General features: G+C 60.5%; 115 protein-coding genes and 1 tRNA gene (1 of these 116 running past the window's edge). 26 read left to right on the top strand and 90 right to left on the bottom strand.

Features of this window, described 5'->3' with window-relative positions; all coding sequences use genetic code 11:
• The 17 genes from Q0949_RS03250 to rplO all read right to left on the bottom strand — a co-directional run.
• On the bottom strand, positions 1 to 957 hold the 5' portion of the coding sequence (locus Q0949_RS03250) for an amino acid ABC transporter permease (protein ID WP_299368495.1). 333 nt of this gene lie to the left of the window's left edge; 957 of the gene's 1,290 nt are visible here — the first part of the coding sequence; the start codon lies at positions 955 to 957; the stop codon falls past the left edge of the window.
• A 1-nt stretch (position 958) separates the two neighbouring features.
• Positions 959 to 2,173 carry an ABC transporter permease subunit gene (locus Q0949_RS03245; protein ID WP_299368492.1) on the bottom strand — a complete coding sequence of 405 codons (1,215 nt, stop codon included), beginning with the start codon at positions 2,171 to 2,173 and terminating at the stop codon, positions 959 to 961.
• A 168-nt stretch (positions 2,174 to 2,341) separates the two neighbouring features.
• Positions 2,342 to 3,358 (bottom strand): amino acid ABC transporter substrate-binding protein, encoded by a 1,017-nt coding sequence (locus Q0949_RS03240; RefSeq protein ID WP_299368489.1) that lies wholly within the window; start codon positions 3,356 to 3,358, stop codon positions 2,342 to 2,344.
• Positions 3,359 to 3,553: 195 nt separating this feature from the next.
• Positions 3,554 to 4,267: an ATP12 family protein gene (locus tag Q0949_RS03235; RefSeq protein WP_299368486.1), complete on the bottom strand. Its 714-nt coding sequence runs from the start codon at positions 4,265 to 4,267 to the stop codon at positions 3,554 to 3,556.
• Between the two features lies 1 nt (position 4,268).
• Complete coding sequence (locus tag Q0949_RS03230; RefSeq protein WP_299368483.1) at positions 4,269 to 4,925, bottom strand: HAD-IA family hydrolase; 657 nt, start codon at positions 4,923 to 4,925, stop codon at positions 4,269 to 4,271.
• On the bottom strand, positions 4,925 to 5,962 hold the full coding sequence (locus Q0949_RS03225; protein ID WP_299368480.1) for an RluA family pseudouridine synthase: 1,038 nt from the start codon (positions 5,960 to 5,962) through the stop codon (positions 4,925 to 4,927). The genes Q0949_RS03230 and Q0949_RS03225 overlap by 1 nt, the downstream gene beginning before the upstream one ends.
• Positions 5,959 to 6,339, bottom strand: a complete 381-nt coding sequence (gene crcB / locus Q0949_RS03220; protein ID WP_299368477.1) for a fluoride efflux transporter CrcB — start codon at positions 6,337 to 6,339, stop codon at positions 5,959 to 5,961. Before crcB ends, Q0949_RS03225 begins: the two co-directional genes overlap by 4 nt.
• 54 nt (positions 6,340 to 6,393) lie before the next feature.
• A complete protein-coding gene (locus Q0949_RS03215) occupies positions 6,394 to 7,677 on the bottom strand; it encodes a replication-associated recombination protein A (protein ID WP_299369482.1) in 1,284 nt (427 codons plus the stop codon).
• A 25-nt stretch (positions 7,678 to 7,702) separates the two neighbouring features.
• Positions 7,703 to 9,079, bottom strand: coding sequence for a trypsin-like peptidase domain-containing protein (locus Q0949_RS03210; protein WP_299369480.1), 1,377 nt, complete (start codon positions 9,077 to 9,079; stop codon positions 7,703 to 7,705).
• A 115-nt stretch (positions 9,080 to 9,194) separates the two neighbouring features.
• Positions 9,195 to 9,614 (bottom strand): 50S ribosomal protein L17, encoded by a 420-nt coding sequence (gene rplQ, locus Q0949_RS03205; protein ID WP_299368474.1) that lies wholly within the window; start codon positions 9,612 to 9,614, stop codon positions 9,195 to 9,197.
• A 133-nt stretch (positions 9,615 to 9,747) separates the two neighbouring features.
• Positions 9,748 to 10,764, bottom strand: coding sequence for a DNA-directed RNA polymerase subunit alpha (locus tag Q0949_RS03200; protein WP_299368471.1), 1,017 nt, complete (start codon positions 10,762 to 10,764; stop codon positions 9,748 to 9,750).
• A gap of 113 nt (positions 10,765 to 10,877) precedes the next feature.
• Entirely contained in the window at positions 10,878 to 11,270 is a 393-nt protein-coding gene (gene rpsK, locus Q0949_RS03195; protein WP_299368468.1) for a 30S ribosomal protein S11, read from the bottom strand.
• 12 nt (positions 11,271 to 11,282) lie between these two features.
• Positions 11,283 to 11,651 carry a 30S ribosomal protein S13 gene (rpsM, locus tag Q0949_RS03190; RefSeq protein WP_299368465.1) on the bottom strand — a complete coding sequence of 123 codons (369 nt, stop codon included), beginning with the start codon at positions 11,649 to 11,651 and terminating at the stop codon, positions 11,283 to 11,285.
• Positions 11,652 to 11,839: 188 nt separating this feature from the next.
• Positions 11,840 to 12,172: a DUF6693 family protein gene (locus Q0949_RS03185; protein ID WP_299368462.1), complete on the bottom strand. Its 333-nt coding sequence runs from the start codon at positions 12,170 to 12,172 to the stop codon at positions 11,840 to 11,842.
• Positions 12,173 to 12,233: 61 nt separating this feature from the next.
• Positions 12,234 to 12,881 carry an adenylate kinase gene (locus tag Q0949_RS03180; RefSeq protein WP_299368459.1) on the bottom strand — a complete coding sequence of 216 codons (648 nt, stop codon included), beginning with the start codon at positions 12,879 to 12,881 and terminating at the stop codon, positions 12,234 to 12,236.
• A gap of 24 nt (positions 12,882 to 12,905) precedes the next feature.
• Complete coding sequence (gene secY / locus Q0949_RS03175) at positions 12,906 to 14,270, bottom strand: preprotein translocase subunit SecY (protein ID WP_299368456.1); 1,365 nt, start codon at positions 14,268 to 14,270, stop codon at positions 12,906 to 12,908.
• A gap of 113 nt (positions 14,271 to 14,383) precedes the next feature.
• Positions 14,384 to 14,854 carry a 50S ribosomal protein L15 gene (gene rplO, locus Q0949_RS03170; RefSeq protein WP_299368453.1) on the bottom strand — a complete coding sequence of 157 codons (471 nt, stop codon included), beginning with the start codon at positions 14,852 to 14,854 and terminating at the stop codon, positions 14,384 to 14,386.
• Positions 14,855 to 15,146: 292 nt separating this feature from the next.
• Between rplO and Q0949_RS03165 the strand changes: the two genes are divergently transcribed.
• Together Q0949_RS03165 and Q0949_RS03160 are read left to right on the top strand one after the other, a co-directional pair.
• Entirely contained in the window at positions 15,147 to 15,788 is a 642-nt protein-coding gene (locus Q0949_RS03165) for a hypothetical protein (RefSeq protein ID WP_299368450.1), read from the top strand.
• A 155-nt stretch (positions 15,789 to 15,943) separates the two neighbouring features.
• Positions 15,944 to 16,681 carry a hypothetical protein gene (locus Q0949_RS03160; RefSeq protein ID WP_299368447.1) on the top strand — a complete coding sequence of 246 codons (738 nt, stop codon included), beginning with the start codon at positions 15,944 to 15,946 and terminating at the stop codon, positions 16,679 to 16,681.
• On the opposite strand, the gene Q0949_RS03155 is transcribed toward Q0949_RS03160, so the two are convergent.
• A complete protein-coding gene (locus tag Q0949_RS03155) occupies positions 16,626 to 17,270 on the bottom strand; it encodes a 2-hydroxychromene-2-carboxylate isomerase (RefSeq protein ID WP_299368445.1) in 645 nt (214 codons plus the stop codon). The genes Q0949_RS03160 and Q0949_RS03155 overlap by 56 nt on opposite strands.
• A gap of 84 nt (positions 17,271 to 17,354) precedes the next feature.
• On the opposite strand from Q0949_RS03155, the gene Q0949_RS03150 reads away from it, so the two are divergent.
• The gene (locus Q0949_RS03150; RefSeq protein WP_299368442.1) at positions 17,355 to 18,098 is read left to right on the top strand and encodes a VWA domain-containing protein; all 744 of its coding nucleotides are present in this window, start codon (positions 17,355 to 17,357) and stop codon (positions 18,096 to 18,098) included.
• Between the two features lie 35 nt (positions 18,099 to 18,133).
• Here Q0949_RS03150 and rpmD read toward each other — a convergent pair whose 3' ends face one another.
• The 11 genes from rpmD to rpmC all read right to left on the bottom strand — a co-directional run bounded on the left by rpmD (position 18,134) and on the right by rpmC (position 22,416).
• Positions 18,134 to 18,322, bottom strand: a complete 189-nt coding sequence (gene rpmD, locus Q0949_RS03145) for a 50S ribosomal protein L30 (RefSeq protein ID WP_299368439.1) — start codon at positions 18,320 to 18,322, stop codon at positions 18,134 to 18,136.
• 5 nt (positions 18,323 to 18,327) lie between these two features.
• Positions 18,328 to 18,909, bottom strand: a complete 582-nt coding sequence (rpsE, locus tag Q0949_RS03140; protein WP_299368436.1) for a 30S ribosomal protein S5 — start codon at positions 18,907 to 18,909, stop codon at positions 18,328 to 18,330.
• A gap of 100 nt (positions 18,910 to 19,009) precedes the next feature.
• The gene (rplR, locus tag Q0949_RS03135; protein WP_299142412.1) at positions 19,010 to 19,369 is read right to left on the bottom strand and encodes a 50S ribosomal protein L18; all 360 of its coding nucleotides are present in this window, start codon (positions 19,367 to 19,369) and stop codon (positions 19,010 to 19,012) included.
• 11 nt (positions 19,370 to 19,380) lie between these two features.
• Positions 19,381 to 19,914 carry a 50S ribosomal protein L6 gene (rplF, locus tag Q0949_RS03130; protein WP_299368434.1) on the bottom strand — a complete coding sequence of 178 codons (534 nt, stop codon included), beginning with the start codon at positions 19,912 to 19,914 and terminating at the stop codon, positions 19,381 to 19,383.
• Between the two features lie 12 nt (positions 19,915 to 19,926).
• Positions 19,927 to 20,319, bottom strand: a complete 393-nt coding sequence (gene rpsH / locus Q0949_RS03125; RefSeq protein ID WP_299368431.1) for a 30S ribosomal protein S8 — start codon at positions 20,317 to 20,319, stop codon at positions 19,927 to 19,929.
• 13 nt (positions 20,320 to 20,332) lie between these two features.
• The gene (rpsN, locus tag Q0949_RS03120; RefSeq protein WP_299368428.1) at positions 20,333 to 20,638 is read right to left on the bottom strand and encodes a 30S ribosomal protein S14; all 306 of its coding nucleotides are present in this window, start codon (positions 20,636 to 20,638) and stop codon (positions 20,333 to 20,335) included.
• Between the two features lie 17 nt (positions 20,639 to 20,655).
• Positions 20,656 to 21,219 carry a 50S ribosomal protein L5 gene (gene rplE, locus Q0949_RS03115; protein WP_299368425.1) on the bottom strand — a complete coding sequence of 188 codons (564 nt, stop codon included), beginning with the start codon at positions 21,217 to 21,219 and terminating at the stop codon, positions 20,656 to 20,658.
• A complete protein-coding gene (rplX, locus tag Q0949_RS03110) occupies positions 21,219 to 21,524 on the bottom strand; it encodes a 50S ribosomal protein L24 (protein ID WP_299142427.1) in 306 nt (101 codons plus the stop codon). Before rplX ends, rplE begins: the two co-directional genes overlap by 1 nt.
• Before the next feature lies 1 nt (position 21,525).
• A complete protein-coding gene (rplN, locus tag Q0949_RS03105) occupies positions 21,526 to 21,894 on the bottom strand; it encodes a 50S ribosomal protein L14 (protein WP_025045929.1) in 369 nt (122 codons plus the stop codon).
• Positions 21,895 to 21,972: 78 nt separating this feature from the next.
• The gene (gene rpsQ / locus Q0949_RS03100) at positions 21,973 to 22,203 is read right to left on the bottom strand and encodes a 30S ribosomal protein S17 (protein ID WP_299142429.1); all 231 of its coding nucleotides are present in this window, start codon (positions 22,201 to 22,203) and stop codon (positions 21,973 to 21,975) included.
• Positions 22,204 to 22,215: 12 nt separating this feature from the next.
• The gene (rpmC, locus tag Q0949_RS03095; RefSeq protein ID WP_076630311.1) at positions 22,216 to 22,416 is read right to left on the bottom strand and encodes a 50S ribosomal protein L29; all 201 of its coding nucleotides are present in this window, start codon (positions 22,414 to 22,416) and stop codon (positions 22,216 to 22,218) included.
• Positions 22,417 to 22,655: 239 nt separating this feature from the next.
• Here rpmC and Q0949_RS03090 point away from each other — a divergent pair, with 239 nt between their 5' ends.
• Positions 22,656 to 23,276, top strand: coding sequence for a TIGR02466 family protein (locus tag Q0949_RS03090; RefSeq protein WP_299368422.1), 621 nt, complete (start codon positions 22,656 to 22,658; stop codon positions 23,274 to 23,276).
• A gap of 402 nt (positions 23,277 to 23,678) precedes the next feature.
• Here the strand turns inward: Q0949_RS03090 and Q0949_RS03085 are convergent, their stop codons facing one another.
• The 15 genes from Q0949_RS03085 to rpsL all read right to left on the bottom strand — a co-directional run bounded on the left by Q0949_RS03085 (position 23,679) and on the right by rpsL (position 34,112).
• Positions 23,679 to 23,858, bottom strand: coding sequence for a hypothetical protein (locus tag Q0949_RS03085; protein WP_299368418.1), 180 nt, complete (start codon positions 23,856 to 23,858; stop codon positions 23,679 to 23,681).
• Between the two features lie 258 nt (positions 23,859 to 24,116).
• Positions 24,117 to 24,530, bottom strand: coding sequence for a 50S ribosomal protein L16 (gene rplP / locus Q0949_RS03080; RefSeq protein ID WP_299368415.1), 414 nt, complete (start codon positions 24,528 to 24,530; stop codon positions 24,117 to 24,119).
• A gap of 14 nt (positions 24,531 to 24,544) precedes the next feature.
• A complete protein-coding gene (rpsC, locus tag Q0949_RS03075) occupies positions 24,545 to 25,252 on the bottom strand; it encodes a 30S ribosomal protein S3 (protein ID WP_299368412.1) in 708 nt (235 codons plus the stop codon).
• A complete protein-coding gene (gene rplV / locus Q0949_RS03070) occupies positions 25,252 to 25,632 on the bottom strand; it encodes a 50S ribosomal protein L22 (protein WP_299210808.1) in 381 nt (126 codons plus the stop codon). Before rplV ends, rpsC begins: the two co-directional genes overlap by 1 nt.
• On the bottom strand, positions 25,629 to 25,907 hold the full coding sequence (gene rpsS / locus Q0949_RS03065) for a 30S ribosomal protein S19 (RefSeq protein ID WP_299142453.1): 279 nt from the start codon (positions 25,905 to 25,907) through the stop codon (positions 25,629 to 25,631). Before rpsS ends, rplV begins: the two co-directional genes overlap by 4 nt.
• A 1-nt stretch (position 25,908) precedes the next feature.
• Positions 25,909 to 26,751 carry a 50S ribosomal protein L2 gene (gene rplB, locus Q0949_RS03060; RefSeq protein WP_299368409.1) on the bottom strand — a complete coding sequence of 281 codons (843 nt, stop codon included), beginning with the start codon at positions 26,749 to 26,751 and terminating at the stop codon, positions 25,909 to 25,911.
• Between the two features lie 403 nt (positions 26,752 to 27,154).
• Positions 27,155 to 27,667 (bottom strand): hypothetical protein, encoded by a 513-nt coding sequence (locus tag Q0949_RS03055; protein ID WP_299368406.1) that lies wholly within the window; start codon positions 27,665 to 27,667, stop codon positions 27,155 to 27,157.
• Positions 27,668 to 27,761: 94 nt separating this feature from the next.
• The gene (locus Q0949_RS03050) at positions 27,762 to 28,058 is read right to left on the bottom strand and encodes a 50S ribosomal protein L23 (RefSeq protein WP_299368404.1); all 297 of its coding nucleotides are present in this window, start codon (positions 28,056 to 28,058) and stop codon (positions 27,762 to 27,764) included.
• Positions 28,055 to 28,672, bottom strand: coding sequence for a 50S ribosomal protein L4 (gene rplD, locus Q0949_RS03045; protein ID WP_299368401.1), 618 nt, complete (start codon positions 28,670 to 28,672; stop codon positions 28,055 to 28,057). The genes Q0949_RS03050 and rplD overlap by 4 nt, the downstream gene beginning before the upstream one ends.
• Positions 28,669 to 29,388, bottom strand: coding sequence for a 50S ribosomal protein L3 (gene rplC / locus Q0949_RS03040; protein WP_299368398.1), 720 nt, complete (start codon positions 29,386 to 29,388; stop codon positions 28,669 to 28,671). The genes rplD and rplC overlap by 4 nt, the downstream gene beginning before the upstream one ends.
• Positions 29,389 to 29,401: 13 nt before the next feature.
• Complete coding sequence (gene rpsJ, locus Q0949_RS03035; RefSeq protein WP_195819727.1) at positions 29,402 to 29,722, bottom strand: 30S ribosomal protein S10; 321 nt, start codon at positions 29,720 to 29,722, stop codon at positions 29,402 to 29,404.
• Positions 29,723 to 29,848: 126 nt separating this feature from the next.
• Positions 29,849 to 31,024, bottom strand: a complete 1,176-nt coding sequence (tuf, locus tag Q0949_RS03030; protein WP_299368235.1) for an elongation factor Tu — start codon at positions 31,022 to 31,024, stop codon at positions 29,849 to 29,851.
• Between the two features lie 89 nt (positions 31,025 to 31,113).
• Positions 31,114 to 33,231: an elongation factor G gene (gene fusA, locus Q0949_RS03025; RefSeq protein ID WP_299368395.1), complete on the bottom strand. Its 2,118-nt coding sequence runs from the start codon at positions 33,229 to 33,231 to the stop codon at positions 31,114 to 31,116.
• A 26-nt stretch (positions 33,232 to 33,257) separates the two neighbouring features.
• Positions 33,258 to 33,728, bottom strand: coding sequence for a 30S ribosomal protein S7 (gene rpsG / locus Q0949_RS03020; protein WP_076628880.1), 471 nt, complete (start codon positions 33,726 to 33,728; stop codon positions 33,258 to 33,260).
• Between the two features lie 12 nt (positions 33,729 to 33,740).
• Positions 33,741 to 34,112: a 30S ribosomal protein S12 gene (rpsL, locus tag Q0949_RS03015; RefSeq protein WP_024809820.1), complete on the bottom strand. Its 372-nt coding sequence runs from the start codon at positions 34,110 to 34,112 to the stop codon at positions 33,741 to 33,743.
• A 334-nt stretch (positions 34,113 to 34,446) separates the two neighbouring features.
• On the opposite strand from rpsL, the gene Q0949_RS03010 reads away from it, so the two are divergent.
• On the top strand, positions 34,447 to 35,259 hold the full coding sequence (locus tag Q0949_RS03010) for a putative rhamnosyl transferase (RefSeq protein WP_299368391.1): 813 nt from the start codon (positions 34,447 to 34,449) through the stop codon (positions 35,257 to 35,259).
• Here Q0949_RS03010 and Q0949_RS03005 read toward each other — a convergent pair.
• The 5 genes from Q0949_RS03005 to Q0949_RS02985 form a co-directional block, all read right to left on the bottom strand.
• Positions 35,248 to 36,114, bottom strand: coding sequence for a DMT family transporter (locus Q0949_RS03005; protein ID WP_299368388.1), 867 nt, complete (start codon positions 36,112 to 36,114; stop codon positions 35,248 to 35,250). The two genes, Q0949_RS03010 and Q0949_RS03005, sit on opposite strands and share 12 nt — an antisense overlap.
• Before the next feature lie 91 nt (positions 36,115 to 36,205).
• Positions 36,206 to 36,676, bottom strand: coding sequence for a transcription antitermination factor NusB (gene nusB, locus Q0949_RS03000; protein WP_299368385.1), 471 nt, complete (start codon positions 36,674 to 36,676; stop codon positions 36,206 to 36,208).
• Positions 36,673 to 37,215: a 6,7-dimethyl-8-ribityllumazine synthase gene (locus Q0949_RS02995; protein ID WP_299368382.1), complete on the bottom strand. Its 543-nt coding sequence runs from the start codon at positions 37,213 to 37,215 to the stop codon at positions 36,673 to 36,675. Before Q0949_RS02995 ends, nusB begins: the two co-directional genes overlap by 4 nt.
• Positions 37,215 to 38,336: a 3,4-dihydroxy-2-butanone-4-phosphate synthase gene (gene ribB, locus Q0949_RS02990; RefSeq protein ID WP_299368379.1), complete on the bottom strand. Its 1,122-nt coding sequence runs from the start codon at positions 38,334 to 38,336 to the stop codon at positions 37,215 to 37,217. Before ribB ends, Q0949_RS02995 begins: the two co-directional genes overlap by 1 nt.
• Positions 38,337 to 38,518: 182 nt before the next feature.
• Complete coding sequence (locus Q0949_RS02985) at positions 38,519 to 39,106, bottom strand: riboflavin synthase (protein ID WP_299368376.1); 588 nt, start codon at positions 39,104 to 39,106, stop codon at positions 38,519 to 38,521.
• 151 nt (positions 39,107 to 39,257) lie between these two features.
• Here Q0949_RS02985 and Q0949_RS02980 point away from each other — a divergent pair, with 151 nt between their 5' ends.
• The 3 genes from Q0949_RS02980 to Q0949_RS02970 all read left to right on the top strand — a co-directional run bounded on the left by Q0949_RS02980 (position 39,258) and on the right by Q0949_RS02970 (position 43,862).
• A complete protein-coding gene (locus tag Q0949_RS02980) occupies positions 39,258 to 40,550 on the top strand; it encodes a capsule biosynthesis protein CapA (RefSeq protein ID WP_299368373.1) in 1,293 nt (430 codons plus the stop codon).
• 74 nt (positions 40,551 to 40,624) lie between these two features.
• Positions 40,625 to 41,833, top strand: coding sequence for a polysaccharide biosynthesis/export family protein (locus Q0949_RS02975; RefSeq protein WP_299368369.1), 1,209 nt, complete (start codon positions 40,625 to 40,627; stop codon positions 41,831 to 41,833).
• 16 nt (positions 41,834 to 41,849) lie between these two features.
• Positions 41,850 to 43,862: a capsular polysaccharide biosynthesis protein gene (locus Q0949_RS02970; RefSeq protein ID WP_299368366.1), complete on the top strand. Its 2,013-nt coding sequence runs from the start codon at positions 41,850 to 41,852 to the stop codon at positions 43,860 to 43,862.
• Here Q0949_RS02970 and ribD read toward each other — a convergent pair.
• The 13 genes from ribD to Q0949_RS02905 all read right to left on the bottom strand — a co-directional run bounded on the left by ribD (position 43,859) and on the right by Q0949_RS02905 (position 56,951).
• Positions 43,859 to 44,959, bottom strand: a complete 1,101-nt coding sequence (gene ribD / locus Q0949_RS02965; RefSeq protein ID WP_299368363.1) for a bifunctional diaminohydroxyphosphoribosylaminopyrimidine deaminase/5-amino-6-(5-phosphoribosylamino)uracil reductase RibD — start codon at positions 44,957 to 44,959, stop codon at positions 43,859 to 43,861. The two genes, Q0949_RS02970 and ribD, sit on opposite strands and share 4 nt — an antisense overlap.
• Positions 44,956 to 45,423, bottom strand: coding sequence for a transcriptional regulator NrdR (gene nrdR, locus Q0949_RS02960; protein ID WP_299141995.1), 468 nt, complete (start codon positions 45,421 to 45,423; stop codon positions 44,956 to 44,958). Before nrdR ends, ribD begins: the two co-directional genes overlap by 4 nt.
• Before the next feature lie 128 nt (positions 45,424 to 45,551).
• Positions 45,552 to 45,989, bottom strand: coding sequence for a hypothetical protein (locus Q0949_RS02955; RefSeq protein ID WP_299368360.1), 438 nt, complete (start codon positions 45,987 to 45,989; stop codon positions 45,552 to 45,554).
• A gap of 174 nt (positions 45,990 to 46,163) precedes the next feature.
• Positions 46,164 to 46,586: a hypothetical protein gene (locus Q0949_RS02950; RefSeq protein WP_299368357.1), complete on the bottom strand. Its 423-nt coding sequence runs from the start codon at positions 46,584 to 46,586 to the stop codon at positions 46,164 to 46,166.
• 67 nt (positions 46,587 to 46,653) lie between these two features.
• Complete coding sequence (locus Q0949_RS02945) at positions 46,654 to 47,058, bottom strand: secondary thiamine-phosphate synthase enzyme YjbQ (RefSeq protein WP_299369478.1); 405 nt, start codon at positions 47,056 to 47,058, stop codon at positions 46,654 to 46,656.
• A 15-nt stretch (positions 47,059 to 47,073) separates the two neighbouring features.
• Positions 47,074 to 47,343: an HlyU family transcriptional regulator gene (locus Q0949_RS02940; protein WP_299368354.1), complete on the bottom strand. Its 270-nt coding sequence runs from the start codon at positions 47,341 to 47,343 to the stop codon at positions 47,074 to 47,076.
• 82 nt (positions 47,344 to 47,425) lie between these two features.
• Positions 47,426 to 49,411, bottom strand: a complete 1,986-nt coding sequence (gene rpoD / locus Q0949_RS02935; RefSeq protein ID WP_299368351.1) for an RNA polymerase sigma factor RpoD — start codon at positions 49,409 to 49,411, stop codon at positions 47,426 to 47,428.
• A gap of 128 nt (positions 49,412 to 49,539) precedes the next feature.
• The gene (dnaG, locus tag Q0949_RS02930; RefSeq protein ID WP_299368349.1) at positions 49,540 to 51,501 is read right to left on the bottom strand and encodes a DNA primase; all 1,962 of its coding nucleotides are present in this window, start codon (positions 51,499 to 51,501) and stop codon (positions 49,540 to 49,542) included.
• A gap of 42 nt (positions 51,502 to 51,543) precedes the next feature.
• On the bottom strand, positions 51,544 to 51,843 hold the full coding sequence (locus Q0949_RS02925; protein WP_299368346.1) for a hypothetical protein: 300 nt from the start codon (positions 51,841 to 51,843) through the stop codon (positions 51,544 to 51,546).
• A gap of 38 nt (positions 51,844 to 51,881) precedes the next feature.
• Complete coding sequence (locus tag Q0949_RS02920; RefSeq protein ID WP_299368343.1) at positions 51,882 to 52,427, bottom strand: sarcosine oxidase subunit gamma; 546 nt, start codon at positions 52,425 to 52,427, stop codon at positions 51,882 to 51,884.
• Positions 52,420 to 55,353 (bottom strand): sarcosine oxidase subunit alpha family protein, encoded by a 2,934-nt coding sequence (locus Q0949_RS02915; RefSeq protein ID WP_299368340.1) that lies wholly within the window; start codon positions 55,351 to 55,353, stop codon positions 52,420 to 52,422. The genes Q0949_RS02920 and Q0949_RS02915 overlap by 8 nt, the downstream gene beginning before the upstream one ends.
• Positions 55,350 to 55,613, bottom strand: coding sequence for a sarcosine oxidase subunit delta (locus Q0949_RS02910; protein WP_299368337.1), 264 nt, complete (start codon positions 55,611 to 55,613; stop codon positions 55,350 to 55,352). Before Q0949_RS02910 ends, Q0949_RS02915 begins: the two co-directional genes overlap by 4 nt.
• 84 nt (positions 55,614 to 55,697) lie before the next feature.
• Entirely contained in the window at positions 55,698 to 56,951 is a 1,254-nt protein-coding gene (locus tag Q0949_RS02905) for a sarcosine oxidase subunit beta family protein (protein WP_299368334.1), read from the bottom strand.
• 218 nt (positions 56,952 to 57,169) lie between these two features.
• Here Q0949_RS02905 and Q0949_RS02900 point away from each other — a divergent pair, with 218 nt between their 5' ends.
• Positions 57,170 to 58,063: an SGNH/GDSL hydrolase family protein gene (locus Q0949_RS02900; RefSeq protein ID WP_299368331.1), complete on the top strand. Its 894-nt coding sequence runs from the start codon at positions 57,170 to 57,172 to the stop codon at positions 58,061 to 58,063.
• A gap of 42 nt (positions 58,064 to 58,105) precedes the next feature.
• Here Q0949_RS02900 and Q0949_RS02895 read toward each other — a convergent pair whose 3' ends face one another.
• Positions 58,106 to 59,536, bottom strand: a complete 1,431-nt coding sequence (locus Q0949_RS02895) for a Glu/Leu/Phe/Val dehydrogenase (RefSeq protein ID WP_299368328.1) — start codon at positions 59,534 to 59,536, stop codon at positions 58,106 to 58,108.
• Between the two features lie 297 nt (positions 59,537 to 59,833).
• Here Q0949_RS02895 and Q0949_RS02890 point away from each other — a divergent pair, with 297 nt between their 5' ends.
• Genes Q0949_RS02890 through Q0949_RS02880 form a run of 3 tightly spaced genes read left to right on the top strand, consistent with a single transcriptional unit; the run spans position 59,834 to position 62,330 of the window.
• Positions 59,834 to 61,243: a Tad domain-containing protein gene (locus tag Q0949_RS02890; RefSeq protein ID WP_299368324.1), complete on the top strand. Its 1,410-nt coding sequence runs from the start codon at positions 59,834 to 59,836 to the stop codon at positions 61,241 to 61,243.
• Positions 61,240 to 61,779 carry a TadE/TadG family type IV pilus assembly protein gene (locus Q0949_RS02885; protein ID WP_299368321.1) on the top strand — a complete coding sequence of 180 codons (540 nt, stop codon included), beginning with the start codon at positions 61,240 to 61,242 and terminating at the stop codon, positions 61,777 to 61,779. The genes Q0949_RS02890 and Q0949_RS02885 overlap by 4 nt, the downstream gene beginning before the upstream one ends.
• On the top strand, positions 61,776 to 62,330 hold the full coding sequence (locus Q0949_RS02880; protein WP_299368318.1) for a TadE/TadG family type IV pilus assembly protein: 555 nt from the start codon (positions 61,776 to 61,778) through the stop codon (positions 62,328 to 62,330). Before Q0949_RS02885 ends, Q0949_RS02880 begins: the two co-directional genes overlap by 4 nt.
• Here Q0949_RS02880 and Q0949_RS02875 read toward each other — a convergent pair whose 3' ends face one another.
• The 5 genes from Q0949_RS02875 to Q0949_RS02855 form a co-directional block, all read right to left on the bottom strand.
• Positions 62,331 to 62,828: a hypothetical protein gene (locus Q0949_RS02875; RefSeq protein ID WP_299368316.1), complete on the bottom strand. Its 498-nt coding sequence runs from the start codon at positions 62,826 to 62,828 to the stop codon at positions 62,331 to 62,333. It lies immediately after the preceding gene.
• A 41-nt stretch (positions 62,829 to 62,869) separates the two neighbouring features.
• Positions 62,870 to 63,814 carry an NAD(P)-dependent oxidoreductase gene (locus Q0949_RS02870; protein WP_299368313.1) on the bottom strand — a complete coding sequence of 315 codons (945 nt, stop codon included), beginning with the start codon at positions 63,812 to 63,814 and terminating at the stop codon, positions 62,870 to 62,872.
• A 112-nt stretch (positions 63,815 to 63,926) separates the two neighbouring features.
• On the bottom strand, positions 63,927 to 64,763 hold the full coding sequence (locus tag Q0949_RS02865; protein ID WP_299368310.1) for an NAD(P)-dependent oxidoreductase: 837 nt from the start codon (positions 64,761 to 64,763) through the stop codon (positions 63,927 to 63,929).
• Positions 64,764 to 64,779: 16 nt separating this feature from the next.
• Entirely contained in the window at positions 64,780 to 65,991 is a 1,212-nt protein-coding gene (locus Q0949_RS02860) for an FAD-binding oxidoreductase (protein ID WP_299368307.1), read from the bottom strand.
• Between the two features lie 516 nt (positions 65,992 to 66,507).
• Positions 66,508 to 67,272, bottom strand: a complete 765-nt coding sequence (locus Q0949_RS02855; protein ID WP_299368304.1) for a type IV pili methyl-accepting chemotaxis transducer N-terminal domain-containing protein — start codon at positions 67,270 to 67,272, stop codon at positions 66,508 to 66,510.
• A gap of 200 nt (positions 67,273 to 67,472) precedes the next feature.
• Between Q0949_RS02855 and Q0949_RS02850 the strand changes: the two genes are divergently transcribed.
• From Q0949_RS02850 to Q0949_RS02825, 6 genes are all read left to right on the top strand, one after another.
• Complete coding sequence (locus Q0949_RS02850) at positions 67,473 to 69,086, top strand: alpha-amylase family glycosyl hydrolase (RefSeq protein WP_299368301.1); 1,614 nt, start codon at positions 67,473 to 67,475, stop codon at positions 69,084 to 69,086.
• 127 nt (positions 69,087 to 69,213) lie between these two features.
• Complete coding sequence (gene glgB / locus Q0949_RS02845; RefSeq protein WP_299368298.1) at positions 69,214 to 71,433, top strand: 1,4-alpha-glucan branching protein GlgB; 2,220 nt, start codon at positions 69,214 to 69,216, stop codon at positions 71,431 to 71,433.
• Positions 71,430 to 72,701 carry a glucose-1-phosphate adenylyltransferase gene (gene glgC, locus Q0949_RS02840; RefSeq protein WP_299368295.1) on the top strand — a complete coding sequence of 424 codons (1,272 nt, stop codon included), beginning with the start codon at positions 71,430 to 71,432 and terminating at the stop codon, positions 72,699 to 72,701. The genes glgB and glgC overlap by 4 nt, the downstream gene beginning before the upstream one ends.
• 4 nt (positions 72,702 to 72,705) lie before the next feature.
• The gene (gene glgA / locus Q0949_RS02835; RefSeq protein WP_299368293.1) at positions 72,706 to 74,154 is read left to right on the top strand and encodes a glycogen synthase GlgA; all 1,449 of its coding nucleotides are present in this window, start codon (positions 72,706 to 72,708) and stop codon (positions 74,152 to 74,154) included.
• 28 nt (positions 74,155 to 74,182) lie between these two features.
• The gene (glgX, locus tag Q0949_RS02830) at positions 74,183 to 76,261 is read left to right on the top strand and encodes a glycogen debranching protein GlgX (RefSeq protein ID WP_299368291.1); all 2,079 of its coding nucleotides are present in this window, start codon (positions 74,183 to 74,185) and stop codon (positions 76,259 to 76,261) included.
• 11 nt (positions 76,262 to 76,272) lie between these two features.
• Positions 76,273 to 77,898 carry an alpha-D-glucose phosphate-specific phosphoglucomutase gene (locus tag Q0949_RS02825; RefSeq protein ID WP_299368288.1) on the top strand — a complete coding sequence of 542 codons (1,626 nt, stop codon included), beginning with the start codon at positions 76,273 to 76,275 and terminating at the stop codon, positions 77,896 to 77,898.
• On the opposite strand, the gene Q0949_RS02820 is transcribed toward Q0949_RS02825, so the two are convergent.
• The 4 genes from Q0949_RS02820 to Q0949_RS02805 all read right to left on the bottom strand — a co-directional run bounded on the left by Q0949_RS02820 (position 77,891) and on the right by Q0949_RS02805 (position 81,849).
• The gene (locus Q0949_RS02820) at positions 77,891 to 78,499 is read right to left on the bottom strand and encodes a ferric reductase-like transmembrane domain-containing protein (RefSeq protein WP_299368285.1); all 609 of its coding nucleotides are present in this window, start codon (positions 78,497 to 78,499) and stop codon (positions 77,891 to 77,893) included. The genes Q0949_RS02825 and Q0949_RS02820 overlap by 8 nt on opposite strands.
• Positions 78,499 to 78,984, bottom strand: coding sequence for a twin-arginine translocation pathway signal (locus Q0949_RS02815; RefSeq protein WP_299369476.1), 486 nt, complete (start codon positions 78,982 to 78,984; stop codon positions 78,499 to 78,501). Before Q0949_RS02815 ends, Q0949_RS02820 begins: the two co-directional genes overlap by 1 nt.
• Before the next feature lie 125 nt (positions 78,985 to 79,109).
• Positions 79,110 to 80,354, bottom strand: coding sequence for a Tm-1-like ATP-binding domain-containing protein (locus Q0949_RS02810; protein ID WP_299368282.1), 1,245 nt, complete (start codon positions 80,352 to 80,354; stop codon positions 79,110 to 79,112).
• A 10-nt stretch (positions 80,355 to 80,364) separates the two neighbouring features.
• Positions 80,365 to 81,849 (bottom strand): aldehyde dehydrogenase family protein, encoded by a 1,485-nt coding sequence (locus Q0949_RS02805; RefSeq protein ID WP_299368279.1) that lies wholly within the window; start codon positions 81,847 to 81,849, stop codon positions 80,365 to 80,367.
• A gap of 178 nt (positions 81,850 to 82,027) precedes the next feature.
• Between Q0949_RS02805 and pcaC the strand changes: the two genes are divergently transcribed.
• Genes pcaC through pcaG form a run of 3 tightly spaced genes read left to right on the top strand, consistent with a single transcriptional unit; the run spans position 82,028 to position 83,768 of the window.
• A complete protein-coding gene (gene pcaC, locus Q0949_RS02800; RefSeq protein WP_299368276.1) occupies positions 82,028 to 82,408 on the top strand; it encodes a 4-carboxymuconolactone decarboxylase in 381 nt (126 codons plus the stop codon).
• A complete protein-coding gene (pcaH, locus tag Q0949_RS02795) occupies positions 82,405 to 83,151 on the top strand; it encodes a protocatechuate 3,4-dioxygenase subunit beta (RefSeq protein ID WP_299368274.1) in 747 nt (248 codons plus the stop codon). The genes pcaC and pcaH overlap by 4 nt, the downstream gene beginning before the upstream one ends.
• A 2-nt stretch (positions 83,152 to 83,153) precedes the next feature.
• Positions 83,154 to 83,768 carry a protocatechuate 3,4-dioxygenase subunit alpha gene (gene pcaG, locus Q0949_RS02790; RefSeq protein WP_299369475.1) on the top strand — a complete coding sequence of 205 codons (615 nt, stop codon included), beginning with the start codon at positions 83,154 to 83,156 and terminating at the stop codon, positions 83,766 to 83,768.
• A 78-nt stretch (positions 83,769 to 83,846) separates the two neighbouring features.
• On the opposite strand, the gene rpoC is transcribed toward pcaG, so the two are convergent.
• From rpoC to Q0949_RS02725, 13 genes are all read right to left on the bottom strand, one after another.
• On the bottom strand, positions 83,847 to 88,091 hold the full coding sequence (gene rpoC / locus Q0949_RS02785) for a DNA-directed RNA polymerase subunit beta' (protein ID WP_299368271.1): 4,245 nt from the start codon (positions 88,089 to 88,091) through the stop codon (positions 83,847 to 83,849).
• Positions 88,092 to 88,195: 104 nt separating this feature from the next.
• Positions 88,196 to 92,332: a DNA-directed RNA polymerase subunit beta gene (gene rpoB, locus Q0949_RS02780; RefSeq protein WP_299368268.1), complete on the bottom strand. Its 4,137-nt coding sequence runs from the start codon at positions 92,330 to 92,332 to the stop codon at positions 88,196 to 88,198.
• 291 nt (positions 92,333 to 92,623) lie between these two features.
• Positions 92,624 to 92,998, bottom strand: a complete 375-nt coding sequence (rplL, locus tag Q0949_RS02775) for a 50S ribosomal protein L7/L12 (protein ID WP_299142491.1) — start codon at positions 92,996 to 92,998, stop codon at positions 92,624 to 92,626.
• Between the two features lie 69 nt (positions 92,999 to 93,067).
• A complete protein-coding gene (rplJ, locus tag Q0949_RS02770) occupies positions 93,068 to 93,580 on the bottom strand; it encodes a 50S ribosomal protein L10 (protein ID WP_299368265.1) in 513 nt (170 codons plus the stop codon).
• A 308-nt stretch (positions 93,581 to 93,888) separates the two neighbouring features.
• A complete protein-coding gene (locus Q0949_RS02765) occupies positions 93,889 to 95,709 on the bottom strand; it encodes an ATP-binding protein (RefSeq protein ID WP_299368262.1) in 1,821 nt (606 codons plus the stop codon).
• A 6-nt stretch (positions 95,710 to 95,715) separates the two neighbouring features.
• Positions 95,716 to 96,240, bottom strand: coding sequence for a molybdopterin-dependent oxidoreductase (locus tag Q0949_RS02760; protein ID WP_299368259.1), 525 nt, complete (start codon positions 96,238 to 96,240; stop codon positions 95,716 to 95,718).
• Positions 96,241 to 96,357: 117 nt separating this feature from the next.
• Positions 96,358 to 97,056, bottom strand: a complete 699-nt coding sequence (rplA, locus tag Q0949_RS02755) for a 50S ribosomal protein L1 (protein ID WP_299368256.1) — start codon at positions 97,054 to 97,056, stop codon at positions 96,358 to 96,360.
• Between the two features lies 1 nt (position 97,057).
• Entirely contained in the window at positions 97,058 to 97,483 is a 426-nt protein-coding gene (gene rplK, locus Q0949_RS02750; protein ID WP_189370389.1) for a 50S ribosomal protein L11, read from the bottom strand.
• Positions 97,484 to 97,681: 198 nt separating this feature from the next.
• A complete protein-coding gene (locus Q0949_RS02745; protein WP_299368252.1) occupies positions 97,682 to 98,899 on the bottom strand; it encodes an OmpA family protein in 1,218 nt (405 codons plus the stop codon).
• Positions 98,900 to 99,191: 292 nt separating this feature from the next.
• On the bottom strand, positions 99,192 to 99,725 hold the full coding sequence (gene nusG, locus Q0949_RS02740; protein WP_299368250.1) for a transcription termination/antitermination protein NusG: 534 nt from the start codon (positions 99,723 to 99,725) through the stop codon (positions 99,192 to 99,194).
• 166 nt (positions 99,726 to 99,891) lie between these two features.
• On the bottom strand, positions 99,892 to 100,089 hold the full coding sequence (gene secE, locus Q0949_RS02735; protein ID WP_299368246.1) for a preprotein translocase subunit SecE: 198 nt from the start codon (positions 100,087 to 100,089) through the stop codon (positions 99,892 to 99,894).
• 78 nt (positions 100,090 to 100,167) lie between these two features.
• A complete protein-coding gene (locus Q0949_RS02730; RefSeq protein WP_299368243.1) occupies positions 100,168 to 100,887 on the bottom strand; it encodes a hypothetical protein in 720 nt (239 codons plus the stop codon).
• Positions 100,888 to 101,191: 304 nt separating this feature from the next.
• A tRNA-Trp gene (locus Q0949_RS02725) sits at positions 101,192 to 101,267 on the bottom strand.
• A gap of 149 nt (positions 101,268 to 101,416) precedes the next feature.
• Here Q0949_RS02725 and Q0949_RS02720 point away from each other — a divergent pair.
• On the top strand, positions 101,417 to 101,914 hold the full coding sequence (locus Q0949_RS02720; protein ID WP_299368239.1) for a DUF892 family protein: 498 nt from the start codon (positions 101,417 to 101,419) through the stop codon (positions 101,912 to 101,914).
• A 137-nt stretch (positions 101,915 to 102,051) separates the two neighbouring features.
• Here Q0949_RS02720 and tuf (Q0949_RS02715) read toward each other — a convergent pair whose 3' ends face one another.
• The 5 genes from tuf (Q0949_RS02715) to Q0949_RS02695 form a co-directional block, all read right to left on the bottom strand.
• Positions 102,052 to 103,227, bottom strand: a complete 1,176-nt coding sequence (gene tuf / locus Q0949_RS02715; protein WP_299368235.1) for an elongation factor Tu — start codon at positions 103,225 to 103,227, stop codon at positions 102,052 to 102,054.
• Between the two features lie 168 nt (positions 103,228 to 103,395).
• On the bottom strand, positions 103,396 to 103,977 hold the full coding sequence (locus Q0949_RS02710) for a hypothetical protein (protein WP_299368232.1): 582 nt from the start codon (positions 103,975 to 103,977) through the stop codon (positions 103,396 to 103,398).
• A 120-nt stretch (positions 103,978 to 104,097) separates the two neighbouring features.
• On the bottom strand, positions 104,098 to 105,183 hold the full coding sequence (locus Q0949_RS02705) for a M48 family metallopeptidase (RefSeq protein WP_299368229.1): 1,086 nt from the start codon (positions 105,181 to 105,183) through the stop codon (positions 104,098 to 104,100).
• Entirely contained in the window at positions 105,180 to 106,484 is a 1,305-nt protein-coding gene (locus Q0949_RS02700; protein WP_299368226.1) for a DUF898 family protein, read from the bottom strand. Before Q0949_RS02700 ends, Q0949_RS02705 begins: the two co-directional genes overlap by 4 nt.
• The gene (locus Q0949_RS02695; protein ID WP_299368221.1) at positions 106,453 to 108,747 is read right to left on the bottom strand and encodes a DNA topoisomerase IV subunit A; all 2,295 of its coding nucleotides are present in this window, start codon (positions 108,745 to 108,747) and stop codon (positions 106,453 to 106,455) included. Before Q0949_RS02695 ends, Q0949_RS02700 begins: the two co-directional genes overlap by 32 nt.
• 237 nt (positions 108,748 to 108,984) lie before the next feature.
• Here Q0949_RS02695 and Q0949_RS02690 point away from each other — a divergent pair, with 237 nt between their 5' ends.
• The 4 genes from Q0949_RS02690 to Q0949_RS02675 all read left to right on the top strand — a co-directional run bounded on the left by Q0949_RS02690 (position 108,985) and on the right by Q0949_RS02675 (position 111,343).
• Entirely contained in the window at positions 108,985 to 109,596 is a 612-nt protein-coding gene (locus Q0949_RS02690) for an SH3 domain-containing protein (RefSeq protein ID WP_299368218.1), read from the top strand.
• A 57-nt stretch (positions 109,597 to 109,653) separates the two neighbouring features.
• Positions 109,654 to 110,484, top strand: coding sequence for an SDR family NAD(P)-dependent oxidoreductase (locus tag Q0949_RS02685; protein ID WP_299368215.1), 831 nt, complete (start codon positions 109,654 to 109,656; stop codon positions 110,482 to 110,484).
• A gap of 72 nt (positions 110,485 to 110,556) precedes the next feature.
• Positions 110,557 to 110,763, top strand: a complete 207-nt coding sequence (locus Q0949_RS02680) for a twin transmembrane helix small protein (protein ID WP_299368213.1) — start codon at positions 110,557 to 110,559, stop codon at positions 110,761 to 110,763.
• A gap of 4 nt (positions 110,764 to 110,767) precedes the next feature.
• Positions 110,768 to 111,343, top strand: a complete 576-nt coding sequence (locus Q0949_RS02675) for a cob(I)yrinic acid a,c-diamide adenosyltransferase (RefSeq protein WP_299368210.1) — start codon at positions 110,768 to 110,770, stop codon at positions 111,341 to 111,343.
• The last annotated feature ends 77 nt before the right edge of the window (positions 111,344 to 111,420 follow it).

Below are 111,420 nucleotides of genomic sequence, written 5' to 3'. Positions count from 1 at the left end.
GGCGGCGAGGCCACCCCGGATCACCTCGGCGATATAGGCCGCCGAGAACATCGTGATCATGATCACCACCCGCAGGAAAAGGTCAGTCGTCGTGCCGGGCGGGAAGAAGTAAGCCAGCATCACCGACGCCACGAACAGCAGCGTGATCAGCGGCACGCCGCGGATGAATTCGATGAAGATCACGCAAATCCACTTGATCAACGGCATGTCCGACTGACGGCCCAGCGCCAGCGCGATGCCCAGCGGCACCGACAGCGACACACAGGCCACCCCCAGCATCATGTTGAGCATAAAGCCCCCAAGATCCCGACTTGGCACGGCTTGCAACATTGCACCTTCGTTTGCGTTGTCGGGGACCAGCATGCCCCCAATGATCCACACGACAAAGGCCGCGGCGATCCCGCCAAAGAAACCGGCCGCAAAGCTGCCCGACACCAGTCGCTGGTACACGAGGTAGCCCACGACGGTCCCGACCAGCGCAAGGATCGGCGTCAGGATGGTGCCGCCCCAGATCAGGTAGTAGGCAAGAAAAGGGAAGATCGCCGTGAACAACAGCAGTTTGCGCGGCAGCTTGTAGAATAGGACCGGTGCGGCCGCTGCAAAGAACAGCAGGAACGTCAGCGCGGGACGCCAGTACTGGTCCGCTGGGTATTTGAACCCGAACAGCAGCTGGTTCCAACGCTCGGTTAGGACCGAAAAACAGCCCGCCGATACGCCGTCGAGCACTTCGCGACATTCCGCGAGGCTGGACGTGCCCCAGACCCCGTTCAGTATCCATGGCAGCGTATTGCCGAGAATGAGGTAGATCACATAAAGCGCAACGATGGTGAGAACCGAATAGAACGGGGTCGAGAACAGATTGTCCTTGGCCCATTTGACCGGTCCCGCGGCGTTGGCAGGCGGAGGCGATGGCGGCACCTGTTCGGTGCGCACAAAGGCAGCGTGTGTATTCGACATCTCAGCGCTCCTTCAGCTTAACGGAGTTGTTGTAGACGTTCATGATGGCCGAAATGGACAGCGAGATCGTCAAATAGAACAGCATCAGCAGCAGAACACATTCGATGGCGCGGCCCGTCTGGTTCAGGGTGATCCCGCCCAGTGTGGCCGTCACGTCGGCATAGCCCACGGCGATGGCCAGGGACGAGTTCTTGGTAATGTTGAGATATTGCGAGATGAGCGGTGGAATGATAACCCGCAGCGCCTGTGGCAGCACGACCAGGTTCATGATCCGGCCCGGACGCAGACCAAGGGCACCTGCTGCTTCGGACTGACCTTTGGAGATCGCCTGGATGCCAGCGCGCACGTTTTCCGCGATAAAGGCACCGGTATAGATCGACAGGGCAAACCACAATGCAATCAGCGGCCCGCCAACCTTGATCCCACCGGAAAAGTTGAAGCCCTTCAATGCGGGATAGTCCAGCCCGATGGGCATGCCCATGATGAAGTAGACCAGCAGCGTCGGAACGAACAGGATCGCGAGGCTTGGCCAACCCATCGGCAGCAGGCGACCCGTGGCATAGAGCAGGTTGGTCGCATAGCGCCGGTAGGCAAAGACACCGATGACCGACAGGATGAAGGTGGCCACAACCACAAGCGACCCCGGACCCCAGACTGGTGCAGGAATGTAGACGCCGCGGTTGGTAAAGGCGACGGCGTTCAACACCATGCTGGCTGCCGGATCGTCGCCACGGAAGGCCCTTGGCCCCGGCAGGACGGCGATCATGATCGTGAAGATGATGATGATCCAGATCAGGACCGGGATGTTCCGGAAGATTTCCACGTAGAAAGACATCAGCTTGCTGACGAGCCAGTTGTTCGACAACCGCAGAACCCCGGCAATGACGCCAAACACGGTGGCCGTGACACAAGCGAGGAATGCCACCAGAAGGGTGTTCAGAATACCAACCAGTGCCGCCCGGGCGTTGGTCGATTGGCTCGTGTATTCAACGAGTGTCTGGTTGATGTCATAGCCCGCAGGCGAGCCCAGAAACTGATATGAAATATTCAGACCCGCTGCCGCCAGGTTGCTGAACAGGTTGCTCATCAAGAAGGCGATCGACGAAATCAGGACGATCAGGGCAATGAATTGAAAAGTGTAAGAGCGATAGCGCGTGTCGTTCAAAAGCATCGACAGGCGGAACGACTCCTGTGGAGGGTCGGTCATCGTGGTCATGGAGATGGTCCCCGTGGTTCCGGTCGTTTGTTTTCCGTGTTGTGCACACGGTGGCCGGGTTTTCGTTTGTTGGCTGCACTTTGGGCATCGGCGCCGCTGTTTTCAGCGATCAGCACCCCAGATGCGCGAGGGGCGCAGGTTTGACCCTGCGCCCCTCGGCTTGGTATCTTAGCGGAAGGGCGGCGAGTAGATCAGGCCGCCATCGGTCCACTGAGCGTTCAGGCCACGGGCCAGACCGATCGGAGTGGATTCACCGATGTTCTTCTCGAAGATCTCACCGTAGTTGCCGCCAGCGGAGATGGCTTTCATCGCCCAGTCAGCGTCAACGCCCAGCATTTCGCCCAGCGTACCTTCGGTGCCCAGCAGACGGTTGATCTCCGGGTTGTTGGTGCCTGCGGCCATCTCGGAGATGTTCGCGGATGTGACACCCAGTTCTTCGGCTGTGATCAGCGCGTTCAGAGTCCAGCGGACCACGTCACCCCATTCGTTGTCGCCGTGGCGAACAAGCGGGCCCAGAGGCTCTTTGGAGATGATTTCGGGCAGCAGAACGTGATCGCCAGGTGCTTCGAATGTGGCGCGAGTTGCGGCCAGACCCGAGGCGTCCGTTGTGTACACGTCGCATGCGCCAGCAAGGTACTGCTGTTGCGCTTCGGCGTTTGTTTCGATCGGAACAGGCTCATAGCTGATGTTGTTCGAGCGGAAGAAGTCCGCCAGGTTCAGCTCTGTTGTTGTGCCGGTCTGGATGCAGACGGTCGCGCCGTCCAGATCTTTGGCCGAGGACACGCCCAGTTCCTTGGGAACCATGAAGCCCTGACCGTCATAGTAGTTCACGCCAACGAAGGTGAACTTGAGGTCCACGTCGCGGCTGAAGGTCCATGTGGTGTTACGGGCCAGCATGTCGATTTCGCCCGAGGCCAGCGCGGTAAAGCGTGTCTTGCCTGTGGTGGGGACGAATTCAACAGCCGATGCGTCGCCCAGTACAGCCGCTGCAACAGCGCGGCAGACCGAAACGTCAAAGCCATTCCATTCACCGTTGGCGTCGGGCGCGGCAAAGCCGACCAGACCGGTTGTCACGCCGCAGTTCAGTTTGCCGCGTGCTTTCACGTCATCAAGCGTGCCAGCAGCCGCTACACCGGCCGCCAGGCCGGCGACGGTCAGCGCGCCAAAGAATACGGATTTTTTCATTGTTACCTCTTCCTGATTTTCCACCATGTTTTGGCGGTTCGATCAACGCAGCCTGAGTGTTCATGCCGCGCTGAAGGCGATCCCAGTGGGGTTTATCCCCAACCAGTGGGCCGTACTGTGGCCGGATTCATCGCAAAACGTCAAGGGTGGCTTCACCAAAAACGATGCATAATTATGCAGTTTGAATGGTTGTTCTCACAACGGTTTGGAAGCGTCAAAAAATGCTTTTGCGTGCAAAAATGAAGCTTTCTTGATCTGTTCCACCTCTTGGGCTTCTTCGTCGTCGCCCCATTGCTCGATTTGCCAGTGTTCATCGACGCGCGATGCTGCCCAAATCATGTGCGCGGGGTGCAGGTCTTGGGCGGCAGCGAAACCCAGAACCAGGGATCCCGACAGGCTGACAAGGTCATGAAAGGCCGCCAATTCGAAATTTGTGAACCCATGCACCCGGTTTGCCAAAGTTGTGAGCGCACCTGCGTCTTGTGATTCGTGCATGATGCCGGTGCGCGGATGCAGCCGCGCGTCCAGCTTGTCCGCGGCCCATTCAAGGTACGGATCCCAAGTCTCTGATTGCCGCTTCACTAGACCTTCGGGGCTGTCGGCACGGTAACACAGCAAGTCCGCATCCCCGTACGCTGCGATCATGTCGGCGACTTCGGCGTGCTGGATGCTGACCTTGTCGATGGCCGCGTTCGCACTGCGGGTAAAGGGCATGGAGAGCGGATTTACCACGTCATCCTGCGCGTTCCATTCCGCCGCAATGGCGTGCGCCAAAGTCAGGGTCGGCAAAGCAAGGGGCACCTTGGCCGGTGTCTTGACCAGTCGCCCGTCCAGCGCCACGTGCCATCCCATGTCGGTCTCGACCGCAGCTGCCTCGGACCAGAACCGTTTTTGTTTCCACTCACTCATGTCATCTGCCCCAAATTTCAAAGAGCGTCGCATCAAGATCGGCAAAATTGCCCAGAACGGCCCGCGCAGATGTCAGGCTCTGCGCCGGATGATATCCCCAACCCACGCCGACAAAGGGTACGCGCGCCGCATCCGCCATTTGCATGTCGAACGTCGTGTCGCCAATCATCACCGTCTGGTCCGCTTCGACCCCCGCCTCGTTCATCGCCGTAATCAGCATGGACGGGTGCGGTTTGGACGGGTGGAAATCCGCGACTTGACGGGTGACGAAGTAGCGCGCGAGGTCATGGGCCTCAAGCAGCGCATCGAGCCCGCGTTTGGATTTGCCGGTGGCCACGCCAAGAAGAACTTCCGGGATCGCGTGCAGCCGTTCGATGGCCGCGCGCGCGCCGGGATAAAGCGGTGAGCCGTATCCCGCGCCGTCACGCTGGCGGCGGTCGGCATAGGCTTGCTTGTAGCGTGTCACCAGCAGGTCATTGTCGGCATCCGGGGCCAGGACATGCATCGCCTGTGGCAAGGACAGCCCGACAATGCCCAGCACGTCCGTGCGGGCGGGCGCGGCAAGGCCCGCCGCGGCAAAGGCGTCGCCCATGCTGCCGACGATGTCGGCCTGGCTGTCGACCAGCGTGCCGTCGACGTCAAACACGACCAGACGCATCAGATGTTCTCGAACGGGTCTTCGGAGGCCAGATCCTCGGTCCAGCCAAGGGTGTTCCATGTGGACGCCATGTGATCCGGCAGGGGGGCGGTCACGGTGATGACGCGGCGCGTTTCGGGCTGTTCAAAGCGCATCATGCGAGCGTGCAGGTGAAGCTTGTTCGAGATAATGCCGCCCACCTTGGCGCCCCACCCGTCCCCGAGGTTTTCCTGACCCGAGCCACCATATTTGCCGTCGCCCGCGATGGGATGCCCGATCTCGGCCATGTGCGCGCGCAGCTGGTGGGTGCGGCCTGTGATCGGCTCCATCGCGACCCATGCGGCGCGGCTGGCCACGCGGTAAAGCGTGGCATAGAGCGTCTGCGCCCGTTTGGCCCCAGGTGTGCCGTCGACGTCGCGCGGGTGCACGGCGATCATCTTTTCGCCCTCGCCGCCGCGGCCCCGGCCCGGAGCCTTGACCAGCCCGTATTTGATTTCGCCCAGATAAGGCGTTGGGACACCGGCCACGAGCGCCCAGTAGATCTTGCGCGTGTCGTGATGGCGCATCGCGGCCGTCAGGGACTTGGCCGCCAGACGTGTGCGTGCCAGTAGCAAGACGCCGGACGTGTCCTTGTCCAGCCGGTGCACGAGACGGGGTTTTTCATCCAGATCAAAAATCAGCGCCTCGGCCAAGCCGTCGACGTGTTTGGTCTGGCCCGATCCACCCTGCGTCGGCAGACCGGAGGGCTTGTTGATCGCGATGACCTGATCGTCCTTGTAGATCACGCAATCGCGGATCATCTGCGCGTCCTTGTCGGACACCCGCGTTTTCTGGATCACGGGCGCGGGTCGGTCGGGCAATGGCGGGATGCGCACCTGTTGCCCCTCTTCGACGCGGGTCGAGGATTTCACGCGGCCGCCATCGACACGGCATTCGCCCTTGCGGCACATCTTTTCGATCATGCCTTGGCTGACCTGCGGAAAACGCCGCTTCATCCAGCGGTCGAGGCGCTGGTCCCCCTCGCCCTCTTCGACGGTGACAGTTTGAACGCCGCTCATGCGAATACTCCGCGTGCAAGGATGAGACCCAGCGCCAATGCGCCCACCGACAGCCCGACCGACAGCAGGATATAGAGACCCGCCTGGCCCATTTGGCCGCGTTCGATCAGGGTCATGGTTTCGAGGCTGAAGGCGCTGAACGTGGTGAACCCGCCCAAGAGGCCCGTCATCACGAAAGGCGACATATGCGTCAGCCCGCGCTGTGCGGCGGCCACCACAAACACCCCCATCAGGAACGACCCGATGACGTTGACGGTGATGATGGCCAGCGGGAAATCAGATGGCCCAAGCGCGCGCAGCACCGCCACGCCCGCGAGCCAGCGCAAAGACGCGCCGATTGCCCCGCCAAGGGCCACAAGGGAAAGGGTTGAGATCATGCGCGGTCTGTCGTCGGTTGGGCGCAAAGAGTCAAGGTCGCGCCCGTGCCGGGCCTAGCTGTTCCGCTTGGTCCGCAGGCGCGCAAAATAGTCGAGCCGCTTTTTCAGATCCCGTTCAAAGCCGCGTTCGACAGGTTGGTAGAGGTCAGGCCGGTCCATCCCGTCGGGAAAGTAGTTGGCGCCGGAAAACCCGTCCTCGGCATCGTGGTCATAGGCGTAGTCCTTGCCGTAGCCCTGATCCTTCATCAATGCGGTGGGCGCGTTCAGGATGTGTTTGGGCGGCGGGTGCGATCCGGTCTGTTTGGCGGCGCGGCGCGCGCCCTTGTAGGCGTTGTAAGCCGCGTTCGATTTGGGCGCGAGGGCGAGGTAGACCAGCGCCTGCGCCAGTGCCAGTTCGCCCTCGGGGCTGCCGAGGCGTTCGTAGGTTTCCCAGGATTGCAGGCACACCGCCTGCGCCTGCGGATCGGCGAGGCCGATGTCCTCGACCGCCATGCGGGTGATCCGACGAGCGAGGTAGCGCGGGTCCTCGCCCCCCTCGAGCATCCGTGCAAACCAGTAGAGTGAGGCGTCAGGGTCCGACCCGCGCACCGATTTGTGCAGCGCCGAGATCAGGTTGTAATGCGCATCGCCCGATTTGTCGTATTGCGCAGCACGGCGCATCAACCGTGTGGCCAGAGCCTCCCGGTCCAGCGCACTGTCCACCGTCCACGCGGCCACCTGTTCGATCAGGTTGAGCAGCGCGCGCCCATCCCCGTCCGCCATCTCCAGCAGCGCGGCCCGCGCACCGGGATCAAGCGGCAATGGTTTGTCCAGTTCCTGCTCGGCCCGTTGCGCCAGCAATTCGAGGTCATCCAGATCAAGCCGCTCGAGCACCAGCACCTGCGCCCGGCTGAGCACAGCGGCGTTCAGCTCAAAGCTTGGGTTTTCGGTCGTGGCCCCGACCAGCAGGATTGTCCCGTCTTCCATATGCGGCAGGAACCCGTCCTGCTGCGCCTTGTTGAAACGGTGGATCTCGTCCACGAACAGCAGCGTGCCCTGCCCGTTCTGGCGCCGGATCCTGGCGCCCTCGAACACTTTTTTCAGATCCGGCACGCCGGTAAAGATGGCGCTGATCTGGACAAAGTGCAGATCAGTTTCATGGGCCAGCAGGCGCGCGATGGTCGTCTTGCCCACACCCGGAGGGCCCCAGAAAACAAGGCTGCTCAACGCGCCTGAGGACAGCATCACTGACAGCGGCGCATCCGGCCCCAACACCTGACGCTGCCCGATGACCTCAGACAGCTTTTGCGGGCGCAAGCGGTCGGCCAAGGGGCGCGGGCCCGTGTCTACCGCAGCCATGTCGGAGGCAAAGAGATCCGCCACCTCAGAACCGCAACACGACGCGGCCGCCACCGCGCAACGCCCGTACCGTGGTGCCACGCCGCGCCTCGCGCAGCGCGTCGACAGCATCCTGAGGTGTGACGATATCGCGCCGGTCGATGCGTTGCAGGATGTCGCCCACCCGCAGGCCCACGCGCCGTCCCACCGATCCCAGATCGGTCACAACGACACCCTGCGCGCCCAGCGGCAGGCCCATCTCGGCAATCACAGCCGGGTTGATGCGCGACACCGAAAGCCCCGGCAGGTTCGCCGTCTCCGGCAAGGTGATGGCCCCGCGCGGCGGGTCTTCTGGCGGCGGGATCAGCCGCACCGTCACCGTCTCTTCTGTGCCGCCACGCAGGCGCGTCATCTGTGCGGTGTCCGCGCTGCTGGCCACGCTCATCCGGTAGAGCATCTCGCCCGGACTGCCCACGGTCGCGCCGTCGACATCCAGCACAACGTCGCCAACCTGGAACCCCGCATCGACCAACGGGCTGGCCGGATGCAAGCCCGCCAGCATGATGCCACCGGGACGGTCACGGCCCAGCGTCTCGGCCAGATCGGCATCTACCGCCTGCCCTGTGGCCCCGGCCCAGGGGCGAACAAATCGGTCATTGCCCTCGCGCGCTTGTCGCACAAAGGCCGCAACCAGATCGGCGGGAATGGCAAAGCCAATGCCGTTCGATCCACCCGACCGGCTGAGAATACGCGTGTTGATGCCCAACAGCCGCCCGCCCATATCCACAAGCGCGCCGCCGGAATTGCCCGGATTGATTGGCGCATCAGTCTGGATGAAATAGCCCGCGCCGCGCCCGCCGGACCCACCAGACCGCGCGAGCCCCGACACAATGCCCGACGACACAGTCTGACCCACACCAAAAGGGTTGCCGATGGCCAGCGTCAATTCCCCCACCTCGACCGTCTCACTGTCGCGCAATGGCAAGAACGGCAGGCTCTTCGCGCCCTCAATCTGAAGAATGGCCAGATCGCTCTCTCGATCACCGAGCAGCACGCGCGCCTCATACTCCCGCCCATCGTTCAATACGATGCGAATGTCCGTGGCCTGACCAACCACGTGATAGTTCGACACGACAATGCCATCCGCGCTCAGGATCACGCCCGACCCAAGCGAGTTCTGAACCCGTGGCTGCGGCGTGCCGAACCCTTCAAAGAAACGCTCAAAAAACGGATCGTCCGAAAACGGCGTGCGGCTGCGCGCCTGGGTGACGAGCTTCACATAGATGTTGACGACCGCAGGGGCGGTTTCGCGCACAAGCGGCGCAAAACTCAGGGTAATCTCGGACGCGCTTGTCGGCACGCGGGTCTCGGCCACAGCCCCCAAGGGCAACAGACAGATCAGAAAGGCAAAGAGGTGCTTCATTGTTCCAAAAATATGCAAATCCCACGTCCGCAATTCAAGCGCATCCACCCGCTATAACGCAAAAACCCCCGCCGCATGGGCGAGGGTTTTCGATCCAACCGCAGGACGGGTTGGCTTATTCTTCGGCTGCGTCCTCGGCAGCGACGCGGGCCTTGTCAGCCGCACCTTTGGCATCGCGGTCACGGTCCACAAATTCGATGATCGCCATGGGCGCCATGTCGCCATAACGGAAACCGGCCTTGAGCACGCGCACATACCCCCCCTGACGTTCGGCGTAGCGGGGGCCGAGAATGTCAAAGAGCTTGGCAACGTACTGCTCTTCCTTCAGCTTGGACGCGGCCTGACGGCGGGCGTGCAGATCACCGCGCTTGGCGAGCGTGATCAGCTTTTCCACGATGGGGCGCAGTTCCTTGGCTTTGGGCAAGGTTGTCTTGATTTGCTCATGTTCGATGAGCGAGCCTGCCATGTTCGCGAACAGCGCCTTGCGGTGCTCATGTGTTCGGTTCAGGCGGCGGTAACCACGTGCGTGACGCATTTTCTAGTCTCCAATCTGGTGCCCTCTACGGGCGGTTTTGCTTTGTCCGGCCTTTGATGCGTGTCTCAGGCTCTCCTTGGGGTGTCGCCACCCGGTCGTGATGTAAGGTGGGCACTACTGCCCACCCTACGGCTCAAAAGTTGTCTTCGAACTTCTTGGCCAGATCTTCGATGTTGTCCGGCGGCCAGTCCTCGACGTCCATGCCAAGGTGCAGACCCATGCCCGACAGCACTTCCTTGATCTCGTTCAAGGATTTGCGGCCAAAGTTCGGCGTGCGCAGCATTTCGGCTTCGGTCTTCTGGATCAGATCGCCGATATAAACGATGTTGTCGTTCTTCAGGCAGTTGGCCGAACGCACCGACAGTTCCAGCTCGTCCACTTTCTTCAGCAGAAGCGGGTTGAACTCGAGACCATCGTCGTCGTCCTGACGCGATGCGGATTCAGGTTCATCGAAGTTGACGAAGATGCCCAACTGGTCCTGCAGGATGCGCGCGGCAAAGGCCACAGCGTCGTCCGGCGTGATGGAGCCATCAGTTTCGACCTTCATGGTCAGCTTGTCATAGTCCAGCACCTGGCCCTCGCGGGTGGGCTGCACGTCATAGCTGACCTTCTTGACCGGCGAATAGATCGCGTCGATCGGGATCAGGCCGATGGGGGCGTCTTCGGGCTTGTTTTTGTCCGCCGACACATAGCCTTTGCCGGTGTTGACCGTAAGTTCCATGTAGACGTCCGCACCATCGTCGAGGTGGCAGATGACCAGATCGCGGTTCAGGATCTCGATGCCTGCAGACTCAGAGATGTCACCCGCTGTCACAACGCCCGGACCCTTGGCGGAAATCGACAGACGCTTGGGTCCTTCGACCTCCATGCGCAGCGACACCTGCTTGAGGTTCAGGATCACGTCGGTCACGTCCTCACGGACACCGGCGATGGACGAAAATTCGTGCAGCACGTTGTCGATCTGCACGGATGTGATCGCGGCACCCTGCAGCGACGACATCAGTACGCGACGCAGTGCGTTGCCCATGGTCAGACCAAAGCCGCGCTCCAGCGGTTCGGCGATGACAGTGGCCTGGCGCGCGGGTTCATTGCCCGGCTTGACGTCAAGCTGTTGCGGCTTGATCAGTTCTGCCCAGTTCTTGTGGATCATGCGTCCCTCCATTCCTGTCTGCGTGCCATGTCCCAACATGCAGACGCCCGAGGTTTCAAAAAGCGGATTGGGGCCGTGCGCAAACGCAGGCCCCAAAGGTGTTCAAGTGTCACTTAGACGCGGCGACGCTTGGGCGGCCGGCAGCCGTTGTGGGCAATCGGTGTCACGTCACGGATCGACGTGATGTTGAACCCAACTGCGGCCAGCGCGCGCAGTGCGCTCTCGCGGCCAGACCCGGGCCCCTGCACTTCGACTTCTAGCGTTTTCACGCCGTGGTCCTGTGCTTTCTTGCCGGCGTCTTCTGCTGCCATCTGGGCGGCATAAGGTGTCGACTTGCGCGAGCCCTTGAAGCCCATGGTGCCAGCGGACGACCAGCTGATCGCGTTGCCTTGCACATCCGAGATCAAGATCTTGGTGTTGTTGAACGAAGAGTTCACATGCGCCACGCCTGCGGCGATGTTCTTGGAGACCTTTTTCTTGGCTCCACGGCGGGTATCACGTGCCATTGGTGCGTCTCCTTATTTCTTCTTGCCGGCAATGGCCTTTGCGGGGCCTTTGCGGGTGCGAGCGTTTGTGTGTGTACGCTGACCGCGAACGGGCAGGTTACGACGGTGCCGCAGGCCGCGGTAGCAGCCCAGGTCCATCAGACGCTTGATGTTCATCTGCGTCTCACGGCGCAGGTCACCTTCGACGGTAAAGTTCTCGTCGATGTGCTCGCGGATCTTCAGCACTTCGGCGTCCGACAATTCGTTGACACGGCGTGTCGCGTCGATACCGACGGCTTCGCAGATGGCTTTGGCGGATGTGTTGCCGATACCCGTGATATAGGTCAGGGCGATCGGAACGCGTTTGGCTGTGGGGATGTTGACCCCTGCAATACGTGCCACGTGGGCTTTCCTTCTCGTTGCGAGCCCGTAGTTCCGGGCCCTTTTTTCACAACATAAGGCCCAAGGATTTTGCCCCCGGGCCTGCCGCTGATCAGGTGATCCGACGGGACGCGTTCCCGTCTTTGATTCTCGTTAGAGATGGCGTGAGATAGGCCTTGATCGATGGGGCGTCAACCCCGCCTTCTCAATCACACGGCTTTCAGTTCTACCGCATTGAGAAGTCGACGGATAACAGCTGCCCAAAACACAAGGTAGGCCAACCCGAGTGTGACTATGGACAAGATAAGCCAGATCAATGCGTGCCCAAGGATGTCGCCAAAACTGAACTCGACACTCACCCTCGAAATCACGTTTCCGTCGCGATCCAGAACATAAGTTCGGTTCATCGGCGCTTTGAGGAAGTAGTAGGGTAAGACAAATGCAGCCAACCCGAACGTCACGACCGTCAGGATCAGCCATACAATAATCATGCCCAAGGCCTCACCGAGTGAGAAATCGCACCTGAACTTGTGACCCAACATAAAAGCGTCTCCCTTTTAGATGGAGGCTGATGCGTATCAGCGTCCAATGCAACCGTAAGGATTAGCTCTTAAGAACACCCACGATTGCCGCCTTCACATCCGCGATCTCTCCCAGCCCATCAACCTTCGTCAACTGGCCCTTGGCATAGTAGTAGCCGATCAGCGGAGAGGTCTTTTTGTAGTATTCCATCAGACGGGTTTTGAGGCTCTCTTCGTTGTCATCCGCCCGGCGCTTGAACTGGTTTTCGGCGCTGCAATTAGTGCACTTGCCATCGGCGGGGATCGGCTTGGTGTTGTCGTTGTAGACCTCACCACAGGCCCCGCAGGTCGAGCGGGCCACGATGCGGGCGACCAGCGCCTCGTCATCGACTTCCATCTCGATCACGGCGTCGAGACTCTCGCCCTTTTCGGCCAGCAGATCGTTCAGCGCGTCGGCCTGGGCCAGCGTGCGGGGGAAGCCGTCAAAGATGAAGCCGTTCGCCTTGACCGTCTCAAGCTGTTCGCGGATCAGGCCGATGACGATCTCGTCCGTGACCAGCGCGCCACGGGCCATGACGTCAGCCACGATCTGGCCCATCTCGGTGCCGCTGTCCTTGGCCGCACGCAGCATGTCGCCGGTCGACAACTGCACCATGCCGCGTTCTTCCACGAGGAAACGCGCCTGCGTTCCCTTGCCCGCACCCGGCGGGCCCAAGAGGATAATGTTCATCTGCTGTCCCCTCCCCGTACCGCCTTAGCGGCGCACGGGGCTCCGTTTGCGGCGGCCTTTTGACCCTTTACCGCGCAGTTGCGATTTCTCGATCAGGCCCTCGTACTGGTGGGCAAGCAGGTGGCTTTGCACTTGCTGGATCGTGTCCATGGTCACCGATACCACAATCAGGACGGACGTACCGCCAAAATAAAACGGGATGGCAAACTGGCCGCGCAGGATTTCCGGCAACAGGCAAACAGCCGCCAGATAGGCCGAGCCCAGAACCAGCACGCGGTTGACCACATATTCGAGGTACTCGGACGTCTTCTTGCCGGGACGGATACCGGGAACAAAGCCGTTCTGGTTCTTGAGGTTGTCGGCCACGTCATCGGGTTTAAAGCTGACGTTGAACGTGTAGAAGTATGCAAAAAACACGATCATCGCGACGAAGAACAGCAAATAGAGGGGCTGACCCGGGCCAAAGTTGGCCAAGAGCCACGACATCACCGGGTTGGTCGAGTTGCCCGAGAAGGTCGATATCGTGACCGGCAGCAGGAGCAGCGACGACGCAAAGATCGCGGGGATCACGCCTGCGGGGTTGACCTTGACCGGCAGGTGGGAAGAGCCACCGTCATAGACCTTCATGCCCACCTGACGGCGCGGGTACTGGATATGGATCTTGCGCAGGGCGCGTTCCATGAACACTACGAACATGATGGTCGCGATCACCATGACCAGCACGCCGATGATCACCGCGGGGCTGATCGCGCCGGACCGACCGGAGGCAAAGAACTGCGCAATGGCGGCGGGGACTTCGGCGATGATGCCGACAAAGATGATCAGCGAGATGCCGTTGCCAATGCCGCGTGCAGTGATCTGTTCACCCAGCCACATCAGGAACATGGTGCCACCGACCAGTGTGATCAGGCAGGCCATGCGGAATTCAAAGCCGGGATTGGTCACCAGATCACCGGACTCCAGCGAGACCGCAAGGCCGTAGGCTTGCAAGGTCGCCAGCGCCACGGTGCCATAGCGGGTGTACTGGTTGATCTTCTTGCGACCCTGTTCGCCCTCTTTCTTCAACTGTTCAAGCTGCGGCACCATCGAGGTCAGCAGTTGCACGATGATCGAGGCCGAGATGTAGGGCATGATCCCGAGGGCAAAGATGCCCATACGACCCAATGCACCACCTGTGAACATGGACACCATGCCACCGATCCCCTGCCCCGCGCTTTCCATGAACTCGCGCAGCGCGGCACCGTCGATGCCGGGCACGGGGATAAATGTGCCCAGACGATAGACGATCAGCAGCCCAAGCGTGAACAGGATGCGGTTTCTAAGGTCGGTGGCCTTGCCAAGAGCGCTCCAGCTCGTGTTGGCGGCCATATTCTCGACGGCTGATACCATTGGGTGGTGTCCTTTGGTAAAACGCCGCCCGGGCCGTTTTCCGGCGGGCGGCGTGGGGAAAACTTTGACCTATGTAAGCGGCATACGCGCCGCTCACAAGGCGTCAAACAGGCTTACTCGGCGGCCGCCGTGGCAACGGCCAGCGTGCCACCCGCTTTTTCCACGGCATCCACGGCGGATTTCGAAGCACCGGTCACCTGAAGATCAACTTTGCTTGTGATCTCACCCTTGGCCAGAACCCGCACACCATCCAGTTTGCGACGCACCAGACCCGACGCCACCAGAGCGTCTTCGGTGATTGCAGCCTTGGCGTCGATCTTGCCCGCGTCGATGAACTTCTGGATCAGGCCCAGGTTCACAACGGCATAGGATTTGCGGTTGGGTTTGTTGAACCCGCGCTTGGGCAGACGTTGGTAGAGCGGCATTTGCCCGCCTTCGTACCCGTTGATGGCCACACCCGAACGGGATTTCTGACCCTTGATACCACGGCCACCCATTTTGCCGGTGCCGGAACCCGGACCGCGGCCAACGCGTTTACGGGGTTTGGTTGCGCCAGGATTGTCGCGCAGTTCGTGCAGTTTCATATCGCTTCTCCTTGCCGGATGTGGCCCCCGAAGCGTGATGGGCCAACCACGGCGTTTCTTGATTTTGATTCTGGGCGCATCAGCGCCACCGGGGGCGTATAGACCCCACGCCCGCCCCAATCAACCCCCCGCGCGGGCACGCCAGCACGGTAAGGAATTCCAGACTCCGTTTCCCGCACGCAAACCCCATATTGAACCTATAGAAAGCACGACCGCGGGCACCTCATTTCAGCCCGCAGCACATTTCAAGACTGCCGCGTTCTCGCGGCACCGTATTTTTCGGAGTAACGAATTGCTTGAAGCCCTTTTTCAAGGCGGTGATGCTTTGCGTACGGCCGGCATCATCTCAGCGCTCCTGAGCTGCTTTGCCTTTCTGCCCTATATTCGGGACACGCTGACCGGGCAGACACAACCGCAACGCGCCTGCTGGCTGATCTGGTCGCTGCTTGGCTCGATCGCTCTTGGCTCGCAGATATACGAGGGGGCGTCCGCCTCGCTCTGGTTTGCCGCCATCCAGGTCGGTGGTACGATTGTGGTATTCCTGCTTTCCATCGCGCGTGGGTCGGGGCATTTCCTCAAGCCCGGAGACGGGTATGTGCTGGCGGCGGCCGCAGTCGGAATGGGTCTGTGGATGATCACCGAAACAGCCGTCTATGCACTGGCGATAACGATCACGATTTCGATGCTTGGCGGTGCTGTCACAATCCGCAAAGCGTATCTTGCTCCTCGGTCCGAGACGATGTCGATGTGGGTGTGTTCGTGCATCGCGGCAACGTTCGCGGTGCTGTCGGTCGGGACGCTGAATTGGGTACTGCTGGCCTATCCGATCTACCTGCTATGTCTGAACGGGGGCATCGTGGTGTCGATCATCATGGGGCGCACGCGGCCCGCCTTGCAGCATACGGACACGTCCATGATACCGCGCCAGGGTTGAATTTTCCCGATGTACGGTCAAAATCTGGTGAAAAAATCCGAGTACGGCACAATAGAAGGCTGGGCGTAGCCAAAAATCGCGTATAAGCGATATCAAACAAACGCCCGAAAATCGGGCATTCGCGCAGTGGGTTGACACCCTTGGAGACAAGCGTCTTGCTACAGGATCTTTTTCAGAACCCGGTGGTCTTGCAGCGTGCGGGTGTCGCGTCTGCCGCGCTGAGCATCTACGCGTTCTGGCCCTATATTCGCGACATCCTCCTGAACCGTACGCGCCCGGACCGGGCCTCGTGGTTGATCTGGGCCTTGCTGAGCGCCGTGTCTTTCCTGTCCCAGGCCTATGAGGGCGCGGACGGGTCGCTGGGCTTTGCCGCGACGCAAGCCGCAGGGACGGTCATCATCTGTGCACTGACATTCTGGAAGAGCGATGGCCTGCGGTTCCGCAAGGAAGACAGCCAGGTTCTGACGGCCACGGCTGTCGGCATATGGCTTTGGGCCGAGATGGAGACTGCCGCCTATTCGTTGATGGTGACAATTGGCATGTCGTGCCTTGGTGGCGCGCTTACGGCGAAAAAGGCGTTTGACGACCCGGATTCTGAAACAATGTCGACCTGGGTGGCATTCTTTGTTGCGTCCTTGCTGGCGGTGGTGGCCATTGGGCGGATCGATTGGGTTCTGCTGGCGTATCCGGTCTATGTCATGGTTCTGTCCGGCGGCATCATAGTCGCGATGGTTCTCGGGCGCATGCGTGCGCAACAGCCGGATCTACCGTCCATACCTCCGGTTCCCGCCCCGGCACCGGACCCCGGCTACAGCAGGCAGCAGCTGACAATGTCGATCATGTCGCTTGAACGGGCGGGTTCGTCCAACGGGTCGGCGCAAAAGGGTTCGTGATCGCGCGCTCGAGCATCTCAAGCCGGTCTTGCCCGTAGAACGCTTCGGCCCCAAGCACATATGTTGGCGATCCCATAACGTTGAGCGTCAGCGCATCCTGCGCGTTCTTTTCATATCTTGCGGCAATCTCCTGTCCACGAGCCCGATCCATCAACGTCTCCGCGTCATGGCCCAGTGCTGTGGCAATTGATCTGAGCGTGGACGCATCCGACAAATCCGCGTCGTCACGCCAATGCGCCTCGAGGATGGCATGGGCCAGCGCGTCCACATGCGGCCCGCGGTCTCCGAGGGCAAGGATCATCCAACTGGCCAAGTTGTAATCTGCATCGTGATGGGTCGGGCGAAAGGGTACAATCGGGACATCCCGCCACTCTGCCCAGCGTTCGATCTCTCGGCCAAAGAAATAATCGACGTGGGCTTGGGTCCGTTGCGCAAACGGCAGACTCCCCTGCGCTTCGACCACCGGTGACAGCGGAATGGGCCGATGCACCAGTGTCAGCCCGTGGTCTGCACAGATCCGCATAAGACGTCGGGACCCAAGATAGGCAAAGGCGGAATGCGCGGAGTAGAAATAGGTAAGCTCGGTCATGACGTGCAGGCTAGGTGTCACAAGTGGGTCAGGCAATCCGTGTTCGGTTGATTTATGCGCAATCGCAATGGCAAAGTTCCGACCATGAAAGCCCTGCGCACATTTATGGCATCTGCCGCCGTTGTGGCGATGTTGCCCACGACGTCCCTGGCCACTGGATGCGCGCGCGACGCGATGCTGGTTTTCGACGGATCGGCGTCGATGGACGAGCTCAGCTTTGACATCTCCCGCAAGACCCGCCTCGTTGACGCGCGGGCTGCGCTACGCGACGCCTTGCCCGATATCACACCGTTCCGCCGGGTCGGGCTGCTGACCTATGGACCGGGTGGCGCGGCCGACAGCTGTGCCAATATCAACCTGCGCTTTGGACCGCGAACGGACGCAGGCGCGGACATCATCGCGCAAATCGACAGCTTGCAGCCCAAGGGGTTGACCGCGCTTGCCGCCTCTGTCCGCGCGGCAAGCGAGGCGCTGCAACATCGCGACAAACCCGGCATTGTCGTGCTGGTCACCGATGGCAACGAAACATGCGGCGGGCGCCCCTGCGCGCTGGGGACTGCACTGGCTGAAGAAGCCCGCGACCTGACTGTCCACGTCATCGGATTTCAGGTGGTCGTCGATTTTTTCAGCTGGGACAATCCCGAACAACAGGATGTCGGTGCTGGCAACACCGTCGCCAAATGCCTCGCTGATCGAACGGGGGGGATATACGTCTCGACCGAGACGGTGGATGAATTGGCCGATGCGCTGCGTGTCACGCTCGGGTGCGCTCTCATCGGGGCTGCGCCAAAGCAAAACGCCCCGCAGTTTCCCGCGAGGCGTTTGTAACCATCGGCAGGGCGGGTTTTCACCCCGCCGCGCCCTCAGTCTTTTTCTTCAATGATCTCGACCATGTGAGGGATCGAGTTGATCATGCCGCGTACCGAAGGTGTATCCTCCAGCTCGCGTGTCTTGTGCATCTTGTTCAGGCCCAGACCGATCAGCGTCGCGCGTTGTTTCGCGGGACGACGGATGGGGGAGCCGATCTGTTTGACGACGATTGTCTTTGCCATCTGACTTAAGCCTCCTCAGCCACTTGAGCGGATTCGTTTGGTGCGTCGTCCCGCTTGGGCAGGATGTCAGCGACTTTCTTGCCGCGACGTTGCGCGACACCACGGGGCGACTGCTCTTTCTTGAGGCCGTCGATGGTGGCACGGATCATGTTGTACGGGTTCTGCGAACCGATGGACTTGGACACAACGTCCTTCACTCCCAGCATTTCGAACACGGCACGCATCGGACCACCAGCGATGATCCCGGTCCCCTCAGGGGCTGTGCGCATGACGACCTTACCGGCGCCGTGGCGACCTTCCATGTCGTGGTGCAGGGTGCGGCCTTCGCGCAGTTGCACGCGGATCATTTGACGTTTGGCCTGCTCGGTGGCTTTGCGAATGGCCTCGGGGACCTCTTTCGCCTTGCCTTTGCCGAAACCGACGCGGCCCTTCTGGTCGCCTACGACAACCAGAGCGGCGAAGCCAAAGCGCTTACCACCCTTGACGGTCTTGGAGACGCGGTTGATCGCGACCAGGCGGTCTGCGAATTCGGGGGCCTCGTCGCGGTCGCGGCGGTTGCCCCGGCGGTTATTGTCACGTTCTGCCATGAGAACATCCTTTGAATAGGTGGCTTGCGCCAGTTTGCTCAATCCTGGTGGGCACATGCCCCCGGATCATCGGGGTGGCGCGAACGCCACCCTCAGGGTCTTAGATCTTGAGACCGCCTTCACGCGCGGCGTCGGCAACTGCCTTCACCTTGCCATGAAAGAGGAAACCACCGCGGTCGAAATACGCTTCTTCCACGCCTGCCTTCTTGGCACGCTCGGCAATCGCTGCACCCACTTTGGTGGCCGCTTCGATGTTGTTCTTGCCGACGACGCCCAAATCTTTCTCGAGCGTCGATGCCGCGGCCAGTGTCACGCCGTTCACATCGTCGATCAGCTGAACGCTGATGTTCTTGTTGGAACGGTGAACGCTCAGGCGCGGACGCCCTGCGTTGACCTTGCGAAGTTTGTTCCGGACGCGCAGGCGGCGCTTGAGGAACAGGGTCCGTTTGCTGTTTGCCATCTGTCTGGTCCTTACTTCTTCTTGCCTTCCTTACGGAAGATGAATTCGCCCTTATAGCGGATGCCTTTGCCCTTGTAGGGCTCGGGCTTGCGCCACTCGCGGATGTTGGCCGCAACTTGACCAACCAGCTGTTGATCGATGCCTTCGACAACGATTTCGGTCTGTTTGGGGGCGGTCACGGTGACACCCTCGGGGGCTGTGTAATCCACGTCGTGCGACAGGCCGAGGTTCAGCTTGAGCGTATTGCCCTGCATCGTGGCCCGGTAACCCACACCCTGGATCTCCAGCTCTTTCTTGAACCCTTCGGTCACGCCGACAACGCAGTTCTGCACCTGCGTGCGGGACATGCCCCACTGCTGGCGCGCGCGCTTGGACTTGCCGCGGGGCTCGATTGAAACGACATTGTCTTCGACCTTGAGGGTCACGTCGTCGGTGGCCGTAAAGCTGCGGGTCCCCTTAGGGCCCTTCACTTCGATCGTCTGCCCGGAGACGGATGCGGATACACCCGAAGGCAGATCGACCGGTTTCTTACCAATACGAGACATCTGCTGTTCTCCTTAGAAGATCGTGCAAAGCACTTCGCCGCCAACATTGGCCGCACGTGCGTTTGCATCCGACATCACACCCTTGGAGGTGGAGACAATCGACACGCCCAGACCCTGACGGACCTGAGGAATGTCACCGACACCCATATACACGCGACGGCCAGGCTTGGACACGCGCTTGAGTTCACGAATAACGGGCTCGCCCTCATAGTACTTGAGGCTGATCTCGATGGCCGGGTGGCCATCGTCACCGGTGATTTCTTCGAAACCACGGATGTAGCCTTCGTCCGCCAGCACTTCGAGCACGCGCACACGCAGTTTCGACGCAGGCGTCGATACCACGGATTTGCCGCGCATTTGGCTGTTGCGGATGCGGGTGAGCATATCTGCGATAGGATCGTTCATGAGTATCTCTCCCTTACCAGCTGGATTTCACGAGGCCGGGGATCTGACCTGCGGAGCCAAGCTCCCGCAGAGCGATCCGGCTGATCTTCAGCTTGCGGTAATACGCATGCGGACGACCTGTCAGCTGGCAACGGTTGTGGAGACGCGTGGCGCTGCTGTTGCGGGGCAGTTTTGCCAGCTTCAGCGACGCGCGGAAACGCTCTTCCATCGGTTTGCTTTCATCGCTGATGATTGCTTTGAGCTCCGCACGCTTGGCGGCGTACTTCTTCACCAGCTTTTCGCGCTTCACTTCGCGCGCGATCATGGATTTTTTAGCCATATCTTTTTCCTCTGCGCTTACGAGTTGAAGGGCATGTTGAAATGCTTCAGCAAGGCTTTTGCTTCGGCATCATTGTCGGCGGTCGTGGTGATCACGATGTCCATCCCCCAGGTCTCATCAACCTTGTCGAAGTCGATCTCGGGGAAAACGATGTGCTCTTTCATACCCATGGCATAGTTACCACGGCCATCAAACGATGTGCCGGGAACGCCGCGGAAGTCGCGAACGCGGGGCAGAGCGATGGTGATCAGACGGTCCAGGAATTCATACATGCGATCGCCGCGCAGCGTCACCTTGGCACCCAGCGGCATGTCTTCGCGAACGCGGAAACCGGCGATGGATTTCTTGGCCTTGGTGGTCAGGGCCTTCTGGCCGGCGATGGCCGTCAGATCTTCCTGTGCCGATTTGGCTTTCTTGCTGTCACGCACGGCTTCGGCACCACAGCCGATGTTCAGAACGATCTTGTCCAGACGCGGGATCTGCATGTCGTTCTTGTAGCCGAACTCTTCCTTCATCGCGGCGCGGATGGTGTCCACGTACTGCGTTTTCAGACGGGGGGTGTAGTTTGCAGTGTCGAGCATCAGATCACGTCCCCTGTTGTCTTGGCAAAGCGGACTTTCTTGTCGCCGTCCATTTTGAAACCAACGCGCGTGGGTTTGCCATTTGCATCCAGCAGCGCGATGTTGCTCAGATCAACCGGCATCGCTTTGGGGATGCGGCCGCCCTGGCTTTGCTGGGTCTGACGGGTGGCGCGGATGGCGATGTTGATGCCATCGACCACTGCCTTGTTCGACTTGGGATCAACGGAAGAGATTGTACCCTCTTTGCCCTTGTCCTTGCCGGTCAGCACGACGACCTTGTCGCCTTTTTTCAGTTTCGCAGCCATCTTAGAGCACCTCCGGCGCCAGCGAGATGATTTTCATGAAGTTCTTGCCACGCAATTCGCGCACAACCGGGCCAAAGATACGTGTACCCACGGGCTCGTTATTGTTGTTCAGGATGACGGCGGCGTTGCGGTCGAAACGGATGGCGGTGCCATCGTCACGACGAACTTCTTTGGCGGTGCGTACGACGACGGCCTTGCGGACGTCACCTTTCTTTACGCGACCACGTGGGATGGCTTCCTTGACCGAGACGACAATGATGTCGCCGACGGATGCGTACTTACGCTTGGAACCACCCAGAACCTTGATGCACTGCACACGGCGCGCGCCGCTGTTGTCAGCAACATCCAGGTTGGTTTGCATCTGGATCATTTGGTTTCTCCCGACCTTTGGGGGGCGATGCGTGCCAGATCCCCAGGGTTTCGATTAATGCGCGAAAGCGCCGGCGGCTTACGCCTCCAGCACTTCCCAGCGTTTTGTCTTCGATTTCGGTGCGCATTCAATGATGCGAACGGCGTCACCAACCTTGAAGGCATTCTTTTCATCGTGCGCCCGGTATTTCTTGGACTTACGAATGGTCTTCTTCAGAACCGGATGCGTAAAGCGGCGCTCGACGGACACGGTGACTGTTTGTGCGTTTGCGTCGGAGGTCACGACGCCAGACAGGATACGCTTGGGCATTTCGTGCTCTCCTTATTCGGCCGCTTTGGCGGCTTGTTCGTTGAGGATCGTCTTGACACGCGCAGCATCACGACGGACCGAGCGCAGACGCGCCGGGTTCTCAAGTTGACCTGTGGCCTGCTGGAAACGCAGGTTGAAGGCTTCTTTCTTCAGATTGGCCAGCTCATCACGCAGCTGGTCCGGGGTTTTATCCCGAAGTTCCTGGGCGTTCATCGCCTTTTTCCTTTCAACATCACGAGGGTGCCGCCAAAGACGTGACACCGATTCCCGTGGAGTGGGTGAATAGAGGGGCCGTATATGGGCGCACCGCGCTTATGGCAACCCCTTTGCCACAAAGAAAAACGTGGGTGCGACGGGTCTGCGCCCGGGTGCATGATGACCCACAACATCTGGATACGCATCCCGTTAATTTCATGTCGCAAACGGGGGCTCGGTCGACTACATCCAATCTCATGAGTACCATCACATCGCTATTCGCCACCCGCCTCTACCACGCGCCCCTGTCCGAGTTCGCCCCCAAGGTTGATCCGGACGCTCTGGAGCAACACTGTTATGCTATCGCCGAGGATGACGAAGCTGGCCATGACTGGTGCGAGGCGCAAGGCTATCCCGGCTACACGTCCTATGCGTCGCTTGACGACCTGCCCTGGCGCTTCCCGATCTTCGCCGATCTGGTCAAGGCACTCGACGCCCACGTCGCCGCCTTTGCACACGACTTGGCCTTTGACCTCGGCGACAAGGCGCTGAAGCTGGACAGCATCTGGATCAACATCCTGCCCGAGGGCGGCATCCACACAGGCCATATCCATCCGCACTCGGTGATCTCCGGCACGACCTACGTGGCGATGCCCGAAGGGACTTCGGCGCTGAAGCTCGAAGATCCCCGCCTGCCTATGATGATGGCCTCTCCCGGGCGAACGAACGATGCACCCGAAGAATTGCGCCAGTTCTTTTATGCCAAGCCGTCCGTGGGGGATGTGCTGCTATGGGAAAGCTGGCTGCGCCACGAGGTCCCGATGAACATGGCCGAGGACGAGCGGGTGTCGGTGAGCTTTAACTACGGTTGGGATTAGAGCCGTAGGGTGTGAATTCGCTGCTCAGCGTACCCATCCGACCGATGCCCCGAGCCGCGCCATTGAATGGCCACGGTCTGTCGATCCAACACTGGTTCTGCAGCACTTTATGGCAGCCAAACACATCTTTCGGTCGAGCGACGCGCAGACATCACCCAATCGACAGGCCCGGGGGTGGCCTGTCGATGGCGCGGCGGCCTGCGGCCTTGATTCCGCGCCTATGCACTTTGCACCACCTCAGAAGCGAGTCAGCGCCCGACCGACCTGGAGGGCATCTGAACTAAGAGATCCCTCACCGACAAGCGCAGCACAACCGTTCAGAACAGGCATCGACATAGCGCCCGCCCTCCGGGGGGAGGTCGGACGGGCGCTGGCCGGGCTGGTTGCCCAGCTGGGCAAAATTCAATCGCTGCTTTTACGAGATGTTGGCAATGCTTTGAGCAAAGCAGTCAAGCTTTGGCCTCGGCGACTGCGCAAAACGACGGCCAAGGCCACGACCGCCAGCAGCAAGGCACCTAATCCGCTGCCCGACATAAAGAACAGGTTCAACTCTGCTTCTCTAAGGGTAGTCCAGAACTCCATGCCCATTCCTCGCTATAGAATGATGTTTGAGCTCCTGGCTCCGCTTGTAGTCAGTTCCCGACCGCCGCGACAAGATGATTTCGATTTATCTACAGTTTTGAAGTATTTTTCTACAATTCGAACAGGTGCGGAAAAACAACAACCCCCGACGCTCTCACGCCGGGGGCTCTTAATCTCTACCGGGTGCCGCTCTCGTGCATTTGCCTATGGCAAATACCCTGCCGCGCACGGATTGCGCCCCGATGGGGCGCAATCAGCTTACCAGTCCTCGCGAACGACCACGCGTGTCTTGATCGGCAACTTCATCGCCGCCAGACGCAAAGCTTCGCGCGCGATGTCGTCATTCACGCCGTCGATCTCGAACATCACGCGGCCGGGTTTGACCTTGGCCGCCCACCGGTCGACCGAGCCCTTACCTTTACCCATCCGCACTTCGATCGGTTTGGCGGTCACTGGAACATCGGGGAAGATCCGGATCCAGACCCGGCCCTGACGTTTCATGTGACGCGTCATCGCACGACGCGCGGCTTCGATCTGACGGGCCGTGACCCGCTCTGGTTCCAGAGCCTTCAGGCCGTAGGTGCCAAAGTTCAGGTCGGACCCGCCCTTTGCCTTGCCCTTGATCGAGCCCTTAAACTGCTTACGGAACTTGGTACGCTTTGGTTGAAGCATCTAAATGCCCTCCTTTAGCGACGGCCACCAGCGCCACGGGGCGCAGGACCATCCTGGAGTTCTTGTGCTTTACGGTCACGCGCCTGGGGGTCGTGCTCCATGATTTCACCTTTGAAGATCCAAGTCTTGATCCCGATGATACCATAGGCAGTCGTCGCCTCGACGTGTGCGTAATCGATGTCGGCCCGCAGGGTGTGCAGGGGCACGCGGCCCTCGCGATACCACTCGGTCCGCGCGATCTCGGCACCGCCAAGGCGGCCCGCGACGTTCACACGGATGCCCAGGGCACCCATACGCATGGCGTTCTGCACGGCACGTTTCATGGCGCGGCGGAAAGACACCCGGCGCTCCAGCTGTTGTGCAATGCTTTCACCCACCAGGGCTGCGTCCAGCTCGGGCTTGCGCACTTCAACGATGTTGAGGTGCAGCTCGCTGTCGGTCAGCTTGGCCAGCTTCTTGCGCAGACCTTCGATGTCTGCACCTTTCTTGCCGATGATGACACCAGGGCGCGCTGTGTGGATCGTGACGCGGCACTTTTTGTGCGGACGTTCGATGATCACACGGGCAACACCGGCCTGATGACACTCTTTCTTGATGAACTCACGGATTTTCAGGTCTTCCAGCAGAAGATCTCCGTAGTCCTTCGTGTCGGCATACCAGCGGCTGTCCCAGGTGCGGTTCACCTGAAGGCGCATGCCAATCGGATTGACTTTATTTCCCATCAGGCTTGCTCCTCGACTTGACGCACTTTGATCGTGATTTCAGCGAACGGCTTCATGATCTTGCCGAAGCGGCCGCGCGCCCGGGGGCGCCCACGTTTCATGGTCAGGTTCTTGCCAACCCAGGCTTCTGCGACGATCAGCTCGTCCACATCCAGGTTGTGGTTGTTTTCAGCATTGGCGATGGCCGATTGCAGGCACTTCTTGACGTCCTGCGCGATCCGCTTTTTCGAGAAGGTGAGGTCCGTCAGGGCCTTGTCCACCTTCTTGCCACGGATCATCTGGGCGACCAGGTTCAGCTTTTGCGGAGAGGTACGCAGCATGCGTGTCTTCGCCATCGCTTCATTGTCCGCCACGCGGCGTGGATTCTTATCCTTGCTCATTTGCGTTTCGCCTTCTTGTCAGCGGCGTGACCGTAATAGGTCCGCGTGGGCGAATATTCACCGAACTTCTGGCCGATCATCTCTTCGGACACGTTCACGGGAATATGCTTCTGGCCGTTATATACACCAAAGGTCAGACCCACGAACTGGGGCAGAATGGTGGAGCGACGGGACCAGATCTTGATGACTTCGTTGCGTCCCGACTCGCGCGACGCTTCCGCTTTCTTCAGCACATAGCTGTCGACAAACGGGCCTTTCCAAACAGAGCGAGACATATTAGCGCCCTTTCTTCTTGGCGTGACGCGAGCGGATGATCAGCTTTTGCGACGCTTTGTTCTTGTTGCGGGTGCGGGCACCCTTTGTGGGCTTGCCCCATGGGGACACAGGGTGGCGACCACCCGATGTCCGGCCTTCACCACCACCGTGCGGGTGATCGATCGGGTTCATAACGACACCACGAACACTTGGGCGGATGCCCTTGTGACGCATGCGGCCCGCTTTACCGTAGTTCTGGTTGGAGTTGTCGGGGTTGGACACGGCACCAACGGTGGCCATGCATTCCTGACGGACCAAACGCAGTTCGCCCGAAGACAGGCGGATCTGGGCGTAGCCACCATCGCGGCCCACAAACTGGGCGTAGGTGCCGGCGGCACGCGCGATCTGACCACCCTTGCCGGGCTTCAGTTCGATGTTGTGAATGATCGTCCCGATGGGCATGCCGCTGAAGGGCATCGCGTTACCGGGCTTGATGTCGGCCTTGGCCGACGAAATGATGCTGTCCCCGACGGCCAGACGCTGCGGTGCCAGCACGTATGCCTGCTCGCCGTCGGCGTATTTGACCAGCGCGATGAACGCGGTGCGGTTGGGGTCATATTCGATGCGTTCGACGGTTGCCGCCACATCCATTTTGTTCCGACGAAAATCGACGATCCGATAGAGACGCTTTGCCCCGCCGCCTTTGCGGCGCATCGTGATCCGTCCGGTGTTGTTCCGTCCGCCATTCTTGGTCAACCCTTCGGTGAGGGACTTGACCGGGCGGCCTTTCCAAAGCTCCGAACGGTCGATCAGTACCAGCCCACGCTGGCCCGGCGTCGTCGGCTTATACGACTTGAGTGCCATGATTGCTGTCTTCCGTTTTGCTGTCTCGCGACCCACGGGCCGCTCTGGTTATAGGCCCCCGTAGGTGCCCGACTTGAAGTGTTCTTTCGAACAAAGACAAAGCCCCGGACGAATCCGGGGCAGTGCCGATGGGTGCGTGTATAAAGGCAGGGCGGTGGGGTCAAGTGTATCGAGGCAAAACTCCTTCGCCAGCGAGCGCTTCAATCCGTGCAACACAAGCCGGGAGCGCGCCTGACCGTGGTTTGGCGCTGCAACGCTGGAACGGAGTGCTTAATGGCAGCCAAGCACATCCCCAGATATCAGCGGGCAGCGGACGGTTAGCATAGCGCCAGACCGCCGGAACGGTCAGGCGCTCGCCCGGCGCCTTTGGCTTGGTTCCGGGCGGGTTATCAACGATACAAATTTATCGGCATCCAGAATATTTCAATACATCATCTGGTAGAACCACATGATCTCCGCGGTTCGCAAACTGCCATGCACGATAATAGAAGAATCGTTTAAGCATCGGTATCAGCAACAAAGGAGGCGTAACGTCACTAGCCCCATAGCCCGGAGCTGTGTTTACACCGTCCAAAGTATAGATGACCCCAAGATACACTTCCTTGCAATTGTCCTGCTTTGCAGCACCGACCATACTGCATTCGTCCAGTGATACATGCGGCAAACTATAACCCAGAGAATACCGAATAAGCCCCGATATCTGCATGCCTGTATGGGTATGCTTGATCAAAAAGGGCTGCATCGTACTACTTTGATGCGCAGGAGCACTTTTCGAAAGTGTTGCAAAAACAAGTTCAAATTCGCCCGTTTCGTAAATGCGCCGATCAAGTGGACACATTTGTTCGCCTTCAGCGAAGCTGTAGCTGACAGAGAATAAATACCCGAAGAGCGCGAACAAAAACAGCTTGATCCCCATAACTCTGCCTACGCTACTCAAAGAAAAAACCCCGGCCGCTAACGCAGCCGAGGTTCGAAAAATTTCAGACGCACGAGGTCACCCTCGGCCCCAATCAAAGACCGGTGCTCACGTCGATCGTGTTGCCTTCTTCAAGCGTCACATACGCCTTTTTGACGTCCTTGCGCTTGCCCAACTGACCACGGAAGCGCTTGACTTTGCCCTTCGTGATGGTCGTGTTCACAGCCTTCACCTTCACACCAAACAACGCCTCAACGGCCTCTTTGATCATGGGCTTGTTGCTATCCATCGCCACTTCGAACACAATCGCATTGGCCTCAGAGGCCATCGTTGCTTTCTCGGTGATGATCGGCTTGCGGATCACGTCGTAATGTTCTGCCTTGGCACTCATTTCAAGCGAGCCTCCAGTGCTTCGACACCCGCCTTCGTGATCACCAATGTGTCACGCTTGAGGATGTCATATACGTTTGCACCCATCGTCGGCAGGATATCCAGACCTTCGATGTTGCGCGATGCTTTCAGGAAATCTTCGTTCACCGAAGCCCCGTCAATCACCAGCGCACGCTTCCAGCCCAGGTCCTTGACCTGTTTGGCCAGAGCGGCGGTTTTACCTGCCGAAGTCGCGTCCTCGATGATCACCAGCTCGCCTGCCTTGGCCTTGGCCGACAGCGCGTGCTTGAGACCCAGCTTGCGGAACTTCTTGGGCAGGTCGTGGCCGTGCGAACGCGGCGTCGGACCCTTGTAGATGCCACCCTTGCGGAAGATCGGCGCGTTGCGGTCACCGTGGCGTGCGCCGCCGGTGCCCTTCTGGCGATAGATCTTCTTGGTCGAGTAGCTGGTTTCCGAGCGCGTCTTGACCTTGTGCGTGCCCTGCTGCGCGTTGTTACGCTGCCAGCGGACCATCCGGTGCAGGATGTCAGCGCGGGGCTCAAGACCAAAGAGGTCTTCGCTCAGCTCGACAGAACCAGCAGTTCCGCCGTCCAGTTTGATCACGTCAAGTTTCATTCTTCACCACCTTCCACGGGGGCTTCTTCAGCCGGGGCCGCAGCCGATTTCAGAGCGGCCGGGAACGGCACGCCATCGGGCAGTTTCTTTTTCACGGCGTCTTTGACAGTGACCCAGCCACCTTTGGAGCCGGGCACAGCGCCCTTGATCATGATCAGGCCGCGATCTGCGTCCGTTTTCACAACTTCAAGGTTCTGCGTTGTCACGCGGGCGGCGCCCATGTGACCTGCCATTTTCTTGCCTTTGAAGACCTTGCCGGGGTCCTGACATTGACCGGTAGACCCGTGCGAACGGTGCGAAATCGACACACCGTGCGAGGCCCGCAGACCGCCAAAGTTGTGGCGTTTCATGGCACCGGCAAAACCTTTACCAATCGAGGTGCCGCTGACGTCCACTTTCTGACCTTCCAAAAAGTGTTCGGCCGAGATTTCCTCGCCTACGTTGATCAGGTTGTCTTCAGTCACGCGGAATTCGACCAGCTTGCGCTTGGGCTCAACCTTTTGTGCGGCGAAGTGGCCGCGCATGGCTTGGCTCACGCGCTTCACCTTGGGGCTACCTGCGCCCAAAGTGACGGCGGTGTATCCGTCTTTGTCCGATGTCCGGTTGCCGACAACCTGCAGGCCGTCCAATTGAAGAACGGTCACAGGGATCTGCTTGCCGTCTTCCATGAACAGCCGGGTCATGCCGACTTTCTTTGCGAGAATTCCAGAGCGCATATCCATACCCTCCTTACGATTGCAGCTTGATCTCGACGTCCACACCAGCGGCCAGGTCGAGCTTCATCAGCGCGTCCACGGTCTGGGGGGTCGGATCAACGATGTCGAGCAGACGCTTGTGCGTGCGGATCTCGAACTGGTCACGGGATTTCTTGTCGACGTGCGGGCCGCGCAGAACAGTGAATTTTTCAATCTTGTTCGGCAGCGGAATGGGGCCGCGCACGGAGGCACCTGTCCGCTTGGCAGTGTTGACGATTTCCTGCGTGGACGCATCCAGCACACGGTAGTCAAACGCCTTCAGACGAATGCGAATATTTTGGCTTTGGACTGCCATTTTCGTATTCCCTTATTCGGGCTTTGAACGGAGAGGAGGAGCGCCGCTCATCGACACCCCTCGTCGCGTCTTGTTTTTGGTGGGTGCCCCGACAGGGCACCCAGAGCGTTTCGGCGTATTCCCGGCTTACTCGGTGATTTTCGACACGACGCCGGCGCCGACGGTGCGGCCGCCTTCGCGGATCGCAAAGCGCAGGCCGTTTTCCATCGCGATCGGGGCGATCAGCTCAACGCCAAACGACACGTTGTCACCCGGCATCACCATCTCCGTGCCCTCGGCCAGAACAACCGTGCCCGTCACGTCCGTCGTCCGGAAGTAGAACTGCGGACGGTAGTTGGCGAAGAACGGCGTGTGACGGCCACCCTCTTCCTTGGTCAGGATGTAGGCCTCGGCCTCGAACTTGGTGTGGGGCGTCACCGAACCCGGCTTGCACAGAACCTGGCCACGCTCAACCGCTTCACGGTCGATGCCGCGCAGCAGCGCGCCGATGTTGTCGCCCGCTTCACCGCGGTCCAGCAGCTTGCGGAACATTTCAACGCCCGTGCAGGTCGTTTTCTGCGTGTCCTTGATGCCGACGATTTCGATCTCGTCGCCCACGTTGATCACGCCACGCTCGACACGGCCAGTCACAACCGTACCGCGACCGGAGATCGAGAACACGTCTTCGACAGGCATCAGGAAGGGCTGGTCCACGGCGCGCTCGGGCGTCGGGATCCATTCGTCCACGGCCGCCATCAGCTTGCGGATCGCTTCTTCGCCGATCTCGGGGTTGTTGCCTTCCATCGCCGCCAGGGCCGAACCGGGGATGACGGGGATATCGTCGCCGGGGTACTCATAGGAGTCCAGCAGCTCGCGGATTTCCATCTCGACCAGCTCCAGCAGCTCTTCGTCGTCGACCTGGTCCACCTTGTTCATGAACACGACCATCGTGGGGATGCCCACCTGGCGGCCCAGCAGGATGTGCTCGCGGGTCTGGGGCATCGGGCCGTCAGCCGCGTTCACAACCAGGATCGCGCCGTCCATCTGCGCGGCACCGGTGATCATGTTCTTGACGTAGTCGGCGTGGCCGGGGCAGTCGACGTGGGCGTAGTGGCGCGCTTCGGTCTCGTATTCCACGTGCGCAGTCGAAATGGTGATCCCGCGGGCCTTCTCTTCGGGCGCGCCGTCGATCTGGTCATAGGCCTGGAAGTCGCCAAAATACTTCGTGATCGCCGCCGTCAGCGTCGTCTTGCCGTGGTCAACGTGACCAATCGTGCCAATGTTAACGTGCGGTTTCGTACGCTCAAACTTTTCCTTTGCCATTGCAAAGCTCCTTCTTTGTCTCGTGTCGCGGTGGGCAGATTGCCCACCCTACGGGGTTGGTAGGGTGGGCAATCTGCCCACCGCTGGAATTACGCAAATTTCGCCTGGATCTCGTCGCTGATGTTCTGGGGCACGGCTTCGTAGTGGTCGAACTGCATGGTGAAGTTCGCACGACCCGACGACATCGACCGCAAGGTGTTGATGTAGCCGAACATGTTGGCCAGCGGCACGAAGGCGTCGATCGCGATGGCATTGCCGCGCGTATCCTGACCCTGCACCTGACCGCGACGCGATGTGAGGTCGCCGATGATGCCACCGGTGTACTCTTCGGGCGTCACAACTTCGACCTTCATGATCGGTTCCAGCATCTTGGCGCCAGCTTTCTTCATGCCTTCGCGCATGCCCATGCGGGCCGCGATTTCAAAGGCCAGAACGCTGGAGTCAACGTCGTGGAACTTGCCATCGATCAAGGCAACCTTGAAGTCGATCACGGGGAAGCCAGCAAGCGGACCGGAGTCCATGACTGACTGAATACCCTTTTCAACACCGGGGATGTATTCCTTGGGAACGGCACCACCAACGATGCGGCTCTCGAAAGAGTAACCTTCGCCCGGCTCTGTCGGAGAGATGATCATCTTCACTTCGGCAAACTGACCAGATCCACCCGACTGTTTCTTGTGGGTATAGGTGTGTTCGACTTCGTGACCGATGGTTTCGCGATAAGCCACCTGTGGGGCACCGATGTTCGCTTCAACCTTGAACTCGCGCTTGAGGCGATCAACCAGGATGTCGAGGTGAAGTTCACCCATACCTTTCATAATGGTCTGACCGGATTCCAGGTCAGTTTCCACGCGGAAGGACGGATCTTCGGCGGCCAGACGGGCCAGACCCTGAGACATTTTCTCTTGGTCGGCTTTTGTCTTGGGCTCAACCGCGATCTCGATCACCGGATCGGGAAAGTTCATCGTTTCCAGAACGACAGGGTCGTTCACGGCGGACAATGTGTCACCCGTTGTGGTGTCTTTCAGACCCGCCAGCGCGATAATGTCGCCCGCGAATGCTTCCGTGATTTCCTCACGGTCGTTCGAGTGCATCATCATCATCCGACCAACGCGCTCTTTCTTGCCTTTGGTCGCGTTGAGCAGCGTCGCGCCCTTCTCCAAAGTGCCCGAGTAGATGCGAGTAAAGGTCAGAGAGCCAACGAAGGGGTCGTTCATGATTTTGAACGCCAGACCGGCAAAGGCCATGTCGTCGTCAGCACGGCGTGCGATGTCCCGTGTCTCTGTCTCGTCACCGGGTTTGAAGCCCATGTAGTCGACAACGTCCAGCGGGCTGGGCAGATAGTCGATCACGGCGTTCAGCAGCGGCTGCACACCCTTGTTCTTGAAGGCAGAACCACACAGAACGGGGATGAATTTGATCGCTAGAGTGCCGGCACGGATCAGCTTGCGCAGGGTTTCCTCGTCAGGCTCGTTGCCTTCGAGGTATTCCATCATCGCATCGTCGTCCATTTCGACGGCGGTCTCGACCAGCTTGGCACGCCACTCGTCTGCGGTGTCCTTCAGGCTGTCGCGGATGGGACGTTTTTCCCATGTCGCACCAAGGTCTTCACCGGCCCAGACCCACTCTTCCATGGTGACCAGGTCGATCATGCCTTCCAGCTCGGTCTCAGCACCGATCGGGATCTGGATCGGCGCAGGCGTGGCGCCCGTGCGGTCCTTGATCATGTGCACGCAGTTAAAGAAGTCCGCGCCGATCTTGTCCATCTTGTTGACGAAGACGATGCGCGGCACCTTGTAGCGGTCAGCCTGACGCCACACGGTTTCGGTCTGCGGCTCAACACCGGCGTTGGCGTCCAGAACGGCAACGGCGCCGTCGAGAACAGCCAGCGAACGCTCGACTTCAATGGTGAAGTCCACGTGGCCGGGCGTGTCGATGATGTTCATCCGGTGCTTGGGCGTGTCGGCGGTGGTGCCGTCCTCGGTGCGCTCCCAGAACGTGGTGGTCGCAGCCGACGTGATCGTGATGCCACGCTCCTGCTCTTGCTCCATCCAATCCATGGTGGCCGCACCATCGTGCACCTCACCGATGTTGTGGGACTTGCCTGTGTAATACAGAATGCGTTCCGAACATGTGGTCTTGCCGGCATCAATGTGCGCCATGATGCCAAAGTTGCGGTAGCGGTCGAGCGGATATTCGCGTGCCATGGGGCTGCTTCCTCAGGGTGTCTGGATTACCAACGGTAATGGCTGAACGCTTTGTTGGCGTCGGCCATCTTGTGTGTGTCTTCGCGCTTCTTCACGGCAGTGCCGCGGGACTGAACCGCATCAAGCAGCTCGCCGGCGAGGCGTTCTTCCATCGTGTTTTCGTTGCGGCCGCGGCTGGCGGTGATCAACCAGCGGATGGCCAGCGCTTCGCGGCGCTCGGGACGAACTTCAACAGGCACCTGGTAGGTGGCACCACCGACGCGGCGCGAACGCACTTCGACGGAGGGTTTGATGTTGTCCAGCGCTTCGTGGAACACTTCTACGGGGGCGCGTTTGATCTTGGACTCAACCCGGTCGAACGCGTTGTAGACGATGCGCTCGGCGGTCGATTTCTTGCCATCGACCATCAGGTTGTTCATGAACTTGGTCAGAACCTTATCGCCATACTTGGCGTCGGGCAGGACTTCGCGTTTCTCGGCGGCGTGACGACGTGACATCGGCTGCTCTCCTTATTTGGGGCGCTTGGCGCCGTATTTCGAACGACGTTGCTTACGATCTTTGACGCCCTGAGTATCCAGAACACCGCGCAGGATGTGGTAGCGCACACCGGGAAGGTCTTTGACACGACCGCCGCGGATCAGAACAACAGAGTGTTCCTGCAGGTTGTGGCTTTCACCGGGAATGTAGCTGATGACCTCGAAACCATTGGTCAGGCGCACCTTGGCAACCTTCCGCATGGCCGAGTTCGGCTTCTTCGGTGTCGTTGTATATACGCGTGTGCACACGCCGCGCTTTTGGGGGTTCCCCTCAAGGTGCAGCGACTTGGAGCGTTTTACTTTGGGCTGCCGCGGTTTGCGGATCAGCTGTTGGATCGTTGGCATTGCAGGTTCTTTCCCCGTCTCATCAACACATGTGTCATGCGGGGCGGCCCCGCGGTTTCAATTCCTCACTCCCGTGCGTCCACGAAAGCGCAAAAACCGCAATCGCTCCCGTCAGGGGCGACGCGGTGGGTTTCCAGAGGATCGGGCCAATGCAAAGGCCGGATCGTGTCCACTTCGGTTCTGATTTCGGTCTCCGGTACAAACTCCGGTCCCGAGATAGCGGGCGTATAGGGGGAGTCGGAGGTGCTGTCAACAGCACGCGTGGCTTGCACAGCACGCCACGGGTGATGCATGGTCCGCGTGAGAAGAGGCAGGTTTTTAAAGGCGTTTTGACATGCAGGTGATCGGCCTTTGCCGCTTTTCCTACCCGGCCATCGGTGGATTTCAGGTCGACTTTGACGACTTTCAGAAAAAACTGGATTACCTCTATGCGCCCGAGCGCATGGAGGAACGGTTTGCGACCTTTGAAACGCTCATGCTGCCCCCCCTCAAGGCGCAAACTGACCCTCTGTTCACCCTCGTGGTGGTCGTCGGCGAAAGCCTGCCGGGGCATTATCGCGACAGGCTGGAAGCGGCCTTGGACGACGTCCCGCAAGCCATCGTGCAGGAACACCCCCCCGCGCAGCATCGCCCGATCATGAAACAAGTGATCAACTCGGTCCGCTTTGATGATGGTCTGCCCTGCTTGCAGTTCCGGATGGATGACGACGATGCGGTGTCGGTAGATTTCGTTGAACGGCTACGGTCCGTCGCTCAGGACATCGCCCCTCTGGCCAAGCGAGAGAAGCTTGTCGCAATTGATTTCAACCGGGGCTTCATCGTCAAGGCCGGAGCGCACGGGGTTGATGCGATCGAGACCACGGCCCCCTTTCAAACGGCCGGCCTCGCCCTGATGGTACAGCCGGGCATGCGGCAGACAATCATGAATTTTGCGCATCACAAGCTGGGCGAGCGGATGACCTGCGTCACGCTGACCGACACGCCACCCATGCTGCTGCGGGGCCACAACGCATTCAACGACTCGCGTCAGGGCCCGTCGGCGCGCCCCCATAAACTCGCACCGATGGACAAGGCGGGTGAAACGATGCTGCAAGAGCGGTTCAACATCAGTGCGGACACTATCCGCGGCGCATTCTCAGCGTTGTGACAACGCCCATTCGCGGTAGAGTGTAAAGAGCCCCGTCGCGACGACGATACCCGCGCCCAACAGTGTCAGACCACTGGGCCAGTCGCCAAAGACGACAAAGCCGAGGATCAGCGCAAAGACCAAACCCATGTAGCGGAAGGGTGCGACAAATCCGATCTCGCCCACGCGCATGACCTGCACCGAAAACCAATAGGCCCCAACGATCAGAAACGCGGCCCCGACGATCAACCCCGCAAGGCGCGGTGAAAGAGCCACCCAAGGTTCGGACAGCGAATAAAGGCCAAAGAACGTCGTCATGCTCAGCGCGGCAATCAGGGTGACCGACAGGGTCGGGACATCGGCGCTGAGGCCACGCGTCGCGAGATCCCGCGCAGTGACGCAGGCCACGGCACACAAGCCATAGACGGACCAGATCGAAAACCCGTCGGCACCGGGGCGGACGATCAGCAACATGCCCCCGAAGCCGATGGCAATTGCGATCATCCGTCGCCACCCCAGCGGTTCGCCGAACACTACAGCAGCGCTGACCGCCACGGTCAGTGGCAGCACCTGCAGAATGGCCGTCACATTGGCGATAGGCATGTTCAACAAGGCGGAGATAAAGAAATAGGCAGCCCCGATTTCGGCCGCGGAACGTACCCCGACCCGGATCCAGTCAGGCCGGGACAGGCGCAGCCGGATCCGTCCCAACCACCGCGCAAACACAACGATCAACAAAACGGAGAGCGCGCCCCGCAACATCAGCATTTGCCCTAGCGGAACAGCACCATCGGTCAGCTTGATCAGTACATCATTAAAGGTAAAGCAGGCCATTGATGCCATCATCAACAGCGCACCAAAGGTGTTGGGAGACATGGCTTGGCCTTTTCGCGACTTCACCGATCACGCTACGCCCGACAACCCGATGACGCCAGCCACAATGGCATGCAGCTCGCAGTTCACCGGGTCAGAACGCCTCGGGCCGGGCCTCGCGCGCCATATGATCCAGAACGGCATTTACGAATTTCGGCTCCTTGCCCTCGGGAAAGAACGCGCGCGCCACCTCGACATATTCGACAATGACAACCTTGGGCGGCGTACCGCTGTCGCGAAATTCCGCACCGGCGGCGCGGAACAGGGCGCGCAGGGTCGGATCGATGCGTGCGATGGGCCATTTGGCAACCAATGCACGGTCCGTCATCTGGTCAATCGGCGCCTGATAGTTGACCGCATCATCCATGACACGGGCAAAGTGGTCCGGATCGCCCTCGGTCATCTCGTCGCCCTCATAGGATGCACCGAACCGGTGGTCCATGAATTCGACCTTGATCTGATCGACCGTTTGCGCCGTCTGCTCCATCTGGAACAGCGCCTGCACGGCATAAAGCCGCGCCGCCGAGCGCATCTTGCGTTTCTGGTTGCCCGAGAGGGTCGTCATGCGATGCTGGGTCCTGTGTTTTCGGCCAGCTGATATTCGGAGGCGGGTTTGAAACCAACCCCCTTGCTGGAGCGGCCCCACTTACGGCTGAGTGCGATCAGGTGCAAGGCCGCAGCCGCCGCACCACCCCCTTTATTCTGCATGGCCGGATCCGCGCGCACCTCGGCCTGTCCGGTGTTTTCCACCGTCAGAATGCCGTTGCCGATACACAGCCCCTGAAGGCCCAGCAACTGAAGGGCGCGCGAACTGTCGTTGCACACCGTTTCATAATGCGTTGTCTCTCCGCGAATGACACAGCCCAGCGCAACATAGCCGTCAAAGTTCGACATCCGCTCCGCGATCCCGATGGCAGTGGGTATTTCCAAAGCACCCGGCATTTCCACCAGATCCCATGTGGCACCTGCCGCCTCGATCTCCGCCTTGGCACCGGCCACCAGGTTGTCAGCGATTTGCTTGTAGTAGGGTGACACAACAATCAGCAGTTTGACCGGCGTGTCAAAGCTGGGACGGTCCAGCACGTGATGTTCAATGGAAGCCATCAGTTCTCTCCGAGGATGGGGCGGGTGCCGACGATCTCAAGCCCGTATGCGTCGATGCCCATATAGGTGGTGCGTGGGCTGTCCGTCAGAAGGATCAACCGGGTCAGGCCCATATTCGACAGCATTTGCGCGCCCAGCCCGGTGTTTTTTACTATGCGCGGCCCTGCGTCCTCGTCCGTGAATAGCGACTTGCGCGGCTCTCGGAACAAACACACAACGCCGCGCCCTTCCGCGGCAATCAGCTCCATCGCACGCGGCAATTCACCCACCGGCTTGTCGCTCAGCCCGAGGATATCTGTCACCTCTGCCAACGCATGTGTCCGGACGAGCACCGGCTCATCCGTTGTCAGATCGCCTTTGGACAATGTGACATGTTCGATCCCATAGGTCTGATCCGTAAAGATGCGCATATCCCATGCGCCGCCATGCTGCGACGATACCGTCCGCCGGTCTGTTTCCACCACCAAGTTATCATGCCGTCTGCGATAGGAAATCAGATCAGAAATCGTGCCGATCTTGAGGTCATGGGCACGGGCGTATTGCACGAGGTCGGGCAAGCGCGCCATCGACCCGTCCTCGTTCATGATCTCGCAGATGACCGAGCTGGGATAGTGCCCGGCAAGCCGCGCAACGTCGCACCCCGCCTCTGTGTGACCTGCACGCACCAACACGCCGCCCTTGCGCGCGCGCAACGGGAACACATGGCCGGGCGTCGCCAGATCAGCGGCCGTCGCCTGTGGGTTTACAAGCGTTGAAATCGTCAAGGCGCGGTCCGCCGCCGAAATGCCGGTGGACACGCCCTCCCGCGCCTCGACGGATACGGTAAACGCGGTCTCATGCCGCGACGAATTGTGCGTGGCCATCATCGGCAGGCCCAGCGCATCGATCCGTTCGGCCGGCAACGTGACACAGATCAACCCTCGCCCATGGGTCGCCATGTAGTTGACGGCTGCCGCGTCGGCGAAATTCGCAGGGATCACCAGATCCCCTTCGTTCTCGCGATCCTCATGATCCACGAGGATGAACATGCGTCCGACGCGCGCCTCTTCGATGATCTCCTCGATCGGAGAAATCGCAGCCGCAAGGTCAGTCTCGACCGGACCTGGGGTTTCAAAGCTCATGGATCACCTTCGCAAAAATCGTGCCTGCGACATAGAGGATCGCGCGGCCCAATACCAGTGGCGCACCTCGCACAAACCCTGTGCCCTGCAGGCTGTCAACAAACTCTTCCCGTCACGGAATGCGAGCACACCCAAACCCATGCGCCAAGCATCGCGTCAGGCCGCAAGGCCTGTCCGTTGGATCACACCTGCTCGGCCAGTCGCGCGACGTAGCGGGCAAGCGTGTCAATCTCGAGGTTCACGGCGTCTCCCACAGCCACGTCACCCCACGTGGTCACCTCCTTGGTGTGCGGGATGAAATTGATGCCGAAAACGGCCCCCTGCACCTCGTTCACGGTCAGTGATGTCCCGTTCAAAGCCACCGATCCCTTGGGTGCGATGAATCGCGCCAGATCATCCGGGGCGCGCAACTGAACCCGTGTACTGCCGCCTTCATCCGTGACCGACACGACTTCGGCCACCCCGTCCACATGGCCCGACACGATATGCCCACCCAACTCGTCCCCGACCCGCAGGGCCCTTTCAAGATTGACACGGCTGCCCTCGACCCAATTGGAAATATTGGTTTTCGAGACCGTCTCTGCGCTGATCTGCACATCATACCAATCGGGGCCAAGATCGATCACTGTCAAACACACGCCGTCCGAGGCGATCGACGCCCCCATGTCGATACCCGACGTGTCATAGCTCGTCCGGATCCGCGCGCGCAGGTCGCCTTCTTGCTTGAGGTCGGACACGGTGCCGATATCGGTAATGATGCCAGTGAACATGAGGTCATCCTTTGCTGCCGCGTCCGAGGTAGCGATGCCACACCGCAAGGGCAAGAGGGTCGCGCATTGCGGATTTTTCCCACTTGAGCCATAAATCTGCCCCAGTCAGGTGTTCATCTTAGGTAAACCAATGCCCCGTATCAGGAACCAGATGACACTTCACGCGCCGAAATCCAGGGTTTTCCTGTTCCTTCAGGGCCCCCACGGACCGTTTTTCCACCGATTGGGCGCGATGCTGCGGCGGGCCGGTGCGACCGTGTGGCGCGTTGGCTTCAACGCAGGCGACCGCGCTTTCTGGTTCCACCCGCGCAGCTATATACCCTATCGCGGCAAGGTCGCTGACTGGTCCGATACTTTCGTCGATCTGATTACATCCAGGGGCGTGACCGATATCGTGCTTTACGGCGACGTGCGCCCGATCCACGCCCAGGCCGTGGCAGAAGCCAAGCGGCGCGGCATCACGGTCCACGTCTTCGAAGAAGGCTACATGCGCCCTTACTGGGTGACATATGAGCGGGGCGGCACCAACGGGAATTCGCGCCTCATGGACATGAGCGTTGAACAGATGCAGGCCGCCCTCGCCATGTCGGACATGGAGGCACCGCTGCCGCCGGGGCACTGGGGCGACATGCGCCAACACGTGTTCTACGGCGCTCTTTATCACTGGTTTGTCCTGTTCCGAAATGGTGACTACCGCAATTTCCAACCGCATCGGGCGCTGTCCGTCGCGCACGAATTCAAGCTGTACCTGCAACGTCTTCTGCTGATGCCGTTTCACATGCTGGACCGCATGCAGGCGACGCTGCGCATCCGCTATGGCGGCTTCCCCTACCATCTCGCGCTTCTGCAGCTGGAACACGACAGCAGCTTTCAGCAGCATTCGCCTTTCGACAGCATGACCGAATTCCTCGAATTGGTGATCCGCGGATTTGCCGAAGGGGCGCCGGGACATCATCACATGGTCATCAAGGCGCACCCGCTGGAAGACGGCCGGTCGCCGATTCGCCGTACCATCCGCGAATTGACGCGGACGCATGGGCTCAAGGGCCGGGTTCACTACGTGCGCGGCGGCAAGCTTGCGCAACTTCTGAACGACGCACGCAGCGCCGTTACCGTCAATTCCACCGCAGCCCAACAAGTGCTCTGGCGCGGTATTCCGCTCAAGGTTTTTGGACGGGCGGTGTTTGCCAAACCGGAATTCGTGAGCGACCAGCCCCTGCCGGAATTCTTTTCCGGCGCGTCCCGACCGGACAACCGCGCTTACAAAGACTACCGCCGCTACTTGCTTGAAACCAGCCAGCTGCCGGGTGGCTTCTATTCAGCGCGCGGCCGCCGCCAATTGCTGCGCCAGGTCGTCGACATGATGCTGTCGCCCGAAGACCCCTATGACGCGCTCGCCTCCGGCACCGCGGCCCCACGGCAACAGTTGCGGTTGGTGAACTGACGACCACTACCCCTATGGCTAGATTTTATCGTCCGGCTACGGTAACTTGACACCAAATCAGCGCCGGAAAACCGGTGCAAAAAATAAAAATGGTGCGGGACAACCTGCGCCTTGAGGCAGAACAAGAACAGGTCGAGGAGACCGTAGCAGTGATTTTCAAATCATTCAGCTTGGCGCGCGTAAGCGCGGTTTTGGCCGTTGCAGGCATCCTGTCATCCTGTGGATTGCCGCAGGTCGGACCCAGCAAACGCGAAATCTTCTCTGGCTCGGTCCAGCAGGACGGCGACGCATTCATCGTATCCGTGAATGACCGCGTCACACGTGCCACGGCTGTAACCCCCGCCCTTGGCTTCAGCGAGGAATTCATCAACGCCGGTGTGATCGGTTCGGACACGATCCGTCCCGGCGACGTTCTGGGCCTGACGATCTGGGAGAACGTCGACGACGGGCTGCTCGCGGGCGAGGCGCAAAACTCCACAATTCTCGAAGAGGTGCAGGTCGATGGGGCCGGGTTCATCTTTGTTCCCTATGCCGGGCGCATCCGTGCCGCGGGCAATACACCCGACGCGATCCGCCGCATCATCACCGCCAAACTCGAAGACCAGACACCCGATCCGCAGGTGCAGGTGCGCCGTGTGGCCGGCGACGGGTCCACCGTGTCGCTGATTGGATCGGTTGGCGGTCAGGGCGTCTATGCCATTGAACGCCCAACCCGGACACTCTCCACCATGCTGGCACGGGCGGGCGGTGTCACCATCGAACCGGAAATTGCCCAGATCACTGTCATTCGCGGCACGATGCGCAGCAGGATCTGGTTCCAGGACCTCTATGATCACCCGGAACTGGACATCGCCCTGCGTGGTGGCGACCGGATTCTCGTCGAAGAAGACACGCGCGCATTCACCGCTCTCGGTGCAACCGGTGGGCAAGCGCGCGTGCCATTCGAAAGTCAGACGCTGAGCGCGTTGGAAGCCATCGCCCAAGTGGGTGGCCTGCAATCGGCAACTGCCGATCCCACGGGGATCTTTGTGTTCCGGAATGAACCTGCCGAGGTGGCAAATGTCGTATTGGGTCGGGACGATCTGATTGGAGCGCAGCGGCTTGTATATATTCTCGACCTGACGCAACCCAACGGCATGTTTCAGGCACGTGATTTCGTCATTCGCGATGCCGACACGATATATGTGACCGAAGCACCGTACACCCAGTTCACCAAGATCATCAGCGCCCTCACCGGCCCACTGGGATCGGTCAACACGTTGTCCAGCCTCGCAGGCAACTGACCTCGGGTGCAGTGCCGTGACCGAACGATTTGACACTGCCGCCGGGCCTGAAGAGGTCCGGCGGCTTTTCGTGTACAACGGCGGGTTCCTGACCCAGCGCCGCTTGCGCCGCATTCTGACGCTGGCCGGGTACCGCATATCCGTGGGCAAACCGGGCCCCGACGATCTGGTCGGTATATGGGGCAATTCCCCCACTGCACATCGCGGAATTGCCGCTGCTGACCGCTACGACGCGCCACTTGTCACGGTCGAGGACGCGCTGCTGCGTTCGGTCTTTCCCGGTCGTGCAGGTAACCCACCACTGGGCCTGATGATTGACCACAAAGGCGCGCATTTTGATCCACGGCAGCCTTCCGACCTTGAAGACTTGCTTGCGAGCCACCCGCTTGACCACACCGCCCTTCTCAACCGGGCACGTGGTGCCATTGCGCGTATCAAAGAGGCACATCTGTCAAAATACACGGGCTTTGACATCGATGCCCCTGTGCCTGCACCTGGCTATGTTCTTGTGATTGACCAAACCCGCGACGACGCTTCGGTCTTGGCGTCTGGTGCGGATCGGAATCGGTTCCTTGAGATGCTGTTTGTCGCACAGGACGAAAACCCCGGCGCACCAATCCTGATCAAGACCCATCCCGAGACGGTTCAAGGCTTTCGATCGGGGTATTTCTCCGACGCGGACATCAGCGACCGGGTCCAACTGTGCGACACCGCGGTCAGCCCATGGGCGCTGCTTGAAGGTGCCATCGGAGTTTACACCGTGTCCTCCGGCCTCGGGTTCGAGGCGATCATGGCCGGGCACAAACCCCGCACTTTCGGACAGCCATTTTATGCAGGCTGGGGGCTGACGCAGGATGAGTTTCCGGTACAGCGGCGGCAACGAACACTTACGCGCACGCAGCTTTTTGCGGCCGCGATGATCCTGTACCCGAAATGGTACGATCCTTACCGCGACCAGCTCTGCGCGCTTGAGACCGCCATCGAGACGTTGGCTGCCCAGACGCGGGCCTGGCGCGAGGACCACATGGGATGGGTCGCCAGCGGCATGCGCATGTGGAAGCGCCGCCCACTGCAGAAAGCGTTCGGTCACCACGCACCCATGCTGTTCGAAGACAATCCTGCCAAGGCACGCGCGGCAGGTCGGCCATGGATGGTCTGGGCCGGTAAAGCAGACGTTGGGCATCAGGACGCGGTCCGTGTAGAGGATGGATTTCTGCGGTCTCGTGGGCTGGGTGCGGAACTGGTACCGCCCCTGTCATTGGTGACGGACGATCTGGGCATTTACTATGATCCGTCGGGACCCAGCCGGTTGGAGCATATGATCCGCGCGCGCCGAACGATGCGCCCCGACCAGATTGCGCGCGCCGAAGCGTTGGCAAGTGCTCTGACGCGGAACGCGCTCAGCAAATATAATCTGGGTGGCAGTGTGCCAAACCTGCCGGACGGCCCCCGTGTCCTCGTCGTGGGTCAGGTCGAAGATGACGCGTCCATCAAACTCGGAGCGGGCCAGATCGCGACCAATCTGGCGCTGTTACAGGCGGCGCGGGCGGCCAACCCGGACGCGACGGTGATTTACAAACCCCACCCGGATGTCGAGGCCGGGTTGCGCACCGGCCGTATCGACGCCACAGGCCTCGTCGATGTGGTGGCTGACACTGCGGATATCACGGCCCTGCTGGAGAAGGTCGACACCCTGTGGACCATGACGTCCCTGACAGGGTTCGAGGCGTTGTTGCGCGGCGTGCATGTGGTCACGACCGGCGCTCCGTTTTACGCAGGCTGGGGGCTGACCCGCGACCTCGGCGAGGTTCCGCCCCGCCGCCGCGAGGACGTGCCCTTGCTTGGTCTCGTCCACGCAACGCTGATCGATTATCCGCGCTATTTCGACCCGGTGACCGGCCTTGCCTGTCCGGTCGAAGTGGTCGTGGAAAGGCTTTCCAAAGGGACGGTGCCGCATCCCGGCGCGCTCAACCGATTGCTGTCGAAACTGCAAGGTGCGTTGGCCAGTCGCGCGCACCTGTGGCGCTAGCGCTCCCGCGTCCAGCAATGATACAGATCCGGCCCGACCGGACGCGTCTCGAGCAGCGAAAACCGCGCGGCGTCACCCAACTTGCCCAGACCCAACGCACCAATATTGGGGAGCCCTTCGGCACCGATCGTGACACCGGCGGTAAATCCGACAAGTTGGTCGACGAGGTCCGCCTCGATCAGTGAAGCGGCCAGCGCACTGCCGCCTTCACAGAACACGCGCGTCAGCCCATGGGAGGCCAGGTTGCGCAACACATCCAGCGGATCCAGGTGCCCACCCTGCGCCGCACAAGGCAGCAGCACGGCACCCAGTTCCCGCCATGTGTCTTGCAGCATCTGATCGGCGTCGCGCCCATGACACAGGATGACCGGCACCTCGCGCGCGGTGCGTGCCAGACTGCTCATCAGCGGCACATCCAGACGCCGCGACACGATCACGCGGGCGGGTTGGGACACGTCGCCAATTCCCCGGACCGTCAGCGACGGATCATCCTGTCGGGCCGTCCCGCCGCCTACCATCACCGCATCATGACGCGCGCGCATCAGATGTACCATCTTGCGCGCGTCAGGCCCCGTGATCCATTGGCTTTCGCCTGTGCCCGTGGCGATACGCCCGTCAAAACTGCTTGCCAGTTTCATTGTCACGAAGGGGCGGCCCAGCTCTGTTCGCAGAAAGAACCCTGCGTGGTCGGCTTGCGCCACTTCGGCGCATACACCCACGTCGACCGTAATGCCCGCCGCGCGCAGAATTTCCAGGCCCGCCCCACTCACCCGCGGATCACTGTCCTGCGTCGCCACGACGACGCGCGCGACCTTTGCCGCGACCAAAGCGTCGGCGCAGGGTGGCGTCTGCCCGTGATGGGCGCAGGGTTCGAGCGTGACATAGGCGGTAGCACCGTACGCTGCCTGCCCCGCTTGCAAGAGCGCCTGGGTCTCTGCATGGGGTCGCCCGCCAGGCTGTGTCCAACCACGACCGACAACGCGCCCGTCCTTGACGATCACGCAGCCGACGGCCGGATTAGGAGCGGTACGGCCCTGGCCCCGACGTCCGATGGTCAGGGCCAGCCGCATGAAACGGATGTCCGTTTCGGATGTCACTCTTCGCTGGGAGTGTCGGGACGCAGTTCTTGCACGAACTTGTCAAAGTCGTCCGCCGCCTGGAAATTCTTGTACACGCTCGCAAAGCGGACATAGGCCACCGTGTCGATACGGTGCAGCGCCTCCATCACGATCTCGCCGATCTGTTTGGACTGGATGTCCGTTTCGCCCATGGATTCAAGGCGACGCACAATCCCGGAGATCATCTGATCAATGCGTTCGGGATCGATGGGGCGTTTTTGCATGGAGATGCGGATCGATCGTTCCAGCTTGTCGCGGTCGAAATCTTCGCGTTTGCCGTTGGACTTGATGACGACCAGATCGCGCAACTGCACGCGTTCATATGTCGTGAACCGGCCACCGCAAGCCGGGCAAAACCGCCTGCGCCGGATCGACACGTGGTCTTCTGCTGGACGGCTGTCTTTTACCTGAGTGTCGATATTGCCGCAAAACGGACAGCGCATCGCGCATCCCCCTTCGTTCTTTCTGCCTGTATGGGGGTTGTCCCCCTATTCCGCGAAACTATAGGGGGTTGTCTAGGTTTTGGGTAGAGGGGAAATGACACCGCAAGATAAGCGGTGACATTTCATTGTCACCTGCGGACAAGCGTATCATTGCCGGTACGTAGTCTCAGGTTGGGCGTCTGGGAACACAGCGCATAGGCGTGCGCCATGCTGAAGGTCAGACCGGCGCGGCGCACGCTCAGCGACACTCCGGAAAATGCATCACTGCCGGGCGCAGTGGTAAAAACGACACCACGACGGCCCGGCGTGGACTGCGACGCCCCGCGGGGACGTTCGACCGAGATGTCACCCCCACGTTGCCCAAGGACCTTGCGGGCATAAAGCCCCGCCGCGCACCACATTTGCGTATTGCCCGCGCCATCTGCTTCGATGATTTCAAAGGAATTTCCGTCGATCTGCACCGCTGGCAGCGTAAAGCGCTGCCGTCGTTCAAAGTCCTGAGCAGGTGCAAGTGTCGGCGCGGTCACGGCGACGGCCAGGCTGGTGTAAAGAACAGATTTGAGCATGTTTTTTCTCCTCTACAGATCAGATAAGCATCCGAAGCCACCAGGTGAAATGACATCTCCGAAACGGCGTACATCCGGTAAGAGACTGAAAACATTGGCCTGAAGCGATTTAAGCACACCATTTCCGAGCGCCACTTCACGCAGACCCACATGAACGTGCGTCCAACGAATATTTCAGCGCCCGACGATTTCGACCCTCAAACGTGGCGTTTCTCGACACAAGGCGTAGGCGTGCGCCATGCTGAATACCTTGCCCGTGCGGCGAATGCCCTGGGACAAAGAGGAAAACGCACCATCGACCGGCTGTGTAGAGAAGACGACACTTTTCCTGCCCGGCACCGCAACGGACGCGCTGCGCCCTTGTTGGATGTAGATGGACCCGCCTCGCTGGCCCAGAACCTCGCGCGTATACAGCCCGGCCGCACACCACATCGCTGTTCCACCGGCCCCGTCGTTTTCGATCGCTTCAAACGTGTTTGCGTCAATCGGAACGATCGGAATCTCAATCCTGTCCCGTTCAATGAATTGCTGGGCATGACTCTGCACAGGGAAACACGTCAGAACGGCAAGGCCTGCTGCAAGAATGGGACGTATCATGGGTAAGCTCCTTTGATCTGGATCTAGGGTACACGCCGGAAAACCCAAATGAAGATGTGTCGGCCCATCAGCCTAAATGTGCCACGATCGAACGCGCCTTGGGCGCGTCGCGATGCTCAAAAAGGTAGATGCCCTGCCAGGTCCCCAACGCCAATCGCCCAGCGCGAACCGGAATCGACAGGCTCACAGGCAAAATGGAGGCCTTGATGTGCGCGGGCATATCGTCCGGCCCTTCGTAGGTGTGGGTCAAATAGGACATCGATGGATCGGTGGTCGGGGGCACCAGACGGGCAAAGAACGCGGCCAGATCGGTTTGCACCTCGGGGTCGGCGTTTTCCTGAACGACCAGAGAACACGACGTATGTTGAACAAACAGGGTCAGAAGGCCATCGCCGTCAGCCCAAGCCGCGACATCGCTGGTAAACTCGTACAGCCCCTGACCCGTGGTATTCACAACAAATGTGGTCTGCATCATGACCCCGAACCCTCAACCAAAGATACGGTCGCCTTGCTCATCAATCATTTGCTTGGCTTTCGCGATCGACGCAGCGGCAGCCTCATCCTGGTCTGCCATGGTATCCGCACGGACCAGGTTGTGCGTATGCACCTGACCGCCGATCTCCTTTTCGATGCGCGCGCCGATCCGGTACTGCGTGCCCTCGCGCTGGGGCGTCGGAGTGATGGCAAAGCCGTCATATGCCTCTGACTTCTGCGTTTCGGTGGCGCCACCACCAAACAGCTTTTTGAGAAAGGACATTCCTGACCTCGTATCTTGCAAAGAAAAGGCCACGCACGGTTGTTCCGCACGTGGCCTGTGTTGTCTTAACCGCGAGCGCCCATCACTGATCGAGGAAGGACCGCAATTTGCGAGACCGGCTTGGGTGCTTGAGCTTGCGCAGCGCCTTGGCTTCGATCTGGCGGATCCGTTCGCGCGTCACGCTGAACTGCTGGCCCACCTCTTCAAGGGTGTGGTCAGTGTTCATCCCGATGCCAAACCGCATCCGCAGCACACGCTCCTCGCGCGGGGTGAGCGAGGCCAGCACCCGTGTCGTGGTTTCCTTGAGGTTTTCCTGAATGGCGCTGTCAAGCGGCAGCACGGCATTCTTGTCCTCGATGAAATCGCCAAGCTGGCTGTCTTCCTCGTCACCAATCGGTGTCTCGAGGCTGATCGGTTCCTTGGCGATCTTCATCACCTTGCGCACTTTCTCAAGCGGCATCTGAAGCTTTTCAGCAAGTTCCTCGGGCGTGGGCTCGCGACCGATCTCGTGCAACATCTGCCGGCCCGTACGGACCAGTTTGTTGATCGTTTCGATCATGTGCACGGGGATACGGATCGTGCGCGCCTGGTCCGCGATGGACCGGGTAATCGCCTGCCGGATCCACCATGTGGCATAGGTAGAGAACTTGTAACCACGACGGTATTCGAACTTGTCCACGGCCTTCATCAGGCCAATGTTCCCCTCCTGGATCAAGTCCAGGAATTGCAGGCCGCGGTTGGTGTATTTCTTGGCGATGGAGATGACGAGACGCAAGTTGGCCTCTACCATTTCCTTCTTGGCCTGACGGGCTTCCTTCTCGCCCTTCTGGACCTGTTGGACGATGCGGCGGAATTCAGAGATGTCGAGGCCGACATATTGCCCGACCTGTGCCATGTCGCTGCGCAGTTCCTCGACTTTTTCGGCCGAGCGTTCGATAAACATCTGCCAGCCACGGCCAGACTTGCCGCCCATCTCTTCGAGCCAACCGGGATCCAGCTCGCGACCGCGATAGGCGTCGACAAACTCCTTGCGGTTGATCCGCGCCTGGTCGGCCAGTTTCACAATCGCGCTGTCGATCTGCATGATCCGGCGGTTGATGCCATAAAGCTGGTCGATCAACGCCTCGATCCGGTTGTTGTGCAGGTGCAATTCGTTGACCAGCAGAACAATCTCGGCGCGCAGTTTCTGATAGGTCTCTTCGTCGCCTTTGCTGAAAGACCCGTCTTCGTTCAGCGTGGCGGAAATCCGGCTGTCCTGCATTTCGGACAACAATGAATAGTCGTGCGCAATGACCTCGAGTGCCTCAAGCACCTGCGGCTTAAGCGCGGCCTCCATCGCGGCAAGCGACATGTTGGCCTGATCGTCTTCGTCGTCGTCATCATCCTTGGCAATCGGGTTGCCGTCCGCATCAAGTTCCGGACCCGTATCGGCCTTTTGCTCGGAGGAGGTATTCGCTTCGACAACCGGCTCGGACACTTCCTCGCCGTCTTCGCCCATCTGGTTGCCGAATGTCGCCTCAAGGTCGATCACGTCGCGCAGCAGGATCTCTTCGCTCAGAAGTTCATCGCGCCAGATGGTGATGGCCTGAAAGGTCAGAGGGCTTTCGCAAAGCCCGGCGATCATCGTATTGCGGCCAGCCTCAATCCGTTTGGCGATGGCAATCTCGCCCTCGCGGCTCAGCAATTCGACCGAGCCCATTTCCCGCAGGTACATCCGCACGGGGTCGTCCGTCCGGTCGAGCTTTTCCTGACCGGTCGCGCCAAGCGTCAGATCGCGTGTGCCTTCGGTGGCAACAACGTCTGTGGACCCTTTTTGCTCTTCTTCCTCGGCTTCTTCGTCTTCGATGATGTTGATGCCCATTTCGGACAGCATCGACATCACGTCCTCGATCTGCTCCGAACTCACCTGATCGGGTGGCAAAACCGTGTTGAGCTGATCGTAGGTGATATACCCCTTTTCGCGGGCTTCACCGATCATTTTCTTGACGGCGGCCTGGCTCATATCAAGCGAATGCTCGTTGTCCTGGTCGTCCGTCTTGGAATCTTCGTTCGTATCTTTCGCGGCCATACTGGGCTCCTCTACCGGGGCTCCTGAGCGATTCGCTTGCCCGAATCGCTTCCGAGAATCATTTAGGTCTATGGATGATTCGACCACCCATTACACGCATTTTGCTAAGGAATCGCGGCCAAAACGCATCACCGTCCCGGCTTGGAATACCTGATCTGATCCATCAATGCGGCGAACGCATCCCGCTCGCTGCGATTGATTCGGGCGCCGTTGTCGCCCGTCTCGTATTCGGCGTTGTCCTCTTTGCCACTGCGGGTTGCATCCGACGCTGCAGCAGCGGCCTGACTGAGGCGCCAGGTCACGCCTTCGTCGGCGACCCCTTCCAAATCCTGAACCGCATCCGCGATCTCGGCATCCAGCCCTTTTGCCGCGCTGAGTTTTGCAAGCTCTTCGGCCACGGTCATGCGGGCCATCTCGGCATTGCCTGGGGTGCGGATGCAAGGGACAATTGCCACATGGCGCGAACCCATGAGGTTATCAAGGGCATCGGGCCCCAGTGCGCCAAAAATCTTTTCGCGCAACACTTGGGATCCCTCGTGCGCGTGGCGCAGAATCGCGTCCCTAATGGTGCGGTGATCCGCATCCGTGCACGGCAGGCTTTCCAAGCCGCTTTCGAATTCCTCGGCGACATCGGGTGTGCAGATGAGGACCGCGAGGATGACGGCTTCTCGCAAGTGGTCCGCAACCCGATCGCCACCCGCAGCCAGTGCGGATGACTTGGTGCTCGGCATGGCCGTGGGGGGCGCTTGCCATCCCCGCCCCGGTTGCCATGCCCGCTTGGCCCCACCGCCTGACGCGTTGCGTTGCGGGCGGAACAAGTCCCATCGCAGGTCCTTGATTTCCTGACCGTAGTGCTGCCGGATGGACGGATCCTGGATCAGCTTGATCTTGTCCCGCAGCGCCTTGTCCAGTGCCGCCTTGCGCTCGGGGCTGTCGAATACCTTCCCTTCGGTCTCGCGCTGCCAGAGTAGACGCACCATCGGAATGGCTGCATCGAGCAGTTGCTGCAAAGCACCGGAACCTTGCGCCTTGAGCAGATCATCGGGGTCCTGCCCCTCCGGCATCAACGCAAAACGCAAGCTCTTGCCCGCCTCAATCAGCGGCAGCGCCAGATCGATCAGCCGCATTGCGGCGCGCAGACCAGCGGTATCGCCGTCCAGCGCAATAATTGGCTCGGGTGAGATGCGCCATAGCATCGCCAGTTGATGTTCCGTGATGGCCGTGCCCAGCGGGGCCACGGATGCGCCGAACCCGTGCTCGGCCAGCGCAATAACATCCATGTACCCCTCGGCCACGATCAGGGGCTGACCTTTGCCCGCCGCAGTGCGCGCAGGACCGTGATTATAAAGACTGCGCCCCTTGTCGAACAACTCGGTCTCGGGAGAGTTCAGGTATTTCGCATTATCATTCGGGTCCATCGCCCGACCGCCAAAGGCGGTGCAGCGTCCGCGCGCATCACGGATCGGGAACATGATCCGCCCCCGAAACGTATCATAGGGTTTACCACCCTTCTGGCTTGGCTTGCCAAGGCCCGCACCGAGGATCAGCGCGTCCTCGACCCCCTTGGCCTTGAGCGCATCCCAAAGCCCCTGCCACGCGTCCGGCGCAAAACCGATTTCCCAGCGTTCCTGCGCCGCCGCATTGAGGCCGCGCCGCTCAAGATAAGCACGCGCGTCGCTGGCCGCACCGGTCTTTAGCTGCAACCTGAAATGCTGGACAGCCATTTCCATGACATCCGCCAGTTGCGTGCGCTTGTCGGCCTTTTCCTGCGCCCGTGGGTCACGTTCAGGCATCGGCATGCCCGCCTCGCCGGCAAGAATCTCCACCGCCTCCATGAACCCGACATTCTCGGTCTCGCGCACAAAGGAGATCGCGTCGCCCTTGGCGTGACAGCCAAAGCAATAATAATACCCTTTCCGATCATCTACGTGAAAGCTGGCTGTCTTTTCGTGGTGGAAAGGGCACGGTGCCCACAGATCGCCCTTGCCCTGATTGGACTTGCGGGCATCCCACATGACCTTGCGCCCGACGACCTGCCCAAGAGACAGTCGCGTACGCAATTCGTCCAGAAATCCAGGGGGCAGGCTCATATCTCTAATATCGGGTCGCAGCGGCCCAGAGTCGAGTCCGCCCTATTGTTGCAGGCAGAGTTCGGTCCACGCATCCGCGAGGCTTTCGTTGCGGATGACTTTGCGCTTTTGTTCATAGACCCACGGGGCAATCAGCGGGATGGCGTTGTTGTACTGTTCGGGCCACGCGGGTGAGGTTGCCAGAATGTGGTCCTGCACCTCGCGCTCGGGCACCCGGTCAAGGCGGGCCTGCTGCACAGCCGCAACAACATCGGCCTGATAGCCGCAGCTTTCAGCTTTGTCTTGGGCGGCGGCAGGTGCCGCCATCAGGGTCAGGGCGGCAAACAGGGCGAAACGGGTCATGGCAAGCTCCGGGAACACATTGGAATCGGTGCCGGACCTTACCCCCGCGCCGCGACGCTTTCCATCGCCCTTTGCAGATCGTGCAGTAACGTTCCGGCCATCGACCGGAAAACAAGGATCAGAAAACGATCTGCCCCAACACGCGTGACCGAACCGTTCATGTGCTGGATCTGCGTGCGCGCCGTATGCCCACGTTTGAACGTCGCCACAGACAAGTCCATCGGCACGAGACGCGCCAGGACATCCTCAGCATCCGCGCCAGACAATGTGACGGCCGTCCACGCGTCGGACTGATCCGTCACCGCCGCGTCATGTGCCAGCCCGGGATCCGGCGTGGGCCCGGCCACGAGCACCATGTCGCGCCCAAACCAGATCGCGCGCGCGCCGTCCTTGCCCGTCGCACGCCCGTTGGCAGGCCACGCAATGCCATGCCCGTCCTTTACCCGGTCCGCCACGGCCTTGGCCCGATCGCGAAACGGGGCCACCGAGGTCAGGATGCCCAGGTCCGTTTCTTCCAACGTCACCGTACCCACCGTCATCGGCGCAAAATCGTCGAGCGGGGTTTTTGCCTTCAACTCAGCCACGTGTGCGCCCTCCTTCGGGATCAAAGAACACCGGGTCGCACAGTTCAACACGGGTTTGGATACCGCGCAGATGGTCCACCATGTTCAAGACCTCACCGCGCCGCATCAGGCCGTCCTGCACAAAGCCGAGCCCGATGAAATGCCCCAGCGTCGGCGAAAACCCCACGGAGGTGACATAGCCCTGGTCATGCGCGCGCACCGGCTCCTCGCCATCGGAGTAGATATGCGCGCCTGCGGTCAACTGCTTGACCGCACCGACGGGTTTAAGCCCCACCAATTGTTCGCGCCCGTCGTCGGTCAGTCCGGGTCGGGCCGCCATCGTCTTGCCGACAAAATCCTTCTTCTGCGACATCATACGCCCCATGCCCACATCGCCCGCCGTGACACGGCCATGGATTTCCGCGTGGGTGATGAACCCCTTTTCAATCCGCAGGACGTTCAACGCCTCCATACCATATGCGCCGCCGTCCATGGCCTCCGCACGGGCTTTGAGCGTACGGAAAAGGCTGTCGCCATAGCGTGCCGGGACAGCGACTTCATAGGCATGCTCGCCCGAGAACGAGATCCGGAACAAGCGCCCCTCAACACCCTGCACAGACACGGGACCGCACGCCATGAACGGCCAGCTGTCATTGTCGATGGGCGCATCCAGCAGGTCATTGAGCAAATCACGCGCCTTGGGACCAGCCACCGCAAATTGCGCCCATTGTTCGGTTACTGACACAATCCGCACGTCCCATTCGGGGTGCAGCGCTTGAGTGACAAACTCCAGGTGCCGCATCACCTGCCCAGCGGCGGCGGTTGTGGTGGTCATCACATAGTGGTTTGGCCCCATGCGCGCCGTGGTGCCGTCATCCATCACGAACCCGTCTTCGCGCAGCATCAGCCCATAGCGGACGCGCCCCTCCTTGAGGGTCGAAAACATGTTGATGTAGACGAAATCGAGCAGTTTGGCCGCATCTGGCCCCTGAATGTCGATCTTGCCAAGGGTGGAAACGTCGCAGACCCCCACAGCCTCGCGGACATACCCGACCTCTCGATCACAGGATTGCCGCCACGTCTTTTCACCAGCTTGCGGGAAATAGGACGGCCGGTACCAAAGGCCCGCCTCGATCATCGGTGCCCCAGCCGCGCGGGTGGCGGCATCGCTTGTTGTCCGACGCTCCGGGGCGAAGCCCGTGCCTTGCGCCCCGGCGCCAAGTGCGGCCAGCGCCACGGGACTGAACGGCGGACGGAACGTCGTCGTGCCCGTCTCCGGAATGCCGCGGCCCGTGGCATCCGCCAAGAGCGCCAGCGCGGCCACGTTCGAATTCTTTCCCTGGTCCGTGGCCATCCCTTGGGTCGTGTAGCGTTTCATATGCTCGACCGAGGTGAAGTTCTCGCGGGCGGCTTGCTTGATATCCTTTACGCTTACGTCGTTCTGGAAATCGATCCACGCGCGCCCCTTGCCCGGCACCGCCCAGAGCGGACCGATCGCATAGAAGCCATCCTCAGCCGCCGGAATTGCGACATCACCAACAGATCCGCCCAGCGCTTCGATGCAGGCGCGCGCGGCTTTTTCGCCTTCGGCAAGGCAGGCGGCAGTGGAAAACGCGCCGTTACATGCGCCTGCCGTTTCCATGCCGGGAATGGCACCGTGCGTCGGCACAAAGCTGGCGATTGCCTCGTTCCAAGTGGGCCGCCCGTTCATATGGCAGGTCATGTGCACAGTGGGGTTCCAGCCCCCTGACATGGCAAGGCAATCGGTCATGATCTTTTCCGACCCCGACGCGGTGCGGATGGAAATCGCGCTCAGGCCACCGCGCCCGCTGCTGCCGTCCACCATGGCGCCTGTCAACAGCTTGTAATCGCCCTTCGCTTGCACATCGTTGCGGCTGTCGATGACGGCGGCAATATGCACGCCCGCTTCTTGCAGATCAGTTGCCGTGCGGTGCGCATCGTCATTGTTGGCAAAAACCGTCACCGCCTTGCCCGGAGAGACGCCCCACCTGTTGAGATAAGCGCGCACCGCGCCTGCTGTCATGATCCCCGGCCGGTCGTTGTTCTGAAACGCAATGGGCCGTTCGATGGCGCCGGCAGCCAGAACGGACCGTCCCGCGACGATGCGCCAGAACGTCTCTTTCCCGCCGCCCTTGGGCACGGCGGCCATGTGGTGCGACACGCGTTCCAATGCACCAAAGGTGCCGCCATCATAGGCCCCTGTCACCGTTGTACGCGGCATCAGGCGAACGTTGTCCATCTGCGACAGTTTCGCGACCATGTCGACGGCCCAGTCCGCACCCGGCTGGCCATCCACCTCAAGCGTTTCAGCGTTAAGGCGACCGCCCATGACGCTGTCCTCGTCGGCGAGGATCACCTGCAACCCCGATTGCGCCGCCGTCCACGCCGCCATCAGCCCAGCAGGCCCCGCGCCGATTACAAGCACATCGCAAAACGCATAGGCCTTGTCGTAGTGATCCGCGTCCTTTTCAGGCCCCAACGCTCCGAGACCGGCGGCACGGCGGATCACCGGCTCGTACAGCTTTTCCCAAAAGGCGCGCGGCCACATGAACGTCTTGTAATAAAATCCCGCGCCCAGGAACGGGGCCGCCAGATCATTGACGCTCATCAGGTCAAAGGCCAGCGATGGCCAAGCATTCTGGCTGCGTGCGGAAAGCCCCTGATACAACTCCTGCACCGTCGCGCGCACATTGGGATCCGTGGCAGGCCCACGCCCGACGGTTACCAGCGCATTCGGTTCTTCGGAACCCGCGGTCAAAATCCCGCGCGGGCGGTGATACTTGAACGAGCGCCCAACCATGCGGATATCGTTAGCCAGCAGCGCCGAGGCCAACGTATCACCGGGATGCCCCCGATAAGAGTTGCCATCAAACGCGAATGACAACGTCTGCGAACGGTCGATCCGGCCCTTGCCTGCAACTCTCATCGCTTCACCTCAGTCGCCAAAACCGCCTTCTTGACTTCGTGCGTCACCGTATTGCGTGTCACCTTGAGCCACGCACCGCACCCGCCGTCATGGCTCCAAAGCTCTTCAAGATCGCCAGCCGGGTTTTCACGCAGGTGCAGATACGCGTCCCACGCCGCCTCACCCGCATCGGGGGCGGGCCGAACCAACATGACCGCGGCCCCTTGATAGTAGAATTCGCGCACGTCACGCGTGCCGCAGATCGGACAGGACAATCGCATCAGACGGTGCCTCCGCGCAGCATCACCAGGATCGCTTCGGATTTCATTGTGCCAACAGTCAAGCTTTTCATGTTCCCGATGCTCTCAGTGCAGGTTGTGTTGTGAGCCGGTGGACTCTTCGTCCATGATCCCGCGCCCGGTGCGGAACCGGTCCAACCGGTGCCGCACGGTCGTAGGGTGCGGATTGCCCGTCGCCAACAGATGCGCGAATGTGTGCCCCGACGCGGGCGTCGCCTTGAAACCGCCGTAGCACCAACCTGTGTTGACAAAGAGCCCCTCGATGTCGGTCCGGTCCATGATGAATGATCCATCCGGCGACATGTCCATGATCCCGCCCCAGCTGCGCAGCATTCGTGCCTTGCCGATCTGAGGCATCAGCGTCATCGCCGCCTCGGCCACATGCTCCACCAAAGGCAGATTTCCACGCGCGGCATAGCTGGAATACATGTCCAGATCACCGCCAAAGACCAACCCGCCCTTGTCGGATTGGCTGATATAGAAATGCCCCATGCCATAGGTCACCACGTGATCCAGACAGGGTTTCAGCCCTTCTGTGACAAAGGCCTGCAAGACATGGCTTTCGATGGGCAAGCGCATGCCCGCCATCGCTGCGACCTGGCTTGACCGGCCGGCGGCCACCATGCCTACCTTCTTGGCGCGGATGGGACCGCGGGTGGTTTGCACCCCTTTGACCACGCCGTTGATCACGTCGATACCTGTCACTTCGCATTGCTGGATCAGATCGACACCAAGGTCGCTGGCCGAACGGGCAAAGCCCCACGCCACCGCATCATGGCGCGCTGTACCACCGCGCCGATGATACAGACCGCCAAACACAGGAAACCGCGTCTGATCGAAATCGATCATCGGCAACAGCTTGCGGACACCGTCGGTGTCCAGCATCTCCGCGTCGTCGCCCTGACCAACCATCATATTGCCCCGACGCACAAACGCATCACGCTGCCCGTCCGAATGCACGAGGTTAATGATCCCGCGTTGAGAATGCATGACGTTGTAGTTCAGGTCTTCTTCGAGGCCTTCCCACAGCTTCAGCGAATGGGAGTAGAACTCGGAATTGCCCGGCAACATGTAGTTGGCGCGCACGATCGTGGTGTTACGTCCGACATTGCCGCCACCCAGGTACCCTTTTTCAAGGACAGCCACGTTGGTCAGCCCGTGCACCTTGGCCAGATAATGCGCCGTGGCCAGCCCGTGCCCGCCGCCGCCGATCAGGACGATGTCATATTCCGCTTTGGGTTCCGGGCTGCGCCAATGCGGACCCCACCCCTTGTTGCCTGTCAGCCCTTCCTTGAGGACTCTCAGCCCTGAAAAGCGCATACGCACCCCCATCTCGTCGCCGACACATGACCGGCCCCTTGCCATCGGTGTCCACCATCAACATCCCCGAAGGTGTAGCAAGGGGGTATGCGTCTCGGACAACGCTTTTCGACATGCACGGGTCTGACAGCGACCGATTACGGCGATAACGGGAATTTGGCTGTTCCGTGTGCGTAGAATGCCTTTCAATGAGGCATCAGAACTAAGAGTAATCGACCATGTTTCGCTCGATATTTTGCCTGATCGCAATTGCCTGCGCTTTGCCCGCAACTGGGATCGCCCAACCACAGAGCTTTCAATCGCCGTCCATTGTCATCCTCGGCGACAGCCAAATCCCGTTTGGATCCGGGCCCGTGTTTCTCGACTTTTTCGAGAATATCAAAACCCACTGCCCGCCGACCCCGGAACAGGCCGCCAACCTTGAGGTCCTCGCCGACATGAAGGTCGCGGTGATCGGCGTGCGGTCCACCTCGCTGCATTCGTGGACCGCCAAGATGGGCAAGGCCAAGGGCGCCATTTGCGATGTTGATCCCAAGTGGAAGGTCAACGCGGGCACTTATGGTTTCATCAACACGACTGGCAACAAGTACAAACAGATCGGTCGCGGCGACGCCTACCAGTTCTGCGAAATGGACCGCTCGGCTTTTCAGGTGATGTTCCGCCCCGACTACTACGCGCCCAAGCTGATCCTGCTGTCCTTTCTCGGCAACTCGGCCAAACGGTGGGCCAATAGCTTTGACAAGGCCATGGAAGACGTGCGGCGCATGAACGAACAACTGCCCGCGGGCACGCCCTGCATCTTCATGACGACGGCACCCAGCTATTCCAAGAAGATCACCGACCTGCGGCTCAAGGCGCAGGCGAATGTGAAACGCGCCTTTGCCGAAACCGGCAGCCAGTGCAGCTTTGTCGAAGGGGCAACACCCGAAACCGTGGCCGCCAACCAAGGCAATCGAAAATACTTCCGCGTCAACAAGTCGGGCAGGGTCAAGGATCCCTACCATCCAAACGAAAGGGCCGCAAAGACGTTCTTCATGATTGCAATGGACGACATCTGCACGGCCGTCTACGACCAGATCGGCGATGCCATGCCGGAATTGGCTAAACGCTAGGCCAGAATGCGCACCGGCCGTGAGCCGATGCGCATCGCGGGTTTATAGCCCCTTGGCGCGGTAGCTGTCGGCAACCTTGCCGATGGACACGAGATACGCCGCCGTACGCAGGTCGTCGACGTCATCCCTGTCATGCCAAACGGAGGCCATGGACTGGTAGGCCGTGCGCATCGTGTCATCGAGGCCGGACCGAACCAGCTCCAACTCGCCCGCGCCGCGCAGGTACTTGTCCTTGAAGTCCGGCGTCATGCTCCACTTGTCACCCAAATGGTGGCTCAGCCGCTCAAGTTCGTCCACGACCAACTGGTGCCGCGCCTCTTCCTGTCTGCGTTGCATCCGGCCAAAGCGGATGTGGCTGAGGTTCTTGACCCATTCGAAATAGGACACGGTCACCCCGCCGGCATTTGCATACATGTCGGGAATGATCACAGCCCCCTTGTCGCGCAGGATCGTATCCGCCCCTGCCGTAACGGGGCCATTCGCCGCCTCGATGATCAGGGGCGCCTTGATGTTGCTGGCGTTCGACAAATTGATAACCCCTTCGAGGGCCGCCGGGATCAAAATGTCGCACTCGGTCTCCAGCACGCTTGCGCCGTCTTCGACATGGGTCCCTTCGGGGCAACCGGCGATACCGCCGTGGTTCGCAATCCAGCTGCGGATTGCTTCCACATCGAGGCCGTTGGGATCTGTCAGCGCGCCGTCGCGCTCGATGATCCCGACGACAGCACAGCCGTCTTCTTCCGACAGGAACTTGGCCGCGTGATAGCCGACGTTGCCCAGCCCCTGCACCACGACACGTTTGCCATCAAGAGACCCCGAAAGGCCCGCCTTGGCGACGCCCTCGCCATCGCGAAAGAACTCGCGCAACGCATATTGCACGCCGCGACCGGTGGCCTCGGTCCGGCCCTGAATTCCGCCCGCATTGGTCGGTTTGCCGGTGACGCAAGCCACGCCGTTGATGTCGGTGGTGTTCATGCGCTTGTACTGATCAGCAATCCACGCCATCTCGCGTTCGCCCGTGCCCATATCCGGGGCGGGCACGTTCTGGCTGGGATTGATCAGGTCGCGCTTGATCAGCTCATAGGCAAACCGCCGCGTGATCTGCTCCATCTCGTGATCATCATACTCGCGCGGATCGATACACAATCCACCCTTTGATCCGCCAAACGGGGCCTCGACCAGGGCGCATTTGTAGGTCATCAGCGCCGCAAGCGCCTCGACCTCGTCCTGATTGACGCCCAGCGCAAAGCGGATGCCCCCCTTAACCGGTTCCATATGTTCCGAGTGCACGGACCGATACCCGGTAAATGTCTGGATCTGCCCACGCAGCCGCACACCGAACCGCACCGTATAGGTGGCGTTGCAGACCCGGATCTTTTCCTCCAGCCCCGGCGGCAAGTCCATCAGCGCAACGGCGCGGTTGAACATGATGTCCACGCTCTCGCGAAAACTTGGCTCATTCGGGGTGCTCATCCGGGGTCTCCTTGTTCCGGTACGACTCGGTCACGTCCGAGTCTGTAGCGCCAGCCTATGACGGTTCGCTCATTTCGTGCGACATTTTTGTGCACAAATTGAATTCGAGCAGCCGTTTCCTCAATTCGTTAACAAACTGTGAACAGTGGCCCACTGTCGTGCCCATTGATGCAAGCTGTTCTGAAATCTCCTCACAGGTTCCGTGGTTTCGCCCAAATTCGAACACAATGCACCGCCACTCCGACACTTGGAGAAAAGGGTCATCAGATCCGAAAACCATAACCTTCTGGGTGTACCATGCGACTGAGCTTAAAATCGAAACCATCCGCCACGGTGATGCTGCAAAACCGCATGACCCGGTTTGCACGCGATGAAGCCGGCACCATGACGATCTTTGCCGTCATGATGTTGATGATGATGCTGCTGGTTGGGGGCATCGCGGTCGACCTCATGCGCAACGAGATGGAACGCACACGGGTTCAAGGCACGCTCGACCGTGCTGTTCTTGCTGCTGCCGACCTTGACCAGACATTGGATCCCAACGCAGTCGTACAGGACTACATGGCCAAGTCGGGCCTCGCGCAATACGCGGTCTCGGTCGATCCGGATACCGGCATCAACTACAAGACTGTCACCGCACACACAAATGGCACCACTCCCACGCAGTTCATGCGCCTGATGGGAGTGCCGACCCTGCCCGTACCGGTCCGCAGTGCCGCCGAGGAACGCATATCTAATGTCGAGATCTCCATGGTTCTCGATATTTCCGGCTCGATGGGTCGGAACAGCAAGATGGAAAATCTGCAAGTTGCGGCCAAGACGTTCGTCGATACCGTGATCCGTGATGAAACCGACGACCTCGTTTCGATGTCGCTGATCCCCTACACCGCGCAGGTGAACGCAGGCTTCCCGATCTTTGACGAATTGAACGTTCCCGACCTGCACGCCTTTTCCTACTGCGTGGATTTCGACGCCGTCGACTTCGAGGTGACTGGGCTCGATCTCGCCAAGGAATACGAGCACATGCAGCACTTTGAAGAGGGCTGGAACTGGAACAATCCGATCGGCAATCCAGGCTGTCCGCAGCAGGACTACGAAGAGATCATGGCATTCAGCCAGGATGCCAACAACCTCAAGGCCCGTATCGACCAATATCGCGCCCGCGCAAACACCTCGATCCACCTTGGCATGAAATGGGGCGTGGCGATGCTGGACCCCAGCTTCAAGCCGATCACCCAGGCTCTGTCGCTTCAGAACCGCATCGACGCGGCATTCGCGAACCGGCCTGCGGCATATAACGACCCTGAGACATTGAAGACCATCGTGCTGATGACAGACGGTCAGAACGTGAACACGACCCGCATCCAGCCGTGGTATTACGACAGTCCCAGCGAGCGCGTGCACTGGTCCAAGTATCCTTTGTATTGGTACCTGAACAACTACGTGTCGAACAGCTGGAGCAACTGGCGCTACACCAAGTACACGTCCAGTCAGGCCGACACGATGCTGGGCAATATCTGTGACGCCGCCAAAGCCAAGGGCATCGTCGTCTGGTCCATCGGTTTCGAAGTCACCGACTACTCAGCTGGCGTCATGGAAGACTGCGCCTCCTCGCCCTCCCACTTCTTCCGGGTGGAAGGCGTAGAGATCAGCGAAGCCTTCGAAGCGATCGCCAAGCAAATCAACCAGTTGAGGCTTACACAATGATACGCCATGCGACACGATACCTGCGCCGGTTTGGCAAGGACGAGAACGGAAACATGATGGTCGAATTCGCATTGGCCTTGCCTTTGCTCTTCACCATCTTCCTGACCTCGGTCGAAATGGGCATCTATGCTTTGCGCCAGAACTTTCTGGATCGCGGGCTCGACATGGCCATCCGGGACGTCCGGCTGAATACAGGCGCGAATTACACCCACAAGCAGGTCAAGGATCTGATCTGCGGGTATTCCGGGTTCCTGCAGGACTGCGATTTCGCGCTGAAGCTTGAGATGACGCCGATCAATGCACGGTCTTTCTCTGGCTTTGCGGGGGCTGCCGAATGCGCTGACGTCTCATTGCCGATTACGCCTTCGACGACATTTGTGCACGGTTCCGAACACCAGCTGATGCTGATGCGCGCGTGCTACATGTTCGAACCTGTCTTTCCGACAACCGGCCTTGGATATTCGTTCACCAAGGACGGATCCGGCCGGGTCAAGATGGTGTCGCTGTCCGCCTTTGTTCAGGAGCCAAGCACATGATCCGTTTCACGAACTTTCTGCGCCGTTTCCGTGACGATGAAAAAGGCATGATCGCTGTAGAAACTGTGATCATTATCCCAGTGCTTTTCTGGGCCTACCTGTCGATGTTCGCGATCTTTGACGCGTACCGTCAACACTCGTTGAACCAGAAGGCCGCCTATACGCTGGGTGATATCATTTCGCGGGAAACGACGCCGCTCGACAGCGCCTATCTGAACGGGACGCGCGAGATGCTGGCCTACCTGACTGCAAATCGCAAATGGGATGTCGCCATCCGCGTGACCAGCGTCCGGTATGACGCCAACAACGACATCTACAAACGCGACTGGTCGCGCCGCAAGGGATGGCAACCTGCCCTGACCAACACCGCCGTCAAAGCCCTGAAGGACAATCTGCCGGTTCTGCCGCACAACGAACGTGTGATGGTTGTCGAAACTTTCGTGAAATACGACCCGCCCTTCAATACAGGACTGCAAAGCCGCGAAATCCACAACTTTGTCTTCACCCGCCCGCGCTATGCGCCGCGCGTCTTGTGGGATAACGGAACCTGATCAGGACCCGTCACGCTCTGCGATCATGGCCGAGATCATCTCGGCCATGAATTTTGCCTGGTGACCAGGTGTCATGCCACCTACACCAACCCTGCGACCCATCCGCCACCACAGGCCCGGACGCCAGGTCCGGGCTGCGGGCGTGGACAGGCGCAGCAGGAATCCGTTCGACGGCTTGAACGCAAACATACCGCGATCAATGCTGTGAATGTCGTCGGCCTTGGCCAACACCTCGCCACTGCTGTCGCGCAATTCCTGCATCGTCAGCTCGAGGCTGAGCGCCGTGGCCCGGCGCATCTGTTCCGCGATCCAGATTGATCCGCCGCCCAAAGCAAACAGAAACAACTGCCAGCCCATGGCAGGCGGCTGCACGATCGCCACGTAAATCACGAGGAGCGACAGGACCCAAAGAGATCCGATGCCCAGAATACGCCGTCCCGGAGATGCAGTGATCGTGGCCAGAACGCGGGTCGGGTCTGATGTGTCTTGGTTCAACATGCCGCGGCTCTAGCCCGCCACCCAAGCGCCCACAAGTCCCTTCAACGCCGCACAATCACCTCGGCACCCTGTTCCTCCGGTTCGTCATCCGTCATTTCCGCCGGAAAACCGGGTGCCGTGACATCGAGACCGGTGGCTTCTTCGAGGCGCTTGATGATGTTCGGCGACAACTCCCGCGGGCCAAAACGCGCGATGCCATCCTGAAAGATATCGATCAGCAGTGGGTTCAACTGCAACGGCACACCCGCGCGGTCCGCCACATCCTGAAACAGGCCGATGTCCTTGGCCACCAAGTCCATCGTAAACGAGATATCGCGGCTGCCGTTCAGGATCACCTGGCTTTCGGTCTCATGCACAAAGGACGTGCCGGAACTGATGGCCATCGCCTCATAGGCCACACCGAGGTCCATGCCAGCCCCCTTGGCGACCGTCAGCGCTTCGGCACAGCTGACCAGATTGGCGGTAGCAAGGTAATTCGTCAGAACCTTGAGCACCGAGGCGGAGCCAAGATCGCCCGTGTGCAACACCCGTCGTCCCATTGTCGTCAAAAGCGGCAGGATCCGCTCGAAGGTCGGTCGATCACAGCCTGCAAAGATGCTGATGTTTCCAGTATCGGCCCGGTGACATCCACCCGACACCGGGCAATCCACTGCCGCGCCGCCCGCAGCAATGACCTGTGCGCCAATCCGTTTGACTTCGGCCTCATCCGTTGTCGACATTTCCATCCAGATCTTGCCCGGACCAACATGCGGCAACATTTCATCCATCACCGCTGCTGATGCCGCTGGGCTGGGCAAGCAGGTGATGACCGCGTCGCAAGTCTGCATCAGATGCGCCGGGCTTTGCCCGTCTTGCGCGCCCGCGGCGACTTTGGCCGCGACGAAGTCTGCATTCAGATCGTGCACGTGCACGTCGTGGCCGTTCCGGATCAGGCTGCCGGATAGTTTGCCACCCACATTGCCAAGTCCGATGAACCCGATTTTCATGGGCTGTCTCCCTTACGTATTTATCCCGCAGTCAATGTGGCACGCGAGCGCCATGTCCCTCCCGTTTGCGACACCTGTGACCTGGTATGACCGAAAATCGTGTAAGAGCGCCTCAGCTTTCGTCATCGCTGTCTTCAAAATGGAACAGGCCCATGGCGCTCTGGCCCAGCGGGATGCCGGCGAATGGACCGCCATGGCGGTAATTGGACGGATCCGCAGGGTCGAGGGGATCGAACTTGGCGTAAATCTCCTCCGCGAACTGTTCGGCATTGTCGCGCGGGCGATACCCCAGATGCCGGGCCGCCGAATTGTCCACCGGCGCGCGGTCATTGTCCGACACACCGTACACAATCGAAAAGCCGGTGATCGGCGTGTCGATGGCGCGCCTCACCAGCAGGATGAGGTCATCAAAGCTCAGCCAACTGCCCACCGCGCGCGGGTTCGATACCTTGGCACAGCTCAGGATTCGAAGGCACACGGATTCAAGCCCGCGTTTCTCCCAGTACATACGGCCCAGATCCTCGGCAAAGCACTTGGCCAGCCCGTAAAAAGTGTCAGGCCGGTGCGGTACATCGATGCCGATGGCCTCGTTCTTGGGGTACATACCAACGGCGTGGATGGAGGATGCATAGACAACGCGCCGCACACCATGGCGATAGGCCGCCTCCCAGATATTGTAGGCACCTACGAAATTGGGGCCCAGCATCTCTTCGAAGGGGACCTCATCCACGATCGCGCCGAAGTGCACAACCATATCTGCCCCTTCTAGCAGAGGGGCGATCTCGTCCATGTTTGACAGGTCGGCTTTGACATAGGTCTCGTTGTCCGCGAGCGCGCCCAGATCATCGACGATATCCGTGGATACCAGCGTCTCGCACAAGGCCGCCAACGGCCCCCGCAAATGCGTGCCCAGATTGCCTGCGGCTCCGGTCAGAACCAGTTTTTTCATTTTTCTCCTCCGTCGGTCAGATGACCGCTTTTTCGATGATGGGTGTGCCTGCGGGGATGCGCGCATAGTTGAAAGGGCTCAGGTCGATGCTGCGATATGCACCATAGACCAACCATTCGGCCGTTCCTCGACCCATCGCAGGCGACTGTTGCAGCCCGTGACCGGAGAAGCCATTGAGAAAGATGAAATTCTCGACCTCTGTGTGCGGCCCCATGATCGCATTGTGGTCAAACGTATTCATCGCGTAATGCCCGGCCCATTCAGACGTGACCTTGATCGCCTCGAACTGCGGGATCCGTGTCGCAAGGGCGGGCCAGATGTGGTTCTCCCAGATCGCATGATCCATGTCGTAATCGTCATAGCCCACCGCCAGGTCGATATCGGCATGACCGCCTGCCTGATAGGTTCCGCCGCCGACCTCGCGGACGTGCACTCCAGACGGGTCAATCGTCAGCGGCAGGTCCCGGTCCAGCGGGTGTGCCGCGTTGAACATCCATGTAAATCGTTTGCGCGGTTCGACCGGCACTGAAATCCCTGCCATCCGCGCGGTGCGGTCGGCCCTTGGCCCCGACGCGTTGACCACCTGCCCGCAAGCGATCACCTCGCCACTGGCAAGGGTGACGCTTTCCACGCGCGTGCCAGCAGCGTTGCGTGTCATTGCAACGACTTCGTTCTGTACGTACTCCACGCCACGTTCGCGCGACTGCCTGCGCCACCAGTCAAACACGCCAGCCCCGTCGAAATACCCTTCGTCCACGGTGTTGATGGACCCCAGGACGATGTCGTCCACATTGTAGAACGGGTACGCCTGCTTGATCTCATCAGGCGTCATCAGGCGTGTCGCTGCCCCGGCGGCATTCTGAACGCTGACGCTTTCGCGCAAGGTGTCTGCAAATGCCTCGGTATCGGCAAGATACATATAGCCGAAATTGTGGATCGACAGGTCAGGCACACGTGTGTCACCGCCCATATAGCTGCGGATATTCTTGACGAAATTCGCAGCGAACTGACTGATGCGGACATTCAACTCGGTGGAAAACTGCTGGCGCATGCAGCTGTTGGTGTGGGCCGTCGAACAGGCCTCGTAGGTCAGGTCCCGCTCGACGACCAGAACAGTGCCATCAAAATCGGCGTTGTCGCTGAGAAACCATGCGGCCGACGCCCCCATGATCGCGCCTCCGACGATGATGACGTCATACTGTGTTTGTTGCGGAGTTTGCTGAGCCATAGGCGCACCCGATTGTTGGAATTCACGTCATTCAAAGCCGCGACGGGCGCACATTGCTCGGAAAATGCATCCTGCACCAGTCAGTTTTTGGGAATTCCGCACGTACCGCCTGCGCGGAAATCGACAGGAAAATGCTCAAGATGTAGGCAACGGTATCGATCGCGCTTGGACAAGCGATCACTTTTTGTGCACTTGCTGCGGCGCAGCAAGAATTCTGACGCTGCCGCCGGTTGATGCTTGTTTCGCTTGCGATGCCGCCATTACCGTCAACTCAGTCGAGCAATTACGCTTTACGCCGTCCCGTTCCAACACGGGACACGAAAGAGAGCAAAGCCGTCCGGTCAGGATCACGCGTTCCTCCTCCCTCGCGCCTGCACCGGACGGTTTTTGTTTGTCAGGTCGGCACGACCGCCCTCCGCATCACAGCGCCAGGTAGAGATACATGTTCACAACGGTTTTGACCTCGAGAAGGATCTGATTACTCAGGTTCGCCAATTTGACCTGATCTACGTCAGTCTACTTCATTTCGCCTGAGATCCGGAGGATCGCCGATAGCTGTTCCCAAACGGTTGCAATTCGATCCAACTGTTTTTCCATCTGCCTGTCCGGGGGGCGCATAACGCCGATATCCGGCGCGCCCCGTGTCATCGAGACCATCAGGTCGTCCATCGCCATGATGGTCTGCTGCAACGCGGCACTGCGCCCGGCCCGGTCAATGTCCAGCGCGATCAGGCAGTATTCATTCGACGCCTTTATCGCGTACGTGGCCAAACGGTTGGCCGCACGGAGCGTCGTACCAAGATCCGGGCGCATCTGCGTCCCGTATTCCGTGACCTGGCGCGCCGCGAGAGTGGCAGATTGATCCAGGATCAACTGACCATAAATCAACATCTGCCCCATCGGCACCGTGTGCAAATCACCTGACGCAATCTGCTGACTGGCTGGGCGCAAGACGAACCACGATGTTTCAATGCCCGAGAGCACAGACCGGATTGCCGGGTCCTGTTCCATGTTGATGCGAAGGTTGTCATTCCCATCCAACAACCCTGCAAGGGTCGTATCGAACTGGCGTACCGCACTTAATGCACTGTCGGCATATCGTTCCGGCTGAATCCCGGCCATCACAAAGCAGACGTCCCGCGCGATCAGTTGCGACAGCATCCCCTGCCGGGCCGACAGGCTGATTCGGTTCTTCGCGTTCTCCATTTCGGGCACCGCGGTCCACGCCACGGTGGCAGCGCTGACCATGCAAAGAATGAAAACTGACAGATAGCTCTTCACGCGCTTTGTCCTGCCTCCGCAATACGCCCACCGGATACCAGACAGGTCTTACCAACCGGTTAGTTCGCGTGCCAAACCGCTGCAGCAGATGCGAAACCGTGCAATTCAATGTTCAGTTGACCATTGCGCTCACTGTCACTAGCGCTACCATTCAAAGCGCTTTGCTTTGAAGAAATTGCCGATTCAGAAGGATACCCAATATGCGCGAATGGTGGCGGGATGCCGTGATCTACCAGATCTATCCCCGGTCGTTTCAGGACGACAACGGAGACGGCGTCGGCGATCTGCCGGGGATCACCCGCAGGCTGGATCACGTGGCGTCCCTCGGCGTGGATGCGATCTGGTTGTCGCCGTTTTTTGCCTCGCCGGACAAGGACATGGGGTACGACGTGTCCGACTACACGGCCGTCAGCCCCCTTTTCGGCACCATAGCGGATTTCGACGCCTTGGTGCAGCGTGCCCATGATCTGGGTCTGAAGGTCATCATCGATCAGGTGCTGTCGCATACATCGGACCAGCACGCGTGGTTTCAGGAGAGCAAGCTGGACCGCACGAATCCCAAGGCCAACTGGTACGTTTGGGCCGACCCGCAGCTTGATGGCAGCCCGCCCAACAACTGGCCCTCCGTCTTTGGCGGATCGGCATGGATGTTCAGCCCGCTGCGCAAGCAATATTACCTGCACAACTTCCTGACCGCACAACCCGACCTGAATTTCCACAACCCTGAAGTCGTCGACGCGCTTATCGAAGGGATGGAATTCTGGCTCAAGCGCGGGGTCGACGGGTTCCGGCTGGATACCGTGAACTTCTATGTGCATGACGCAAAACTGCGCAACAATCCGGCGGCTGAATATGACGACATGCCCGGCCATCCCTACGGCGCACAGATCCACATGTACTCCAAATCGCGCCCCGAAAACCTTGATGTGTTGCGACGGCTGCGGGCACTGACGGACCAGTACCCTGACCGGATGATGATCGGTGAAGTCGGCGATGACGGCATCCGTCAGGTTGAACTGATGGCCCAATATACCAGTGGCGAAGACAAGCTGCATATGGCCTATTCCTTTGCCCTGCTCAGCCCGGATCACAGCCCCGATCACTTTCGCCGTTGCATCCAAGGGTTCATGAAAGAAGCCCCCGATGGATGGCCCTGCTGGTCGTTCTCCAACCACGATGTGCAACGCCACGTGACGCGGTGGGCGCCGACACCGGACTTGGAAGACACCGTGGCCAAGCAGGCCATCAACATGCTGATCAGCTTTCCGGGCACTCTGGGCATTTATCAGGGCGAGGAACTCGGCCAGACCGAAACAGATATCGAATTTCACGAGCTGACAGACCTCGGCTACATAGATTTCTGGCCCGACAACAAGGGCCGCGACGGGTGCCGGACGCCGATGGTCTGGGAGGCGGATGCGCCCAATGCCGGGTTCTCGGATGCAGAGCCGTGGCTGCCGGTCAAAGCACCGCAAGCCGCACACGCTGTCTCCAATCAAGAGGCGCAGAATGACAGCGTGCTTGCCACGTACCGCGCGGCGTTGGCCTATCGCAAGGCCCGACCCGAGTTGCGTCTGGGCTTGGCGACTTTCCCGACCTTGTCGGATCCGCTGCTGGCGGTCAGCCGGACACTCGACGACACTTGCCTGACAGGTGTGTTCAATCTGTCGGACACGTCGCACACCGTAACCCTCGTGCCCACAGCGTCACTTACCGGCCCCCGACACGCCGACATCAACGGAGATATACTGACGCTTCCGGCTTTCGGGTTTGCCTATGTGGAGACCACAGCCGCAGAGGCTCCGTTTGCATGACCCGACTTAGGCGCACGTAAACAAGGGGTCCCGTTTTGCAGAAACTGCGTTAGGTTGAAATCATTGAGACCGTTTGCCAGCACCTCCCAAAGCAACGAACGGAAAAAGAGAAAGACATAAACACGTTATGCCAAGACTGAAATCGACCGAGGCTGCCTTGCGTGCCGCGCCACCTGCCGACATCATCGCGGCATTGCTGGCCGGGCGTTTGGCCGACCCGTTTCAATTCTTGGGCCTGCGCGACCATCCGGACGGGTACGCGTTGAACGTCTTTGTCCCCGGCGCGGACGAGGTGACATGCATCACGGGCAAATCATCCCGCACAGCGCTGGTACCGGTGCCAGATGCGCCCGGCCTGTTCTGTGGGTTGCTGCGCAAAGCGCAGCCCTACAGGCTGGCGGCCCGCAATCACGAGGCCGAGTGGACGTTTGACGACCCCTACCGCTTTGGTCCGGTCCTGACCCATGATGATCTCTATTATATTGGCGAAGGGTCAATGCACCGGCTTTGGGCCGCCCTTGGCGCGCATTTGATCACCCACGAGGGCGTAAAGGGCGTTCACTTTGCCGTCTGGGCGCCCAGCGCCACGCGGGTCGCGCTGGTGGGTGACTTCAACCTTTGGGATACGCGCCGCCACGGCATGCGCCGCATGGGGCATTCGGGCGTGTGGGAGATCTTTGTCCCCGGCATGTCGGCTGGCGACGTCTACAAATATGCGATCCATGGTCCCGACGGGACCGTGCTGCCGCTCAAGGCGGACCCGGTTGGCTTTGGCTCTGAACATCCACCGCGCACGGGGTCGGTTGTCCGCGACATCTCTGGTCACAGCTGGACCGACGAGGCCTGGATGGAGGGCCGCGAAGCCAAACACGACATCGACGCCCCCATTTCGATCTACGAGGTGAACCTGGCCAGTTGGCGCCGCGCCGAAGGCAACCGGCCCCTGTCCTATCTTGAACTGGCCGACACGTTGGTCGACTATGCCGTCGACATGGGGTTCACCCATATCGAGCTGATGCCCATCACCGAACACCCCTTTGACGGATCTTGGGGCTACCAGCCCATCGGGATGTACGCGCCCACCATCCGCCACGGCACGCCGGACGAATTCCGCGCGCTGGTCACAGCGGCGCACAAAAAGGGGCTGGGCGTGTTGCTGGATTGGGTGCCCGCGCATTTCCCGACCGATGAACACGGGCTGGCGCAATTCGACGGTACGCACCTCTATGACCACGCCGACCCGCGCGAAGGATTTCATCAGGACTGGAACACCGCGATCTACAATTTCGGACGGCGCGAGGTGGTCAACTGGATGCGTTCCAACGCGCTCTACTGGCTTGAAGAATACCACCTCGACGGATTGCGCGTGGATGCGGTGGCCTCGATGCTGTACCGCGACTATTCCCGCAAGGACGGCGAATGGGTGCCCAATGCCGATGGCGGGCGCGAGAACTACGAAAACATCGCCTTCCTGCGCGACATCAACAGCTTTGTCTACGGCGAGGTGCCGGGCATCATGACCGTGGCCGAGGAAAGCACCGCCTTTCCCGGAGTGTCGCGGCCCGTGTATCTGGGCGGCCTCGGCTTTGGCTTCAAATGGAACATGGGGTGGATGAACGACACCCTGCGTTACATGGAAGAAGACCCGATCAACCGCAAATACCACCACCACTTGATGACCTTCGGCATCAACTATGCGTTCTCGGAAAACTTCGTCCTGCCCATCAGCCATGACGAAGTGGTGCACGGCAAGGGGTCGATGCTGGCCAAGATGCCGGGCAATGACTGGGAAAAATTCGCAAATGTGCGTGCCTATTACGGGTTCATGTGGACCCATCCGGGCAAAAAGCTGTTGTTCATGGGCCAGGAGTTCGCCCAGCGCGAAGAATGGAACCACGATCAAAGCCTCGACTGGCATCTTGTCGATGCACCGGCCCACGCGGGCGTGCAGACGTTGGTGCGCGACCTCAACACACTCTACCGGGCGACGCCTGCGCTTTACCGCAACGACGTGCGACCGGGCGGGTTTGCGTGGATCGATGGCGGCGACGTGGAAAACTCGGTCTACGTGTTCCAGCGCATTGGCGATCCGGAAGAGCCGCGCGCGGTTGTCATCATGAATATGACGCCGGTCGAACGGCCCGACCACCGTGTTGGCCTGCCGGGAACCGGTTACTGGCGCGAGGCGTTGAATACAGATGCCGTCGAATATGGCGGGGGCGGGCGTGGCAATCTGGGAGGAGTGCGCGCCGAACCGATAGAGTGGATGGGCCAGGGCCAATCCGCATCTGTCACGCTGCCACCATTGTCGACGGTGATACTGATTGAAGGGGAGGACGAGACATGAAACCGACACCAAACCACCGTTTGTCGAACCGCGCGATGGCCTTTGTGCTTGCGGGGGGACGCGGCAGTCGGCTCAAGGAGCTGACCGACAACCGCGCCAAGCCTGCGGTCTATTTCGGAGGTAAAACGCGCATCGTCGACTTTGCCCTGTCCAACGCCCTGAATTCCGGCATCCGGAAGATGGCAATTGCCACGCAGTACAAGGCCCACAGCCTGATCCGCCACTGCCAGCGTGGTTGGGGGTTTCTGCGCGCCGAACGGAACGAATACCTTGATATCCTGCCCGCATCGCAACGGATGAATGACGAGAAATGGTATCTGGGCACCGCCGATGCCGTGGCTCAGAACATCGATATTATCGACAGCTATGGCGTTGATTTCATTGTCGTCCTTGCGGGTGATCACATCTACAAGATGGATTACGAAATCATGTTGCAACAGCACCTGAACGAAGGTGCGGATGTCACGATCGGGTGCCTCACCGTCCCGCGGATGGAGGCGACGGCCTTTGGCGTCATGCATTGCGACACCAAGGACCGGATCACCGATTTCCTTGAAAAACCTGCCGATCCGCCCAGCATCCCAGGCGACCCGGATCATGCGCTTGCCTCGATGGGGATCTATGTCTTCCGTTGGGAATTCCTGCGCGATCTGCTGCTCAAGGATATGGAGGACGCAAACTCCAGCCATGATTTCGGCAACGACATCATCCCGCAGATCGTCAAGAACGGCAAAGCCGTCGCGCACCGGTTCGAAGACAGTTGCGTGCAGTCAGGGCTTGAGACGGAGCCCTATTGGCGTGACGTCGGCACTGTCGACGCGTTCTGGCGCGCGAATATTGACCTGACCAAGTTCACGCCACCGCTCGATCTCTATGACAACAGCTGGCCGATCTGGACCTACGCGGAAAGCGTCCCACCGGCCAAGTTCATTCACAACGAGGAAAAGCGGCGCGGCATGGCCGTGTCGTCGATGGTCTCGGGCGGATGCATCATCTCCGGGTCGGAAATCTCCGAATCTTTGCTCTTCACCGGCGTGCGCAGCCACTCATTTTCGTCAATGAACCAGGTGGTTGCCTTGCCATATGTCGAGGTTGGCCGCGAGGCACAGTTGAGCCGATGCGTGATAGACCGCGGTTGCGTCATCCCCGAAGGCTTGGTGGTCGGCGAGGACCCCGAAGAGGACGGCAAGTGGTTCCGGCGCACGGATAACGGGATCGTCCTGATCACCAAGGCCATGCTTGACGCACGTGCGGCCGCTCTGGACTGATCCCATGAAAAAGGTGCTGTCCGTCACGTCCGAATGCGTTCCCCTGATCAAGACGGGGGGCCTTGCGGATGTGGCAGGCGCCCTGCCCGGCAGCCTCGAGGCGCAGGGCTGGCATATGCGCACCCTCCTGCCCGCCTATCCCGGAGTGGCGGACAAAGCGGGCGCAGCGGAGGTCGTGTTCGCATTCGACGACCTGATGGGCGGGCGCGCGCGAGTGCTGGCGGGGTCAGAGGCGGGGATCGACGTGTTAGCCCTTGATGCGCCGCACCTATTTGACCGCGCGGGTGGCCCCTATGGCAACCCAACCGACTTTCCCGACAATCCTGTGCGCTTTGCGGCGCTTTCCTTTGCTGCGGCCCAGATTGCAGCCGAGGGCCTAAGCGACAATTGGCGTCCCGACGTCCTGCACGCCCATGACTGGCAAGCGGGCCTTGCTCCCACCTATCTGCGTCTCAACGGCGTCACGGATGTGGCCAGCGTGATGACAGTGCACAACATCGCCTTTCAGGGACTGGCCCCAGCCGCCATGCTGGGCACGATGGCCCTGCCCTTGTCTGAATTTACCTCCGACAAATTGGAATACTGGGGCCAGATCAGCACGCTCAAGGCCGGTCTCGTCGATGCGGGCGCTGTCACCACGGTCAGCCCCACCTATGCTGGCGAACTGATGCGCGGCGAATTTGGCATGGGCCTCGAAGGGGTGATGGCCGCCCGCGCGGGCGATCTGAGCGGGATCCTCAACGGCATCGACATGGATGTGTGGAACCCGGCCACCGACGCGCAAATCACCGCTTATTCCGCGACCTCGCTCAAGGGCAAGGCCACCAACCGCAAGGCGCTGGTGTCCGAGTTCGGCCTGTCGCGCATCACAGGCCCGCTGGCCATCGTGGTCAGCCGCCTGACCTCGCAAAAAGGCATGGACCTCATTGCCGCCACGGCGCATCAGTTCGTCGAGGCGGGTGGCGGATTGGCCATTCTGGGCAGCGGCGATCCGGTGATCGAAGACCAGATGCGCATATTGGCGCGGAACAACCCCGGCAAGGTCGGCCTGCGCATCGGCTATGACGAGGCGTTGTCGCATCGCATGTTCGGCGGCGGCGATGTGGTTCTGGTGCCCTCGCGTTTCGAACCATGTGGCCTCACGCAACTCTATGGTCTGCGATACGGCACTGTGCCGGTTGTTGCGGCCACGGGTGGCCTCGCCGACAGCGTCATCGACCACAACATCATGGCCCAGACCGCCGGTGTCAGCACGGGTTTTCAGTTTCACCCCATAGATGAAATGGGGCTTTCACAGTGTCTGCGCCGCGTCATTGCACAGTTTTCGGACAAATCGGGGTGGACCCGACTGCAAAAACGCGGAATGAAGCAGGCATTGGGGTGGGAGGCCTCGTCAGCGGCCTATGCCGCCCTTTATGAGAAACTGACCGATGAACGTCGCAGCTCAACATAACCTGCCCAAGTCTTTGAAAAACCATTCCATGTCTGCCGGGCGCCCGTCGCCAATCGGGGCGACATTCGATGGCGAGGGCGTCAACTTTGCGGTGTTCTCCGAACATGCAGAGCGGGTGGAACTGTGCCTGTTTGACCACGATGGCTGGATCGAGATCGCGCGCATCCCGCTGATGGAACGCGATGGCGACGTCTGGCACATCTACATCGCGGGCCTGACGCCGGGCACGGCCTATGGCTACCGCGTGCATGGGCCCTATGATCCGGAAAACGGCCATCGGTTCAATCCAAACAAACTGCTGCTGGACCCCTACGCCAAACGGGTGATCGGGGATCTGGCGTGGAACGATGCGGTCATGGGCTACACAATCGGCGCCAAGGCCGCCGATCTCAGCTTTGACCGCCGCGACAGCGCCCGTTATGTGCCGCGGTCGGTGGTGGTCGACCCCAGTTTCCAATGGGGCTCGGACACCGCGCCTGAAACCAGCATGTCCGAAACGCTGATCTACGAGGCGCATGTCAAAGGCATGACAGCCGAATTTCCCGGCCTGCGCCGCAGCGAACGGGGCCGGTTTCTCGGCATGGCCAGCGAGCCGGTGCTTGACCATTTGACCAAACTGGGCGTGACCACCGTTCAGCTGATGCCGGTACACGCCTTTCTCGACGACAAATTCCTGATCGACGCCAACCTCAGCAACTATTGGGGCTATCAGTCCATCGGCTTTTTCGCGCCGGAACCGCGCTACATGGACGCGGCGGGCATCTGGGAATTCCAGACGATGGTGCGGCGGTTCCACTCTGCCGGGATCGAGGTCATCCTGGATGTGGTCTACAACCACTCCGGTGAGGGCAACCACCTTGGCCCGACCCTGTCGTTTCGCGGGTTGGACAACCTGTCCTACTACCGTCTGCTGGATGACGGTCGGTACTATATCAACGACACTGGCACGGGAAACACGCTGAACGTCCGACATCCCATGGTGCTGCGCATGATCATGGATTCGCTGCGTTACTGGGTCGAGGTCATGCATGTGGACGGCTTCCGCTTTGACCTCGCTACCGTGCTCGGGCGCGAAACCGAAGGGTTCAACCGCAATGGCGGGTTCCTCGATGCGCTGGGTCAGGACCCCGTTCTGAACAAGGTCAAACTGATCGCAGAGCCGTGGGACCTCGGCCCCGGCGGCTACCAGCTTGGCAACTGGCCGCATCCGTTCCTGGAATTCAACGACCGCTTTCGCGACGGCATCCGCAAGTTCTGGCGTGGCGACGATGGGCTGACCGGGAAACTGGGCCGCTGCCTGCTTGGCAGTGCGGACACGTTTGACCATTCCGGGCGCGCCGCAACGTCGTCGATCAACTTCGTCACCTGCCACGACGGCATGACTCTTCGTGACGTGGTCAGCTATGATCACAAGCACAATCAGGCCAACGGCGAGAACAATCGCGACGGCAAGAACGACAACTATTCCGACAATATGGGCGTCGAAGGGCCGACCGACGATGCGGACATCAACGCCGCGCGCCGCAAGCGCCAGCGCAACTTCCTTGCCACGTCGTTCCTGTCGCAGGGCACGCCATTCCTGCTGGCAGGTGACGAAATCGGCAATACACAAAACGGCAACAACAACACGTTCGGACAGGACAATCCGCTGGGCTGGGTCAATTGGGCCGACCGTGACGAAGACCTGCTCGACTTCGTCAAACGCCTGACCCGACTGCGCCGCGACAACAAGGTGCTGCGCCAAACCCGCTTCCTGCACTCGCGCCCGCGCAGCAAGGACGGCAAGCCGGACGTGTTCTGGCGCCTGCCCAACGGCAACGCGCCCACCCGTGAACAATGGGAAAGTCCGACAACCAAGGCAATCTGCGTGGAGTTGCGCACCTCCTCCACCACACCGCCCTATGCCGCCTCGGACGATGTGATTTTCCTTGTGTTCAACGCAGGCGACGCCATCGACGTGGCACTGCCGCCTTGCGTTCCGGACAAGACTTGGGAGAAGATACTCGATACCGCCGCGCCCCAGGACGGCGAGGTCTGCATTTACGGCGCATCCGTCGCAGTGGAGGCCGCATCGGTCTGCGTGTTCACGCTGACCCCACTTGCCTGAAAGGACATGACATGACCCGCACGACGATCACGACCGCCCCCATTGCCGGGCAAAAGCCGGGAACGTCGGGCCTGCGCAAGAAAACGCGGGTATTCATGGGGGCGCATTACCTCGAAAACTTTGTCCAGGCGATGTTCGACGGGGTCGGCGGCGTTGCGGGCAAAACTCTCGTGGTCGGCGGCGATGGCCGGTTTCACAATGACACCGCCACGCAAACCATTCTCGCCATGGCCGAGGCGAACGGCGCCGCGCGCGCCATTGTCGGGCAAAACGCGCTGCTTTCTACGCCTGCCGCGTCCAACCTGATCCGCACCCGTGGCACCGATGGCGGCGTGATCCTGTCGGCCAGCCACAATCCCGGCGGCATCGACGAAGATTTCGGGATCAAGTTCAACATGCCAAATGGCGGCCCCGCCCCCGAAGCTGTGACCAACGCCATCCATGCACGGACCGAAACGCTGGACGCCTACTACATCTGGCAAGGCGCGCCCGTGGACCTCAGCCAGTTGGGCACTACGCAGCTTGGCGCGATGGAGGTCGAAATTGTCGACCCGGTGTCGGCCTATGTCGACCTGATGCGCAGCCTGTTCGACTTTGACGCCATCGCCAAGATGATCGCGGGCGGCATGCAAATCCGGTTCGACGCCATGTGCGCGATCACCGGCCCCTACGGCCGCGCCATCCTCGAAGACGCCCTCGGCGCGCCCAAAGGCACGGTGACACATGGAACCCCCTTGCCCGATTTCGGCGGCATGCACCCCGACCCCAACCCCACTTGGGCGCACGAGTTGATGGCCGAAATGATGGGGGACGCAGCCCCTGGTTTCGGCGCGGCGTCGGACGGCGATGGCGACCGCAACATGATCGTCGGCCCCGGCTGCTATGTCAGCCCGTCCGACAGCCTTGCGGTGATTGCCGCCAACGCGCATCTGGCCCCAGGCTACAGCGGTGGCCTCAAGGGCGTGGCGCGGTCCATGCCGACCTCGGCCGCCGTTGACCGTGTGGCCGAGGCACTGGGCATCGATTGCTATGAAACGCCCACGGGCTGGAAATTCTTTGGCAACCTGATGGATGACGGGCGGGTGTCGCTCTGTGGCGAGGAAAGCTTTGGCACAGGCTCGGACCATGTCCGCGAAAAGGACGGCGTGTGGGCCATTCTGATGTGGCTCAACATCATGGCCACCACGGGCAAATCCGTGCCGCAATTGATGCAGGATCACTGGGCGCGATTCGGACGCAACTATTACTCGCGCCACGACTTCGAAGCGATCGAGACGGACAAGGCAGATGCCCTGATGTCCGGCTTGCGCGGCAAGCTGCACGACCTTCCCGGACAGACCTTTGGCCCGCTGACCGTCATCGATGCCGATGACTACGCCTATCTGGATCCGGTCGATGGCAGCACGTCCGAACGCCAAGGCGTCCGCGTCGTTTTCGAAGGCGGCGCTCGGTTTGTCGTGCGCCTGTCGGGCACGGGAACCAGCGGCGCAACCCTGCGGCTTTATCTGGAAAAGCTGGATACCGAGCAGCTGAACCTCGACCCCCAAGAGGCGCTGGCCGATGTGATCGCCGCCGCCGAAACCGTGATCGGCATCGCCGCCCATACCGACCGCACGGCCCCCGACGTGATCACCTGACCCGTCGCCAAACACGCCACAGCGCCATCGCGGCACCTGCGAGGGCCGCGATACTCACGGCGATCTTGGTCACAGGCTCCATCGTGCCCTCGATTAGGAGCGCGTGGATCACCGTGGCGGATACAATCACCGCGGCAAGCGCCGTGTGCACGCGGCGCCACGTGACGGGGTGCAATCTGAGGCGTCGGCGCAGTGTGGCCATAAGAGCCGCTGCAAAAACCGCCCACATCGCCACGACGCCCCAGACAGAAAACGGGGTCGGTGACCGCAACAATAGCGCATCCACCACATCCGGCGGGCTGGTCAGCCACAGCCCGATCAGGTGAACGAGCACCAGCCCCACCACCGCAGCCCCCAGCACGCGATGCACCAAACGACCCGCAGGCCGGGAGAGGCGCGGCAGATCTCCGCCTGCCAACAGCGGCTGGCACACCAGAACGGCCAGCGCCAGCACGCCTGCAAAACTCGCGGCAATATAAATTGGGTCGCGCCACGCGAGCAGCGGACTGCCAGCCGCCGCCACCAGCGGTACAACCAGAACAACCGCCAACAGCCCCCAGATCGCAACCGTGCGCCACAAGGACGCCGCAGGGCGCGCCATCAGGCCCCGGCGGGGTTCAGCACGAAATCGGCCTGCAAGCTGGTATCGCTGGACCGTGCCATCACGGGGCGCAGGAACACCGTGTCAAACTCGGGGTCATCATAGGCCAGATGCCCGTGCGCCTGCCCAAAGGCCGGCACGATCTGCGGCATCTCGAGGCGGAAGACACCTCGTGCATCTGTCAGCGTCGCGCCGTGGCTCTGAGGGTCGCGCTCGTGCCCTTCGGTCGTGTGCGCCCAGATCTGGATACGGATCCCTTCGAGCGGCGCACCATCGCCCGCGCGCCGCACCGTACCTGACATCCAGAACCCGCCGCCGCCGATCCGCTCCACGATGGGCGCGCCGGGACGGTAATTGTTGGCCCCGCCTCGCATGGTCGGCGTAGGTGCCAGCCCGTTGGCCAGCACGGGCCGCCACAAACCCGTGGCCAGAACAGCCCCGGCAGAGGCCATCACCTGTCTGCGCGTTGGCACGAAATCGGTCATACCCGTGATCTCCTGTTCGATCCTGTCACCTTCGAACATAGTACATGGTCCCTTAAGTCGAGAGATCACACCCTGCAAGACACGGGCTTGCAGTCACAGGATCGTGAGGCAAGGCGACATGGCGATCATTTGCCGATGGCAGGCGCCACCACCCCTCGGGCACACCACGCATCAAAGATGCTCAGCGCTGTTTCGGCAAAGATGGGATCGTTGATATGCCCCGCGATGCGGTGCACGTCGACATGTGCGGGCATTGCGCCCTCGAACGCCGACAGGAACGCGTCAAGACCTGCGCGATCGTGCAGATCCGCCCCTTCGCGGTCCCATTCACCGAGCCCGTGTTGCGGCAAAAGCACCGCGACCGGTCCTGTCGCCTGCGCCAGTTGCTCCGCATGGGCCTGTGCCACAGCGCGGCGTTCCGCGGTGTTCAGTACGACGGATGTAAGCAACCGGTTGTGCGCATGGCTAAGATGCCCGGACCATTTCTTGGGCAGTGGCTGCCACCCGACCAGATCCACCAGATCATAGCACCCCGGCGCAACCAGTTGCGGAATCCCGCGCTTGCCCGCATGGGTCAACCGCCCGGCCCCTGCGGAGATATTCGACCCATGAATGTGGTTGCCCAGTTCCTGGGTGCAGAAATCAAATACACAGGCAAACGCGCCCTGATCGGCAAGCGCCTCAAACGCGCGCCCGCCCATGCCCGTTGCGTGGAACACCGCAACCTCGAACCCCCGTGCCTCCAGCGCCGGTTTCAGCGGCACCATGTAGCGCAAGGCCGATTTGCCCAGCGACGTCATCCCGATCAACGGTTTCGCACGGTCCGGCGGAACGACCGCGCGCGCCGCACCCAGAACCGCCCCCGCCGCCTGGCTGAGCGACGCCTTGCACACCTCGTTCAGCCCATACAGCCCACCGGCCCACAGTATCATCTGTGTGTCAGCGGCCAACCGCTCGGCCGGGATCAACGGGGAAAAGGACACCGTCGACACGATGTATTTGGGCACCCCCAAGGGAAGGGCCGCACAGACATCCAGCGCCAGATCCGTACCCATCGTCCCGCCCAGAACGATTACCCCGTCAAACAGCCCTTCGGCATAGACGCGGGACGCAAGATGGGCGGTCCCGGTGGCCATGATCTGCATCGCATGATTTTCGTCGCCCGCCGCCTTGGCCGCCTCGATGCTGCTGCCGCCCTCGGCCGCGACATCATGCTTGGAATAGTCCACAGGTACGGGCGGGTCCCCCAGAACAGACACATCCATGGTGCGCACGCGCCCTCCCTGCCCCCGGATCACGTCCGCAAGAAACGCCAACTCATCCGACTTCGTGTCATAGGTGCCGACAACCAGAATCGTCTTGTCCGTCATGCCTACACTCCTAAAGCTTGATCCACGCCGTCTTGAGATTGATGTATTTTTCCAGCGCGTGGAGCGACTTGTCACTGCCATTGCCCGATTGCCCAACGCCGCCCAAAGGGACGGTCCCGTCCGCACCGCCATAGGTGTTCACATGCATGACCCCGGTGCGAACTGCCCGCACCATCCGGTGCGCGCGGGACAGGTTGGACGTCCAGACCGCCCCCGCCAGACCGTATATCGTGCCATTGGCCAACCGTACGGCCTCCCCCTCCGCGTCAAATGGCGTTACGGCCAGAACCGGTCCGAATACCTCGCGCTGCGCCAGCGTCGCGCCCGGTGCAACACCGGTGACAATCGTGGGCGCCATGTAAAAGCCGCCAGTCTCCTTGCGCACCTGTTTGCCGCCCGTCACCACCTGCCCGCCCTCGGCCCGTGCGGTGGCAACGAAATCAAGGTTCTGCTGCAACTGCGGGGCCGAATTGACAGCCCCGATCGCAGTATCGAGGGACAACGGATCGCCCACCCGCATCGCTTCGGCATGGCGCGCCACGGCAGATACGAAATCGTCGTGGATCGACGCCTCTACCAACAGGCGCGACCCCGCGACGCAGACTTGCCCCGCATTGCGAAAGATCCCTGCCGCCGTCACCTTGGCCGCGTTGTCCAGATCCGGCGTGTCGGCAAAGACGATGTTAGGGGACTTGCCGCCTAGTTCGAGATATACGCGCTTCATGTTGGACCGCGCCGCATAGTCGAGCAATCGCCGCCCCGTCGTGCCAGAGCCGGTGAAAACCAGAACGTCCACGTCGATCGACAGGCCCATGGCCTCGCCAACAATGGCGCCCTCACCTGTCACCGCGTTCAGAACGCCGGGCGGCAACCCGGCCTCGTAAGCAAGCTCGACCATGCGCAACAGCGACAGGGATGCGGTTTCCGCAGGTTTGACCACAACCGAATTGCCCATCGCCAGCGCAGGACCCAGTTTCCACGCGCCGATCATCAGGGGGAAGTTCCACGGAATGATCGCACCAACCACACCCACAGGTTCCTTGTGGATCAGGCCCAGAACATCCCCCGCGGTCGGGGCGACCTCTCCATAGACCTTGTCCAGCGCCTCCGCGTAGTAGCGGATGGTGTTGGCTGCCGAACCCGGCTCTGCCTTCAGGGCCATGCTGATCTCGGTTCCATTGTCGCGGACGCCCAACACGGCCAGTTCCAACGCATGCGCGTCGATCAGATCGGCCCAGCGCATCAGCACCTTTTTGCGTGCAGCCGGAGCCTGCGACGCCCACCTGCCATCTTCAAAGGTCGCGCGGGCGGCAGCAATCGCGGCGTCCATGTCCGCGCGTGTGCCGCGCGCCACCGTGGTCAAGACGGTCCCATCGATGGGCGACTGGACCTCCATCGCCTGCCCATCCGATGCGGGCACGGAGGCCCCGTTGATCCAGTGACCAAAGGCGGCAACAGGGGCTGCGCGCAACGCATCAATTGAGGCTTGATCCATTTTCACCCCCTTCTTGGCTCACTATTTGAACCATTGTTTTATTTTTATAGAGTCTATCCTGTTCCCGCCCCTGTCAATTGGTTTTGCCCACATCACTGGGTTTGACATGTAGTGAATATCCTTTGCCAAAGGGGCGGATATCCAGAATGATCGCAGTAACAGTCAGGGAAATCACAACGTGAGCAATAGGCTAGAGCAAGGCATGCAAACCCGCCGCGAGGTTCTTGGCGACGCGCATGTCGACCGGGCAGAAGCGGCCAAGACAGCCTTCGACGCGCCGTTCCAGACCCTGATCACCGAAGGGGCATGGGGCACAGTCTGGGCCGATGACACGATTTCCCGTCGCGAGCGGTCGATGCTGACGCTTGCATTGCTGGCCGCCACCGGCAACTTCGAGGAAATCCCCATGCACATCCGCGCCACGGCCAACACCGGCGCATCGCAGGATGACGTGATGCAGGCGTTCCTGCACGTGGCCGTCTATGCGGGCGTACCCAAGGCCAACCATGCCATCAAACTAGCCAAGCAGACGTTCAAGGAAATGGAAGCCGGATCATGAGCGGGCCCACGCTCACCCCCAGCCTCGGCGGTTACGTGCCGCGCGACCGGACGTGGCAACCCGATGCGCTGACGCCGCCTTACAAAACCTCCGTCAAACGCAGCCCAAGCGCGGCCCTTCTGTCCTTTCCCTCCTCGCTTAGCGAAGAAACCGCGCCCATCTTTGGTCATGGGATCCTTGGGGCGCTAGACAACGATCTGCTGCACAACTTTGCGACCCAAGGACAGTCTGCCATCGGCCCGCGCATCATCGTGCATGGACGCGTTCTGGACGAAATGGCTCGCCCGGTTCCAGGCGCGCTGCTCGAAATTTGGCAGGCAAATGCAGGTGGCAGATATCGCCACAAAAAGGAAAGCTACCTCGCCCCGCTTGACCCGAATTTCGGGGGCTGCGGGCGGACGATCACGGCCGCCGATGGGTCCTATGAATTCCACACCGTCTATCCCGGCCCCTACCCTTGGCCCAATGGCATGAACGACTGGCGGCCAGCGCATATCCATTTCTCGGTCTTCGGCCACGGGTTTGCGCAACGGCTTATCACCCAGATGTATTTCGAAGGCGACCCGCATATCCCGCTCTGCCCCATCGTCGGTGCCCTGAAATCCCAAGAGGCGGTCGACGCGCTGACCGCGCCGCTGGACATGCACCGGACCGTACCGATGGACAGCCGTGCGTTTAAATTCGATATCGTGCTGCGCGGGCGGCGGCAGACCTTTTTCGAAAATCGCAAGGACGGGATGTGACCATGCCGCAAGACCGCAACGTCCTGAGGGAAAGTCCCAGCCAGACCGCGGGCCCCTATGTGCATATCGGTTGCACCCCGAATTTCACCGGCATCGACATCTATGACGGCGATCTTGGCACCGCGATGAAAACTGGCCCCGTACAGGGGCAGGAAATCACGATCACCGGCACCGTCTTTGACGGCACCGGCACGCCGCTGCGCGATGCCATGGTCGAGATCTGGCAAGCCGACGCAGCGGGCCTTTTTGCATCGCAAAACGAAACCCGCGGCGCGTCCGATCCGAATTTTACCGGGTGGGGTCGGTCGCCGGGGGACATGACAACCGGCGAATTCCGCTTTGACACGGTCAAACCCGGCTCCGTCCCGTGGCCGGATGGCCGCATGCAAGCGCCGCACATCACGGTCTGGGTCGTGGCGCGTGGCATCAATATCGGCCTGCACACCCGCATATATTTCGAAGACGAAGGCGACGCCAACGCCGCCGACCCGATCCTAAGCCGGATCGAACACCAAAACCGTGTTCCGACCCTGTTGGCCAAGAAAACTTCGGAAGGCGTTTACCTTTTCAACATCCACCTGCAAGGGCCGGACGAGACGATCTTTTTCGACATCTGACGCGGCAGGTATCTGCACAAACGAAAACCCCCGCCGCAGTGGACGGGGGTTTTGCAATTTCAGGTCCGGTTGATCAGATCAATCGCGGCTTTCCTCGCTGTGATCGATGACGGTGTCAAAGACATCGCCGCCCACCACGTCGTCCGCTGTCGGTGCGGCCAGTGCCGCCGCGGCTTCGGCCTCTTCGCGACGCGCTTCGATCACCACGTTGTCACGGTCCGACGCAATCTTGCGCACGGCTTGGGTCGCACCACCTGTCCCTGCGGGGATAAGGCGACCAACGATGACGTTCTCCTTGAGACCGACCAGCTTGTCCTTCTTGCCCTGCACCGAAGCCTCGGTGAGAACACGAGTCGTTTCCTGGAACGACGCCGCCGAGATGAAGGACCGCGTTTGCAGCGAGGCTTTTGTGATCCCGAGAAGGATCGGACCACCCTGAGCCGGACGACCACCTTTGGAAATCGCCTTTTCGTTGGCTGCGTCGAACTCTTGCTTGTCCACATGCTCGCCCTTGAGCAGCGTGGTGTCGCCCGAATCCTCGATCTCCCATTTCTGGAGCATCTGACGCACGATGACCTCGATGTGCTTGTCGTTGATCTTCACGCCTTGCAGTCGGTAAACCTCCTGCACCTCGTTGATCATATAGTCGGCCAGCGCCTCGACACCCATGATCCCCAGAATATCGTGGGGCGCGGGGTTGCCATCCATGATGTAGTCGCCCTTCTGGACGAAATCGCCCTCGGCCACCGGGATGTGCTTGCCCTTGGGCACCATGTACTCGACCTTGTCCATCGACTCGTCGCTGGGCTCGATCGCGATACGGCGCTTGTTCTTGTAGTCCTTGCCGAAACGCACGTAGCCATCGATTTCCGCGATGATCGCGTGATCCTTGGGACGACGCGCTTCGAACAGTTCGGCCACACGCGGCAGACCACCGGTGATGTCCTTGGTCTTGGCACCTTCGCGCGGAATACGCGCCACAACGTCGCCCGCGGCGACCTCCTGACCGTCTTCCACCGACAGAACGGCATCCACGGACATCGCGTAGGTGATCGGGTTGCCGGCATCGTTGCGCACAGGTTCCCCGTCTTCACCCACCAGAATGATCTCCGGCTTCAGCTCATTGCCCTTGGGTGCGGCACGCCAGTCGATCACGATCTTCTGGGTCATGCCGGTGGCATCGTCCGTCTCGTCGCGCACGGCCAGGCCGCTCACGAGGTCGACATACTTCGCAGTACCGGCCTTCTCCGCGATGATCGGCAGGGTATAGGGATCCCATTCAAACAGCTTGTCGCCACGCTTCACATCCTGACCATCGGTGACGAACAATGCCGTACCATAGCCGAGTTTGTGGCTCGCGCGCTCTTCACCGTTCTCGTCAATGATCGACATTTTCATGTTCCGACCCATGACAAGGACCTGACCGACCGAGTTGGCCAGCGTCTGCGCGTTCTCAAAGACGATCTTGCCTTCTTGGCTCGCCTCGAGGAACGATTGCTGACCACCCTGCGCAACGCCGCCGATGTGGAATGTCCGCATCGTCAGCTGTGTACCGGGCTCACCAATCGACTGGGCTGCGATGATGCCGACGGCCTCACCGGTGTTGACCATGGTGCCACGTGCAAGGTCGCGACCGTAACACATGGTGCACACACCCTCTTCGCTTTCGCAGGTCAGCGGCGAGCGGATGCGCATGGCCTGCACACCCATCTCTTCGATCATGTCGGACATGCGCTCGTCGATCAGCGTCCCGGCCGCCAGGATCACCTCATCGGTGCCGGGCTTGAGAACGTCGTCAGCGGACACACGGCCCAGCACACGCTCGGCCAGGGATGCGACAACCTCACCATCGTTCACCGCCGCTTCGGCTGTGATCGCGTTTTCGGTGCCGCAATCGAGATCGCGCACGATGCAATCCTGCGCTACATCCACCAGACGACGCGTCAGGTACCCCGAGTTCGCCGTTTTCAGAGCTGTATCAGACAGACCTTTCCGCGCGCCGTGGGTCGAGTTGAAGTATTCAAGAACGGTCAGACCTTCCTTGAAGTTCGAGATGATCGGTGTCTCGATGATGTCGCCATTCGGCTTCGCCATCAGGCCGCGCATCCCGCCCAGCTGCTTCATCTGCGTGACAGAACCACGGGCACCGGAGTGCGCCATCATGTAAACCGAGTTCGGCTCACGTTCGGATCCGTCCGCATCCGTCTGCGCCGCCGAGATCGAGCCCATCATGGCGTCAGTGACCTTGTCGTTACACTTCGACCAGGCATCGACCACCTTGTTGTACTTTTCGCCTTGGGTGATCAGACCGTCCATGTACTGCTGTTCGAAATCCTTCACCTGATCGCGCGTCTCGTCGACGATCGACCACTTGGATTCTGGGATCAGCATGTCGTCCTTGCCGAACGAAATGCCCGCCTTGAACGCGTGCCGGAAGCCCATGGTCATGATCTGGTCACAGAAGATGACCGACTCTTTCTGACCGCAATAGCGATAGACGGTGTCGATGACCTGCTGCACTTCCTTCTTCCGCAGAAGACGGTTCACCAGTTCAAAAGGTGCCTTGTTGTTGAGCGGCAAAAGTGCGCCCAGCAGCACACGACCCGGGGTCGTGTCGAAGCGTTCCATGACTTCGAAACCCTCGGAATTGATCTGAGGGATCCGCGCCTTGATCTTGGTGTGCAGGTGCACGACGCCAGCGTCCAGCGCGTGCTGCACCTCCTCGATCGAGCCGAACACCATGTCCTGCCCTTTCAGGCCTTCGCGTTCCAGCGTGACATAGTAAAGGCCAAGGATCATATCCTGCGACGGAACGATGATCGGCGCGCCGTTGGCGGGCGACAGAACGTTGTTCGTGGACATCATCAGAACGCGCGCTTCCAACTGGGCTTCCAGCGAGAGCGGCACGTGCACGGCCATCTGGTCGCCGTCAAAGTCGGCGTTGAAGGCCGAACAGACCAGCGGGTGAAGCTGGATCGCCTTACCTTCGATCAGAACGGGTTCGAACGCCTGAATGCCAAGACGGTGCAGCGTGGGTGCACGGTTCAGCATGACGGGGTGTTCGCGAATGACCTCGTCCAGAATGTCCCAAACCTCGGGGCGTTCTTTTTCGACCAGCTTCTTGGCTTGCTTGACGGTCGAGGACAGCCCCTTCGCCTCAAGCCGCGAGTAGATGAACGGCTTGAACAGTTCGAGCGCCATCTTTTTCGGCAGACCACATTGGTGCAGTTTGAGTTCCGGCCCGGTCACAATGACCGAACGACCGGAGAAGTCGACGCGTTTGCCCAAAAGGTTCTGACGGAAGCGACCCTGCTTGCCTTTCAGCATGTCCGACAGCGATTTCAGCGGGCGCTTGTTGGCACCGGTGATCACGCGGCCACGACGGCCGTTGTCGAACAAGGCGTCGACGGATTCCTGCAACATCCGCTTTTCGTTGCGGACGATGATGTCAGGCGCGCGCAGCTCGATCAGACGCTTCAGACGGTTGTTCCGGTTGATGACCCGGCGATACAGGTCGTTCAGGTCGGACGTCGCGAAACGGCCCCCATCCAGCGGCACCAGCGGGCGCAGTTCCGGCGGGATCACGGGAATCACGGTCAGAACCATCCACTCCGGACGGTTGCCGGACTCGAGGAACGACTCCACCACTTTCAGACGCTTGATGATCTTCTTGGGCTTCAGCTCGCCTGTCGCTTCCTTCAGGTCAGCGCGCAGGGTTTCGGCCTCTTGCTCAAGGTCGATCTGGGACAGCATTTCGCGGATCGCTTCGGCACCGATATTAGCGGTGAAGGCGTCCATGCCAAACGCGTCCTGCGCGTCCATGTACTCTTCTTCCGACAGCATCTGGCCATAGGACAGATCGGTCAGACCCGGCTCGGTCACGACGTAGTTTTCGAAATACAGCACACGCTCCAGATCGCGCAGCGTCATGTCCAGCATCAGACCGATGCGGCTAGGAAGGGACTTAAGGAACCAGATGTGGGCCACGGGGGCCGCCAGTTCGATGTGGCCCATCCGCTCGCGGCGGACCTTTTGCAGCGTGACTTCGACACCGCATTTCTCGCAGACAACGCCGCGATATTTCATGCGCTTGTATTTGCCGCAGAGGCATTCGTAATCTTTGATCGGGCCAAAGATACGCGCGCAGAACAGGCCGTCACGCTCGGGCTTGAAGGTCCGGTAGTTGATGGTCTCGGGCTTCTTGATCTCGCCAAACGACCACGAGAGGATGCGTTCAGGCGACGCCAGCGACACCTTGATCTCGTCAAAGACCTTGGGCGGCGTCAGCGGGTTGAACGGGTTGTTTGTCAGTTCCTGGTTCATTCTTTTTCCTCACAAATTAGAGGGTGCGGGGGAGAGTGGTGGGCAAATTGCCCACCCTACGGGCGTTGGTAGGGTGGGCAATTTGCCCACCTTTGAACGATCCGTTACTCATCTTCCTCCGCATCCAGGAGTTCCATGTTGAGGCCCAGACCGCGGACCTCCTTGACCAGAACGTTGAACGATTCCGGCACGCCGGCTTCGAAGTTGTCCTCGCCCTTGACGATGCTCTCGTACACTTTGGTCCGGCCTGCCACGTCGTCCGATTTCACCGTCAGCATCTCTTGCAAGGTGTAGGCGGCGCCATAAGCTTCCAGAGCCCAGACTTCCATCTCACCAAAGCGCTGACCGCCGAACTGCGCCTTACCACCCAGCGGCTGCTGGGTCACAAGCGAGTACGGCCCTGTCGAACGGGCGTGGATCTTGTCGTCCACAAGGTGGTGCAGCTTCAGCAGGTACTTGATGCCCACGGTCACGGGGCGGCTGAACTGCTCACCCGTGCGACCATCAAACAGCACCGACTGACCCGAAGTCGAGAAACCGGCACGTTCCAGCGCGTTGTTCACATCCGCCTCTTTCGCACCGTCAAAGACGGGCGTGGCGATGGGAACACCGCGTGTGACGTTGCCTGCGGCCTCGATCAGCTGTTCCTCGTCCATGGGCGACAGTCCTTCGGCATAGACGTCATCGCCGTAAGCTAGGCTCATCGCCTCGCGCACCGGTGTCAGATCGCCAGAGCGTTTGTACTCTTGCAACGCCTCATCGACATTCACACCCAGACCGCGCGCGGCCCAGCCCATGTGTGTCTCGAGGATCTGACCGACGTTCATTCGGCTCGGAACACCCAGCGGGTTCAGACAGAAATCGACCGGTGTGCCATCTGCGAGGAACGGCATGTCCTCCATTGGCACCACTTTCGAAATCACACCCTTGTTGCCGTGACGACCAGCCATCTTGTCGCCCGGTTGCAGCTTGCGCTTCACCGCCACGAACACCTTGACCATCTTCATCACGCCCGGGGGCAGATCATCACCACGACGGACCTTTTCGACCTTGTCCTCGAAACGGGCATCAAGGGCACGCTTTTGCACCTCGTACTGCTCGTTCAGGGCCTCAACCACTTGCGCCGATTGCTCGTCCTTCAGGGCAATCTGCCACCATGCAGAACGCGGGAATGCCTCAAGCAGATCGGCATCCACATTGGACCCCGCCTTGACGCCGCGTGGGCCCTTGGCGATTTCCTTGCCCAGCAACATGTCACCCAGACGGGCATAGATGTTGCGGTCCAGAATGGTCAGCTCGTCGTCGCGGTCACGGGCGAGGCGTTCGACTTCCTCACGCTCGATCTGCAGGGCACGTTCGTCTTTTTCCACACCGTGGCGGTTGAACACACGTACTTCCACTACCGTGCCGAAATCACCGGGCTTCACCCGCAGCGACGTATCGCGCACGTCCGACGCTTTCTCACCAAAGATGGCGCGGAGCAGTTTTTCCTCCGGCGTCATCGGGCTTTCGCCCTTGGGGGTGATCTTGCCCACGAGGATATCGCCCGGCTCGACGTCAGCACCGATGTAGACGATGCCCGCCTCATCGAGGTTGCGAAGAGCTTCCTCGCCGACGTTGGGGATGTCGCGGGTGATTTCTTCTGGCCCAAGCTTGGTATCACGGGCGGCGACTTCGAATTCCTCGATGTGGATCGAGGTAAAGACGTCATCACGCGACACGCGCTCGGAGATCAGGATCGAGTCTTCGTAGTTGTAGCCATTCCACGGCATGAACGCGACGACCACGTTCTTGCCCAAGGCCAGTTCGCCCATGTCGGTGGAGGGACCATCCGCGATGACCTCGCCCTTGACGACCGTGTCACCCACTTTGACCAGCGGACGCTGGTTGATGCAGGTGTTCTGGTTGGAACGCTGGAACTTGCGCATCCGGTAGATGTCGACGCCTGCATCGCCCAACTCAAGGTCGGACGTGGCGCGGATCACGATCCGTGTCGCATCCACCTGGTCGATGATACCGGCCCGTTTGGCCATGATAGCCGCCCCGGAGTCGCGGGCCACAACTTCTTCGATGCCGGTGCCGACCAGCGGCGCCTCGGCTTGCAGAAGCGGAACCGCCTGACGTTGCATGTTCGAGCCCATCAGAGCGCGGTTGGCGTCGTCGTTTTCCAGGAAAGGGATCAAGGAAGCAGCAACCGAAACCAACTGTTTCGGGCTGACGTCGATCAGGTCCACCGAGTCGACGGGCGACAGGGTGTAGTCCCCGGATTTCCGGGTGTTGACCATCTCGTTGTTGAACTTGCCGTTCTCATCCAGAGAAGCGTTGGCCTGCGCCACGGTGTGACGCATTTCCTCGGTCGCGGACATATAGTGCACTTCGTCCGTCACCTGACCGTCGTTCACCACACGGTACGGCGTTTCGATAAAGCCGTACTTGTTGACGCGGGCAAAGGTGGCCAGCGAGTTGATCAGACCAATGTTCGGCCCTTCGGGCGTCTCAATCGGGCACATCCGACCATAGTGGGTCGGGTGCACGTCGCGCACCTCAAAGCCTGCGCGCTCACGCGTCAGACCGCCCGGCCCAAGCGCCGAAAGGCGACGCTTGTGCGTCACTTCGGACAGCGGGTTGGTCTGGTCCATGAACTGCGACAACTGCGACGAGCCAAAGAACTCGCGCACGGCCGCAGCCGCCGGCTTGGCGTTGATCAGATCCTGCGGCATCACCGTGTCGATTTCGACCGACGACATACGTTCCTTGATCGCCCGCTCCATGCGGAGCAGACCGACGCGGTACTGGTTTTCCATCAGCTCACCGACCGAGCGCACACGACGGTTGCCGAGGTGGTCGATGTCGTCGATGTCGCCCTTGCCGTCGCGCAGTTCGACGAGTGCCTTGATGCAGGCCACAATGTCTTCGCGGCGCAGGGTACGCTGGGTGTCTTCGGCGTCGAGTGCCAGACGCATGTTCATCTTCACACGGCCAACGGCGGACAGGTCATAGCGCTCGCTGTCAAAGAACAGCGTGTCGAACAGGGCAGACGCCGCATCAACGGTGGGTGGCTCGCCCGGGCGCATGACGCGATAAATGTCCATGAGCGCGGTTTCGCGGTTCATGTTCTTGTCGTTCGCCATGGTGTTGCGCATGTACGGGCCGACATTGACGTTGTCGATGTCCAGCACGGGGATCTCGGTGATCCCTGCGTCGATCAATTCCTTGGCTGTGCCGCCGATCAGATCGCCGTCCTTGTCGTATTCCAGCGTCAGTTCATCACCGGCTTCGACATAGATCGCGCCGTTTTCTTCGTTGATGATGTCCTTGGCAACGAACTTGCCGACGATGTGCTCGAAAGGTACCAAAAGATCGGTGACCGCACCTTCGTCGATGAGTTTCTTGACCGCGCGCGGCGTAACTTTCTTGCCGGCCTCGGCAACGATCTCGCCGGTCTTGGCATCCACCAAATCATACGTGGGACGTGTTCCGCGCACACGCTCGGGGAAGAACGGCGTGACCCAGCCTTTGTTCTTCTTCAGCGTGTAGTTCACGGTGGTGTAATAGGCGTCCATGATCGCCTCTTGGTCCAGACCAAGAGCATAGAGAAGCGTCGTCACCGGCAATTTGCGGCGACGGTCGATCCGGGCAAACACGATGTCCTTGGCGTCGAATTCAAAATCCAGCCAGCTGCCGCGATAGGGGATGATGCGGCAGGCGAACAGCAATTTGCCGGACGAATGGGTCTTGCCCTTGTCGTGGTCAAAGAACACGCCGGGCGACCGGTGCATCTGGGACACGATCACACGCTCGGTGCCGTTCACGATGAACGTGCCGTTCGGTGTCATCAGGGGCATGTCGCCCATGAACACGTCCTGTTCCTTGATGTCCTTGACGGACTTGGCGCCGGTGTCTTCGTCGATATCGAACACGATCAGGCGCAGCGTCACCTTGAGCGGCGCGCTGTAGGTCATGTCCCGTTGCTGACATTCCTCGACGTCATATTTCGGCTTTTCCAGCTCGTATTTGACGTATTCCAGAACGGATGTTTCGTTGAAGTCCTTGATCGGAAAGACCGATTGGAACACACCCATGATGCCTTCGCCGTCCATGGGCGTGGGCTCATCACCGGAATTCAGGAACAGGTCATACGAGGATTTCTGCACCTCGATGAGGTTGGGCATATCCAGAACTTCCCGGATTTTGCCATAATATTTACGAAGACGTTTCTGGCCAAGGAACGTTTGCGCCATACGAATGTCACCTTTCAGCGTTTCTCTGGATGCTGCAGCGCCGTCGGGCCCCGGCACGCTGCACCCGTGAGACGATGGGTTTCAGGTCAATTCATGGCCACCGTCCCACCGGCAGCCTCCCGACCTTGCAAACCACATCTTGGAAAAGACTTTTCGGGAAAAGCCCTTGCCAAGACGGGTCGGGCTGGACACGCGATATGCGCATCCAGCCCAATGGTTTCAAGGGGTTTGGCACAGTTTGGCTGCGCCACCCACTTTCCTGACCAGGAAAGCGCCCCGTAAAGGTCCGACTTAGGCCAGCTCGACTTCGGCGCCAGCTGCTTCCAGCTTGCCCTTGATGTCTTCTGCTTCGGCTTTGTCGACGCCTTCTTTGATCTTGCCGCCAGCTTCGACCAGGTCCTTGGCTTCTTTCAGGCCCAGACCGGTGATGCCGCGAACTTCTTTGATCACGTTGATTTTCGAAGCGCCCGCGTTCTTCAGGACGACGTCGAATTCTGTCTTCTCTTCCTCGGCTGCGCCACCGGCGTCAGCAGGGCCCGCCATCATGACTGCGCCACCGGCTGCAGGCTCGATGCCGTACTCGTCTTTGAGGATTGTTTTCAGTTCTTGTGCTTCCAGCAGGGTCAGACCCACGATGCTTTCCGCCAGTGCTTTCAGATCAGCCATTTTATCAGCTCTTTCCGTTTTAAGTGTGTTCCAACGCGCGAGGTGACCTCACGCCGCTTTGACAGTGCCTTAGGCCGCCTTTTCCTCGATGGTCGAGAGGATGGAGGCGATGTTGCTTGCAGGTGCGCCAATGGCCCCGGCGATGTTCGATGCAGGTGCGCCAAGCATGCCCGCGATGGTGCTGATAAGCTCCTCGCGCGAAGGCATTTTCGACACAGCCGTCACACCGGCCCGGTCCAGAGCGTTCTCACCCATGGCCCCGCCAAGGATCACGAACTTGTCGTTGCCCTTGGCGAAGTCTTCCGCGACCTTGGCCGCAGCCACAGGATCTTCGGAGAAGGTCAGAACGGTCATACCCGTCAGATAGTCGGCGATGCTTTCGCAGGGCTTCCCATCCAGGGCGATTTTGGCGAGCCTGTTCTTGGCAACACGAACCGCAGCATCCGCTTCCCGCGCCTTGGCGCGCAGATCCTGCATTTCGGCAACTGTCAGACCGGCGTAGTGGGCAACCACGACGACGCCAGAGCTTTCAAAGATTTGGCCGAGTTCGTCGACCACTTTCTCTTTCTGGGCTCTATCCACAGTTTTACTCCAGTACTTGGAGGGGCGGACCCCTCCGGCTCGTTTTCACCGCGCGGTTGCGCGGCAATCGGGTCCGAACGGGTCGTCGCAGCCCAAAGCCTGGAACACATGAGCCAGGCTGGAATGTCTCTTCCCGTCTCAGGCAGGAATTATGACTGGCAAAGTCCAGTCACCCACCGTCTCGGACGAAATTGAGGGCCGTCGCGAATCGCGCGAAAGCCCTCGTGTCGGTGTACTAGTGGGTGATCCCGCAAATGCCAAGGACGAATTGGCGCCAAGGCAGTGCGCGGCATTGCATTGCCAGCGCATCACGCAACGTCGGCAGTGTTCGACCGGTCGGGCGCTGGCATGGCTTTGCGCGCCTCGAGACATGTGCGCATCGTATCGATCAGCGCCGCTTTGGAGACCGGTTTCGCCAGAACCATCGTCATGCCTGCGGCAAGATAGGCCTGCCTTTGTTCCGGCATCGCGTTGGCTGTGACCGCAACGACCGAGGGCGCGGCATAGCCCCCCAGCTTGGCCGCTTCAAGCAGCCGCGTTGTCGCCTCAAGCCCGTTCATGCCGGGCATTTGCACATCCATCAGCACGAGATCCACACGTTCGGTTCCAAGCACCTCCAGCGCGGCGCGCCCGCTGTCCGCCTCCATCAAATCCAGTTGTTGGCGCGACAACAGCTTGCGCAGGATCAACCGGTTTGTCGCATTGTCATCCACGATTAGAACGCGTCCCTCCAAGGGCGACAGTGTTTCGACCTTCGCGGACCCGTTGCCACCCTTTGCCAATGTATCCTGGGGCGCGCGCGCGAATGGCAGGGTCACAATGAACTTGGCGCCAAGGCCCGGTCGGCTCGACACCATCAACTCCCCGCCCATTGCCTCACACAGCTTGCGAGAAATGGTCAGGCCAAGACCTGTACCACCAAAGTCCCGCGAAATCGTGGCATCTGCCTGGCCAAATGGCTGAAAGATCGTCTTCTGCGCTGCAATCTCGATGCCCGGGCCGGTGTCCGCGACGATGATGCGCAAGCCGGATTGCCCGTCTCGCAACCTGGCATATTCCGCCTCGATACGGACGGAACCCTCGCTGGTGAACTTGACGGCGTTGGACACCAGGTTGTGCAGGACCTGCCGACACCGGCGTTCGTCTCCGATCACAGCCGGTAAAGGAAGGTCGCGAATGTCCAGATCCAGGGTCAGTCCTTTGTCACGGGCCTGATCCAGATACAATTCCCGCGCCAGCTTCAAAATGCGTTCGGGATCAAAGGCTCGGAATTCAATGGACATCTCCCCGGCTTCAATCTTCGACAGGTCCAGCACGTCATTGATCGTCGAGAGTAAAAGGCCGCCCGAATCCTCGATGATCGACACGCACTCCCGCAACTCGGGGCTCAACGGATGATCGCCCAGATGGGTGGCCATGCTGATAATTCCGTTCAGGGGCGTGCGGATCTCGTGACTGACATTGGCGATGAAATCCGACTTGGTCCGATTGGCAGCATCGGCGGCCGCGCGCAGGTCCTGCTCGCGTTTTTGGGCGCGATGGCCGAAATAAACTTCCAGCAACAGATAAAGAACGATCGCGACAAGCAGACCGGCGATCACAAATTCCTGAAACGCATGCTGACCCCGCATCAATGTCCCGGCTTCCCGATCGCTGCCGCCGCGCGCCTGATTGAATTCTTTCACCCAAATCTGCCGTATGTTGACAATGAGTGGCTCAAGGGAATTGCGGATCTGAACCATGCGACCAGACGGAATACCAGCCGGGTCGAACACCGCTTGATCATTCTCGATCAACCACGCCTGGAACGCCTCCAGATGGGCGTCCAGTGCGGCACGTTCAGGAAAATCCGTTGCAACGACAATCTGCAACCTGCTCCACAGCACTTCGAACTGAACCTGCAAATCCCGCTGGTCAGCGGTCCCCGCGGCGTGATCAGACAGCGCGGTAAAAAAGCGCTGTGCCTCGTAGACAAGTTCGCTGATTTTCCACGACGCGTTCGACACCGAGAACATCATGTGGCGCTCGGTCTCCTGTACCGTCTTGCGGTGTTCGGAAAAGGCGATGATCAAACCGATGCATAGCCCGATGGCAATCAGGCTGCGTTTCACTGGCGCTGCGAATAGCATGGTGGGTCATTCAACCCTGATCCGGGTCAACTGCCAGATCATTTCCCCGTCAAACGGCCGCATCGCTGCTGCGGCTTCGGACAACGGATACACAACCCAAATTGGCCCTTTGTCCCGGATCCGCATCGGGCGCCCATTATGTTCGACGGCCAGAATGACTTGGTGTTGCTGCGCGTGTGCGACGGGGATCTGAACCGTGTAATCGTTGATTGCGCTGGCATGAAGCGTTTCGCCGCGTGCCCCCACGGCATCCAGCACCGATTGCAGTGTCGGCCCGGCAAAGACCTGGGCGCCATCGGTAAAGGAGGTAAACGTCTCCACTTCGACCCAGTCCAGATTGCGCAGCATCGCGTGGTCAAAGGCGGCCTTGTCCGATGTGTTTGCATTGGAGATCGCACCAGAAACCACAAGGATCGGCCGATCCGTCGGCGATTGAAGTGGCGACGTCCATGCGGCTCCGGCCGCAAGGATCAGAGCAAAAACACCGAAAAGACACCGCCCGAAACGCACCACATCGTCACCTTCAATCATCTTCGAGTTACACCGCAGCTTATCGGGCGAAGTCCTAAGATTGCGTTAGCCGTCCCCAAAGAAAAAGGGCGCGCCAGCCAAGGCACGCCCCCTTCCAAATCTCATTGTGCCAGCCGATCACTCGGCGACGGCGCTGTCCACATCGACGCTGACGCCCGGACCCATGGTCGAGCTCAGGGACACTTTCTTCATGTACGTGCCCTTGGATCCCGAAGGCTTGGCCTTGGCCACGGCGCCCACGAAGGCGCGGATGTTTTCGACCAGCTTCGCCTCGTCAAAGGACGCCTTGCCGACGCCTGCGTGCACCACACCGGCCTTTTCCACCTTGAACTGCACTTCGCCGCCTTTGGCGTTCTTTACGGCCTCGGCCACGTCCATTGTCACCGTGCCAACCTTGGGGTTCGGCATCAGATTGCGCGGACCAAGCACCTTACCCAGACGACCAACGATGGGCATCATGTCAGGGGTCGCGATGCAGCGATCAAAATCGATTGTACCACCCTGAATGGTTTCCATCAGGTCCTCTGCACCGACGATGTCCGCACCGGCGGCCTGTGCCTCTTCGGCCTTGGGGCCGCGGGCGAAAACAGCGACGCGGACGTCCTTGCCCGTGCCGTTGGGCAGGCCAACCACACCGCGGACCATCTGGTCAGCGTGGCGTGGGTCAACGCCGAGGTTCATCGAGATTTCGATGGTCTCGTCGAATTTCGCGTTTGCGTTGCCCTTGATCAGGGACACGGCGTCCTCGACGGTCAGGTTCGATTTGCCGGCGAATGCTTCGCGGGCCGCTTTTGTGCGTTTACCAAGCTTTGCCATCTTACTTCACCTCGATGCCCATGGAGCGGGCGGAGCCCAGGATGATCTGCATTGCGCCTTCGATATCGTTGGCGTTCAGATCCTTCATCTTCGCTTCGGCGATTTCCTTGACCTGGGCCGCTGTCACGGTGCCGACGGTCTCGCGCGAGGGGTTGTTCGCGCCGGATTTCACCTTGGCCGCTTTCTTCAGATAGTAAGACGCGGGCGGCGTCTTGATATCCATGGCGAAGGATTTGTCCTGGTAGTAGGTGATCACGGTCGGGCATGGGGCGCCGGGCTCCATGTCTGCGGTCTTGGCGTTGAACGCCTTGCAGAATTCCATGATGTTGATGCCGCGCTGACCCAGTGCCGGACCAACCGGCGGGGAAGGGTTTGCCTGACCGGCGGGCACCTGCAATTTCATGGTGCCTGCGAGTTTCTTGGCCATGTGCCAATCTCCTGTTCAAACAGCCGTGGGACGCGTCCCTTGGCCTATGTTGATGTGGTGTGGTCCGGACCTCGCGTGGCCCTCGCCTCCCACATGGGATGCTGCGTAACGCAACAGGAGCGCCGATTACAGCGCTCCTGCGTTCTTTTCAAGGGCAATAATGCCCTGCCAAATGATGTGTCCCCTCGGGGACAGGGATTATCCGTCTTCGAGGATCACGTCGAAATTAACTCGGCTGCCGGGCAGACCGGCACCGTTCAGGGGCTTCGACGGGGCCGCGATGATGATCTGTTCAGGCGCGACACCGCGCCCGACCAGCATTGCCATCAGCGCCTTGGCGCGCAGCAGACCGGTGTGGAACCCTTCGCGGGCCTGGATGTCGGAGGAGTGGTGACCGACCACACGCAGACGCGCATGCGGGCAGGCCATCGCGAGGTTGGCCAGGCTCAGCGCGGTTTCCAGATCGTCCGCATGCAGCGACACCGATCGGGGCGCATAGAACAGGGCCGTTCCCTGTACCGCGCGCTCCAGCTCGACCACGCAGGAGGCGTTGGCCCACGGCTTGGGTGCGACGGGTGTGCGCACGGCAACGCGTGTCACTTCTTCGACGATCGAGAATTCGACGCGACGGTCATAGAAGGACGATGGCTTGGGACCGATGATGCCCGATGGCGTGCGGTCGCCCATGCCTTGGGCAAAGAACATACTGGTGTCGATGCCGCCGGCACCGATGCGCTGGATCACCTGCTGCGCGCGACGTTCGCTCAACCGCAGGTTTGCGGCAGGATCGCCCGACGGATCCGAATGTCCCTCGACGCGGATCTGAACACCGGGGCAGGATTGCGCCACGAGGCCGATCAGGCGACCCTGTTCAATCCCGCCTTCATCCGCGGTCAGACCACCGCTGGGAAAGTAAACGCGCGCCTGGCTGGTCAGGTTGCGCAGATCTTCCATGCACTGTTCCTTGGCCTGAAGGGCGGCGCCCCCGGCGGTAAAGAACTGGGTGGATGGTTGCGTCGTTGTCAGGGCGGCCAAACGCTCGGGCTTGGACACTTCCGGCGCTGGCACGGGAACTGGCGCGGGTGCGGGTGCGGGTGCGGCCACGACCGGCTCGGCCAAGGGCTGCTGGATCGGCTGCAATCCACCCAAGGGGTCCGCTGCGGTCGCTTGACGGGCGACGACTTCCTCCTGCACAGGTGCTGGGTTTGCCGTCAGCTGCGCCGCGACTGTCTGAGGCGCGCTGGCAGGCGCGGGAGCGACAGTAGGCTGGACCGCAGGCGCGACATAGGCAGGTGCCGGCGCCGTCGTGGCGGTCTGGGTGTTATCGCCACGGTCCAGAAAACCGGTTGCCGCGAATGCAATTGCTGCGGACGGAACCAGCCACGGAAGGCTGTCCCTCACATATTTCAAAATCATAATCGTCCCCCAAGATAAGCTGCTCAGCTCTGCGGTGCACATCTATATCGTGTGTCACTGCCTATAAGTAGGCGTGAATCCGCTGTCTACGTCAACAGGTGTTCCTGCATTTATTTGAGGTTTTTTGGAATCACGAAAGTGACGCCGGGACAGGTGCCAACAACCGTCTGAAATTGCAGAACAACGCCGAAACCTGATGGCGCGCTTGCGGCGATAACGCCACAATGCAAAAGATCAGAAACCAAAAAACCCGCCCGAAGAGGCGGGTTTTCGAGTTCCGAAACGGATGCGCTCAGGTTTGCTTGGTCACCTGAGTGAACTCAAGTTCCACCGGTGTTTCGCGACCAAAGATCGACACCGTCACCTTGAGGCGCTGGTTGTCGTCGTCGACCTCTTCGACCATGCCGTCGAAATCCTCGAACGGGCCGTCGTTGACCTTGACCTTCTCGCCGATCTCAAAGTGGATGAGGGTGCGTGGTGCCTCTTCGCCTTCCTGAACGCGGTTCAGGATTTGGTTGACCTCGGCATCGCGCATCGGCATCGGGCGGCCCTGAGGACCAAGGAACCCGGTAACGCGATTGATCGAGTTGATCAGGTGATAGCCCTGGTCGGACATTTCCATGTGCACCAGCACATAGCCGGGCATGAAACGGCGTTCAGTCGTGACCTTCTTGCCGCGACGCACTTCGATGACCTCTTCGGTCGGCACCAGCACTTCGTCGATTTCGTCCTCGAGGCCATTTTCTGCAACCGACGTGCGGATTGTCTCAGCAATCTTCTTTTCGAAGTTCGAAAGCACGCTGACCGAATACCACCGTTTCGCCATGTGTCTCTTGGCCCCTTGCCTGTTCCATATCAGTTTTGATGCGTTGGCACCCTGCCCTGAATAAAAATCGGCGCGGGGCTCGAATCGCCGCGCGCCTCCCTCAGGTCAGGCCTGCGGAATACTCTGCGCATTTTCAAAGTGCAAGAGCCGGGCCGGTTTTCCGGTCTTAGCCAAAGATGGTCAGGACCTGTTCCAGACCGCCACGGATCAGGATGTCGACGATGGCGAAAAACACGGCTGTGAGTGCGGCAAGGATGAACACCATCACCGTTGTCAGCAGAACCTCGCGGCGGGTCGGCCAGACGACCTTGGCGACTTCGGAACGAACCTGCTGAATGAACTGAAGCGGATTGGTGGTGGCCATTGTCTTGCGCGTCCCTTGATGCGGATGGAGGGGATGTAACGACCTCCCCCTCCAAGTTCAAGTCAGGATCGCGCGGGCTCAGCCCTCTTGCACCATCCGGTCGAGCCGCTGGCCCATCGCTTCGATATGCGCGGCTTCGGTGTCCTTGGCGGATTGGAAGTCGGGCATATAGAGGCTGTCAACCATGCCGTCGGGAAACAGGTCAAGAACCGCGTCCCACCGAAAGGCAAATCGATCAAGCCGGGTGCGCAGGTTTTGTGCCCGCGCAGGGTCGACCGCTTCGATGCGGTCGAGACGCGCCAGAACCGCACCCCAAATCCTGTCGGCGCTCAGCACCATGAATGCGGCAATGATCACGGCCAGGCAGAGCACGATGCCGATGACGAACCAATGCGGGCGGACAACGATCAGCAGGGCCGTGCTGACTATCGCGAGATGCCGCGTCGAGGGACGGAAGGCGCGCAATGTCTGCAAGCTGTCGGTCAGGGGGGCGAGCAAGGACGAGCGCAGATCGCGTGAAGACGGCCGCGACGCGGGTTGCACTGGCACTTCGTCGGTCACCCGGCGACGTGGTGCTTCACTCAGTGTACGCGTCACAAAGGCTTCGCGGACAGGTGCGGGCGCGACACCAGGCTTGTCGGGACTGCGCATTTCGGGACTTGCCATTTCTGCCTTCGCCTTGCGGGCCGGCTTTTCCTTGGGCACGTCGACGTCTTCGGTCAGCACCGACCGGATCATCGACATGGTTTCTTCTTCGCTCGCGTCATGGGACTGACCGGGGATCAATGTATATGTCATCAGCAGCATCCTTGCCCGCAACAGCCGGGCTTTACCTAAACACCCGCGCAGCACGGGCAGAACATCACAACGCCACCGCAGAAGGTGGTTAAGGCAGTGTTACGGCCAGATTGCGCTGGATACGTGTCCGCATTGTGGCGAGACTGTGTCACTGTTCCCGCTTGCGAAACAACCCACTGATTTTTTCGGAACCGTCGCCAGTTTGGGCGCAATAGGGGGCGGAAATGAGGCGGAGCCGTGGTGCCTCGAACATGAAGGCGCCGAGGCGTGCCCATTTTGATTCGAATCGTACGGATTTTGGAGATGGCAGGGGCAGCAGGGTTCGAACCCGCGACCTACGGTTTTGGAGACCGTCGCTCTACCAGCTGAGCTATACCCCTGTGGTACAGGCGGAATATGCGATGGTCTGGGCAAGATCAAGGGCTGTTTCGCACCGCTGATACACGCGGCTTTGGTCATGGGTCGTGGAACCAAAGCGGCCCGCCCACGTTGGTGAAACGACAGTAACGAACGGATGAGGAGTACGACCATGGCCATCAATTCCCTGCAAGACGTGTACCACGACCAACTGCAAGATCTGCACAGCGCGTGCAGCCAAGCGATCGAAGCGACGACGGCCCTTGGCCGGGCGGCGTCGGACAAGGATTTGTCCGAAGCGCTGATCGCGGGCAGCAACGGGATCGCGGCGGGTCTTGACCAGATCAAATCCATCTGCGCCAAGCACGACATCGACCCCGACGGTGAGCACTGCAAAGGTATGGAAGGATTGGTCAAGGAAGCACACGCGCACGGCATTGACGCCGATTTCGGCGACGATGATGCACGCGATGCGATGATCATCACGCAATATCAGCGGATGGTGCACTATGCGCTGGCGGGCTACGGCTGCCTTGTGGCATTCGCCAACCGTCTGGACCTGGATGAGGACGGTGCGCAGTTGCAGCAACTGCTGGACGACACCTATGACGGCGACCGCCGCATGACCGAGATCGCGACAGGTGGTGTGAACCGCGCTGCGGCTGCCTGATCCCGCGACGAGTTCAAGATGAAAAGGCCGCCCGTTTCGGGGCGGCCTTTTTGTTTTTCGCGTCCGGCGAGAAGAGCCCACCGAACATGTCGTCCTCGCCGTAGGGCGGGGTTCACCCCGCCGCCACAGGTCCCGGCTTACTCTGTGATTTTCGACACGACGCCGGCGCCGACGGTGCGGCCGCCTTCGCGGATCGCAAAGCGCAGGCCGTTTTCCATCGCGATCGGGGCGATCAGCTCAACGCCAAACGACACGTTGTCACCCGGCATCACCATCTCCGTGCCCTCGGCCAGAACAACCGTGCCCGTCACGTCCGTCGTCCGGAAGTAGAACTGCGGACGGTAGTTGGCGAAGAACGGCGTGTGACGGCCACCCTCTTCCTTGGTCAGGATGTAGGCCTCGGCCTCGAACTTGGTGTGGGGCGTCACCGAACCCGGCTTGCACAGAACCTGGCCACGCTCAACCGCTTCACGGTCGATGCCGCGCAGCAGCGCGCCGATGTTGTCGCCCGCTTCACCGCGATCCAGCAGCTTGCGGAACATTTCAACGCCCGTGCAGGTCGTTTTCTGCGTGTCCTTGATGCCGACGATTTCGATCTCGTCGCCCACGTTGATCACGCCACGCTCGACACGGCCAGTCACAACAGTCCCGCGACCGGAGATCGAGAACACGTCTTCGACAGGCATCAGGAAGGGCTGGTCCACGGCGCGCTCGGGCGTCGGGATCCATTCGTCCACGGCCGCCATCAGCTTGCGGATCGCTTCTTCGCCGATCTCGGGGTTGTTGCCTTCCATCGCGGCCAGGGCCGAACCGGGGATGACGGGGATATCGTCGCCGGGGTACTCATAGGAGTCCAGCAGCTCGCGGATTTCCATCTCGACCAGCTCCAGCAGCTCTTCGTCGTCGACCTGGTCCACCTTGTTCATGAACACGACCATTGTGGGGATGCCCACCTGGCGGCCCAGCAGGATGTGCTCGCGGGTCTGGGGCATCGGGCCGTCAGCCGCGTTCACAACCAGGATCGCGCCGTCCATCTGCGCGGCACCGGTGATCATGTTCTTGACGTAGTCGGCGTGGCCGGGGCAGTCGACGTGGGCGTAGTGACGCGCTTCGGTCTCGTATTCCACGTGCGCAGTCGAGATGGTGATCCCGCGGGCCTTCTCTTCGGGCGCGCCGTCGATCTGGTCATAGGCCTGGAAGTCGCCAAAATACTTCGTGATCGCCGCCGTCAGCGTCGTCTTGCCGTGGTCAACGTGACCAATCGTGCCAATGTTAACGTGCGGTTTCGTACGCTCAAACTTTTCCTTTGCCATCTTGTCAGACGCCCTTTTTGGTTGTGGGCTGCATGCCCGGATTCACTCCGCGCGGCATGTATTGCGAATGGCTGCAAAAATCAAGGACCTAAGCGGGCCAACCGCCGTCGGCGCGCGCGCATCATTTCCAGCAGCCCCGCTACATGGCGCAGCAGTCTCCTGACCTGCTTACTCGACAGGTGCGGGTACAGGTTCCGGCCCTGCCACAGGGTCCGGTGCGAACCATCCCTCGTTGGTGCTTTGACGCACGAGGAACCGTTCGATTGCCTTGGCTGCGTTTTCGCTCAGCTCGGTCAGCTGCTCTTCGGCGGTCATGGTATAGCCTGTTCCGATGATCGGCGCGGTGCCGAAGGTTTCGAGCACGGTGATCTGTTCGGGTTCGTCGTTCAGCTTGGTGCCTGCAGCGTCGTCCCACACGGTGACATTGAGGATCAGCGCGGATTTTGGCGCCAGCACCAGCGGAATGCCGGGTTGTGCCAGAACGTAGCCCTCGACGGAAATACCGAAGTGATAGCGGCTGGCCCCGTCATAGCGGCCAAAGCGGGCGGCCACGGCGCCTTTCACGGCTTCGGTCAGTTGCTCTTCGGTCGCGGGACGGCTGAGCGGGCCGCGCTGCGCGCTCTCGGCCAGAACGATGTTATGCTCCAACCGGAAGTCCCCCAAGGGCACCGGCGGCTGGTCCAAATCCTTGGCACCGCTACACGCGGCGACCACACACAACATCGCAAAACCCACACACAAACGCATCATATGCGCCGCCTCCCGTCATTTTTCTGTTGCCTCTGCGATATCCTACGCGCGGGACGCACGCAATTGCCCCGGACGCCACGACACGCGGGGTGTTGCGAACGGGTCAGCGGAGGCTGCTTATCAGTCGCAGATGTTTTGCAGATCGTTCCATTGTGCAGGTGTCAGTACAGGTTGCCATGTCACATCATCAGGGGCGGCCGCGCGGGCGCGGTCGATGCGGTCCGACAGGGTCGGATGGGTCAGGAAATGCGCCAGCACACCTGACTGATCGCCATGTTCATCGCGCAAACGCTGGAACATGTCCCCAAGCGCCGCCGGGGAAATCTCCGCCCGTTCGAGGACATCATAGGCGAACGTGTCTGCCCCGGTTTCGGCCGCCTGCGAATATTGCGCATCGATCAGACGTTCGGTCAGGAACAGGACCACGGCCCCACCGGCAAAGTCGCCGAACAGGAGGCCCAGAACGCCGATACTGCCGGCAGAGCGCAGCGCATTGCGGGTGGGGTCGCGGCCCACCACGTGGCCCATTTCGTGAGCAAAGACGGCGGCCACCTCTTCAGGCGTTTCTGCGGCATCTATCAGACCGCGGAAGAACACGACGAACCCACCCGGCAGGGCGAAAGCGTTGATCATCGGGTGATCTAGGACAAAGACGTTGATGTCTGCCGCGTCCGGCAGGGTGGCCGACAGACGATCCGACATGGCGGTCAGAGCGGCCACGCCAGCAGGATTTTCGCACAGGCCCAGCGGGCCGATGGCGTCAGAGCCAAGCGCATTGCGGATCTGCTGGAACGTGGCCTCGCCCAGCGCGTGTTCGGCCTGTCTGGGGATGACGACGGCCAGTTGATCCGCAAGGATCGGGATTAGCACGCCGATCTGGATGGCAACCGCCGCCACGGCCCCGGCGGCCCAGAGCGCCAGGCGCCCGCGCCCCTTGGGCGGATCGGCCCTGTCGATATGCGGCCAGCGCGGCAGATCCGCCAGTTGCGGCACATAGAGGCGCGCCAGCGGATCGGAGGTGATGCGGAGCATCGTGTCATGCGTGCCTGCGTGGTCTGGGATGCGGCGGATCTGGTCGATGGGCCAGTCGATGTCGTCGCCCTCCGCCGGGGTCATGCGCAACTGGTTTGCGCTTGCGGGCAGGCTGAGCGTGACGGGCACGCCTTCGGGTCGATCTCCGTCAAAGAACACGCCACGTTTCGTCATATCGCCGCCCCCAGATCGAGCGCTTCGGAGAAGCCTTCGGCTTCGGCAAAGTCGTCACGGTCGCGTTGGCTGATCCTGAGCAGTCCCTCCGCCTGCGGCAGGGTCAAAGTTTCGGCCATGTGCCGCATCAGAGGAAAGGTCACGAAGGTCGCGTGCATGACCGACCACAGCAGAAAGATCCCGAAATAGAGCAGGACCGCGCCCCCGATGCTGAACCAGCGGGGCAGGTCAAACACCAGATCCTCTTCGATACCCGCCATATCCTGCAACACCTCGAACCCTATCAGCGGCACCATCAGCACCATGATCAGGGCCACGCCGATGCTGAGAATGAAATAGGCGAGGATGTTGCCGAAGGTCAGGATGGAGGCGATGCGCAACGGGCGCAGGGCGGAGGCGAAAGCGATGCCATCCGCCGTTTTGTGACAGGCCATGATGCGGCGCGAAACGTATGCGTAGTGGATCAACGAATAGATCAGCCCGAAAAAGATCGGAAAGAGCAACCACAGGCGCCACGGCGATACGATCTGGAGGTCTGCCAGTGCCGAAGTTGTGATCCGGACGTTCGTCAGAACGTCCTGCCACCCGACGGACAGGGCTGGCAGGATGGGGTCGAGCACGCTGATCCACAACGCCCAGAGGGCCGTCGATGCCAGCGTGACCCCCAGAGGGATGGCCGCGCGGTAGAGCATCAGCCACGTGCCGCCCTGGTGCAGCCTGGCCGAGCCGAACCACGTACGGTCGGTGCGGTATTTCTCGAGATAGAACGTCATGCGCGGCCACAGGATGCCCGCGCTGAACAGCGTCAGCGCCCAGTGCCCCAAGGCCCGCAGCGCATAGCCCCACGCGCCCGGCTCAAGCGCGAAGCGCACCCCACGCCACCGGGTCCGGCCAAGGACATAACGACGGGCGCGGTAGCGGGCGTAAAACCACAAAGGGACCACGCCTGCGACGCTGGCGAGGTAGCCCGCGAAATTGCCGTCAAACAGGCTGAAACTGACGAACATCAGAAGCAGGTTCACAATGCCGATGTAGAAGGTGAGGATCACCACGGCGATGAAAAAGCCCAGCAGCTTTTCCCACGGATCGCCCACATATTCGAGCGGGTGCCCGCCCGGCCGGATTGACGACCAGAAATAGCGGCGCAGGCGCGTCTTCATCCAGAAGCGGTAGAACCCGAGGGTCAGGACCGACCAGAAGCCGGTGATCAGGGCCAGACGGAACACGCTGCCGCGCGCGCCGGTCCAGCCAACGCGCAGTACGCCATCGTCAGGTGAATGTATTGTCGCGGGGGAACCCACGGGGGGCCATCCGCCCTGCCCCGGCGCGTTTTCCGCGCCACTCGTCAAGTGCGGTTTCGGTTCTTGTCCGTCCTGCGGGGTCTCGCCAGCTGAGCCCTTCGCCCAAGGTGAAGGTGGTTGCATCGCTCAGCCCCCCATCTTTGTACCGTTGCAGTCGAACGCCCTTGCCGCGCGCCATTTCCGGCAATTCATCCAATGCAAACACCAGCACTTTGCGGTTGTCACCGACCACGGCCACGCTGTCGCCGGTCACGGGCTTGCACACCGCGACAGTCACGTCACCCCGCACGTTCAACACCTGCTTGCCCGACCGCGTCTGGGCGATCACGTCATCCTCGGGAACCACGAACCCGTCGCCCGCACTGGACGCCACCAGCAATCTGCGACCCGGTTTATGGGTCATGATGTCGTGAATCTGCGCCTCGTTCGGCAGATCGACCATCAGGCGCACCGGTTCGCCCATGCCGCGCCCACCGGGCAGGTTCGCCGCCGACAACGTGTAGAACCGCCCGTTCGACCCCACGACAATCAGGCGATCCGTCGTTTCCGCATGGAAGATAAAGCGCGCACCGTCGCCATCCTTGAACTTCAATTCGCGGTTCAGGTCGATATGCCCGGTCATGGCGCGGATCCAGCCCATCTGGCTGCACACCACTGTGATAGGCTCGCGCTCGATCATCGCCTCGAGGGGCACGTCCTCGACCGTGCCGGCCTCGGCAAATGTCGTGCGCCGCGCGCCGCCTTCGTAGTCTTTACCAAAAGTCTTTTTCGTCTCGCGCAGCTGTGCAGAGATGCTCTGCCACTGCAAGTCCTGGCTTTCCAGCAGGTCCTCGAGGCCTGCGCGTTCCTCCATCAGTGCGGCCTGTTCGCGCAGCAGTTCCATCTCTTCGAGACGGCGCAGCGACCGCAGGCGCATGTTCAGGATCGCTTCGGCCTGCACATCGCTCAGCTCGCCCTCGCCCGGAGGCGGGCCGACATAATCCGCCTCGGACATGGCGCGGGGATGATCCTTGCCCCAATCCTCGCGCATCAGCGCGGCCTTGGGCTCGTCATCATAGCGGATGATGTCGATCACGCGGTCGAGGTTCAGAAAGGCGACGATCAGCCCCTCAAGCACCTCGAGCCGGTGGTCGATCTTTTCCATCCGGTGCTGGCTGCGCCGGATCAGGACCTCGCGGCGGAAATCGAGGAAGGCCCGGAGCACTTCCTTCATCGAACAGACCTTGGGCGTGACGCCGTCGATCAGCACGTTGAGGTTCAGCGAGAACCGCACCTCGAGGTCCGAATTGCGATAGAGCATGCCCATCAGCACATCAGGGGCCACATTCTTGGACCGCGGCTCGAGGATCAGGCGGATATCGTCAGCAGATTCGTCGCGCACATCGGCGAGGATCGGAATCTTCTTGGTTTGGATCAGTTCCGCCAGTTTCTCGATCAGCTTGGATTTCTGGACCTGATAGGGAATTTCGGTGACAACGATCTGCCACTGGCCGCGGCCCAGATCCTCGACCTCGTAGCGGCAGCGCAAGCGGAAGCCGCCCTTGCCGGTGCGGTAGGCCTGCGCGATCTGATCGGCGGGTTCGACAATGATGCCCCCCGTCGGGAAATCGGGGCCAGGCACATAGTTTAGCAGCGTGTCGTCGCGGGCATCCGGCGTCTTGATCAGATGCAGGCAGGCGTCGCACAGTTCGGAGATATTGTGCGGCGGAATATTCGTTGCCATCCCAACCGCGATCCCGCTGGACCCGTTAGCCAGCAGGTTCGGAAACTCGGCTGGCAGAACCACCGGTTCGGTCAGCGTTCCGTCGTAATTGTCGCGGAAATCAACTGCGTTCTCGTTCAGACCGTTTAGCAGAGCTTCGGCCACGGCGGTCATGCGCGCCTCGGTATAGCGCGAGGCGGCCGGGTTATCGCCGTCGATATTGCCGAAGTTGCCCTGTCCGTCGACCAGCGGATAGCGGACGTTGAAATCCTGAGCCAGTCGCGCCATCGCATCGTAAATCGCCGCGTCCCCGTGCGGGTGATAGTTGCCCATCACGTCGCCCGAGATCTTGGCCGACTTGCGGAACCCGCCCGTGGACGACAAGCGCAATTCGCGCATCGCAAAAAGAATCCGGCGATGCACCGGCTTGAGCCCGTCACGCGCATCCGGCAGCGCCCGGTGCATGATCGTGCTGAGCGCATAGGTCAGGTACCGCTCGCCCAATGCGCGGCGCAGCGGTTCCGAAAGGTCCATGTTGGGGGTATCGGCCTGATCTGACATAGATGCTGTGTATCCCCGCAGCGCAGCCCGAACAAGCGGTGAACGCAAATTACCACGAGTTACACATGCACGCGGAACCGTTCGCGCGAGACTTGCGTTACATCCGCGACACAGAACGGCGCGACGGGGAAAAAATCTCCAATTTTAACAGTGATGTGAATCGTGCTGTCTGCTATTGAAATCGAGCGCTGCAACAAGTCTGCCGCGGCGCCAGTGAAGTGTTGGGGGTGTCTGGTCATGGCCAGGTTTATTTTTGTGACGTTTGCGTTCCTTGGTTGGGCCTTTTACGAAATGAGCGGTGGCGCGGATTTCGATCCGGAAGAGACGCGCCTTGCCCGGATTGACCCGCCCGCGCTGGTTGAAGAAGAAAAGCTGGATACGGTTATCGTGCAAGCTGCTCCCGCGCCCGTTCCCGAAAACGTCACGCGTGTTGCTCTCAACCTGACATCGGTCGATGACGTCCTTCGCCCCGCGCCGACACTGCGCGCAACACCAGCACGCGCAACACAAGTGCAGGAGGCCGTCGTAACGGAAGCGGTATCCGAGGCAGCGCCCACCATTATCCTGCCCAGCCTGGTGACAGGTGCGGCCGTCATTACGCCTGTTGAGTTCGGCGAGGATGGCGCCCAGAGCGCACTGACAGCGCAGGCACCTGACCTGCGGTCGGTGACGGGTAATCGCGTCAATGTGCGCGGCGGACCGGGCACCGGCTATTCCATCGTGACCCGTCTGACACGCGGCGATCAGGTCGAAATCCTGCAAGATCCCGGCGACGGGTGGGTCAAGCTGCGCCCCGTCTCGGGTGGCCCCGTGGGGTGGATGGCAGACTTTCTTCTGAACGAAGGCTGATTGCATCCCTGCCGCTGACTGCTAAGTCAATGCCAAACGGCTAATGACGGCGCAGGCATGACACGCAAATCCATTTTGATCACCGGGTGTTCCTCGGGCATCGGCTATGCTGCGGCGCACGGGATGCGGGCCGCAGGATGGCGCGTATTTGCCGCCTGCCGCGCCGAAGCCGACTGTGACCGCATGATCGAGGAAGGGTTCGACAGCCCCCTGATCGACTACGACGACGCAAATACCATTCACGCCGGTCTTGCCGAAGTGCTTGACGCCACGGGTGGCACTTTGGACGCGCTGTTCAACAATGGTGCCTATGGCATGCCCGGCGCGGTCGAAGACCTGCCGACGGACGCCTTGCGCGCCATTTTCGAAACCAACTTCTTTGGCTGGCATGAGTTGACCCGCGCAGTCATTCCGGTGATGCGCGCGCAAGGACACGGTCGGATTGTGCAATGTTCCTCCGTCCTCGGCTTTGTCGCCTTTCCCTGGCGTGGGGCCTATACCAGCACCAAGTACGCCCTTGAGGCGCTCACCGACACCCTGCGCATGGAAATGCGTGACACGCCCATTGACGTGATCCTGATCGAACCCGGCCCCGTGACCAGCAAATTCCGCATCAATGCCATCCCTCATTTCGAACGCTGGATCGATTGGGAGGCATCGGCCAAGGCGGACGCGTACCGCGCGCTGCTGCGCGAGCGCCTTTATGAAGATAACGGACCGGACAAATTCGAACTGCCGCCCGAAGCGGTGGTGCGCAAATTGCGCCACGCGGTCGAGGCGCGCCGCCCCCATCCGCGGTATTTCGTGACGACCCCCACCTATATCGCCGCGTTTGCGCGCCGTATTCTGCCCACGCGCGCGCTGGACTGGCTTCTGACGCGCACGTGACCGAACGCCACGTTCGCCTTTGGGCGCAGGCCCGCTACATCACGCACTGGAAATCGAAAGGGATTGGGGATCATGGCGCAAGACCCGCTGTTCATATTGATCATTTTGGCCTGCCTTGGCGTGTTGTTCGTGCTGATGCTCGGTCTTGGCGGCTTTGCCAAGGGCTCTGGCTGGGCGCAGAAAAACTCCAACAAACTCATGCAGTACAGGATCGGCGCGCAGTTCATCGCAGTCGTGCTGATCGTCATCTACGTATTTTTCCGGCAAAGCGGAGGCTGAACGCATGGTCGTTCTGAACAAGATTTATACCAAGACCGGCGATGCCGGTGAAACCGCGCTGGGCAATGGCGCGCGTGTCGCCAAACATGCGATGCGCGTCACCGCCTATGGTACGGCGGACGAACTGAACAGCTTTCTCGGGGTGGCCCGGCTGGCGGCCACCGGGGACGTGGACGCCGCACTGGGGCGCATTCAAAACGACCTTTTCGATCTGGGTGCGGATCTGTGCCGCCCCGATATGGAAAAGGACGCCGAGGCCGAATACCAACCCCTGCGGATGGTCGATGCACAGGTGGAGCGGCTGGAAAGCGAAATCGACGCGATGAACGCCGAACTGGAGCCGCTGCGCAGCTTTATCCTTCCGGGCGGGTCCGCGTTGTCGGCCCATTTGCATGTTTGCCGGACCGTGGCGCGGCGCGCCGAACGTCTGGCCGTGGAGTTGGCGACGATGGAGGCGATCAACCCCGCCGCAGTGAAATATCTCAACCGTCTTAGCGACTGGTTCTTTGTGGCGGCGCGCATTGCCAACAATGGCGGCAAGGACGACGTGTTGTGGGTTCCTGGTGCCAACCGCAATTGAGGCGACGGGCCACAAAACGCTGCGCGGCACGCTTTCTGATCTCACCGTGCGGCGACACACTTGGGAAACATTCTTTC

Origin of the sequence: uncultured Tateyamaria sp., assembly GCF_947487805.1 — a bacterium.
Classification (GTDB): Bacteria; Pseudomonadota; Alphaproteobacteria; order Rhodobacterales; family Rhodobacteraceae; genus Tateyamaria.
Note: the sequence above shows the minus strand (reverse complement) of the source record. Positions and strands in the feature narration are given on the sequence as shown.

What these genes read in the sequence shown, in the direction of transcription:
- rplP (WP_299368415.1), bottom strand. Translation starts at nt 24,530, where the DNA reads ATGCTTCAACCAAAGCGTACCAAGTTCCGTAAGCAGTTTAAGGGCTCG.
- Q0949_RS03215 (WP_299369482.1), bottom strand. Translation starts at nt 7,677, where the DNA reads ATGGCTGCGGTAGACACGGGCCCGCGCCCCTTGGCCGACCGCTTGCGC.
- rpoB (WP_299368268.1), bottom strand. Translation starts at nt 92,332, where the DNA reads ATGGCGCAAACGTTCCTTGGCCAGAAACGTCTTCGTAAATATTATGGC.
- rpsL (WP_024809820.1), bottom strand. Translation starts at nt 34,112, where the DNA reads ATGCCAACGATCCAACAGCTGATCCGCAAACCGCGGCAGCCCAAAGTA.
- Q0949_RS02875 (WP_299368316.1), bottom strand. Translation starts at nt 62,828, where the DNA reads ATGTTGAACCAAGACACATCAGACCCGACCCGCGTTCTGGCCACGATC.
- rplO (WP_299368453.1), bottom strand. Translation starts at nt 14,854, where the DNA reads ATGAAACTGCACGAACTGCGCGACAATCCTGGCGCAACCAAACCCCGT.
- Q0949_RS02865 (WP_299368310.1), bottom strand. Translation starts at nt 64,763, where the DNA reads ATGAAAAAACTGGTTCTGACCGGAGCCGCAGGCAATCTGGGCACGCAT.
- Q0949_RS02945 (WP_299369478.1), bottom strand. Translation starts at nt 47,058, where the DNA reads ATGCAGACCACATTTGTTGTGAATACCACGGGTCAGGGGCTGTACGAG.
- Q0949_RS03005 (WP_299368388.1), bottom strand. Translation starts at nt 36,114, where the DNA reads ATGTCTCCCAACACCTTTGGTGCGCTGTTGATGATGGCATCAATGGCC.
- Q0949_RS03210 (WP_299369480.1), bottom strand. Translation starts at nt 9,079, where the DNA reads ATGAAGCACCTCTTTGCCTTTCTGATCTGTCTGTTGCCCTTGGGGGCT.
- nrdR (WP_299141995.1), bottom strand. Translation starts at nt 45,423, where the DNA reads ATGCGCTGTCCGTTTTGCGGCAATATCGACACTCAGGTAAAAGACAGC.
- rplB (WP_299368409.1), bottom strand. Translation starts at nt 26,751, where the DNA reads ATGGCACTCAAGTCGTATAAGCCGACGACGCCGGGCCAGCGTGGGCTG.
- Q0949_RS03245 (WP_299368492.1), bottom strand. Translation starts at nt 2,173, where the DNA reads ATGACCACGATGACCGACCCTCCACAGGAGTCGTTCCGCCTGTCGATG.
- Q0949_RS02765 (WP_299368262.1), bottom strand. Translation starts at nt 95,709, where the DNA reads ATGCTATTCGCAGCGCCAGTGAAACGCAGCCTGATTGCCATCGGGCTA.
- Q0949_RS03230 (WP_299368483.1), bottom strand. Translation starts at nt 4,925, where the DNA reads ATGCGTCTGGTCGTGTTTGACGTCGACGGCACGCTGGTCGACAGCCAG.
- secE (WP_299368246.1), bottom strand. Translation starts at nt 100,089, where the DNA reads ATGGCCACCACCAATCCGCTTCAGTTCATTCAGCAGGTTCGTTCCGAA.
- Q0949_RS03185 (WP_299368462.1), bottom strand. Translation starts at nt 12,172, where the DNA reads ATGTTGGGTCACAAGTTCAGGTGCGATTTCTCACTCGGTGAGGCCTTG.
- rplF (WP_299368434.1), bottom strand. Translation starts at nt 19,914, where the DNA reads ATGTCTCGTATTGGTAAGAAACCGGTCGATCTGCCTTCGGGTGTATCC.
- rpsJ (WP_195819727.1), bottom strand. Translation starts at nt 29,722, where the DNA reads ATGGCAGTCCAAAGCCAAAATATTCGCATTCGTCTGAAGGCGTTTGAC.
- Q0949_RS02710 (WP_299368232.1), bottom strand. Translation starts at nt 103,977, where the DNA reads ATGATGCGTTTGTGTGTGGGTTTTGCGATGTTGTGTGTGGTCGCCGCG.
- Q0949_RS02860 (WP_299368307.1), bottom strand. Translation starts at nt 65,991, where the DNA reads ATGGCTCAGCAAACTCCGCAACAAACACAGTATGACGTCATCATCGTC.
- rplK (WP_189370389.1), bottom strand. Translation starts at nt 97,483, where the DNA reads ATGGCCAAGAAACTCGCAGGCACCATGAAATTGCAGGTGCCCGCCGGT.
- Q0949_RS02940 (WP_299368354.1), bottom strand. Translation starts at nt 47,343, where the DNA reads ATGTCCTTTCTCAAAAAGCTGTTTGGTGGTGGCGCCACCGAAACGCAG.
- Q0949_RS03200 (WP_299368471.1), bottom strand. Translation starts at nt 10,764, where the DNA reads ATGATCCACAAGAACTGGGCAGAACTGATCAAGCCGCAACAGCTTGAC.
- tuf (WP_299368235.1), bottom strand. Translation starts at nt 31,024, where the DNA reads ATGGCAAAGGAAAAGTTTGAGCGTACGAAACCGCACGTTAACATTGGC.
- rplX (WP_299142427.1), bottom strand. Translation starts at nt 21,524, where the DNA reads ATGGCTGCGAAACTGAAAAAAGGCGACAAGGTCGTCGTGCTGACCGGC.
- Q0949_RS02925 (WP_299368346.1), bottom strand. Translation starts at nt 51,843, where the DNA reads ATGACCCGTTTCGCCCTGTTTGCCGCCCTGACCCTGATGGCGGCACCT.
- glgX (WP_299368291.1), top strand. Translation starts at nt 74,183, where the DNA reads ATGTCTGCCGGGCGCCCGTCGCCAATCGGGGCGACATTCGATGGCGAG.
- Q0949_RS02950 (WP_299368357.1), bottom strand. Translation starts at nt 46,586, where the DNA reads ATGATACGTCCCATTCTTGCAGCAGGCCTTGCCGTTCTGACGTGTTTC.
- Q0949_RS02680 (WP_299368213.1), top strand. Translation starts at nt 110,557, where the DNA reads ATGGCGCAAGACCCGCTGTTCATATTGATCATTTTGGCCTGCCTTGGC.
- Q0949_RS02995 (WP_299368382.1), bottom strand. Translation starts at nt 37,215, where the DNA reads ATGGCTTCCATTGAACATCACGTGCTGGACCGTCCCAGCTTTGACACG.
- ribB (WP_299368379.1), bottom strand. Translation starts at nt 38,336, where the DNA reads ATGAGCTTTGAAACCCCAGGTCCGGTCGAGACTGACCTTGCGGCTGCG.
- pcaG (WP_299369475.1), top strand. Translation starts at nt 83,154, where the DNA reads ATGCCGCAAGACCGCAACGTCCTGAGGGAAAGTCCCAGCCAGACCGCG.
- Q0949_RS02880 (WP_299368318.1), top strand. Translation starts at nt 61,776, where the DNA reads ATGATCCGTTTCACGAACTTTCTGCGCCGTTTCCGTGACGATGAAAAA.
- Q0949_RS03225 (WP_299368480.1), bottom strand. Translation starts at nt 5,962, where the DNA reads ATGAGCGGCGTTCAAACTGTCACCGTCGAAGAGGGCGAGGGGGACCAG.
- nusG (WP_299368250.1), bottom strand. Translation starts at nt 99,725, where the DNA reads ATGGCGAAACGGTGGTATTCGGTCAGCGTGCTTTCGAACTTCGAAAAG.
- tuf (WP_299368235.1), bottom strand. Translation starts at nt 103,227, where the DNA reads ATGGCAAAGGAAAAGTTTGAGCGTACGAAACCGCACGTTAACATTGGC.
- glgC (WP_299368295.1), top strand. Translation starts at nt 71,430, where the DNA reads ATGAAACCGACACCAAACCACCGTTTGTCGAACCGCGCGATGGCCTTT.
- secY (WP_299368456.1), bottom strand. Translation starts at nt 14,270, where the DNA reads ATGGTATCAGCCGTCGAGAATATGGCCGCCAACACGAGCTGGAGCGCT.
- Q0949_RS02810 (WP_299368282.1), bottom strand. Translation starts at nt 80,354, where the DNA reads ATGACGGACAAGACGATTCTGGTTGTCGGCACCTATGACACGAAGTCG.
- Q0949_RS03155 (WP_299368445.1), bottom strand. Translation starts at nt 17,270, where the DNA reads ATGACCGAGCTTACCTATTTCTACTCCGCGCATTCCGCCTTTGCCTAT.
- Q0949_RS02895 (WP_299368328.1), bottom strand. Translation starts at nt 59,536, where the DNA reads ATGAGCACCCCGAATGAGCCAAGTTTTCGCGAGAGCGTGGACATCATG.
- Q0949_RS02745 (WP_299368252.1), bottom strand. Translation starts at nt 98,899, where the DNA reads ATGATTTTGAAATATGTGAGGGACAGCCTTCCGTGGCTGGTTCCGTCC.
- Q0949_RS03235 (WP_299368486.1), bottom strand. Translation starts at nt 4,267, where the DNA reads ATGAGTGAGTGGAAACAAAAACGGTTCTGGTCCGAGGCAGCTGCGGTC.
- nusB (WP_299368385.1), bottom strand. Translation starts at nt 36,676, where the DNA reads ATGACGACCCTCTCGGGCAACCAGAAACGCAAGATGCGCTCGGCGGCG.
- Q0949_RS03090 (WP_299368422.1), top strand. Translation starts at nt 22,656, where the DNA reads ATGAGTACCATCACATCGCTATTCGCCACCCGCCTCTACCACGCGCCC.
- Q0949_RS02890 (WP_299368324.1), top strand. Translation starts at nt 59,834, where the DNA reads ATGCGACTGAGCTTAAAATCGAAACCATCCGCCACGGTGATGCTGCAA.
- Q0949_RS02915 (WP_299368340.1), bottom strand. Translation starts at nt 55,353, where the DNA reads ATGAGAGTTGCAGGCAAGGGCCGGATCGACCGTTCGCAGACGTTGTCA.
- Q0949_RS02825 (WP_299368288.1), top strand. Translation starts at nt 76,273, where the DNA reads ATGACCCGCACGACGATCACGACCGCCCCCATTGCCGGGCAAAAGCCG.
- Q0949_RS03050 (WP_299368404.1), bottom strand. Translation starts at nt 28,058, where the DNA reads ATGAGTGCCAAGGCAGAACATTACGACGTGATCCGCAAGCCGATCATC.
- Q0949_RS02910 (WP_299368337.1), bottom strand. Translation starts at nt 55,613, where the DNA reads ATGCGATTGTCCTGTCCGATCTGCGGCACGCGTGACGTGCGCGAATTC.
- rplR (WP_299142412.1), bottom strand. Translation starts at nt 19,369, where the DNA reads ATGGCAAACAGCAAACGGACCCTGTTCCTCAAGCGCCGCCTGCGCGTC.
- Q0949_RS02695 (WP_299368221.1), bottom strand. Translation starts at nt 108,747, where the DNA reads ATGTCAGATCAGGCCGATACCCCCAACATGGACCTTTCGGAACCGCTG.
- Q0949_RS02805 (WP_299368279.1), bottom strand. Translation starts at nt 81,849, where the DNA reads ATGGATCAAGCCTCAATTGATGCGTTGCGCGCAGCCCCTGTTGCCGCC.
- Q0949_RS03010 (WP_299368391.1), top strand. Translation starts at nt 34,447, where the DNA reads ATGCAGGTGATCGGCCTTTGCCGCTTTTCCTACCCGGCCATCGGTGGA.
- rpsQ (WP_299142429.1), bottom strand. Translation starts at nt 22,203, where the DNA reads ATGCCCAAGCGTATCCTGTCTGGCGTCGTGACCTCCGACGCAAACGCA.
- Q0949_RS02815 (WP_299369476.1), bottom strand. Translation starts at nt 78,984, where the DNA reads ATGACCGATTTCGTGCCAACGCGCAGACAGGTGATGGCCTCTGCCGGG.
- Q0949_RS02905 (WP_299368334.1), bottom strand. Translation starts at nt 56,951, where the DNA reads ATGCGCTTTTCAGGGCTGAGAGTCCTCAAGGAAGGGCTGACAGGCAAC.
- Q0949_RS03180 (WP_299368459.1), bottom strand. Translation starts at nt 12,881, where the DNA reads ATGAACATTATCCTCTTGGGCCCGCCGGGTGCGGGCAAGGGAACGCAG.
- rpsN (WP_299368428.1), bottom strand. Translation starts at nt 20,638, where the DNA reads ATGGCTAAAAAATCCATGATCGCGCGCGAAGTGAAGCGCGAAAAGCTG.
- Q0949_RS02850 (WP_299368301.1), top strand. Translation starts at nt 67,473, where the DNA reads ATGCGCGAATGGTGGCGGGATGCCGTGATCTACCAGATCTATCCCCGG.
- rpsE (WP_299368436.1), bottom strand. Translation starts at nt 18,909, where the DNA reads ATGGCAGAACGTGACAATAACCGCCGGGGCAACCGCCGCGACCGCGAC.
- Q0949_RS02870 (WP_299368313.1), bottom strand. Translation starts at nt 63,814, where the DNA reads ATGAAAATCGGGTTCATCGGACTTGGCAATGTGGGTGGCAAACTATCC.
- rpsG (WP_076628880.1), bottom strand. Translation starts at nt 33,728, where the DNA reads ATGTCACGTCGTCACGCCGCCGAGAAACGCGAAGTCCTGCCCGACGCC.
- Q0949_RS02685 (WP_299368215.1), top strand. Translation starts at nt 109,654, where the DNA reads ATGACACGCAAATCCATTTTGATCACCGGGTGTTCCTCGGGCATCGGC.
- rpmC (WP_076630311.1), bottom strand. Translation starts at nt 22,416, where the DNA reads ATGAACGCCCAGGAACTTCGGGATAAAACCCCGGACCAGCTGCGTGAT.
- rpsH (WP_299368431.1), bottom strand. Translation starts at nt 20,319, where the DNA reads ATGAACGATCCTATCGCAGATATGCTCACCCGCATCCGCAACAGCCAA.
- rplV (WP_299210808.1), bottom strand. Translation starts at nt 25,632, where the DNA reads ATGAGCAAGGATAAGAATCCACGCCGCGTGGCGGACAATGAAGCGATG.
- Q0949_RS02820 (WP_299368285.1), bottom strand. Translation starts at nt 78,499, where the DNA reads ATGGCGCGCCCTGCGGCGTCCTTGTGGCGCACGGTTGCGATCTGGGGG.
- Q0949_RS02760 (WP_299368259.1), bottom strand. Translation starts at nt 96,240, where the DNA reads ATGATTGAAGGTGACGATGTGGTGCGTTTCGGGCGGTGTCTTTTCGGT.
- Q0949_RS02720 (WP_299368239.1), top strand. Translation starts at nt 101,417, where the DNA reads ATGGCCATCAATTCCCTGCAAGACGTGTACCACGACCAACTGCAAGAT.
- glgB (WP_299368298.1), top strand. Translation starts at nt 69,214, where the DNA reads ATGCCAAGACTGAAATCGACCGAGGCTGCCTTGCGTGCCGCGCCACCT.
- Q0949_RS02675 (WP_299368210.1), top strand. Translation starts at nt 110,768, where the DNA reads ATGGTCGTTCTGAACAAGATTTATACCAAGACCGGCGATGCCGGTGAA.
- glgA (WP_299368293.1), top strand. Translation starts at nt 72,706, where the DNA reads ATGAAAAAGGTGCTGTCCGTCACGTCCGAATGCGTTCCCCTGATCAAG.
- rpmD (WP_299368439.1), bottom strand. Translation starts at nt 18,322, where the DNA reads ATGGCAAAGACAATCGTCGTCAAACAGATCGGCTCCCCCATCCGTCGT.
- Q0949_RS02900 (WP_299368331.1), top strand. Translation starts at nt 57,170, where the DNA reads ATGTTTCGCTCGATATTTTGCCTGATCGCAATTGCCTGCGCTTTGCCC.
- rplA (WP_299368256.1), bottom strand. Translation starts at nt 97,056, where the DNA reads ATGGCAAAGCTTGGTAAACGCACAAAAGCGGCCCGCGAAGCATTCGCC.
- Q0949_RS03085 (WP_299368418.1), bottom strand. Translation starts at nt 23,858, where the DNA reads ATGGAGTTCTGGACTACCCTTAGAGAAGCAGAGTTGAACCTGTTCTTT.
- rplE (WP_299368425.1), bottom strand. Translation starts at nt 21,219, where the DNA reads ATGCTCGACACTGCAAACTACACCCCCCGTCTGAAAACGCAGTACGTG.
- Q0949_RS02690 (WP_299368218.1), top strand. Translation starts at nt 108,985, where the DNA reads ATGGCCAGGTTTATTTTTGTGACGTTTGCGTTCCTTGGTTGGGCCTTT.
- rplD (WP_299368401.1), bottom strand. Translation starts at nt 28,672, where the DNA reads ATGAAACTTGACGTGATCAAACTGGACGGCGGAACTGCTGGTTCTGTC.
- Q0949_RS02885 (WP_299368321.1), top strand. Translation starts at nt 61,240, where the DNA reads ATGATACGCCATGCGACACGATACCTGCGCCGGTTTGGCAAGGACGAG.
- rpoC (WP_299368271.1), bottom strand. Translation starts at nt 88,091, where the DNA reads ATGAACCAGGAACTGACAAACAACCCGTTCAACCCGCTGACGCCGCCC.
- pcaH (WP_299368274.1), top strand. Translation starts at nt 82,405, where the DNA reads ATGAGCGGGCCCACGCTCACCCCCAGCCTCGGCGGTTACGTGCCGCGC.
- Q0949_RS03055 (WP_299368406.1), bottom strand. Translation starts at nt 27,667, where the DNA reads ATGGGGATCAAGCTGTTTTTGTTCGCGCTCTTCGGGTATTTATTCTCT.
- fusA (WP_299368395.1), bottom strand. Translation starts at nt 33,231, where the DNA reads ATGGCACGCGAATATCCGCTCGACCGCTACCGCAACTTTGGCATCATG.
- Q0949_RS03150 (WP_299368442.1), top strand. Translation starts at nt 17,355, where the DNA reads ATGAAAGCCCTGCGCACATTTATGGCATCTGCCGCCGTTGTGGCGATG.
- Q0949_RS02955 (WP_299368360.1), bottom strand. Translation starts at nt 45,989, where the DNA reads ATGCTCAAATCTGTTCTTTACACCAGCCTGGCCGTCGCCGTGACCGCG.
- Q0949_RS03240 (WP_299368489.1), bottom strand. Translation starts at nt 3,358, where the DNA reads ATGAAAAAATCCGTATTCTTTGGCGCGCTGACCGTCGCCGGCCTGGCG.
- Q0949_RS02980 (WP_299368373.1), top strand. Translation starts at nt 39,258, where the DNA reads ATGACACTTCACGCGCCGAAATCCAGGGTTTTCCTGTTCCTTCAGGGC.
- Q0949_RS02730 (WP_299368243.1), bottom strand. Translation starts at nt 100,887, where the DNA reads ATGACATATACATTGATCCCCGGTCAGTCCCATGACGCGAGCGAAGAA.
- rpoD (WP_299368351.1), bottom strand. Translation starts at nt 49,411, where the DNA reads ATGGCCGCGAAAGATACGAACGAAGATTCCAAGACGGACGACCAGGAC.
- rplN (WP_025045929.1), bottom strand. Translation starts at nt 21,894, where the DNA reads ATGATCCAGATGCAAACCAACCTGGATGTTGCTGACAACAGCGGCGCG.
- rpsS (WP_299142453.1), bottom strand. Translation starts at nt 25,907, where the DNA reads ATGTCTCGCTCTGTTTGGAAAGGCCCGTTTGTCGACAGCTATGTGCTG.
- crcB (WP_299368477.1), bottom strand. Translation starts at nt 6,339, where the DNA reads ATGATCTCAACCCTTTCCCTTGTGGCCCTTGGCGGGGCAATCGGCGCG.
- rplC (WP_299368398.1), bottom strand. Translation starts at nt 29,388, where the DNA reads ATGCGCTCTGGAATTCTCGCAAAGAAAGTCGGCATGACCCGGCTGTTC.
- rplQ (WP_299368474.1), bottom strand. Translation starts at nt 9,614, where the DNA reads ATGCGTCACGCACGTGGTTACCGCCGCCTGAACCGAACACATGAGCAC.
- rplL (WP_299142491.1), bottom strand. Translation starts at nt 92,998, where the DNA reads ATGGCTGATCTGAAAGCACTGGCGGAAAGCATCGTGGGTCTGACCCTG.
- rpsC (WP_299368412.1), bottom strand. Translation starts at nt 25,252, where the DNA reads ATGGGAAATAAAGTCAATCCGATTGGCATGCGCCTTCAGGTGAACCGC.
- rpsK (WP_299368468.1), bottom strand. Translation starts at nt 11,270, where the DNA reads ATGGCACGTGATACCCGCCGTGGAGCCAAGAAAAAGGTCTCCAAGAAC.
- Q0949_RS02705 (WP_299368229.1), bottom strand. Translation starts at nt 105,183, where the DNA reads ATGACGAAACGTGGCGTGTTCTTTGACGGAGATCGACCCGAAGGCGTG.
- dnaG (WP_299368349.1), bottom strand. Translation starts at nt 51,501, where the DNA reads ATGAGCCTGCCCCCTGGATTTCTGGACGAATTGCGTACGCGACTGTCT.
- Q0949_RS02985 (WP_299368376.1), bottom strand. Translation starts at nt 39,106, where the DNA reads ATGTTCACTGGCATCATTACCGATATCGGCACCGTGTCCGACCTCAAG.